This window comes from Streptomyces sp. ML-6 (assembly GCF_030116705.1).
In the GTDB taxonomy this organism is placed as follows: domain Bacteria; phylum Actinomycetota; class Actinomycetes; order Streptomycetales; family Streptomycetaceae; genus Streptomyces.
In genome coordinates this window covers 2,708,763-2,815,000 of sequence record NZ_JAOTIK010000001.1, presented here as the reverse complement: position 1 = coordinate 2,815,000, position 106,238 = coordinate 2,708,763, and the positions used below count along the sequence as shown (strand labels likewise).

Here is a 106,238-nt window from a genome sequence, read left to right as displayed (position 1 = left end):
CCAGTAAACGGCGGTGGTAACTATAACCATCCTAAGGTAGCGAAATTCCTTGTCGGGTAAGTTCCGACCTGCACGAATGGCGTAACGACTTCTCGACTGTCTCAACCATAGGCCCGGTGAAATTGCACTACGAGTAAAGATGCTCGTTTCGCGCAGCAGGACGGAAAGACCCCGGGACCTTTACTACAGTTTGATATTGGTGTTCGGTTCGGCTTGTGTAGGATAGGTGGGAGACTGTGAAGCGGCCACGCCAGTGGTTGTGGAGTCGTCGTTGAAATACCACTCTGGTCGTGCTGGATGTCTAACCTGGGTCCGTGATCCGGATCAGGGACAGTGTCTGATGGGTAGTTTAACTGGGGCGGTTGCCTCCTAAAGGGTAACGGAGGCGCCCAAAGGTTCCCTCAGCCTGGTTGGCAATCAGGTGTTGAGTGTAAGTGCACAAGGGAGCTTGACTGTGAGACCGACGGGTCGAGCAGGGACGAAAGTCGGGACTAGTGATCCGGCAGTGGCTTGTGGAAGCGCTGTCGCTCAACGGATAAAAGGTACCCCGGGGATAACAGGCTGATCTTCCCCAAGAGTCCATATCGACGGGATGGTTTGGCACCTCGATGTCGGCTCGTCGCATCCTGGGGCTGGAGTCGGTCCCAAGGGTTGGGCTGTTCGCCCATTAAAGCGGTACGCGAGCTGGGTTTAGAACGTCGTGAGACAGTTCGGTCCCTATCCGCTGTGCGCGTAGGAATATTGAGAAGGGCTGTCCCTAGTACGAGAGGACCGGGACGGACGAACCTCTGGTGTGCCAGTTGTCCTGCCAAGGGCATGGCTGGTTGGCTACGTTCGGGAGGGATAACCGCTGAAAGCATCTAAGCGGGAAGCCTGCTTCGAGATGAGTATTCCCGCCAACTTGATTGGTTAAGGCTCCCAGCAGACGACTGGGTTGATAGGCCAGATGTGGAAGCCCGGTGACGGGTGGAGCTGACTGGTACTAATAGGCCGAGGGCTTGTCCTCAGTTGCTCGCGTCCACTGTGTTGTTCTGGAATAACGAACGGCTGTGTTGTTGCCGGTGGTTCAGTAATTCCATAGTGTTTCGGTGGTCATTGCGTTAGGGAAACGCCCGGTTACATTCCGAACCCGGAAGCTAAGCCTTTCAGCGCCGATGGTACTGCAGGGGGGACCCTGTGGGAGAGTAGGACGCCGCCGAACAGTTTTTCCGGGAAAGCCCCGTGCCGCCAGGCACGGGGCTTTTCTGCGTTGCTCATCCGTTACCGCCTTTCGGCGGTTTTTTGTTTTTCAGGCCGGTCGGTCAGGCCGTGGCCGGTCACCCCTCCTCTGCGCTCCCCGGCCGGTGACACCAGAGCCAAAAAATTTTGAGCAGTGATGTCGAGAACCCGTGGTCGGCTCCGTCCCCGTGGTGAACGTGACCAAGATGGGTTGCAGCCGCATCAGTACCGACATCAGTACCGAGGAGAGACACGATGGCCAAGTACCTGCTGCTCAAGCACTACCGAGGCGCCCCGACCCCGGTCAACGACGTATGCATGGACCAGTGGACGCCGGAGGAGATCTCGGCCCACATGCAGTACATGCATGACTTCGCGGCCCGGTTGGAAGGGACCGGAGAGTTCGTCGACGGGCAGGCGCTCGCCCCCGAGGGGACATGGGTCCGCTACGACGGGGAGGGACGGCCCCCGGTCACCGACGGCCCGTTCGCCGAGACCAAGGACCTCATCGCCGGCTGGATGGTGATCGACGTCGACAGTTACGAGCGCGCCGTCGAGCTGGCCGGGGAACTCTCGGCCGCTCCCGGGGCCGGCGGAAAGCCGATCCACGAGTGGCTCGAGGTGCGTCCGTTCCTGGCCGCGCCGCCCACCATCGCGGAGTGACCACCTCGATGAACGAGGTCCTGCTCCGGAGCCTCACACCGAACGTGCTCGGAATCCTCGTCCGCCGCGGAGCAGACTTCGCGGCGGCCGAGGACGCCGTACAGGACGCGCTGGTCGAAGCGGTCCGGGTCTGGCCGACCGACCCGCCGCGGGATCCGAAGGGCTGGCTGATCACCGTGGCCTGGCGTCGGTTCCTCGACGCGAGCCGGGCGGACGCGGCCCGCCGCCGGCGTGAGGACCTGGTTGACGAGGAGCCGGCGCCCGGCCCTGCCCCCGCCGCGGACGACACGCTCCAGCTCTACTTCCTGTGCGCCCACCCGTCGCTGACGCCGTCCTCCGCGGTCGCTCTCACCCTGCGCGCCGTCGGCGGACTGACCACCCGCCAGATCGCCCAGGCGTACCTGGTGCCCGAGGCGACCATGGCGCAGCGCATCAGCCGGGCCAAACGCACCGTCTCCGGCGTACGGTTCGACCGGCCCGGCGACGTCGCCACCGTGCTGCGCGTCCTCTACCTGGTCTTCAACGAGGGCTACTCCGGCGACGTCGACCTCGCCGCCGAGGCCATCCGGCTCACCAGGCAGCTCGCGGCCTCGATCGATCACCCCGAGGTGGCGGGGCTGCTCGCCCTCATGCTGCTCCACCACGCCAGACGTGCCGCCCGGACCGCGTCCGACGGCAGCCTGGTGCCACTTGCCGAGCAGGACCGCAGCCGATGGGACACCGGACTGATCGCCGAGGGCGTCGGAATCCTGCAGGCGGCCCTCGCCCGTGACCGGCTGGGCGAGTTCCAGGCCCAGGCCGCCATCGCGGCACTCCACGCCGACGCGCCCAGGGCCGAGGAGACCGACTGGGTACAGATCGTCGAGTGGTACGACGAACTCGTACGCCTGACCGACAATCCGATCGTCCGGCTCAACCGTGCGGTGGCCGTCGGAGAGGCCGACGGACCGCGCGCGGGACTGGCGGCTCTCACGGTGCTGGACGACTCGTTGCCCCGTCACACCGCGGTGGCGGCGTACCTACACGAGCGCGACGGCGATTTGGCGACGGCGGCACGGCTGTACGCCGAGGCTGCCCGGAAAGCCCCCAACCTCGCCGAACGCGACCACCTGACCCGCCGGGCCGCCCGGCTCAACACCCACCAGCGGCGCTGACGGGACGAGCCCGACTCCTCCCGCAGCCGCATGGCGGGCGCGGGCTCAGAGTCGTCCGGCCCCCTTGAGAGCGAGATAGGCGTCGGCGAGGGCCGGGGCGAGGTTGTCCGGAGTGGCGTCCACCACCACGGCGCCGTGGCGCTGCAACCGCTCCGCGATACGCAGCCGCCCCGCCCTGTCCTGGGCGCCCGCGGCAGCTTCGTAGACCGCCTCCACCGTGCCCCTGGCCTTAGCCATCCGCTCGACATGGGGATCCGCCACGGAAGCCACCAGCACCGTGTGGCGCTGGGTCAGGCGGCGCAGTACGGGAAGCAGCCCCTCTTCCACGGGGGCGGTGTCCAGACCGGTCAGCAGCACGACCAGGGAACGGCGAGGCGCACCGGCGAGGACAGCGGCGCTGAGGCCCCGGGCATCGGTTTCCACGAGGGCCGGTTCGACGGGGGCCAGGGCGTTCACCATGGCCGACAGGATCTCGCCCGCCGACCGGCCCTGGACCTGTGCACGGACCCGGCGGTCGTAGGCGAGCAGGTCCACGCGGTCGCCCGCACGGGTGGCGAGCGCCGTGAGCAGCAGGGCCGCGTCCAGGGACGCGTCGAGACGGGGCACGTCACCGACCCGTCCCGCCGAGGTGCGACCGGTGTCCAGGACGATGAGGATGTGGCGGTCCCGCTCGGGGCGCCATGTGCGCACCGCCACGGCGGACTGACGCGCTGTGGCCCGCCAGTCGATGGAACGGGTGTCGTCGCCGGGCACGTACGCGCGCAGGCTGTCGAACTCCGTTCCCTCGCCGCGGGTGAGCACGCTGGTGCGGCCGTCGAGTTCACGGAGCCGGGAGAGCCGGGACGGCAGGTGCTTCCTGCTCGTGAACGGAGGCAGCACCCGCACCGTCCAGGGGACGTGGTGATATCCCTGGCGGGCGGCGAGCCCCAGCGGGCCGAACGAGCGGACGGTGACGCGCTCGGCGTGGCGATCGCCACGCCGAGTGGGCTTCAGGAACGTGGTCAGCCGACGGCGTTCCCCCGCCGGGACAGTCAGCCTGTGGCGGGAGGCGGCCTGTTCCGTCCCCGCGGGCCAGCTGCTGGGGGGCCAGGCGTCACGGAGGTGTGCCCGCAGCCGGCGGCGGGAAGGGTTGGTCACGGTGAGTTGCACCTCGGCGGTCTCGCCGAGTCGAACGTTCGTATCACCGGTTCGGGTGAACTGGAGCGTTCGCACTGGTGCAGCCAGGACGTAGTCGCACAGAATTGCGAGAGAGAGCGGTGCGTTGACCGCGAGCAGGCCGGTCCAGCTCGGGGCCAGGATGCCTACGGGGAGTGACCCCAGGGCGGCCAGCAGGGCGGTACGTCCGGTGAGCGCCACGGTCACCGCCTCATCGGGGTACGGGGACGTGGGCGAGGACCGAGGTGATGACGGAGTCGGGGGTGACCCCCTCCATCTCCGCCTCGGGCCGCAGTTGAATGCGGTGGCGGAGCGTGGGGAGTGCCAGGGCCTTCACATCGTCCGGGATGACGTAGTCACGGCCGGTGAGCCAGGCCCAGGCACGGGCGGTCGACAGCAGCGCGGTGGCACCTCGGGGGGAGACGCCGAGGGCGAGCGAGGGGGATTCACGCGTGGCACGACAGATATCGACGACATAGCCGGCGATCTCGGGAGAGACCTTGATCCGCGCGACCGCGTCGCGGGCGGCCTCGAGGTCGGCCGGACCTGCGACGGGGCGTATGCCCGCCGACTTGAGATCGCGCGGATCGAAGCCGCCGGAATGCCGGATGAGGACGTCGACCTCGTCCTCCCGTGAGGGGAGCGGCACCGTCAGCTTGAGCAGGAAACGGTCCAGCTGGGCTTCGGGAAGCGGGTAGGTGCCCTCGTACTCGACGGGGTTCTGCGTGGCGGCGACGAGGAAGGGGTCGGGCAGCCGCCGAGGGGTTCCGTCGACGGTGACCTGGCGCTCCTCCATGGCTTCCAAGAGGGAGGACTGCGTCTTGGGAGGGGTGCGGTTGATCTCGTCGGCGAGAAGCAGGTTGGTGAAGACGGGACCGGGCTGGAAGGAGAACTCCGCTGTACGGGCGTCGTAGATCAGCGAGCCGGTGACGTCGCTGGGCATCAGGTCGGGGGTGAACTGGACGCGCTTGGTGTCGAGTTCGAGCGAGGCGGCGAGGGCCCGGACCAGGAGGGTCTTGGCCACCCCGGGTACGCCTTCGAGCAGGACGTGACCCCGGCAGAGCAGGGCGACGACGAGTCCCGTGACCGCGGGGTCCTGGCCGACCACGGCCTTGGCGATCTCGGAGCGCAGTGCTTCCAGGGCTGCGCGGGCCGTGTCGCCGTTCCCGGTGGTCTCGGGGGTGCCGGCGGGCACCGGGGGCGGGGCGCTCATGACGTGCGTACCTCTCTTTCGAGGGTGTCGAGTTGGTCTGCCAGGCGGACGAGAGCGGTGTCGTCGGCCGGAACGGGGCCGAAGAGCAGCGACTGGAGGCTGTCGTCGGTGGTGCCGAGGCGGGCGGAAAGAGCGGGGACGAGCACCGAGGGGGAGTGGGCGTCGCGGGAGGAGACGCCGATGAGCGGGGCGATACGGGTACGGGACGCGGCACGCAGCGAGTCGGCGGCGCGGTCACGGGCGTTCGTCCTGCGGTAGAGGCGGGCCCGGCCCTCGGTGGATTCGGAGGCGCGGATGGCCACGGGCAGTCGCTCGGCCACCAGGGGGCCCAGGCGGCGGCCGCGCCAGATGGCGGCGAGTACGGCGGCCAGGGCCAGCTGGAGCGTGCCCCACAGCCAGCCCTGCGGAATCAGGTCGGTGAAGCTGCGACCGTCACCGGCTCCGTCGCCGTCGTCTCCGGCGGCGGAAACATCGGCGAGTGAAGGGAGGTACCAGACCAGATGAGGACGGGAACCGAGAAGTTGCAGGGCCAGGGAGGCGTTGCCCCGGTGGGCGAGCCGGTCGTTGCGAAGAAGGTCGGGGGAACCGAGGAGCACGGTGTCACCGGCGCCCCGCTCGACCAGGAGCAGGGTGGGAAGGCCGTCGCTCGGGAAGCAGGAGGTGGTGGCGGAACCGTCCGCGGTGTAGCGGAAGCCCCCCGTTTCGGCATCGCCCGCGGCACGGGCGGCGGGCAGCGGGCATTCGGGGTCGCGGGGGACCACGGGGCCGGCGGGCTCGGCGCCGACGCCGGGCACCAGCGTGCTCACGGAGGAAGGTCCCGCCGCGAGGAAGACGGTACGGCCGGCCGAGCCCTCGGCCGCGGCGCGGAGCCTCTCCTGCCGGTCCGGGGCCAGCAGGTCGGGGGAGGTGACGAGCAGCGTGGTGTCGGGGCCCAACCGGGCCGTGGCCTCGCGGAGGGTGGTGACCACCTGGACGGAGACCCCGCGGTCCTCGAGGAGTTCGGCGACGGCCCGGCTGCCGTACTGGTCGGCGGAGCGGGGGTCGAGGCGGCCGTGTTGGTCGCCGGAGCGCACGCTCGCCAGGGCGATCGCGGCGACGACGAGCAGAAGCAGGGCGAGCAGCAGGCCGCGGACGCGGGCCCAGACCTGGCGGGGAGTGAGGGACGCCGAGGTAGCGGCGGTGACCCGGGTCATTCGGCCGCTCCCGGGGTCGCGGCCGTCAGGACGGGCTTGGCGGTTTCGAGTGCGAGGTCCAGGTCCCGCACGTCCAGGTACGCCCGCTCGTCGGCGGCACGGCCACCGTACGTGACGTCGTCGAACTCCCTGGCGGCGGCACGGAGCCGGGTCGCGTGCGCGGGCAGTGAACGGCCCGCCTCAGCGGCGGCCTCGTCGGCGGTGCGTCCGGGGCGGGGGGTCAGCAGGGCGCGTTCCTCCAGGGAACGGACCAGGGCGCGCATGCGCTCCTGGACCGCCTCGTTCCAGCGCTGGGCGGCCGCGTGCGTCTCGGCGGCCTTCCGGTGTTCGGCCGCGCTGCGGGGGGCGTCGTCGAAGAGGGCGTCCGCGGAGCGCATGGCGGGGCGCGGGGTCCCGAGCCGCCACCAGAGCGCGACGAGCAGCCCGATGACGACCAGTACGAGCACGACGAGGCCGAGCGGACCGCCCGGTGCGGCGCCGGATGCCTTGCCCAGGAGGTCGCCGATCCAGTCCCAGAGCTGGTCGAGGCCGCGCTGGAGGAGATTGGGATCGTTCTCGTGGTACATCGGCTTGGACAGTTCGCGCTCGGCGGCCTCCCGGGCGGGAACCCGTGGGGTGTCCACGGGTGTGTCGCCGCTCGCGCGGATCAGTGACCGTACTGCTGTGATGCCCCCCGCTCCCGACACGGCATCAGTTCCCGGTGTCGTATCCGGGCAGGCCCGCAGCCCGGCCGAGTTCGAGGTCGAGCGCCTCGCGGCGGATGCGCTGATCGATGTAGAGCAGGGCCATCACACCGGCGGAGAGCGGATAGGTGATCGTCGAGATGACCACTTCGCCGATGCCGGAGACAATGAGGAAGGGCCAGCCGAAGTCCATGGACCCGTCCGTGAGGACGGATTCGATTCCGCCCCCGTCCACGGCCATCGCGATGACGCCGAAGGGGATGGCGACGATGAGGGACACGACGAACGTCAGCAGCCAGGTGAGGGCCAGGACGCCGAAGGTCCGCCACCAGGCGCCCCCGACGAGCTTCGCGGACCGGCGCATGGAGGCGGCGATCGACTGCCGCTCCAGCATCAGGGCCGGGGAGGCGAGGCTGAAGCGGACCATCAGCCAGATGGTGACGGCGGACGAGGCCAGGAAACCGATGAGGGCCAGTCCCGCGCCGGCGGCGGAGCCGATCAGGAGCCCCGGCAGGATGCCGACCGTCAGGATGGCGGCGCTGATCAGGGCAAGCAGCAGGGTCAGCCCCAGGAGCTGAGCGAGCCGGGGCCGGGCCTCGGCCCACGCCTCGCCGAGCGTCACCGGGCGTCCCAGCACCGAGCGGCTGATCACCACGGTCAGCACGGAGGTCGTGATCAGCGTGGCGATCATGCCGATCAGCACGGAGGGCAGGCTGTTGACCAGGGTCGACTGCGCCGAGTCGGCGGCCTGCCGCAGCACCTCCGGCCCGGTGGCGTCCGGGTCGATCTCCACGGGGTCCGGCAGCAGGAAGCGTTGTACGAGGATGATCGCGATCTGGGCGATCACCGACACGGTGAGCGTGATGCCGAGGACCGTGCGCCAGTGGGCGCGCATGGTGGAGACCGCGCCGTCGAGGATCTCGCCGACGCCGAGGGGGCGGAGCGGGATGACACCGGGCTTGGCCGCGGCGGGCGGCTGCCCCCAGCCAGGGCCGTACGGTCCGCCGCCCGGACCGGGGCCCGGGCCTCCGGCACCCCGGCCGGCGGGAGGAGGTGTGTGGGGGCCTGTGCCGGGAGCGCTCGGTGGGGACCACTGCCCTGCGGGCGGCTGGGTGGAGGACCAGTTGCCTCCACGGCTGCTGCCGTCGGCGGGCTCGGAAGGCCGGGGGACGTTCGCGCCCTGGCCCTCGGAGGGGGCGGATCCGGGCGAGGCCCAGCCCGGAGTGTCGTTCATTCTCGCTCCTTCACGGTCCTGACCGCTCATCGGGGCAGCAGGTTGGCAGCCATCGTGCCACGCGACGCCCCGCCATGGACCGGGCGCTCCATCTCCTTCGTACCTTCATCCGCAGGGGCCTCACCGGGCAGACTGGGCGAATGGCTGATCAGGACGAGCAATCGGCGGTGGGCATCGAGTCCCCCGCACCCTCCGTACTCCGCTGGGCCGAGCCTCCGGAAGGACCTGCGCTGGTGCTTCTCGACCAGACCCGGCTGCCGGCGGAGGAGGTCGAGCTGGGCTGTGCCGATGTGCCCGAGCTGGTGCGGGCGATCCAGACGCTGGCGGTGCGCGGCGCCCCGTTGCTGGGCATCGCGGGGGCCTACGGGGTCGCACTCGCGGCCGCCCGGGGCGATGACATCGCGCGGGCCGCGGAGCTGCTGGAGCGGGCGCGCCCCACCGCGGTGAACCTCGGGTACGGGGTGCGGCGGGCCGCCGGGGCGTACCGCCGGGCCGTCGAGAAGGGCGCGGACCGGGAGCGGGCCGCGGCGGCGGTGCTGGCCGAGGCCCGGGCGCTGCACCGGGAGGACGCCGAGGCCAGCGGGCGCATGGCCCGGTACGGCCTCGCCCTGCTGGACGAACTGCTGCCCGGCGGGGACGGGCACCGGCTGCTGACGCACTGCAACACGGGGGCGCTCGTCTCGGGCGGCGAGGGCACCGCCTTCGCCGTGGCACTCGGGGCGCACCGGCAGGGCCGGCTGAGGCGGCTGTGGGTGGACGAGACGCGTCCGCTGCTGCAGGGGGCCAGGCTGACCGCGTACGAGGCGGCACGCAACGGCATGCCGTACGACCTGCTCACGGACAATGCCGCGGGTTCGCTGTTCGCCGCGGGGGAGGTGGACGCCGTGCTCATCGGGGCGGACCGCATCGCCGCGGACGGGTCGGTGGCGAACAAGGTGGGGAGTTACCCGCTGGCGGTGCTCGCCAAGTACCACCACGTGCCGTTCATCGTGGTGGCGCCGACCACGACCGTCGACCTGCGCACCCCGGACGGCGCGTCGATCGTCGTGGAGCAGCGGGCGGCGAATGAAGTGACGGAGTTCACATCGTCGCGGCTGCGAGGGGCGGACGGCAGCGTCGGCGGGGTGCCCGTGGCGCCGGTGGGAACCCCTGCATACAACCCCGCGTTCGACGTCACGCCGCCGGAACTGGTCACGGCGATCGTCACGGAGGAGGGCGCCGTTTCCCCGGTGACGGGGGCCGGACTGGCGGAGCTGTGCGCCAGATCATCGCAGGTAACGATTAGCTAATGGGATGATGTCGATTATGAAGGGACGAGTCCTTGTCGTCGACGACGACACCGCACTGGCCGAGATGCTCGGGATTGTGCTGCGTGGTGAAGGGTTTGAGCCGTCGTTCGTAGCGGACGGCGACAAGGCACTTGCCGCATTTCGTGAGGCCAAGCCGGACCTGGTCCTGCTGGATCTCATGCTGCCCGGCAGGGACGGCATCGAGGTCTGCAGACTGATCAGGGCCGAGTCGGGTGTGCCGATCGTCATGCTCACGGCCAAGAGCGACACGGTCGACGTGGTGGTGGGCCTGGAATCCGGGGCCGACGACTACATAGTCAAGCCGTTCAAGCCCAAGGAACTGGTCGCCCGGATCAGGGCCCGACTGCGCAGGTCCGAGGAGCCGGCGCCCGAGCAGCTCGCCATCGGTGACCTGGTCATCGACGTGGCCGGGCACTCGGTGAAGCGGGATGGGCAGTCGATCGCCCTCACCCCGTTGGAGTTCGACCTGCTGGTCGCGCTCGCCCGCAAGCCGTGGCAGGTCTTCACCCGCGAGGTGCTGCTGGAGCAGGTGTGGGGATACCGCCACGCCGCCGACACCCGGCTGGTGAACGTGCACGTTCAGCGGCTGCGCTCCAAGGTCGAGAAGGACCCGGAGCGGCCGGAGATCGTGGTGACCGTCCGAGGAGTCGGCTACAAGGCCGGACCGAGCTGACATGACCCTGGGTAACGCTGCTCCGCAGCCCGGGGAGCCGGGAGCCCGTGCGGAGCGGGGTGCCGGCCCAGGAAACAAGGCGTCCCAGGTCGGGCGCCTTCTTCAGGGCGGCCGGTTGTTCCACGACCGGGCGCCCGGCGGTCCCGTGCCGCGCCTGCTGATGCGCTGGGTGCGCCGTCCGCTGCTGCCCGTCGTGCGGCTGTGGCGGCGCAACATCCAGCTGCGGGTCGTCGCCGGCACGCTGCTCATGTCGCTGGGCGTGGTGCTGCTCCTCGGCCTGGTCGTGATCGGGCAGGTGCGCAACGGCCTGCTCGAGGCCAAGGGCAAGGCCGCCCAGACCCAGGCCGCCGGCGGTTTCGCCGCGGCCCAGGAGAAGGCGAACGCCCCGCTCGCCCCCGGTGGCCAGGGCGGCGGCACGACGGACGGCGGCACGGCCAACAACTCCTGGCGGACCGAGCTCGTCGACCAACTCGCCAGCGGCGGGAAGAACGCCTTCCACGTGGTCGCGCTCAGCGCCGACGAGGACACCCGGGCGCCGCGCGGATCGGGGAGCGTGAACGCGGCGAGCATCCCGCAGAAGCTGCGGGACTCCGTGAACAAGGGCCAGGGGGCGTTCCAGACGTACTCCCTGATCGAGTACGAGTCCGGCGAGCAGGAACCGCAGCCCGGCCTCGTCGTGGGCAAGCGGCTCTACGACATCGACCACAACCCGTACCAGCTCTACTACCTCTTCCCGCTGACGCAGGAGGAGAAGTCGTTGACGCTGGTCATGACCACGCTGGCGACGGCGGGCCTGTTCGTGGTCGTACTGCTCGGGGCCATCGCCTGGTTCGTGGTGCGGCAGGTCGTCACGCCCGTGCGGATGGCGGCGGGCATCGCCGAGCGGCTCTCCGCCGGCCGGCTCCAGGAGCGGATGAAGGTCACCGGCGAGGACGACATCGCCCGGCTCGGCGAGGCCTTCAACAAGATGGCGCAGAACCTCCAGCTGAAGATCCAGCAGCTGGAGGAGCTCTCCCGGATGCAGCGGCGCTTCGTCTCCGACGTCTCCCACGAGCTGCGGACACCGCTGACCACCGTACGGATGGCCGCCGATGTCATCCACGAGGCCCGCAGCGACTTCGACCCCGTGACGGCGCGCTCCGCGGAACTGCTCGGGGACCAGCTCGACCGGTTCGAGTCGCTGCTCTCCGACCTCCTGGAGATCAGCCGGTTCGACGCGGGCGCCGCGGCGCTGGAGGCCGAGCCGATAGACCTGCGCCAGGTGGTGCAGCGGGTGATCGGCGGGGCCGAGCCGCTGGCCGAGTGCAAGGGCACCCGGATCCGGGTGGTCGGCGACGAGCAGCCGGTGATAGCGGAGGCCGACGCGCGGCGGGTCGAGCGGGTGCTGCGCAACCTCGTGGTCAACGCCGTCGAGCACGGCGAGGGACGGGACGTCGTGGTGCGGATGGGGGCCGCTGGGGGAGCGGTCGCCGTGGCCGTCCGGGACTACGGGGTCGGGCTCAAGCCCGGCGAGGCGACCCGGGTGTTCAACCGGTTCTGGCGGGCCGACCCGGCCCGGGCCCGTACGACCGGGGGCACCGGTCTCGGGCTCTCCATCGCGGTGGAGGACGCCCGGCTGCACGGCGGCTGGTTGCAGGCGTGGGGCGAGCCGGGCGGCGGCTCGCAGTTCCGGCTGACGCTGCCGCGCACGGCGGACGAACCGCTGCGCGGCTCGCCGATACCGCTGGAGCCCGAGGACTCCCGGCGCAACCGGGAGAACTCCGGGCGGAACGGGGCCGGGGCGGAGAACGGGCACCGGCTGACGGCCGTGCCGAGCCAGTCCGGCGGCGCCGACCGGCCCGCCCTGCCCGGGCCGCCGAGGACCCCCGCGGCGCCGCGGACGGCACCTGCCTCGGTGCATCCGGCGGCCCTTCCCGGCAGTGGCGCCCGCGTGGTCGCGCGGCCCGCCGAGGACCGGCCGGGCGGCGAATTGGACACGGTGGTGCAGGATTCGGAGCAAGGGGCATGAATCGTGGGCGCTGACCGTCGCAGGGACGGCCGTGGGCGTGTGCCGGCACTGCTCGTGCTGCTCGGATGTGGCGCGGTGCTGCTGTCCGCGTGCAGCTCGATGCCCGTCACCGGGGACGTCAAGGCCGTCGACGCCTCGCAGCCGGGCGACTCCCAGGTGCAGGTGTACGCCGTCGCGCCGCGTGACAACGCCACCACCGACGAAGTGGTCGACGGTTTCCTGGAGTCGATGACCAGTGACGACTCGGAGTTCAGGACGACCCGCAAGTACCTGACGAAGGAGGCGGCCAAGAACTGGAATCCGGGCGCCTTCACCACCGTGCTCAGCAAGGCGCCGAACCGGAAGGACCGTCCCGTCCGGGACGGCGACCGCAACATCACCGAGGTCACCTACACCCTGACCGGCACGAGGGTGGCGACGGTCGACGCCCAGGACGTCTACCAGCCGCTCGCCCCCGCCGACTACAGCCAGACCCTGCACGTGGTGAAGGAGGACGGGCCGGAGGGCAAGGAGTGGCGGATCGACCGCGTGCCGGACGGCCTCCTGCTCGGGCAGTCGGACTTCAAGCGCCTCTTCCGGTCCGTCAACAAGTACTACTTCGCGACGGAACGGAAGACGGTGCCATCGACCCTGGTGGCCGACCCCGTCTACCTCCGCAGCCGGACGGATCCCGTCACGGGGATGGACACCGTGACCCAGTCCGTCCGCAGCCTCCTCGCGGGACCGACCAACTGGCTGCGGCCCGTGGTCGGATCCCGGTTCCCCCCGGGCACGGAGCTGAAGAAGGGCGTCACCTCCCTGGCACCCGACGACCGCAACGTACTGAAGGTGCCGCTGAACAAGAAGGCGGACGGGGTCGGCCAGCGGTCCTGCCGCATGATGGCCTCGCAGGTCCTCTACACCCTGCGGGATCTGACGTCGGCTCGGGTCGAGCAGGTCGAGCTGCAGCGTTCGGACGGCTCCACGCTGTGCGCGCTCGGGGCGGACCAGGCGGAGGAGTTCACCCCCGACGGTTCGTCGAGCGGCCCGGACAGCCAGTACTTCGTCGACGACAAGGGGCACGTGGAACGGATCCCCGGCAGCACCAAGGGGAGCGGCACCCCGGAGGCCGTGGCCGGTCCCCTCGGCAACGGCCCGATACCGATGAGCGTGATCGGTGTGGCCCGGGACGAGCAGTCGGCGGCGGCGGTCTCGCGCGACGGATCGGCGCTCTACGTCACGTCCATCGTCTCGGACGAAGAGCTCCCCGCCCCCTTGGTGACCAGCCGGGCCCACAGCATGAAGAACCGGCTGTCGGCGCCGAGCTGGGACGGCAGTGGCGACCTCTGGGTGGCCGACCGGGATCCCGACAATCCCCGGTTGCTGCTGCTGGACGGGGGTACCGGCAAGCCTCGGGAGGTTGCCGTGCCCGACCTGGGCGAGGGCCGGATCGAGGCGCTGCGGGTGTCCGCGGACGGGGTGCGGATCGCCCTGCTCGTGACCCGGGACGGCCGCAACACCCTGAAGATCGGCCGGATCGAGCGGCGCGGGCCGGAGTCCGGGCAACAGGTGTCGGTGGTGCAGCTGCGCCAGGCCGCACCCCAGCTGACGGACGTGACCGCGATGTCGTGGTCGGGCCGCAGCCGGCTCGTGGTGGTCGGCAAGGAGGAGGGCGGCGTGCAGCAGGTGCGCTACGTCCAGGCGGACGGTTCGACGTCCGCGTCGGGCGCCCTGCCCGGCGTGAACCAGGTCTCGTCGGTCGCGGCGGCGGACGACGAGCAGCTTCCGCTGATGGCGGCCACGTCGAGCGACGGGATCGTGAAGCTGTCGCCCGGCGACAACTGGCAGACAGTGGTCAAGAAGGGGTCCTCGCTGGTCTACCCGGGCTGAGTTCCGCAAGCCCCGCCCGCGTTTTCCACAGGGGTGGCCGACTTTCCTCCCGGAGGGCACAGTGGAGTCATGCGGGGGTGGTGGCGGGAGATCTCCGGGCTGATCCTGCCGGTTTCCTGCGGTGGTTGTGGCAGGCCGCGCGCGGAGCTGTGCGAGGAGTGCCGTGCGGAACTTCTCGGCGGGGCACCGCGCCGGGTGAGACCCGTGCCGGAGCCCGCGGGCCTGCCGGTGGTGCATGCGGCGGCGGCGTACGAGAGAGCGGTGCGGGCGGTGCTCCTGGCCCACAAGGAGCGGGGCGCGCTGGGACTGGCCGGCGCGCTCGGCCAGGCGTTGGCGGGTGCCGTACGGGCCGGGGCGGGACGGGTGGGCGGCGACGGCCCGCTGCTGCTGGTTCCCGTGCCCTCGGCACGGCGGGCGGTGGCTGCGCGGGGCCATGACCCGACGCGCCGGATCGCGCTGGCCGCGGCGGGAGAGCTGAGACGCGGCGGCACCGGTGCCCGGGTGGCCGCGGTGCTGCGCCAGCGGCGTCCGGTGGCCGACCAGGCGGGACTGGGGGCCCGGCAGCGGCAGGTGAATCTGGCGGGGGCCCTGGAGGTCGTGGCCGGGGGCGAACGACTGCTCGGGACCGGGAGGGTGGTGCTGGTGGACGATCTTCTGACGACGGGGGCCTCGCTCGCCGAGGCGGCACGGGCGGTCGGTGCGGCGGGCGGGCGCGCGACAGCTGTTTCCGGCGCCGGGCAGGCGGCTGTTGTCGCAGTATCTCCCGCGGCCTTCGAAATAAACCGGAACTCTTGATGAACTTGCATCGTTGCAGGTAGTGAGTGAGTAAAAACCCGGAACGGAGGTACGCGCGAGTAGCGGGTGCCGACAACCGGCAGAACAGGCTATGTTCGGTTGTGAGGAATGGTGAATGCCGGACCTCGACGAATGCACCACCAGGTTTCGGGCAGGTAACTCACCAGTAGCCCATGGCTGGGAATTCGGTGGGGTGGAGTCCCCGCCGTTGGGGGAGGAGGAGGTGGAAGTCACCGAGTCCGCGGCTCCGGTCGTCACCGGAGCCTGGTGCAAAAGGGAGATGCTCCGCCGCTGAGCGGGGCTTTCCGGGAACGGAGTTCTGCGTGGACATCGTCGTCAAGGGCCGCAAGACCGAGGTGCCCGAGCGGTTCCGCAAGCACGTGGCCGAGAAGCTGAAGCTGGACAAGATCCAGAAGTTCGACGGCAAGGTGATCAGCCTCGACGTCGAGGTGTCCAAGGAGCCGAATCCCCGTCAGGCCGACCGTTCCGACCGGGTGGAGATCACGCTCCGCTCGCGCGGTCCGGTCATCCGGGCGGAAGCGGCCGCAGGCGACCCGTACGCAGCGCTGGACCTGGCCACCGGCAAGCTGGAGGCGCGGCTGCGCAAGCAGCACGACAAGCGCTACAGCCGCCGTGGCAACGGCCGCATTCCCGCTGCCGAGGTCGCCGAGAACGTGCCGGACGCGGCGTCGTTCAACGGCGAGGGCGACCTGATCGCCAGTGAGACGGCCGAGTCCGTGCCCACCACCAGGTTCGGCCCGCTGGAGATCCAGGGCGAGGGCCCGCTGGTGATGCGTGAGAAGACGCACGTCGCCGCGCCGATGTCGCTCGATCAGGCGCTCTACGAAATGGAGTTGGTCGGGCACGACTTCTACCTGTTCGTCGACTCCGAGACCAAGGAACCCAGTGTCGTCTACCGGCGGCACGCCTATGACTACGGTGTCATCCATCTGAGGACCGACCCGCTGGCCGCCGACGAGGCCGGTGGCGCAGGCGGCGCGCTCGGCGGCTGACGCCACGCTTTCGCGGTGCCCCTGGAACGCCTGTGCGCTCCCAGGGGCACCCGTGCGCGGTCACATGATCACCGCTCCGGCGTCCGGGCATGGAATCATGGCGTCCCAAGCCAACCGGTGCTCCGTGAACTGCCGTTGGCGGACTGCTTGTGAACTTCAGGCCATGGCCTTCAGGGGGAGGAACGATGGCGGACGCCTTCGGACCCGTGCGTGACGCGAATGACGCCGACGACATCGCGGGGGCCTGCGGCCCGGACGCGGACAACGGTTTCCGCAAGGAGCCGATCCGGGTCCTCGTGGTGGACGACCACGCGCTCTTCCGCAGAGGCCTGGAGATCGTCCTCGCCCAGGAGGAGGACATCCAGGTCGTCGGCGAGGCCGGAGACGGGTCGGAAGCGGTCGACAAGGCCGCCGACCTGCTGCCCGACATCGTGCTGATGGACGTGCGGATGCCCAAGCGCGGCGGGATCGAGGCCTGCACGGCGATCAAGGAGGTGGCCCCGAGCGCGAAGATCATCATGCTGACGATCAGTGACGAGGAGGCCGACCTCTACGACGCGATCAAGGCCGGCGCCACCGGCTACCTCCTCAAGGAGATCTCCACGGACGAGGTGGCCACGGCAATTCGCGCGGTCGCCGACGGGCAGTCCCAGATCAGCCCCTCCATGGCGTCCAAACTGCTCACCGAGTTCAAGTCGATGATCCAGCGGACCGACGAACGCAGGCTGGTTCCCGCGCCCCGGCTCACCGACCGGGAGCTCGAAGTCCTCAAACTCGTCGCCACGGGCATGAACAATCGCGATATCGCGAAGGAACTGTTCATTTCCGAGAACACCGTGAAGAACCACGTCCGCAACATTCTGGAGAAGCTGCAGCTGCACTCCAGGATGGAAGCCGTCGTCTATGCCATGCGGGAGAAGATCCTGGAGATCAGGTGACCCGACCACGGCGGGACGGGCCACGACGACAGGACCGGACGGAACCACGCCGGGCCAAGGACCGGGCACCGGCAAGAGACGGTGCCGGAACAAGGGACGGTGCCGGAACAAAGGGTGGTACCGGAACAAGAGGCCGTACGGGAAAAAGGTAAAGCGCCGGGCAAGGAGACGGCCGCGCTCACGCCAGGGCGCGGGCGATTTCCCGGGCGAGCGGTTCACGCAGTTCCGGCGCGTCGACCCGCTCCAGCCGGACGTCCGTGCAGCCGACCCAGGACGCGGCCTCCACCAGCGCCTCGGCCATCGGCACCACGGCCTTCCCGCTCTCCAGGGACACCTGCCGGGCGACCAGCGTGCTGCCCTCACGCGCCGGGTCCACCCGGCCCCGCAGCCTCCCGCCCGCCAGCAGCGGCATCGCGAAGTAGCCGTGGACCCGCTTGGGCTTGGGGACGTACGCCTCCAGGCGGTGGGTGAAACCGAAGATCCGCTCGGTGCGCGCCCGCTCCCAGATCAGCGAGTCGAACGGCGACAACAAGGTCGTACGGTGTCGGCCGCGCGGCTCCGAGGCCAGCGCCGCCGGGTCCGCCCAGGCGGGCTTCGCCCAGCCCCGCACCGTCACCGGCACCAGCCCGGAGTCCGCCACCACCGCGTCGAACTGCTCGCCCTTCAACCGGTGGTAGTCCGCGATGTCCGCCCGGGTGCCCACCCCCAGGGATTGGCCCGCGAGCGCGACCAGCCGCCGCAGGCACTCCTTGTCGTCCAGGTCGTCGTGCAGCACGGCATCGGGCAGGGCCCGCTCGGCGAGGTCGTACACCCGCTTCCAGCCGCGTCGCTCGGTGCACACCACCTCGCCGTACATCAGGGCGCGCTCGACGGCGACCTTCGACCCCGACCAGTCCCACCACTCGCCGCCGTTCTTCGCGCCGCCCAGCTCCGTCGCCGTCAGCGGACCCTCGGCGCGCAACTGCTTGATCACCGTCTCGTACACGCCGTCCGGCAGCTCGTGGTGCCACTGCGGGCGCGAGCGGTAGGCGCGCCGGCGGAACGCGAAGTGCGGCCACTCCTCGACCGGCAGGATGCAGGCCGCGTGCGACCAGTACTCGAAGGCGCGGCCGCCCGACCAGTACGCCTCCTCGATCGTGCGTCGGCCGACCGCGCCGAGGCGGGCGTACGGAATCAGCTCGTGCGACCGCGCGAGCACCGAGATCGTGTCGAGCTGCACGGCGCCGAGATGCCGCAGCACGCCCGGCACGCCGGCCCGGCGGGCCGGGGCGCCCAGGAAGCCCTGGGCACGCAGGGCGATCCTGCGCGCCTGGTCGGCGGAGAGTTCGACGGCGGGAGGCGGCACAGAGGTCATGCCCCGCACCCTAGAGGCAGCCACTGACAGCCGGTCCGGGCCCCGGCGGGACCCGGACGGGCCGGCGGGGCCACTCGTTCAGGGGACGGGCAGATAGGGGTGGGTGCCCGGCAGGCCGAGGTCGGAGGGGAGCAGCGCCCCCACCCAGGCATCGCGCCGCACCCCCTTGTTGAACAGCCCCGAACGCTGCTCGCCCTCCATCCGGAACCCCGCCCGCAGGGCCACGGCGCGCGAGGCGGTGTTACCGGCCTCGGCGCGCCACTCCAGCCGGTCGCAGCCCAGCTCCGTGAACGCCCAGCGGGCGGCGGACAGCACCGCTTCCGTCGTGTAGCCGTTCCCGCGGTGCTCGGCGGCGGACCAGAAACCCACCTCGTACAGGCCCGGGAGGTTGTGGCGGGTGAGGCCGAGCGCGCCCACCAGGGCCCCGCCGGTGCGCAGGACCACCGCGAAGTTGTACGAGGAGTCGTCGCGCCAGCCGTCGGGACACAGCTTCTCCGCGAAGAACTCGGCGTCGGCGCGGCTGTAGGGGGAGGGCACGACCGTCCAGCGCCGGATGTCCGGATCCTGACAGGCCGCGTGGATTCCGTCGACGTCCTCGCCGGTGAAGGGGCGCAGCGACAGGCGGTCGGTGGTGAGGGTGATCGGGTCCATGTACGGATTCTGGTGACGCACCGGTCGCGGGGCGAACACTTTTCGTACTTCCCGGCACCTTCGGCACTCCCCGGCCGTTGACCCAGGAGGGACGGTGGGGCCAACGCGGCGGCAGCCCTCCCGGCGCGGGCGGGTCCTCGCTTACGATGGCCGTTGCGGTGGGGCCCACCTGCCGTGCCCGCGCCAGAGTCCACACACGACCCAGTGCCAGGCCCGACCGGCAAGGAGACCAGCCTCAGTGTCCGTCTTCAACAAGCTCATGCGTGCAGGCGAAGGCAAGATCCTGCGCAAACTGCACCGCATCGCGGACCAGGTCAGCTCCATCGAAGAGGACTTCGTCAACCTCTCCGACGCCGAGCTGCGGGCGCTCACCGACGAGTACAAGGAACGGTACGCGGACGGCGAGAGCCTGGACGACCTGCTCCCCGAAGCATTCGCGACCGTCCGTGAGGCCGCCAAGCGAGTCCTCGGACAGCGCCACTACGACGTACAGATGATGGGCGGCGCAGCCCTGCACCTCGGTTACGTGGCCGAGATGAAGACCGGCGAGGGCAAGACCCTGGTCGGCACCCTGCCGGCGTACCTCAACGCGCTCTCCGGCAAGGGCGTGCACCTGATCACGGTCAACGACTACCTGGCCGAGCGCGACTCCGAACTGACGGGGCGGGTCCACAAGTTCCTGGGCCTGACCGTCGGCTGCATCATCGCCAACATGACGCCGGCCCAGCGCCGTGAGCAGTACGCCTGCGACATCACGTACGGCACGAACAACGAGTTCGGCTTCGACTACCTCCGCGACAACATGGCGTGGTCCGCGGACGAACTCGTCCAGCGCGGCCACAACTTCGCCGTGGTCGACGAGGTCGACTCGATCCTCGTCGACGAGGCCCGTACGCCGCTGATCATCTCCGGCCCGGCCGACCAGGCCACCAAGTGGTACGGCGACTTCGCCAAGCTGGTCACCCGCCTCACCAAGGGCGAAGCGGGCAACCCGCTCAAGGGCCTCGAGGAGACCGGCGACTACGAGGTCGACGAGAAGAAGCGGACCGTCGCCATCCACGAGTCCGGTGTCTCGAAGGTCGAGGACTGGCTCGGCATCGAGAACCTCTACGAGTCGGTGAACACGCCTCTCGTCGGGTACCTCAACAACGCCATCAAGGCCAAGGAACTCTTCAAGAAGGACAAGGACTACGTCGTCATCGACGGCGAAGTCATGATCGTCGATGAGCACACCGGTCGTATCCTCGCCGGCCGCCGCTACAACGAGGGCATGCACCAGGCGATCGAGGCGAAGGAAGGGGTGGACATCAAGGACGAGAACCAGACCCTCGCCACGATCACCCTGCAGAACTTCTTCCGCCTCTACGACAAGCTCTCCGGCATGACCGGTACGGCGATGACCGAGGCCGCGGAGTTCCACCAGATCTACAAGCTCGGCGTGGTGCCGATCCCGACCAACCGGCCGATGATCCGCGCCGACCAGTCGGACCTGATCTACCGCACCGAGGTCGCTAAGTTCGCCGCGGTCGTCGACGACATCGTCGAGAAGCACGAGAAGGGCCAGCCGATCCTGGTCGGCACCACCTCGGTCGAGAAGTCCGAGTACCTCTCGCAGCAGCTCTCCAAGCGCGGTGTCCAGCACGAGGTGCTCAACGCCAAGCAGCACGACCGGGAGGCGACGATCGTCGCCCAGGCGGGCCGCAAGGGCGCGGTCACGGTCGCGACGAACATGGCCGGCCGAGGCACCGACATCAAGCTCGGCGGCAACCCCGACGACCTCGCCGAGGCGGAGCTGCGTCAGCGCGGCCTCGACCCCGTCGAGCACGTCGAGGAGTGGGCGGCCGCGCTGCCCGCCGCGCTGCAGAAGGCCGAGCAGGCCGTGAAGGCGGAGTTCGAAGAGGTCAAGGAGCTCGGCGGCCTCTACGTCCTGGGTACCGAGCGGCACGAGTCGCGGCGCATCGACAACCAGCTGCGCGGTCGTTCCGGCCGTCAGGGCGACCCGGGCGAGTCCCGCTTCTACCTGTCGCTCGGCGACGACCTGATGCGGCTGTTCAAGGCGCAGATGGTCGAGCGGGTCATGTCGATGGCCAACGTGCCGGACGACGTCCCGATCGAGAACAAGATGGTGACGCGGGCGATCGCGTCGGCCCAGTCGCAGGTCGAGCAGCAGAACTTCGAGACGCGCAAGAACGTCCTGAAGTACGACGAGGTGCTCAACCGGCAGCGCGAGGTCATCTACGGCGAGCGCCGCCGGGTCCTGGAGGGCGAGGACCTGCAGGACCAGATCCGCCACTTCATGGACGACACGATCGACGACTACATCCGCCAGGAGACCAGCGAGGGCTTTGCCGAGGAATGGGACCTGGACCGGCTGTGGGGCGCGTTCAAGCAGCTCTACCCGGTGAAGGTCACCATCGAGGAGCTCGAGGAGGCGGCCGGGGACCGGGCCGGGATCACGGCCGAGTTCATCGGCGAGTCGATCAAGGACGACATCCACGAGCAGTACGACGCGCGCGAGAAGCAGCTCGGCTCGGACATCATGCGTGAGCTCGAGCGGCGTGTGGTCCTGTCCGTCCTCGACCGCAAGTGGCGCGAGCACCTCTACGAGATGGACTACCTCCAGGAGGGCATCGGCCTGCGGGCCATGGCGCAGAAGGACCCGCTGGTCGAGTACCAGCGCGAGGGCTTCGACATGTTCAACGCCATGATGGAAGGCATCAAGGAGGAGTCCGTCGGCTACCTGTTCAACCTGGAGGTCCAGGTCGAGCAGCAGGTCGAGGAGGTCCCGGTGCAGGACGAGGCCGAGCGGCCCTCGCTCGTCAAGGAGGATGCCGTACCGGCGGCGCGTCCGGAGATCCGGGCCAAGGGGCTCGACGCCCCGCAGCGCCCCGACCGGCTGCACTTCTCCGCCCCCACGGTGGACGGGGAGGGCGGCGTCGTCGAGGGCGACTTCTCCAACGGCGGCGGCACGACCGGGTCCGAGTCGGACGGGCTGACCCGGGCGGAGCGGCGCAAGGCGCAGAAGAACGGCGGAGGCCGGCGCCGCAAGAAGTGACGGCGAGAAGTGACGCGGTGAAGGGCCGGAAGCCGCCGGTTCCGCTGACGGTGTCGGCGGTGGCGGTGGCGGTGGTCGGTTCGGGGCCGGGGTCGGGCGCGTGAGGGTGGCGTCCGGCCCCGGCCTGTTTTGGCTTCGGTGCGGCTGGGACGGGCGGGGCGGGGTGGCCGTTGTGCGGGGCTGTCCTTTCCTCGCACAGCGGCCATCCCGCCCCTTTCCGTAACCGGGGCTCCGCTCCGCTGTCCCCGCTCCTCAACCGCCGGGTGGGCTGAAAGCGGGAGGGGGCCGCTCGGGTGGCTCCGGGCCGGGGCCCGCCCTGAGGGGGCTCTCCGGGGGCGCTGAGGCCCCTTTCCGGCCCTGTGAGGGGCTCGGGGCCCTCCGGGCCCGGCTGTGTCCGTTCGGTCGCTCTCTGTAGCCGTTCCTCCATTTCTCCATCCCTCCGTATGTTCGTGCCTCCGTTCTCCGTGCTCCCGTGCTCCCGTGCTCCCGTGCTCCCGTGCCTCCGTTCCCCCGTTCCGGTTCCTGTCCCGGCGGTCCCCGGGGATGGGAGGGGCGGGGGAGGGGTCAGTGGGGCAGGGGGGCCTGGAGGCGTTCGCCGCCCAGTTCCACCGCGGCGCAGCGCCAGCGGAGGTCGGTGCCCTGCTCCAGGCGGAAGGCCATCGCCCGCACCTGTTCGCCCGCCGCGATGCTCGCGCAGGCCTCCACCACGCCCGGGGCCGGCTGGGCGCCGTGGCACATGCGGATCACGGGACGGGCGCCGCGGCCCCTGAGCGGGGTGCGCGGGGCCAGCTCGGCCAGCTGGTCGTACGCCTCGCCGATGGTGTGGCCGAGCATCCAGTGCACCGGACGCTGACCGCTGAGCACCGCGAGGAGGCGTTCGGCGAACCAGTGGTGGGGGCGCACGCGCCGGGGCACCCTCGTGCGCTGGGGTGGTACGGAGTGGGGTCCGCGCCGGTCGTGGCGTCCGGCGGGCCGGGTCCTGTTCGTGCTCATCGTCATCGCCCCCGTGCTTCAGAGTCCCGGTCGCATACCGGGCAGTAACTTCTGGTGGGGATCTTCTACGGCGGTCGGGAACGGGCCGCAAGCGGTGGCGGGGCGCCCGGAGCGGTTGGGACGAATCACCTATCCGGGTGAGGCGGGGGCCGGCGGGCGGGGTGTGCGGCGGGCGGCGGGAGGGTGAGGAACGGTCGCGGGGTGGACGGACCGGCGTCGGCACACGTGACCCCAAAGGGGGACGTCGCACGTATCCTGAGGGCGTTTCCGACTACGAAAGCGGCCCAGCCATGCGCGTGTACGTCCCCCTGACCCTCTCTGGTCTCGCAGCGGCGCACGGGGCGGGCGAGATCGGTCCCGGCCCGCTCACCGCGTACGCGGTGACCCCCGGACTGCGCGAGTGGTACGTCTCCGACGACATCGAGGAGCTGGAGTACGCGGCGCTCAACCGGGCCGCCTCCGCCTCCCTGCGCATGATCGCCCGGGATCCCGGCGAGGTGTGCCGCCGGGTCGTCGTCGCCGTCGACGTACCGGACGGCGCGGCCGTCGCCGACCCGGACCGAAGCCTCGACTCGTCCTCGCTCGGCGAGGTGCGGATCGCTTCCTCCGTGCCGCTCGCCAAGGCCGCCGCCGTGCACGTCGACTCGGACGACGCGCGGGAGGACGTCACGGCCGCCGTCACGGCCCTGGGGGCCGCGGACCTCGGTGACGACGACGCGCAGTTCACCGTGGACGGCGCCGAGGACCACGAGCTGCTGTGGTTCGGCGTCCAGGAGATCCCGAACCTGATCGGCTGAGGGGCGGACCCGGAGCCCGGGCACGACGCGCGGGAGGCCGACGGGAGCCCGGCCGGAGACCTGCCGGAGGTGTCCGGGAAGTGGTTGCCGGAGGCGTCCGGGAAGTGGTTGCTCGAACGGGTTGTCGGACCTGGCGGGTACTTTCTTACGCATGGGGAGCCACGGGAAGCACCGCACGCATCTGATCTGGGACTGGAACGGCACACTGCTCGATGACAACGTCGCGGTCGTCGGGGCCACGAACGCCGCGTTCGGCGAGATCGGCCTGGAACCGATCACCCTGGAGCAGTACCGCGAGATGTACTGCGTCCCGATACCCCGCTTCTACGAACGGTTGCTGGGCCGGCTGCCCACGGAGGCCGAGTGGGAGCGGATGGACGGGGTGTTCCACCGGTACTACACCGAGCAGCGGGCCGCCTGCGGGCTCACCGAGGGGGCCGAGGAGCTCCTCGCGCAGTGGCGGCTGGCCGGGCGCAGCCAGTCGCTGCTGAGCATGTACGGGCACGAGGAGCTGGTCCCGGTGGTGCGGGGCTACGGCATCGAGGCGCATTTCGTACGGGTCGACGGCCGTACCGGGCCGTCCGGGGGCAGCAAGGCGCGGCACATGGAACGGCACCTCGCCGCGCTGGACGGGATATCCCCGCAGTACACGGTGGTCATCGGTGACGCGGTGGACGACGCCGTGGCCGCGGCCCACGTCGGCGCGAAGGCCGTGCTCTACACCGGCGGGTCGCACAGCAGGGCCAGCCTGGAGGCCGCCGGGGTGCCGGTGGTGGACAGCCTGGCCGAGGCCGCGCACCTCGCCGAGCGGCTGACCGGGTGAGGCATCTCACGTAGGAGATTCGGACAGGCGCCGTGGCCGCGCCGACCAGGCGCCGGGCGTTGAACCAGCCGGGTGAGGTGCCGGGAGACCAGGCGCCGGCCGAGTGAGGTGCCAGGTGGCCTGGTGTCGGCAGGGTGAGGTGCTGGGAGGTCAGGCGTCGACCGGGGCCTTCTCGCGGAGGACCTTCAGGAACTCGCGCATCCACGCCGAGTGGTCCGGCCACGCCCGGGCGGAGACCAGCACGCCGTCGACCACCGCCTCGTGGTCCTCGAAGGTGGCGCCCGCCGCCTGCATGTCCAGCTCCAGCGCGGGGTACGCCGTGACGTGCCGCCCGGTCAGCGCGCCGATCGCCGCGGTCATCAGCGGACCGTGGCAGATCTGGGCCACGGGCCGGTCCGAGTCGAAGAACGCCTTGAGGATCTTGCGCAGCTCCGCGTCGTTGCGCAGGTACTCGGGAGCCCGGCCGCCCGGGATCACCAGGGCCGCGTAGTCCCCGGCGTCGACCTCGGAGAAGGCCAGGTCGGCGGGCCAGGTGTAGCCGGGCTTCTCGGTGTAGGTGTCGAACCCGGGCACGAAGTCGTGGACCACGAAGCGCAGCGTCTTGCGGCTGGGGGCCGCGACATGGACGTCGTACCCCTCCTCGCGCAGTCGCTGGTACGGGTAGAGGACCTCCAGGGACTCGGCGGCGTCGCCGGTGACGATCAGGATCTTCGGTGCCATGGTGGGGCTCCCACGGTTCGTCGGCCTGTTCGTTACCAGAGTGCGGCAATACGGGCGGGCGCGCTGTCCAAGGTGTCAAATTCGGAGCCGTTTTTTGGACATATACAACTCATGACGGCGAAGGGGTCGGGCGAGATAGCCTGGACCCCGTGATCAGCGCGATACGCCTCGGGGGCAGTGGAGCCCCCGGCCCGCACCCGGAGTGCCACATCCTCCGGGCCGTCGCCGATCCTCACCGCCCGGACCGACTCCCCGGAGGGGCCGAAACGGTTCCGGGCATCTCTCACAGCGGCAGAGCGGTAGCGTCGACCCGGACCGGAAGATCCGGGTCATGGTGCTATGCCGCCCATTCCACCTACGTCACGCAACGGCGCGCGACAGGAGCCAGAGGACATGCAGACCAAGCTGGACGAAGCCAAGGCCGAGCTGCTCGCACGAGCCGCGAGGGTAGCTGACAACAGCCCGGGCGGTGGTGTCGGCGGGCCGGGCGGTACCTCCCGGGTCCGTGTCGCGGGCACCGGGGACGAGCAGGAACGTCCCGGGCAGGACGCAATCCTCTCCTACCTCCAGCGCTACTACCTGCACACCGCTCCGGAGGACATCACGGGCCGTGACCCCGTGGACGTCTTCGGGGCCGCCTCCTCCCACTACCGACTGGCCGAAACGCGCCCGCAGGGCACGGCGAACGTCCGGGTGCACACCCCGACCGTCGAGGAGAACGGCTGGACGTGCAGCCACACCGTCGTCGAGGTGGTCACCGACGACATGCCGTTCCTGGTCGACTCCGTCACCAACGAGCTGTCCCGGCAGGGGCGCGGCATCCACGTCGTGATCCACCCGCAGGTCGCCGTGCGCCGTGACGTCACCGGCAAGCTCATCGAGGTCCTCACCGCGGGCAACGGCCTCCAGGCGGGCCCGCAGGGCGGCAAGAACGCCAAGGGCGGCACGAAGGACGGCAAGGTCGAGCTGCCGCACGACGCACTCGTCGAGTCCTGGATCCACGTCGAGATCGACCGCGAGACCGACCGCGCCGACCTCCAGCAGATCACCGCCGACCTGCTGCGCGTCCTGTCCGACGTGCGGGAGACCGTCGAGGACTGGGAGAAGATGCGCGAGGCCGCGCTGCGCATCGCCGACGACCTGCCCGCCGAACCGCTCGACGACCTCGCCGACGAAGAGGTCAACGAGGCCAGGGAACTGCTGCGCTGGCTCGCCGCCGACCACTTCACCTTCCTCGGCTACCGCGAGTACGAGCTGAAGGACACCGACTCGCTGGCCGCCGTCGCCGGCACCGGCCTCGGCATCCTGCGTTCCGACCCGCACCACAGCGTCGACGAGGCGCACCCGGTCAGCCCCTCCTTCGACCGGCTGCCCGCCGACGTCCGCGCCAAGGCCCGGGAGCGCAAGCTCCTCGTCCTCACCAAGGCCAACAGCCGGTCGACCGTGCACCGCCCCAGCTACCTCGACTACGTCGGCGTGAAGAAGTTCGACGAGGCCGGCAACGTCATCGGCGAGCGCCGCTTCCTCGGCCTGTTCTCCTCCGCCGCCTACACCGAGTCCGTGCGCCGGGTGCCCGTCATCCGCCGCAAGGTCGCCGAGGTGCTGGAGGGAGCCGGCTTCTCACCCAACAGCCACGACGGCCGCGACCTGCTCCAGATCCTGGAGACGTACCCGCGCGACGAGCTCTTCCAGACGCCCGTCGACCAGCTGCGCTCCGTGGTCACCTCCGTGCTCTACCTCCAGGAGCGCCGTCGGCTGCGGCTCTACCTGCGCCAGGACGAGTACGGGCGCTACTACTCCGCGATCGTCTACCTGCCGCGCGACCGCTACACCACCGGTGTGCGGCTGCGCCTGATCGACATCCTCAAGGAGGAACTGGGCGGCATCAGCGTCGACTTCACCGCCTGGAACACCGAGTCGATCCTCTCCCGGCTGCACTTCGTCGTCCGGGTCGCCCCCGGCACCGAACTGCCCGACCTCACCGACGCCGAGGCCGACCGCATCGAGGCCCGGCTCGTCGAGGCCGCCCGCTCCTGGGCGGACGGCTTCCAGGAGGCGCTGGGCGCCGAGTGCGGCGAGGAACGGGCCGCCGAACTGCTGCGCCAGTACGGCCACTCCTTCCCCGAGGGCTACAAGGCCGACCACACGCCGCGCGCCGCCGTGGCCGACCTGGTCCACCTCGAGGCGCTCAAGAAGGACGAGAAGGACTTCGCCCTCAGCCTGTACGAGCCGGTCGGCGCCGGCCCCGGCGAGCGCCGCTTCAAGATCTACCGGACCGGTGAGCAGGTCTCCCTGTCCGCCGTGCTCCCGGCCCTCCAGCGGCTCGGCGTCGAGGTCGTCGACGAGCGCCCGTACGAGCTGCGCTGCGCGGACCGTACGCACGCCTGGATCTACGACTTCGGGCTCCGGATGCCGCAGACCGACGGCAACTACCTCGCCGACGACGCCCGCGACCGCTTCCAGGACGCCTTCGCCGCCGTGTGGACCGGTGAAGCCGAGAACGACGGCTTCAACTCGCTGGTCCTGGGCGCCGGGCTGACCTGGCGCCAGGCGGTGGTGCTGCGCGCCTACGCCAAGTACCTGCGCCAGGCCGGATCGACGTTCAGCCAGGACTACATGGAGAGCACTCTCCGCAACAACGTCCACACCACCCGGCTGCTGGTCTCGCTCTTCGAGGCCCGGATGTCCCCGGAGCGGCAGAGCGCCGGCACCGAGCTGACCGACGGCCTCCTGGAGGAACTGGACGGGGCCCTGGACCAGGTCGCCTCGCTCGACGAGGACCGCATCCTGCGCTCCTTCCTCACCGTCATCAAGGCCACCCTGCGCACCAACTTCTTCCAGATGGCCGACAGCGGCAAGCCGCACGGCTACGTCTCGATGAAGTTCGACCCGCAGTCCATCCCGGACCTGCCCGCGCCCCGGCCGGCCTTCGAAATCTGGGTCTACTCGCCGCGCGTCGAGGGCGTGCACCTGCGCTTCGGCAAGGTCGCCCGGGGCGGTCTGCGCTGGTCGGACCGGCGCGAGGACTTCCGCACGGAGATCCTCGGCCTGGTCAAGGCGCAGATGGTCAAGAACACCGTCATCGTGCCCGTCGGGGCCAAGGGCGGGTTCGTCGCCAAGCAGCTCCCGGACCCGGCCGTCGACCGCGACGCCTGGATGGCCGAGGGCATCGCCTCGTACCGCACCTTCATCTCGGCGCTGCTCGACATCACCGACAACATGGTGGCCGGCGAGGTCGTGCCGCCCAAGGACGTCGTCCGGCACGACGAGGACGACACCTACCTGGTCGTCGCCGCCGACAAGGGCACCGCGAGCTTCTCCGACATCGCCAACGAGGTCGCCGTCACGTACGGCTTCTGGCTCGGCGACGCCTTCGCCTCCGGCGGCTCCGCCGGTTACGACCACAAGGGCATGGGCATCACCGCCCGCGGCGCCTGGGAGTCCGTCAAGCGGCACTTCCGCGAGCTGGGCCACGACACCCAGACCCAGGACTTCACCGTCGTCGGCGTCGGCGACATGTCCGGTGACGTGTTCGGCAACGGCATGCTGCTCTCCGAGCACATCCGGCTCGTCGCCGCCTTCGACCACCGGCACATCTTCCTCGACCCGACCCCGGACGCCGCCACCTCCTACGCCGAGCGGCGCCGCCTCTTCGAGCTGCCGCGCAGCTCCTGGGCCGACTACGACAAGGAACTGCTCTCCGCGGGCGGCGGCGTCCACCCGCGCAGCGCCAAGTCCATCCCGATCAACGCCCACATCCGCGAGGCGCTCGACATCGAGCCGGGAGTCACCAAGATGACGCCCGCCGAGCTGATGCAGACCATCCTCAAGGCCCCCGTGGACCTGGTGTGGAACGGCGGCATCGGCACGTACATCAAGTCCTCCGCCGAATCGAACGCGGACGTCGGCGACAAGGCCAACGACGCGATCCGGGTCAACGGCCAGGACCTGCGGGCCAAGGTCGTCGGCGAGGGCGGCAACCTCGGCGCCACCCAGCTCGGCCGGATCGAGTTCGCCCGCACCGGCGGCCGGATCAACACCGACGCGATCGACAACAGCGCCGGCGTGGACACCTCCGACCACGAGGTGAACATCAAGATCCTGCTCAACGGTCTGGTCCGGGACGGCGACATGACCGTCAAGCAGCGCAACAAGCTGCTCGCCGAGATGACCGACGAGATCGGCCGCCTGGTCCTGCGCAACAACTACGCGCAGAACGTGGCGCTCGCCAACGCCACGGCCCAGTCGGCCTCCCTGCTCCACGCCCACCAGCGCTTCATGCGCCGACTGGGCCGCGACGGCGACCTCGACCGCGCCCTGGAGTTCCTGCCCAACGACCGGCAGATCCGCGAGCTGCTCAACGCCGGCAAGGGTCTCACCCAGCCCGAACTCGCCGTGCTGCTCGCCTACACGAAGATCACCGTGGCCCGGGAGCTGATCCGCACCAGCCTGCCGGACGACCCGCACCTGCAGCAGCTGCTGCACGCCTACTTCCCGCACCAGCTGCGCGAGCAGTTCCCCGAGGCGGTCGACGGGCACGCGCTGCGCCGCGAGATCATCACCACCGTCCTGGTCAACGACACGGTGAACACCGGCGGTTCGACCTTCCTGCACCGGCTGCGGGAAGAGACCGGCGCCTCGATCGAGGAGATCGTGCGGGCACAGTTCGCGGCCCGTGAGATCTTCGGCCTCGGCCAGGTGTGGGACGCCGTGGAGGCGCTCGACAACAAGGTCGCCGCCGATGTGCAGACCCGCGTGCGGCTGCACTCGCGCCGGCTCGTCGAGCGCGGTTCGCGCTGGCTGCTCGGCAACCGGCCGCAGCCGCTGGAGATCGCGGAGACGGTCGACTTCTTCAAGGCCGGGGTCGAGCAGGTCTGGGCCGAGCTGCCCAAGATGCTGAAGGGCACCGACCTGGAGTGGTACCAGTCGATCCTGGACGAGCTCACCGAGGCGGGCGTCCCGGGCGAACTGGCCCAGCGGGTCGCCGGATTCTCCTCCGCCTTCCCGGCGCTGGACATCGTGGCGATCACGGAGCGCACCGGCAAGGACCCGCTCGCCGTCGCCGAGGTGTACTACGACCTCGCCGACCGGCTGGGCATCACCCGGCTGATGGACCGGATCATCGAGCTGCCGCGGGCCGACCGCTGGCAGTCCATGGCCCGCGCCTCCATCCGCGAGGACCTGTACGCGGCGCACGCCGCGCTCACCGCGGACGTGCTGTCGGTGGGCAACGGGGGCTCGACGCCGGAGGAGCGGTTCAAGGCCTGGGAGGAGAAGAACGCGGCGATCCTCACGCGTTCGCGCTCCACGCTCGACGAGATCCAGGGCTCGGACGCCTTCGACCTGGCGAACCTGTCGGTGGCCATGCGGACGATGCGGACGCTGCTGCGCACGCACGCGTGACGCCCGAGGGGTGAGAGGCGGTCGCCGGACCGGTCGGTCCGGCGACCGCCGCCGTCTTTTCCGGCCGGCGGCGGACGGAGTTGTTCCGGGGGCGGTTCCGGGGCCCCGGGGTCTGCGTGAACGGAACCCCGGGGCCTTCGTGAACGGCCGGGACGACCGGGGACGGCCGTCAGTCGATCTTCCAGAGGGTCAGCGTGCCCTCGTAGGTGGGGGTCCTCTTGTTCGCGTCGAACACCACGTTGGAGATCTTCCACTGGGCGAGGTTGCCCTCGGAGGTCACACTGCACATCACGTCGCCCGCCACGATGGTCTTCTCCTTGTTCAGGGTCTCGCCGGAGACCGAGCTGGGGAGAGGGTTCTGCTTGGCGGCGGTGTGGCACGCCTCGGCGGATTCGCCGTTCGCCTTGCCCAGGGCCCGGTTGAACTCCAGCGTGTCGTACGAGGCGTTGAGCTCGCGGTCGTCCGAGTCGATCCCCGCGTTGGGGTCCACGAGCGGGACGTCCATGTCGACGTAGGTGTTGTCCAGGCCCGACGGGGTGCGCAGGGTCAGCGGCTTGTCCTTGAAGATCTCGGTGTACGAGGCGGGCGGGAGGTTCTCCGACCCGGTGCCGGACGGCTCGCCGGTGGAGCCGCTGGTGGAGTCGTCGGAGGAGTCGTCGGGCGTGGCGGACCCGCCGTCCGTGCCGGACTTCCGGGGGCCCTGTGCGCTGCTGCCGTTGTTCTGTTTCTTCTCGTCGTCCGAGTCCTTGCCGAGCGCCCAGAGCGTGCCGCCGATGCCGGTGGCGAACGCGACCACCACGGCGGCGATCAGCAGGGCCGGGCGCTTGCGGCGGGGCGCGGCGGAGCCGGTCTCCGGAGGCTGCGGGGCGGGCTGAGATGCCGGGAACGGTCCGCTGCCGGGGCCCTGGGCGGGCGGCACCGCCCCGGGCGGCTGGGTGAGCGGCGCCGTGCCGGGCCACCCGCCGCCCGCCGCAGGTCCCGTTCCTGTTCCCGGCCCCGCCTGCCCCGGCCCGTACGACGGCACGGAGGCGGCGGGCGGCACGGTGCCGGTGGCGTAGGGGTTGGGGTGGGGAGTCGCGCCGGTGGCGTAGGGGTTGGAACCGGGCTGCGGCGCGTTCGGTGCGTTCGGCGGGTACGCGGGGCTCGCCGGGTCCGCCGGCTGCGGGGGCAGCTGCGCGGCCTGTTCGTGGTGGGCGATCCGGGCGGCGACCGGTGCGGGCAGCCAGTCGCCGGACTCCCGCAGCGGCCGGCCCGCGGCCTGCTCGCACAGGGACGCCAGTTCGGCGGGGGTGATACGGGTGCCCGGGTCCGCGGTCAGGCACCGTTCGAGCAACGGGCGCAGCTCCGCCGGGTACTCGTCCAGCCGCGGCGGGCGGCTGGCGGTGTTGGCGATCTGGGTGGCGACGGTGAGGGCGCCGCCCGCCCCGTACGGGTGCCGTCCGGTCGCCGCGACGGCCGCGATCAGCCCCAGCGAGAACACGTCCGTGGCCGGGCCGACCCGCTCGCCGAGCGCGTGTTCCGGCGACATGTACTGCGGTGTGCCGATGACCCCGCTGCCGGTGAGCTGCGTGGCGTCGCCGGCCCGGGCGATCCCGAAGTCGATGACGTACGGGCCCGTCGCGCCGAGCAGGATGTTGCCGGGCTTCAGGTCGCGGTGGACGACCCCGGCCGCGTGGATGGACCCCAGCGCCTGCGCGGTGCAGCCGACGAGCCGGAAGACTGCGGACAGCGGTAGCGGACCGTGGGCCTCCAGGACCGCCTGGAGCGCCAGACCGGGGACGAACGCCGAGGCCAGCCAGGGCAGCGGGCCGGAGGTGTCGTGGTCGACGACCGGCACCAGGTGGTAGCCCTGCACGCGCCGGGCGGCCTGCACCTCCTGGTCGAACCGGCGACGGAATTCCGGATCGTCGCCGAACTCGCGACGGATCAGCTTCAGCGCGACGGCCTGGCCGCCCCGGGTGTGCGAGAGGTAGACGGTGCCCATTCCGCCCTCGCCGATCCGGGCGATCAACCGGTATCCGGAGATCTCGCGCGGATCCTGGGGGCCGAGAGGTGTGAACACGTCACCGGTGCCGGTACTGATGGGAGCCTCCCCCGCTCATCACTGCTAAGTGTGCCGGATGAGACTACGACACCTTCCGGCCCGTCAAGTCAGCTCCCCGGTGACGGGTTTCGGCGGACCCGGCGATTCCATTCGGCGGCCAGCGGATCGCGCACGGTCGGCACGTACGTGGGCGTGTACGCGGCGGAGCGGGGCCGGGTCGCCGCCTCGATCCGGGCCACGGCCGAGGCCACCGGGTCCGGCAGCCAGCCGGTGAAGTCCCGCAGCCCCCGCACGTCGTCCGCGCCCAGTGCCCGTCGGCACAGTTCGGCGACCTCCGGGGCCGAGGGACGGTCCTCGGGCCGGGCCGCCAGACAGAGCCGGAGCAGTTGGCGCAGCGGTTCGGGGTGGTGGTCCAGCGCCGGGGGTTCGCGGTCGGTCTCCGCGATGCGGGCGGCGACCGCGAGACCGTGGCCCCGCCCGTACGGGTGCTCCCCGGTGGCGGCCTCGGCGGCCAGCAGCCCGAGCGCGAACACGTCGGACGCGGACGTCAGCGGCCTGCCCAGCGCGTGCTCGGGCGACATGTTCTTCGGGGTGCCGACCAGCCGGCCCACCGTGGTGAGGGTGCGCAGGTCCGACGTCCGCGCGATGCCGAAGTCGAGCAGCCAGGGGCCGCTCGCGGCGAGCAGCAGATTGCCGGGCTTGACGTCGCGGTGGATGACCCCGGCGGAGTGGACCGAGGCCAGCGCACCGGCGAGACAGCCGGTCAGCCGGAGCACGGTGGCCGTCGGCAGCGGCCCGTACCGGTCGACGACGGTGTCCAGCGGCAGGCCGGGGACGTAGTGGGTGGCGAGCCAGGGCGTCTCCCCCTCGGCGCCGTGGTCGACGACGGGCACCAGGTGGTAGCCGGAGACCCGGCGGGCGGCGGCCACCTCGCGGGCGAACCGCTCCCGGAACGCCGCGTCCCGCGCGTGCTCCCGGCGGACCGCCTTCAGCGCGACGGGCTGGCCGCCCCGGGTGTGCGAGAGGTAGACGGTGCCCATCCCGCCCTCGCCCACCCGGGCCCGCAGCACGTAACCGGAGATCTCGCGCGGATCGTCCGCCCGCAGCGGCCCCGGCACCCCGTCCTGCATGTGTCCCCCTGTTCGGACCGTTCGGCTTGCTCGGCTCGGGCAAACCCCTGGTGAGCCCCGGGAGTTTACCGCCTGGGGAGCAGCGGGGAGCGGCCTCCCGGCTGTTCCCCGGGCTGCCGGTCCGTACGGAGGGCGCGGGCTATTTCCTTCCGGAGGTGAACCGCTCGTAGGCGGCCACGACCTCCTTCGCGGGGCCGTCCATCCGGAGCGTTCCTCCTACGGGGTGCTCGACGGGTGTTCGGCGCGGTGCTCGATGGGCGTTCCGCCAGTCCCGGTCCCGGTTCCCGACTCTGGTTCTCGGCCCCCGGTCCCGGGCCGGGGCCTCAGCCCTCGGCCAGCAGGCGGTCCGCGACCCGGGCCGCCGCCCCGCCGTCGTCGAGGTCGCAGAAGTCCCGGCGGAAACTCTCGTACGCCGCCGCGTGCCGGGCCGCCGACGCGGCCAGGGTGCCCGGGGCGCGCAGGAGCGCGGCGATCCGGTCAGCGTCGGCGAGCAGTGGCCCCGGTGCCCGGCCCTCGAAGTCCAGACAGAAACCGCGCGCCGTGTCGCGGTAATGAGCCAGGTCGTGGGTGTGGAAGACCATCGGGCGGCCGGTGTGCGCGAAGTCGAACATCAGGCCCGCGTAGTCCGTGACCAGCACGTCGGCGACCAGCAGCAGCTCCGTGGCGCCCGGATGCCCCGACACGTCGCGCAGGCCCGGCCGCTCCGGGACGCTCCCGGTCACCCGGGGATGGCGGCGCACCAGCACCGTGTGGCCGTCGCCGGCCGAGCGGGCCAGGGCGGCCGGGTCGAGCGTCGGGGCCCAGCGGTAGCGGGGCCGTTCGCCGTCGGCCGGCGGGTGGACCAGCTGGTCGCGGTAGGTCGGCGCGTACAGCACCACCCGGCGGCCGTCCGGGATGCCGAGCCGGCGCCGCACTCGCTCCGCGGTCTTGCCGCGGTCGGCCGAGAAGAGCAGGTCGTTGGCGGGGGAACCGGCCTCCAGGACCTCGCCGTCGTAGCCGAGCGCACGGCGCAGCAGCGGGGTGGAGTGGCTGCTGGGGGAGACCAGGACGGACCACTGGGCCGCCCGGCGGGGCAGCGTGGCGAGTTCGTGGTGATCGGCGTACAGGGTGTCGCGCAGGTCCGCGCCGAACCGGCCGAGCGGGGCGCCGTGCCAGGTCTGCACGACGGTCTGGCCGGGCCGCCGTTCGAACCACTCGGGCAGCTGGTCGTCGGTGACGATCCGGCGGGACCGGGCCAGCGCCTCGTACCAGGCGGCGCTGTGCTCGACGACGGGGAGGGCGGTGGACGGGACGTGGCCGTGGAGCCCGTCGGTGACCCAGAGGTGCTCCGCCTCCACGCCCCGGCGCAGAAGTTCGGCGTGCACGGCGCGCGGGGAGTCGCCGCCCACGTAGAGGACCGCGTCCCGCAGCGGCATCGCGCGCCGCGCCGGGTAGTACGTGCCGCGCAGCCCGGCCCGGTGGTAGGCACCGCGCTCGGCGGGCGCGAGCACCGAACCGGCCCGCACGGCCAGCCGGTCGCCGAACCGGCGGTCCAGGGCGAACTCCCGGTCGGGCACCGGGGCCGAGGCGAACCGGCCCGCGCGGGGGAGCGGCAGCCGGCCGGCGAGCGCGGTCAGCACCCGGACCGGACGGCCGCCCAGATACGCGTCCCACACACCCTCGTGCAGCCCGGCGGTCACCGACGGCGCGAGGAACGCCGTGAACCGCCGCCCCCCGTACGCCTCTTCGTGCTCCTCCCGGCACGCGCCCTCGTCCGCCCCCTTCGGCGCCCCGGCGCACCGCACGTCGTGCGTGACCGGGACCGTCACCGTCTCGCGCAACGTCTCGTGCCGCAGCAGCAGATGGGCCGGGGCCCGGTCCGGCCAGGTCTCCGCCCCCGCCCCGGTCACCCCCTCCATCCGCAGCGCGCCCTCCGCCGTCCACGCCGCCCCGTCCACGAACGGCTGCCCGCTCAGGTCCAGCACCAGTTCGCCCGCCGCGTCCGCCACGACCGGCGGCGCCGTCTCCGGGGCCGCCGCGAGGGGCACCCGCAAACCGTCGGCCAGCACCAGCCGCGCCCGCCACCGCCCGCAGGGCTCCGCCTCGACCTCGCGCGGCGCCCGGTGCGGGGCCGACGGGGCGGCCGCCATCCCCGCGAGGTCGGCGAGCGGGATGCGCACCGTGAAACGGCCGTCCGCCCGGCACTCGACGGGATGGCCGAACTCCTGGTCCGCCACCCCCTCGCAGAACAGCACCAGGGCCGTCGGCAGAACGTTTCCGTACAGCCTGCCGGTCAGTTCCAGCGTCTTGCCGAAGCGCCGTGCCTCGCACCGGGCCGGCAACTGCGCCAGGGTCAGCCGCAACCGCCCGTCCCGGTAGTCGAGCACCGCCCGCCGCCCCTCGCCCAGGTCGTGGACGAGCGGCTGGGCGGCCCCCGCCTCCGCGGCCCGCACCGCCACCCGGCGGGCCGTGCCGTGCGCGGCCACCATCACCCCCACCAGCCAGCCGCCGGGCCGCAGCCGGCGCGGGTCGAGCGTCATCTCGAAGCCGGCGTGGTCGTAACCGTGCAGCCGCTGACCGGAGTCCACGGTCGCCTCCGGCGCGGGCACCCCGCGCAGCGGCACCGTCCGCAGCTGCTGGCCGCGGGTGGCGCGCACCATGCCCACCCGCAGCGACTGCCGCGCGGACGGGGCCGGCAGATTGCGGATGTACGCGTAACCGCGCAGCCGCAGCCGCCCGTCCTCGCCCCACCCCGCCCGGGTCAGCCGGGCCACGGCCGGCAGGTCGGCGCGGGCGGGGCGGGCGGTGTCCGGAAGACCCGGGAAACCGGCCTGCCGCCGCCCCGGCACACCGGTGACCATGAACGTCCCGGTGCCGTTGGCCCGTTCGAAGGCGAGCACCTCCAGCAGCTCCGGGAGGCGGCGCTCCTTCACGAGCTGCCACTTGAGCCGCAGCTCCACCGGCAGCTCGTGCGCCACGGCCCGGTCCGCGCGGCCCGCCCCGTCCATCCGCTCCATCCGGTCCAGGAACGCCCCCGCGTCCTTCATGAACGCCTTCCGGTACGCGGGCCCGCCCGTCGTGAGCCCCTCCAGGAAGCACACGAAGTCGTCGCGCAGGCAGGAGAGGTCGTAACGGCGCCGCGCCCCGGCGTTCGCCACCCCGCCCCGGCCCGCGAGGAACGCGCTGACCTGCTCGCACGCCGCGATCCGGTCCCGCACGCCCCGCACGTCGGTGCGCCGCCGGGTGATCGAACCCTCCCGCATCCGCCGGTAGTAGACGTGCTCGTGCAGCACGTCCACGGCGCCGGCCAGGTAGTGCGCCGGGATCGTCACCGGGCCGTCCTCGTAGAGTCTTCCCTCCGGGAAGGCGAAGGCGTGCCGGTCCCAGAAGGAGCGCCGGAACACCTTGTTCCAGACGGCCCGGTCGGCGAGCAGTCGCGGATCGCGGCCGATGTGGGTGCGGGTGCGGGTGCCGGTCAGCCAGCGGTACTGCCGGGCCTGCTGCCGCCCCTGCTCGCCCAGCTGCCACACGTTGCCGGTCGCGAAGTCGGAGCCGGTGGACTCCAGCGAGGCCAGCATCCGCTGGTAGGCGTCGTGCACGAGGACGTCGTCGCTGTCGACGAACGCCAGGTACGGTACGCCCGGGGTGGTGTGCCGCACGCCCGTGTTGCGGGCCGCGCCCAGCCCCGAGTGGGGGCGGCGGACGCAGCGGAAGCGCCGGTCGCGGGCGGCGAACGCCTCGGCGACGGCCGTGCTGCCGTCCGTCGAGCCGTCGTCCACGAGGACCACCTCGATGTCGGTGACCGACTGCTCGGCCACCGAGCGCAGGCAGTCCTCCAGATAGTCCTCGACGTTGTGGACCGGGACGACGACACTGAGGCGCGGCTTCATGCACGGACAACAGGGGCGGACGCCCCGGGTCACCGACACTGCCCCGAACGGGTGAACACGGGAGGTGACCCGGAGCCCGCCGCGTGACGGTGCGAGGACGGCCGACTGCCGTGCTTCCCCGTGCCGTTGTGCCCGTGCACCGCGTTCAGGGCTGTCCCGGGGCGACCCCGGGGCCGTCCCCGGCCGGCTTCCCGGCGCACCGGAGCTCCTCCCCGTCGACGACGACGGGCCCTGCGGACGGCAACCGCGGCGCGGCCGATCTCACCCGTTCGGGAGAGACCGCGACCGGTGACCCCCGGCGGCCCACGGGGTTGAGCCGTACGGACAGCCAGGCCTCCGATGAACGGACGTGCTCACCATGTCGCCACGGCTCAGCGTCGTCGTACCCGTCCACAACGTGGAGCTCCATCTGACGGACTGCCTGAAGTCCCTCGCGGAGCAGACCATGAGCGACCTGGAGGTGGTGATGGTCGACGACGGGTCCACCGACGGCAGCGCGGACCTGGCCGCCGAATTCGCCGGACGGGACGGCCGGTTCCGGCTGGTGGGCCAGGAGAACGGCGGGCCCGGGCACGCCCGCAACACCGGGGTCCGCGACTGCGATCCGGGCGCCCGCCACCTCGCCTTCGTCGACAGCGACGACGTGCTCCCGCCCCGTGCGTACGAACTCCTCCTCGGCGCCCTGGACGAGACCGGCTCGGACCTCGCGTCCGGCAACGTGCTGCGGCTGGGGGACGACGGCCGGCTCCAGCAGTCGCCCGACCTCCGCAGGCCCATGGCGACGACCCGACTGCGCACCCACATCTCCCGCGACTGGGACCTCGCCGCGGACCGGAGCGCCTGCAACAAGGTCTTCCGCCGGTCCTTCTGGGACGAGCACGCCTTCGCCTTCCCGGTCGGCACCCTCCACGAGGACATCCCCGTCGTCCTGCCCGCCCACTTCCTGGCCCGCTCCGTCGACGTCCTCGAGGACCCCGTCTACCACCGGCGCGAACGGCCGGGCCGGGGCACCACCCGGCGCGCCGTCGTCCGCGGCGTCCAGGACCGGGTCTCGCACGTGCTGGCGGTCTCCGCCTTCCTCGACGAGCACCGCGGCGCCGCCGACAAGCGGCGCTACGAGGCGCACGTGCTCGCCGACGACCTCCGGCACTTCATGGCGGCGCTGCCGCACGGCGACGAGGAGTACCGGCGCGCCTTCCTCACGTACGCCAACGAGTTCGCCGACCAGGTCGACCCGGCCGTCCTGGACGGGCTGCCGCTGCGGCTGCGGCTGATGTGGTACCTCGTGCGCGAACGCCGCACCGCCGAACTGCTGGACCTGCTCGCCCTCGACCGGGCCGAACCGGGCGCGTTCGCGGTACGGGGCCTGCGCCGCCGCACCGCCTCCTACCCGGTCCTCACCCGGCCGGTGCCGCGCGCGGTGCTGCGGGTCGGCGAACGGGACCTGCCGCTCACCGCCCGGCTGCGGTCCGCCCGCTGGCAGGGCGGCCGGCTGCACCTCAAGGGGTACGCGTACATCCGGAACCTGCCCGCCGGGCCGCGCGGCGGCGAGTTCCGGGCCGGCTGGCTGCGCGCGGGACGGCGCCGCGTGGTGCCGCTGCGGCTGCGCACGGTCGACGAGCCCGAGGCCACCGCCCGGTCCCGGCAGAGCCTGCACGACTACGACCGGTCCGGCTTCGAGACCGTCGTCGACCCGGCCGGGCTCCGCATCGACGCGGCGGACGGCCCCGAACGGCTCACCTGGCGGCTGGAGATCGGCGTCGCCGGTCACGGCATGCTGCGCCGCTCCGCCCTCGCGGCCGACGAGGAGACCGCCCCGCCGCCCGTGCACCGCCCGGACGGCGACCACCGGATCGTGCCCGACCTCGACGACGGCGAACTGGTGCTGCACGCCGAGCGGATCGACGCCCGCTTCGAGACGCACCGAGCGGGCGACGCGGGCGACGGGGCCGCCACCGTGGTCATCGACGGGATGATCCGCGACCGGCTCGGCCGCGGCCCGTTGCGCCTCGCGCTCACCCACCGGCCCTCGGGCACCTCCTTCGACTGCCCGGTGACGGTGCACGAGGGGGCCGCGTCCTCGGTGGCGGGCTGGAGGCGGTTCACCGCCGACATCCCGCTCGACGCCTTCGCCGAGGTCCGGCCGGGCATGGGGGCGGGGGAGGACGAGGGGACGGACGAAGGGACGGACGAGGGGGAGCCGCATGCGCAACTCTCGTACGACCTGCGCCTCGTCGGCCCCGACGGGCGCCGGACACCGATCGACGTGCCGGGCCCCGTGCCGCCGGGCCGCTACCCGCTGGACGTCGAGGGGAACGGGGACGGGGGCGGGGAGGGGAACGGGGACGGGGGCGCCGAGGGGGACGGGAGCGGGGGCAGAGGAGGGCGGCGCGAGCTGGGCCTCACCGTGAACTCCCGCGGCAATCTGCTGATCAGCGACCGCACCGTGCAGCCCGCCGTCGACCTGGTGACCTGGACCCAGGACGGTCGGCTCCTGCTGGAGGGCACCTACCCGGCCCTCGCGGGGCGGCCCGTCGAGCTGATCGCCCGGCACGGCGGGCACGACGAGGAGGCCGTCTTCCCGCTGATCCTTTCCGGGGACGCCGGGGCCCGCCGCTTCCGGGCCGAGCTCCGGCCGGACGCCGTCGACGGCCCCGGCCGGAAACTTCCCCTGGGCCAGGGCCGCTGGCACCTCCTCCTGCGCGAACACCACCCGGCGGGCGACGCGCGCCCCGGCCGCGACACCCCGCTGCGCATCCCGGCCGCCGCCCACCGCACCCTGCCCGCCGTCCGCACCCTCACGGGCCGGGAGTACCGCGTCGAGCGGCGGTGCCACGACCAACTGCTGATCGACAGTGCCCCGGTGCTGACCGCCCGGGAACGCGGACCGCGCGGCCGGCGGCTGCTGAGCGGGGCGTACCGGACCCTGCGCACCGCGCCGCTGCGCGAAACCGTGCTGTACAGCAGCTTCGACGGCCGCCAGTACTCCGACTCGCCGCGCGCGATCCACGAGGAGATCGTCCGCCGGGGCGTCCAGGCGGAACACCTCTGGGTGGTCCGCGACCAGCAGGCCCGGGTGCCCGCCGGCGCCGCGACCGTGGAACACGGTTCGACCGCCTGGCACGAGGCCCTGGCCCGCAGCCGGTACGTCGTCACCAACACCCAGCTGCCGGAGTGGTTCGAGCGGCGCGAGGGCCAGTACGTCGTCCAGACCTGGCACGGCACCCCCCTCAAACGCATCGGCCTGGACCTCGCGGGCACCGACCGGGCCGACCCCGCCCACCTCGCCACCCTCGAGCGGCGCGCCCGGCAGTGGAGCCTCCTCGTCTCCCCGAACAGCTTCTCCACCCCCGTCCTGCGGCGCTCCTTCGGCTACCGGGGCGAGATCCTGGAGTGCGGCTCCCCCCGCAACGACCTGCTCCGCGCCGTCGACCGGACCAAGGTCGCCGCCGCGGTACGGGAACGGCTCGGCCTCCCCGCGGACAGGCGGGTCGTGCTGTACGCGCCGACCTGGCGCGACGACCGCCCGCTGGGCGACGGCCGTTACGCCCTGGACCTGTGGCTCGACCTGGCCGCCGCCGAACGCGAACTGGGCGCGGACACCGTCCTGCTGGTGCGCCGTCACCACCTGGTCGGCGGCCGCCTCCCGGACAGCGGCAGCGGCTTCGTCCGGGACGTCTCGCGCCACGACGACGCCGGCGAGCTGATGCTGATCAGCGACGCCCTGGTCACCGACTGCTCCTCGCTGATGTTCGACTTCGCCCCGACCGGCCGCCCGCTGCTCTTCCACACCCACGACCTGGCGCACCACCGCGACACCCGGGGCGGCTTCTGCTTCGACTTCGAGGCCCGCGCCCCCGGCCCGCTCATCGCCGATTCCGCCGGACTGATCGAGGCCCTGCGCGACCCGGCACGGGCCACCGAGGGACACGGACGGGCGTACGAGGCGTTCCGCCGGGACTTCTGCGATCTCGACGAGGGGAACGCGGCGGCGAAAGTGGTCGACCGCATGCTGTGACGGCCGAACAGCGTCGGCCGGATGCGATGACGGCCGAATGCCGTGATGACCGAATGAATGTGGTGACGGCCGCATTCCGGCCGAGGGGTCCTGGACCATTCGAGTGACCGACGGTTCCGGAAGGACGGACGGCGGGCCCGGATGTCCGGGCGGAAAATCGGAGCATTCAAGTAACGGCAGCTGCGCGTGCGGTCATGGATGCGTCGCTCCGCGTCCTCTTGTTGCTACGTTCTGTTTTCATGGGTATCCGAATTCGATGCGAAACCTGGGACGTGCGACGCGCGAGGGCGGTCGTGCTCGTCGTCGCGGCCGCGGGGCTCCTCACCCGAATGCTGATCGCGGCGAATCTGCCGGGCCCGGCGGACGTGCGGATCTTCCACGGTTTCGCAAAGGCGATCGTGCGCCACGGACCCATTCGGATCTACGAACAGCCACTTCCCGGACTGCCCGTCTACAACCACCCGCCCCTGGCCGGATGGCTGCTCCTCGGGCTGAACGAACTCGAAGAACTCGGCATTCCCTTCGGAACGCTGATCAGGTCGCCCGCGTCGATCGCCGATTTCTTCTGCGCACTCCTCGTCTTCGAGATCGTGCGCCGCCGCCGCTCCGTCGGCGCGGCTCTCGCCTGCGGCATCGGAGTGGCCGTCAGCCCCGTCCTCATCGCCACCTCCGGCTACCACGGCAACACCGACGCGGTCGCCATCACCTTCGCCCTGGCCGCCGCCCACCTCCTCGTGGACCGGAAGGCCCCGCTGGCCGCCGGGGTGGCCGCCGCGCTCTCGATCAGCGTCAAGTTCATCCCGGTGGTGGTGCTCCCGGCCCTGTTCCTCGTCGCGCTGCGGGCCGGCCGCCCCGCCCTCGTCCGCTTCTGCGCGGGCTTCGCCGCCCTGGTCGCCCTGGCCTGGGGGCCGGTCCTGATGACCGTGCCGCAGAACCTCCGGGAGAACGTCCTGGAGTACGCGGGCGGCGGCTACCGCCTCTGGGGCCTCGTCAGGTTCGCCGAACTGTTCGGCCTGCCGGAGCCCGCCATCGCCTACATCGAGGGCGACGGCCACTTCCTCTTCGTACTGGTCTGCATGGCGGCCGGGGCCTGGCTCGCCCTGCTGCGGCCCGCGCAACTGCCCGCCGTCGTCGCCGTCACGACGGGCCTCCTGCTGCTGCTCTCCACCGCCTCCGCCCTCCAGTACCTGACCTGGGCGGCGGCCGGACTGTTCGTCATCGGCTTCTGGGAGGGCGCCGTGTACGGCTGTCTGCTCGGCCTGACCGCGATCCTCGGCTACCAGGGCCGCTCCGCCGTGCGCTGGAGCGAAACGGTGCTGCACCTCGGCGAGGCCGGCTGGGTCCTCCTCGCCGTCTGCCTCGCCGTCGGCATCCGCAAGATCCTCGCCGCGCCACCCGGCCCACCCCCGGAAAACCCCGGGGGGCGGGTCCCGGTCACGGCCCCCGTACCGCGCGACCCGCCGACTCCGTCGTCAACTGACCGCCCCGAGTGCCGAGCCCCCACCCCGCACACCGCGTGCCGAGCACGACAGGAGAACACCCCGTGAAGGAAAACCCGAGTCCCAGGATCGGCATCCTGGTGGTCGCGTACAACGCCGAGACGACCCTGGAGAAGACCCTCGACCGCATTCCGGAGGACTTCCGGGCCAAGGTCGACGAGATCCTCATCCTCGACGACGCGAGCCACGACGCGACCTTCACCGCGGGCTGCCGCTGGTCGCAGTCGGAGGGAATGCCGCGCACCGTGGTGATGCGGCACACCAAGAACCTCGGGTACGGCGGGAACCAGAAGGCCGGATACGCCCTGGCCGCCGAGCACGGACTCGACATCGTCGTGCTGCTGCACGGCGACGGGCAGTACGCCCCCGAATTCCTGCCCGAAATGGTCGCTCCGATCGAACGCGGCGAATGCGAGGCGGTCTTCGGATCGCGCATGATGAAATCCGGCTCGGCCCTCAAGGGCGGCATGCCGATGTACAAATGGCTCGGCAACCGCATTCTCACCCGGGTGGAGAACACCCTCCTCGGCTCGCGGCTCACCGAATTCCACTCCGGATACCGTGCCTACAGCGTCGCGGCGCTCAAGAAGCTGCCGATCCACCGGAACACCGACGCGTTCGACTTCGACACCCAGATCATCGTCCAGCTGCTCGACGCGGGAATGCGGATCAAGGAGATCCCGGTCCCCACGTACTACGGCGACGAGATCTGCTACGTCAACGGCATGAAATACGCGAAGGACGTCGTCAAGGACGTCCTCGAATACCGGCTCGCCCTCAAGGGATTCGGCACCTGCGGCTGGATTCCCAAGCCCGTCGAGTACGCGTTCAAGGAGGGCGACGGCTCCTCGCACGCCGTCATCCTGGACCGGATGCGCGGCCTCCCGCCCGGCCGGGTCCTCGACCTCGGCTGCTCCGGCGGCCTGTTCGCCGAGCGCCTCGAGGCGCTCGGCCACGAGGTGACGGGCGTGGACTACGTCGAGGTCCCCGGCGTGCGCGACAAGTGCACCCGCTTCCACCTCGCCGACCTGGAGGAGGGGCTGCCGCTGGAGATCGGCACCGGCTACGACTACGTGGTCGCCGGGGACGTCATCGAGCACCTCTCCCGCCCCGACCGGGTGCTCGCCGAGATCGTCGAGGTGCTGCGGCCCGGCGGCCACGTGCTGCTCTCCGTGCCGAACTTCAGCCACTGGTACTCACGGCTGCGGGTCGCGTTCGGCGTCTTCGGCTACGACCGGCGCGGCATCCTCGACGAAACGCATCTGCGCTTCTTCACCCGGTCCAGCCTGCGCCGCACGGTCCGGGACGCGGGCTACGACGTCCTCGACGTCACGTCCACCGGGGCCCCGTTCTGGGCGCTGCTCGGCGGCGGGCCGCTCCCCGCGGTCCTCGGCGGGGCGTCGAAGCTGCTCACCCGCATCCGGCCGACGCTGTTCGGCTATCAGCACGTCGCACTGCTCACCCCGCATGCGGCCGAGACGATCATCGCTGGAGAGCACGTCGATGTACAGGACATCCTCAACCGACAGCACGTCCCGGCCGACCGGGTCGGCGTCTGACGCCACCGTTCCCCGCCCCGGCGTCCCCGCCCCGGCGTCCCCGCCCCCGGACACCGCAGTCAGGAGCAAGGCGTTGAACCTGCCCAGTCTGATGCTGCTGCTGTTCGCCGTGTTCTCCTCGGCGGGCGGCCAGATCATGCTCAAGCACGGGATGCGGAGCGCCGCGGCCGCCGCGGGGCACGAGGGCTCCCTCGCCATGCGTGCCGCGACCAGCCCCTGGGTGGTCCTCGGGCTGGTGGTCTTCGGGGTGTCCGCTCTCGCCTGGATGGTCACCCTGGCCACGGTGCCGCTGTCCATCGCCTACCCGTTCAACGCCCTCGGGTACCTGCTGATCGTGCTGGCCGGGGCGACCGTGCTGCACGAGCGGACCTCGATGTGGACCTGGGGCGGATCGTTTCTGGTGGTCATCGGCCTCATCACCGTGATGGTGGGCCAGTAGCGCCGGAAACGCCGGACGGGCCCGTTGCCGGGCCCGTCCGGTTCTTCCCGTGCCCGTTCGGCCGGGCGGGAGCGGCTACTTCACCGCGCCCGCCATCACGCCGGAGACGAACTGGCGCTGGAAGGCGAAGAAGACCACCAGCGGGATCACCATCGACACGAAGGCGCCGGGCGCCAGCACGTCGATGTTGTTGCCGAACTGTCTGACCTGCTGCTGGAGGGCCACGGTGATCGGCGGCGAGTCGGAGTCCGCGAAGATCAGCGCGACCAGCATGTCGTTCCACACCCAGAGGAACTGGAAGATCCCCAGCGAGGCGATCGCCGGTCCGCCCAGCGGCATCACGACCCGGGTGAAGAGCCGGATCTCGCCCGCCCCGTCGAGCCGGGCCGCTTCCAGCAGCTCCCTCGGGATCTCCGCGAAGAAGTTCCGCAGCAGGAAGATCGCGAAGGGCAGCCCGAAGGCCGTGTGGAAGAGGATCACGCCCAGGGTCGTCTCGAAGATCCCGACCGCCCCGAAGAGCTTGGAGACCGGGACGAGGGCGACCTGCACCGGGACCACCAACAGCCCCACGACCACCAGGAACCACCAGTCGCGGCCGGGGAAGTCCATCCAGGCGAAGGCGTATCCGGCCAGCGAACCGATCACGACGACCAGGACGGTCGCCGGGACGGTGATCATGATGGTGCTGAGGAGGGAGTTGGTAATGGTCGAGTTCTCGAGCAGCCGGGAGTAGTTGTCGAAGGTCAGCTGGGAGGGGGCCGTGAAGACCTTCCACCAGCCGGTCGACGCTATCTCGTCCGAGCCGCGCAGCGAGGACAGCAGCAGCCCGACGGTCGGCATCAGCCAGAACAGGGCCACCAGCACCAGGAAGACCCGCATCAGGCCCCCGCCGGCGCGGGCGGCCAGCCGCGAGCCGAGGGGCCGCCGGGCCCTCACCGGCCCGTCCCCGGCCGTCGTGCCCGTGGCCGCGGCCGAGGTCGTGGTCGACGTCGTCATCGGCGCCCCTCCTTCCTGATCCGGCGGATGTTGACGTACATCACCGGGAGTACCAGCAGCAGCAGGAGTACGGCGATGGCGCTGCCGATCCCGAGGTCGGCGTCCGTGCCGAACGAGGACCGGTAGAGCTGGAGCGCCAGCACGTTCGCGTCGTCCTGCGAGGAGCCCGGCGCGATGATGAAGACCAGGTCGAAGACCTTCAGCACGTTGATCATCAACGTCACCAGCACCACCACGAGCACGGGCGCGAGCATCGGCACCGTGATCCGGCGGAACACCTGCCACTCGTTCGCGCCGTCCACCCGGGCCGCTTCGAGGAGTTCCCGCGGCAGCCCCGCGAGCCCCGCCGCGATCAGCACCATCGCGAACCCGGCCCACATCCAGACGTAGGAACCGATGATCCCCGGGGTCACGAGCGTCGGGCCGAGCCATTCGACCCCGTTGTACGGCTCCCTGAAGTTCGAGGCGGGCAACCGTAGTTCGGCGCCGTCGGCGGAGGCGGGCAGGGTGAACGTGCCGTCCGCCCCGGCCTTCGCCGTGGCGACCACCTTGCCGCCCTTGACCGCCTCGACCTCGATGCCCCGGAGCCCCAGCTCCTTGGGATCGATGACGTTGGGCTTGCCGCCGCCGCCCCGGGTGAAGTCCAGCCACGCGGTACCGGTGATCTTCCCGTCGTCCGCGACGGCGGCCTTCGCCGGCTCCGCGTCCGAGGGCATCTTCGTCGGCGCCACACCGACCAGTGGCAGCTGGACCGGCTGCCCGGCCCGCACCGTGGTCTTCGTGACGAACGAGCCGCCACCTCCCGCCCTGAGGGGGTGGACGGGCAGTGGATGTGCCTTCGGGTAGCCCGCCGACTCGGAGAACGTGTCGTGCACGCCCACCCACACGGCGTTGGCGACCCCGCGCTCCGGCGCCTGGTCGTACACCAGCCGGAAGATGATGCCCGCCGCGAGCATGGAGATCGCCATCGGCATGAAGACGACCAGCTTGAACGCCGTGCCCCAGCGGATGCGTTCGGTCAGCACCGCGAAGATCAGCCCGAGGGCCGTGGCGACCGTCGGCGCGAACACCACCCAGACCGCGTTGTTCTTGACCGCCGTGCGGATGGTGTCGTCGGTGAACAGTGCCTTGTAGTTGTCGAGTCCGGCGAAGCCCGTGCCCGCCTGGTCGAAGAACGACCGGTAGACGGAGTAGGCGATCGGGTAGACCACGAGCGCGCCCAGCAGGACCAGCGCGGGCGCCAGGAAGAGCCCCGCTATGAGCCGGCGGGTGCCGGTCACGCTCCTGCGGCTGCGGTCCGGTCTGCCGAGCGACCTGTGGGGGGAGGTCGCCGGGGACGGATGCTTGTCGGCGGGGGACGCCGCGTCGGCGCCCCCCGCTGCGGATGTCGTCATCGGGTCAGCTCTTGTACGCCTTGGCCGCGTCGGACTCCAGCTTCGCCTGGGTCCCCGCGATGTCCTTCGGGTTCTTCAGGAAGTCCTGGAGGATCTTCCACTCGCCCTTGCCGGGCGTCCCGCCGAACGACTGCGGGGCCTGGTCGGACATGTCGAACCGGACGGAGTCACCGGCCGTGATCAGCGCCTTCGCCATCGTGCGCTGCACCTCGTTCGGGTACGCGGCGGCGTCCAGGGACTTGTTCGGCGAGATGAACCCGCCCTGCTCGGCCATGATCTTCGCGGCGTCGGCCGAGGCCAGCCAGGTCAGCAGGGCCTGGGCGCCCTTGCCGTCCTTCAGCGCCACCGCGGCGTCGCCACCGGTCACGACGGGGGACTCGGGGCCGACCGCCGGGAACGGGAACACCTTGGCGTCGGTACCGATCTTGGCCTTCGTCTGCGCGATGTTGACGCCCACGAAGTCGCCCTCGAAGACCATCGCGGCCTTGGGCGTGTCACCGCCGGTGAAGGTCTGGGTGACCGACGCCGGGAACTCCGTCTGCAGCGCGCCGTCGGCACCGCCCGCGATCAGCGACGGCTTGCCGAAGAGCTGCGCGAGCGTGGTCAGCGCGTCCTTGACGGACCCGTCCGTCCACTTGATCTTGTGCTGCGCCAGCTGGTCGTACTTCTCCGGACCGGCCTGGGAGAGGTAGATGTTCTCGAACCAGTCGGTGAGGGTCCAGCCGTCCGCGCCGCCGACCGAGACCGGGGTGACGCCCGAGGCGGACACCGTCTCGGCCGTCGCCAGGAATTCCTTCCAGGTCTTCGGCTCACTGGCGCCCGCGTTGTCGAACGCCTTGGTGTTGTACCAGATCAGGGACTTGTTGGCGGCCTTGAAGTAGACGCCGTACTGGGTGCCGTCCACCGCGCCGAGGTCCTGCCAGACCTTCGAGTAGTTCTTGGCGAGCTGTTCCTTGGCCTCGGGGCCGACCGGCTTGGCCCACTTCTTCTCGGCGGCCTGCTTGATCGCCCCGACCTGCGGGATCATCGCCACGTCCGGCGGCTGACCTCCCGCGATCTTCGTACCGAGGAAGTTGACGATGGGGTCCTGCGCCGGGACGAAGGTGACCGTCGCCCCCGTGCGCTTCTCGAACTCCTTCAGCACCTTGACGAAGTTGGCCTGTTCGGCGCCGGTCCAGACCGCCGCGACCGAGAGCTTCTCGCCGTTCAGCTTCGGCAGCGTGACGGACGGGCTCGTCTCGTTCCCGGAGGCCTTGTCCGGTTCGTCCTTGCCGCCGTCGTCGCTGCAGCCCGTGAGGGCCAGCGCGCCGATGGCGGTGAACACCATGGCCGCCCTGCCGATCCGATGGGTTGTGCGCATTGCTTCCCCGTCTCTCACATCGATGTGTGCGCACAGTCCTACGCCGGGCGGGCGGGCGCCGCAATACCGCTCCTGGTGCCAACTCCTTGATCGTGATGGGCTCGTGACGTAATGTCAGTCAATTCTCCGGATGCGGCTCGGATCAGGAGGGAACGGGGCCGAGCGGTTCCATCGGCTCGGCGCCCACCGAGCGCGCCGCCCGCTCCAGGGCACTGGCCAACAGCGCCAGGTCCGTCGGCCCGTTGCCCAGTTCGCGCACCGGACGCCGGGTCGGCGGATCACCCATCCGTTCCCACTCCAGCGGGACGACGGTGGGACGCAACGTCGCCGTACGGGGTATGCGACCGGTCACCCGGCCGCCCTGGAACGGGGTCACCCGGCCGTCCGGATGCCCCAGCCTGCCGCGGCCGGGCGCCGGTTCGTCCGGCGACGGCGGCACGACGGGCGCGTCCAGCACGATGCGCAGCCGGGCCCCGTCGGCCAGGTCCGTGTCCTGGGTGCGGTCCGGGCGGGCGGACGTCGCGACCAGGTGGACGCCGAGCCGGCCGCCCTCCCGCGCCACGGCCTCCAGGGCCCGCACGACCGACCCCGCCGCGGGCCGCCCGAGGCTGCCGAGCGCCGGGGCGACCAGAGCGTCGAAGTCGTCGACCAGGACGACGAGCCGGGGCAGCGGAGGAGGCCCGGGCCGGGCGGCGGCGGACCGGGCGGCGGGGCGCAGCCGGAGCGTCCCGCTCATCGGGGACTCCAGATCGCCGCGCTGCTCGGCGGCGGTCGGCGAACGCTGCCCGACCAGGTGCTGCGCCACCTCGTGCCGCCGGTGCCACTCGGCGAAGTCGTACGGCCCCAGCAACTCGGCGCGCCGCTTCAGCTCGCCGCCCAGGGCCTGGGCGAACTCCCGCATCCGCACCGGGTCGTTGGCCACCAGGTGCATGAAGGCGTGGGGGAGCTCGTTGCACGGGCTCAGGCTCTCGCCCCGCTCGCCACCGGCGCCGTCGACCAGCAGGATGCCCAGCAGGTCGGGCCGGGCGGCGGCGGCCAGCGAGGCGGCGACGGCCCGCAGCAGCTCGGTGCGTCCGCTGCCGGCCGGACCCTCGATCAGCAGATGGGGGCCCTCCTGAGCCAGGTCCACGCCGACCGGACCCCGGGGCCCGGCCCCGAGCACCACCACGGGCCGCCCCACGGTCACGGGGACGGCGGCGCCCTCCGCCGCGGGGGCAGGAGTGCCGGCGTCCGCGTCGACGGCGATCCGGGCGGCCGCGGCGCTTCCGGTTCCTGCACTTCCGGTTCCTGCATCCCGTGCGGCGATCCGGGGCGTATCGCCGCCGCGCGGCCCGCTGACCCGGTTCGAGCCGGACCCTGCGGGGCGGGGTCCGGTTCCCCGGGCCTCGCCGGTGTCGTCGCCCCGGGCGCCACCGCCGGCGGCCCAGGAGCCGGTCCCGGACCCGGGCACCGTGCGGGCGGCCGGGGGCCCCTGCCGCTGACTCGCCGTGCGCGGCGCGGAGCCGCCCGGGTACGGGGTGCGGCCCGAACCGGGGGTGTTGTCGGGGACCGGGACGTGATGCGTCGCGCTGCCGGGGTACGGGGTGCGCCCGGAGCCGGGGAAGGGGGTGGCGTCGTCCGGCACGAGGGCGTGGCCCGGGGTGCCGATGTGGGTGGCGCTCTCGCTGCCGGGGTACGGGGTGCGGGCCGGGCCCGGGACGTGGCCGTCGGACCCCGGCGTGCCGCCCGTGCGCTGGGCGCCCACGCGCGGGTACGCCGTACGGCCCGAACCGCGGACGTCCGCGTCACCGCCCGGCCGGCGGCCCGCGGCGCCGGGCTGGTCGTCGGCCGTGGAGGCCCAGCGGGCCATCAGGGAGGCCGGGGTGGCGCGGGCCAGGCCCAGCTCGTCCAGCAGCCGGGCGGTCGTCGGCAGCGCCGCCGCGGGCCGGCCGTGGCCCGCCGCCCCTCCGCGCGCAACGGGGCCAGCGCCCGGCCGAACCGCTCGGCCCAGTGCGCCGACACCGCGTCCACCGCGGCGACCGTGCCCCGGCCCGCCGCCCGGCCGTCCGCCGTCCGCAGCAGCCGCAGGGCCGTCGCCACGTCACCGCTCAGCATCGCCACCGCCCCGCACTCGCGGAACGCGATCGAGGCGTGGCAGGCGGCCTCGTACGTCGCCGCGACCGGCGAGGTGGGCGTGGCCGACGGGGTCTCGGCCAGACAGATCAGATGGATGCCCGCCGCGGACCCGGCGGCGGCCAGCCGGGCGGTGGTCTCGCGCAGCGCCGCCGAGCCGGGATCGCCGTCGACGACCACCACCGTGTACGGCCCGGTGTACCGCTCGGCGGCCTCGGCGACCGTGCCCCGGTCCAGGCTCGCCCAGCCGGGCCCGAGCGGCCCGTCGTCCAGCCGGCGCACCAGTTCCGTCGTACGGGCGGTGGCCTGCTCGCGGTCGTACGCGAGGAGCAGCCGGCAGTCCTGGCCGTGCATCGGCCGCAGATGGGGCAGCCAGCCGAGCCAGGCCCACTCGCGCCTGCGCTCCTCCGCGCCCCGGGCGCGGTCGGTGCTGATCAGCACGATCTCCAGGTCGGTGGGGGAGTGCAGCGCGGCGAGCTGCGCCACCACCGAACGGGCGAGGCCGGCCAGCCGGGTCCGCGGTCCCGCGAGCCCGAGCGAGCCCGCCTCCCGCAGTCCCACCGTGACCGGCACGGCGGGCAGCTCGGCCCGGTCGGTCGTCCCCAGCCGCACCACCAGCGCCTCGGGGTGGTCGGGGCCGCGCTCCCACAGCCGGGGGCCGGGGCCGAGCGCGGTCAGCAGCACGTCCGCGGGGTCGGGCCAGGTGCTCCGCCCGTCGGCCCCCGACGCCGCCGCGGCCGGGTCGGGGAAGGCCGGTCCGGCGGCACCGGCCCCGTCGGGCGTCGCCTCGTGCACGGGCCCGCCCCGGTTGCCCGCGAGGCGGCGGGCCCAGGCGCCTATCCCGCCCCGCCGGGCCGTCCCGCCGTTCGTCCCACCGCCGGTCCCGCCGCCGGTTCCTCCCTCCGGGAGGGGGCCGGGAGGCGTGGCGGACCGGCGCGGGCCGTCCCCGTCGCTCCCGCGGCCGTGCTCCGCACCGGACGCCGCGTGGGGCGCGGGCGCGTCGGGGGCGGCCGGGGCGTAGTCGTGGCGCGCGCCGTGCCCCCGTCGGACCCGGCGCCGGACGCCGTGCCGGAGACCCGCAGGTGGCCCTCGCCGTCCGGCGCCGTGGGCAGCGCCGGACCGGGCGCGCCGGGGGCCAGCCGGAGCGTGGACTCGCCGAGCCGCAGCAGCGCGCCGGGCTTCAGCCGGACGGGGCGGTCGTGGACCTCCGCGCCGTCGAGCAGGGTGCCGTTGGTGGAGCCGAGGTCCGCCACCGAGACCCGGCCGTCGGCGGAGACCGTCACCGCGCAGTGCAGCCGGGACACGTCGGGGTCGTCGAGCGGCACGTCCGCGTCGACGGAGCGGCCGATCCGGATCCGGCCGCCGTGCAGCAGGTGGACCCCGCCCGCGTCGGGCCCGGCGACCACGTGCAGCCGGGCCGGGACGGCGTCGTCCACCGCCTCGTCCTCGCCCGGGACCTGGAGCGAGAGCACCGCCCCGTCCACCAGCGGGGGTTCGCCCAGCGCGCACCGCTGCGCGTCGAGCCGCTCGCGCCCGGCGAACAGCACCACCGCGCCGCCGCCGAGCGAGCCGTCGGGGCCGAGGACGGCCGCGGCCAGGTTGGACGCCACGGTGGCCAGCGCCGTCCCGGGCGGGGCGGTGACCAGCACGTCGCACGCGCGCGCCGGGGTCTGGCCGCTGCGCGGCGCGAGGACGGTCAGCCGGATCTGCATCGCCGTCGGCGGTCCCTTCTGCGCGGGGCGCCGGGCAGGGGAAACGCCCTGTGATTCCCCCCACCCGACACGGACGCGTCGTCCGTACAGGTTCGTCACGTGCCGCGGGACCCCCGTCCCCACAGTTCCGTGCTGGAGGCATCCTCGCACCTGCCACCGACAACACGCCCGGGGGCCACCGCGAAGTGATCTTGAAACGTCGGCTGTGCGCCCATAAGTGCCCGCTTGGCACCCCGCCACGAGAACGGAACCGTTCCGGAGGGACGCCCGGCACGATTCGTCGTACGCGTGTGCGGCAACCATTCGCCCGGAGCGCGCGTCTTGTTCCGAAACCGGCCGGTGTCTCCTCGGGACGGCATCCGGCCAACGGCCGGACAGGACGGCGAAAGCAACCGGACGGAGCTTCCTGGCCCCACCGGTCACCCCACTAGAGTGGGCCGGAACTCCCGGGCGGAACCGGGAGCACCGCAAGCACCACGAATCTGCAGGGAGCGCATGACGTGCGGCCGGTAGGCAGCAAGTACCTCCTGGAGGAGCCGCTGGGACGCGGCGCCACGGGCACCGTCTGGCGTGCCCGCCAGCGGGAGACCGCAGGTGCCGAGGCGGCCGTCGCCGGTCAGCCCGGCGAGACCGTCGCGATCAAGGTCCTGAAGGAGGAACTCGCCAACGACGCCGACGTCGTGATGCGGTTCCTGCGTGAGCGCTCCGTGCTGCTCCGGCTCACCCACGAGAACATCGTGCGCACCCGCGACCTGGTCGTCGAGGGCGATCTCCTCGCCCTCGTCATGGACCTGATCGACGGTCCCGACCTGCACCGCTACCTCCGCGAGAACGGCCCGCTCACCCCGGTCGCCGCCGCGCTGCTCACCGCGCAGATCGCGGACGCCCTCGCCGCCAGCCACGCGGACGGCGTGGTCCACCGCGACCTGAAGCCCGCCAACGTGCTGCTGGACGAGAGCGGCGGCGGGATGCGCCCGATGCTCACCGACTTCGGCATCGCCCGCCTGGCCGACTCCCCGGGCCTCACCCGGACCCACGAGTTCGTCGGCACGCCCGCCTACGTGGCGCCCGAGTCGGCCGAGGGCCGCCCGCAGACCTCCGCCGTCGACATCTACGGCGCGGGCATCCTGCTGTACGAGCTGGTCACCGGCCGTCCGCCGTTCGCCGGCGGCACCGCCCTCGAAGTGCTGCACCGGCACCTCAGCGAGGAGCCCCGCCGCCCCAGCACCGTCCCGCAGCCCCTGTGGACGGTGATAGAGCGCTGCCTGAGCAAGGAGCCCGAGCGCCGCCCCAGCGCCGAGAACCTGGCCCGCGGCCTGCGCGTCGTCGCCGAGGGCATCGGCGTGCACGCCAGTTCCGCCCAGATCGCGGCGGCCGACGGCGTGGGCGCCCTCCTCGCCCCCGACCCGGCACCCGCACCCGTCCCGGACGCCCCCGGCGCCGCGGACCCCACGCAGGTGCTGCCGAGCAACGCGGGCCCGTACGACCCCGCCACCGCCACCAGCGTCCTGCCGCAGACCTCCGGCCGGGGCGACGGGCACGCCGACCCGACCTCGGTCCTGCCGCCGGTGCCGCCCCGGCCGGACGGTCCGCCGCAGCCCGAGGACCCGCACCCCTGGCAGTCCCAGCTCCGGGCGGCCCGCGACCGCAACGAGCAGACCCAGGTCCAGTACCTCGACCCGAGCGAGGACCCGCTGCGCCGCCGCCCCCAGCGGCAACCGCAGCCCCAGCCCCAGCCCCAACGGCAGCCCCAGCGCCGGCAGCAGCAACCGCCGCCGCAGCATCAGCAGTACCAGCAGCCGCAGCAGTACCCCCAGCAGCGGCAGCAGTACCAGCCGCAGCCCCCGCCCCCGCAGCAGTACGCGCCCCCGCAGCAGCCGCAACCCCAGCCCCAGCAGCCGCAGCCCCAGCAGCCGGCCCCCCGGCCGCCCCGCGAGCCGCGGCAGCGCAGCGCCAACCCGATGCGGATCCCCGGCCTCGGCTGCCTCAAGGGCTGCCTGTTCACCCTGATCCTGCTCTTCGTCGCGGGCTGGCTGATCTGGGAGCTGACCCCGCTGCAGGACTGGATCGGCGAGGGCAAGAGCTACTGGAAGGCGATCACCGACACGATCTCCACCGTCACCGACTGGATCTCGGAGCTGGGTGGCGGCGACAGCGGCACCAGCACCCCCTGAGCCGTCGGCGCACCATCGAATCTGTAGCTATATCGACTTCTGCGGGCCGGTTTCCCCGCATATCGCCCGCAGAAGTGAGGCTTGGCACCGACCCGGGCACCCAACACCCCGATCGACGCGTAACTTTGTCGACCGGGGGTCATGAGTGACGGTCCATCGCCAGCCGCTGAGGGAGCAGTCTTGGCACGGAATATCGGCAGCCGGTACACCGCCCACCAGATCCTGGGGCGCGGCAGCGCCGGCACGGTGTGGCTCGGCGACGGGCCCGAGGGCCCGGTGGCCATCAAACTGCTCCGCGAGGACCTCGCGTCCGACCAGGAGCTCGTGGGCCGCTTCGTCCAGGAGCGCACCGCCCTGCTCGGGCTGGACCACCCGCACGTGGTCGCCGTCCGCGACCTCGTGGTGGACGGCAACGACCTGGCCCTGGTCATGGACCTCGTGCGCGGCACCGACCTGCGCACCCGGCTGGACCGCGACCGCCGGCTCGCCCCCGAGGCGGCCGTGGCGATCATCGCGGACGTCGCCGACGGCCTCGCCGCCGCGCACGCCGCGGGCATCGTCCACCGGGACGTCAAGCCGGAGAACATCCTGCTCGACATGGAGGGCCCGCTCGGCCCCGGCAACTCGCACCCGGCGCTGCTCACCGACTTCGGCGTGGCCAAGCTGATCGACACCCCGCGCCGCACCAAGGCCACCAAGATCATCGGTACGCCGGACTACCTCGCCCCCGAGATAGTCGAGGGCCTCCCGCCCCGCGCCGCAGTCGACATCTACGCCCTCGCGACCGTCCTGTACGAACTCCTCGCCGGCTTCACGCCCTTCGGCGGCGGACACCCCGGCGCGGTCCTGCGCCGGCACGTCACCGAGGCGGTCGTCCCCCTCCCCGGCATCCCCGAGGAGCTCTGGCAGCTCCTGGTCCAGTGCCTGGCCAAGGCCCCGGCCTCCCGGCTGCGCGCCTCCGAGCTCGCCGCCCGGCTGCGCGAGCAGCTCCCGCAGCTGGCCGGCATCCCGCCGCTCGACGTCGACGAACCGGGCACCGAGGAACCGGAACCCCGGACGTACGACGAGCAGCAGTACACCCCCGCCCCCGAGGAACCCCGCCGCCGCGGCGCGGTCCCGCTGGTCCCCGGCTCCTCCGCCGACTCCAACCGCGACACCCACACCAGCATGCGGGTGCCGGGCCCCGACGAACTCTCCGGCGGCCCCCGCGGCACGGCCCGCGCCCCCCGTTCCCCCGGCACGCCCCGCCCCGGCTCGGCCCGCAACCGGTCCGCGGCCGTCCGCAAGCGCCGGCTGACCCTGGTCGCCGCCGCGCTGGTCCTGGTGGCGGCGGTGGGCGGCTGGCTGGCCCTGGGCGGCGACGACGGGGGCGCGCCCCCGCAGGAGACGGAGAAATCGGCCCCGGCCGAACCCTGACCCCTGGCCGGACCCCGGTCCCGCAGCCCCGGGAACCCGGCCGTCGCCCGGCCCGTGAGAGCCCCGCGGACCCCTCCGCGGGGCGGTGATCATGCGGTCCGAGGAACGTCCGCGCCGACAGCCGTTACGCTGGACCCGTGGCAGTCGTCGATATTTCCGAAGAGCTGAAGTCCCTCTCCTCGACCATGGCGTCGATCGAGGCCGTCCTGGACCTGGATGCGCTGAGGGCGGACATCGCCGCGCTCGAGGAGCAGGCGGCAGCGCCCTCCCTCTGGGACGACCCGGAGGCGGCGCAGAAGATCACCAGCAAGCTTTCGCACCTCCAGGCCGAGGTCCGCAAGACCGAGGCGCTCCGCGGCCGGATCGACGATCTCGAAGTCCTCTTCGAGCTCGCGCAGGACGAGGGCGACGCCGACGCCCTGTCCGAGGCCGAGGCGGAGCTGGAGTCCGTCCGCAAGGCGCTGGACGAGATGGAGGTCCGTACCCTCCTGTCCGGCGAGTACGACTCGCGCGAGGCCCTGGTCAACATCAGGGCCGAGGCCGGTGGCGTGGACGCCGCAGACTTCGCCGAGAAGCTCCAGCGCATGTACCTGCGCTGGGCCGAGCAGCGCGGCTACAAGACCGAGGTCTACGAGACGTCGTACGCGGAGGAGGCCGGCATCAAGTCGACCACCTTCGCCGTCCAGGCCCCGTACGCCTACGGCACGCTCTCCGTCGAGCAGGGCACGCACCGGCTCGTCCGGATCTCGCCCTTCGACAACCAGGGCCGCCGCCAGACGTCCTTCGCGGGCGTCGAGGTGCTGCCGGTGGTCGAGCAGACCGACCACATCGAGATTGACGAGTCCGAGCTGCGCGTCGACGTGTACCGCTCCTCGGGCCCCGGCGGCCAGGGCGTCAACACCACGGACTCCGCGGTCCGCCTGACCCACCTCCCGACCGGCATCGTCGTCTCCTGCCAGAACGAGCGCTCGCAGATCCAGAACAAGGCGTCCGCGATGAACGTCCTCCAGGCGAAGCTCCTCGAGCGCCGCCGCCAGGAGGAGCAGGCCAAGATGGACGCCCTCAAGGGCGACGGCGGCAACTCCTGGGGCAACCAGATGCGGTCGTACGTCCTGCACCCGTACCAGATGGTCAAGGACCTGCGCACGGAGTTCGAGATCGGCAACCCCGAGGCGGTCTTCAACGGCGAGATCGACGGCTTCCTCGAAGCGGGCATCCGCTGGCGCAAGCAGCGCGAGAAGTAGCCGGACGGGCCCCGGAGGCCCGCGTCCGAACGGTTCACGGCGGTGCCGGAACCCCCACGGGGTTCCGGCACCGCCGTTTCCGTCGGGCCGGACGCGGGGCCGCTCCCGAAGGGGAGTTGGGGTTCCGCTCGCGGGGGTGCCGTGGCGGGTGCGTCACAGTCGTGATGCTGAATGAGGATCAACTGCGGGCAAAACGGTCCAGATTGCATGGAACGGCCTTGACGTAGTCCTTAACTCTGGACAGGGTGCTAGGGCAGCATGCGTATGTCTGGGACGGGTGTGAACGGGGGCGGGCGGCTTGGCCACGGCGCTACGTGGGCCGGCGTTCGGAGCAAACCCCGCCGAGCCATCGCCCCGCATATGGCTGCTCCACTGACGAGAACAGCTACTGGGGGTAGCAGCACATGACGAAGAAGACGCGTGTACGCGTCGCGCGGATAGCCGCAGGTGCGGTGATCGCCGCAGGTGCCTCGCTCACCGCTGCCGGTGTGGCTTCGGCCGTCGGCGTCGACGTCGCCGGCCTGTCGGTCCAGGCCGAGGTGAACGGCGACGAGGGCGAGGGCGGCGAGTGCAGCCCGCTCGACCCGCGCTGTGGCGAGGGGGATGGCGGTGGTGACGCCGCTGGTGGCGGTGACGCGGCCGGTGGTGGCGACGCGGCCGGTGGCGGTGACGCGGCCGGTGGTGGTGACGCCGCTGGTGGTGGCGACGCGGCCGGTGGCGGTGACGCGGCCGGTGGTGGCGACGCGGCTGGCGGTGGCGACGCGGCCGGTGGCGGTGACGCGGCTGGTGGCGGTGACGCCGCTGGTGGTGGCGACGCGGCCGGTGGCGGCGACGGCGGCAACGGCAACAACGGTGGCAACGGCAATGGTGGCAACCAGGCCGGTGGCAACGGCAATGGTGGCAACCAGGCCGGCGGCAACGGCAACAACGGCGGTACCGGCAACAACGGTGGCAACGGCAACGGTGGCAACCAGGCCGGCGGCAGCGGCAACGGCGGTGGCGACAACGGCGGCACCAGCAACGGCGGTGGCGACAACGGCGGCACCAGCAACGGTGGCGGCGACAACGGCGGCACCAGCAACGGTGGCGGCGACAACGGCGGCACCACCGGCAGCGGCTCCTCCGGCTCCACCTCCGGCGGCGGCGACACCGGCGGCTGCACCGTCGACCTCGACGGCGCCACCTGCGAGGACAACACCACCCCCGACTCGGCCGGCAACCAGCCGGTCGAGCAGAGCAAGGGCAAGGACGAGCTCGCCGAGACCGGTGCGGCCGAGACCACGTTCCTGCTCGTCGGCGCCGCGACGATGATCGCCGGAGGCATCGGCTTCCGCATCCTCCCGCGCCTGGTGAACGGCCGCGCGGCCGTCTGAGGCCCGTAGCGGTACGGACACGCACACAGGAGGGGCCCGGGAAGCCGATCGGCTTCCCGGGCCCCTCCGCGTACACCTGCGCGCCCTCGCGGCGGCGCCCGCCCGGGGCGGGCGGGTCCGGCCCGCGCGTGCGACCCCGCTATGCCGTCCGGTGGGCCAGCAGCGCCACCGCGCCGAGCAGCACCACCAGCAGGGCCACCAGCATCACCGGATTCAGCCCGGCGAACATTCCCTGGCCGCGCTCCTGCTGCAGTCGCTCGCGGCTCGCCCGGCACACGGGGCAGCGGCCCTCGCTCACGGGCGCCGCGCAGCTCGCGCACACCAGTCGGTCATAGGTCATGCGCTTTCCTCCTCCCGCGCGGCGGAGCCGCAATACGCCTTCTCTCCGCGCAACGCTCACGGAAACGCAACCGTTCCCCCTACCACTGTGCCAGCTCACGCGGATTTCGGCGCGGCCCGCCGGGGATCACCCGTTCCGTAGTACTTTCGGCATCGATCACAGCCGGTACGGATCCGGCATAAAACACCCATCCCCGGACGCTCGCCTGCATGCCTCGGCCCGGTTCGCGTAAGGTCACGCACACCTACTCCCGGCCGACCGTGGTGCATCCGTGATCCGATTCGACAACGTCTCCAAGACCTACCCGAAGCAGAGCCGCCCCGCTCTACGGGATGTGTCCCTCGATATCGAGAAGGGCGAGTTCGTCTTCCTGGTGGGCTCGTCCGGCTCCGGCAAGTCCACCTTCATGCGGCTCATCCTCCGTGAGGAACGCGCCAGTCAGGGCGCGGTCCACGTCCTGGGCAAGGACCTCTCACGCCTGTCCAACTGGAAGGTGCCGCACATGCGCCGCCAGCTGGGCACGGTGTTCCAGGACTTCAGGCTCCTGCCCAACAAGACCGTCGCGGAGAACGTGGCGTTCGCCCAGGAGGTCATCGGCAAGCCGCGCGGCGAGATCCGCAAGGCCGTGCCCCAGGTCCTCGACCTGGTCGGCCTCGGCGGCAAGGAGGACCGGATGCCCGGCGAGCTCTCCGGTGGTGAGCAGCAGCGCGTGGCGATCGCGCGGGCGTTCGTGAACCGCCCCATGCTGCTGATCGCGGACGAGCCGACCGGCAACCTCGACCCGCAGACCTCCGTCGGCATCATGAAGCTGCTGGACCGGATCAACCGGACCGGCACCACCGTGATCATGGCGACCCACGACCAGAACATCGTCGACCAGATGCGCAAGCGCGTCATCGAGCTGGAGAAGGGCCGTCTCGTACGCGACCAGGCGCGCGGCGTCTACGGCTACCAGCACTGAGCATCGAGCACTGAAAGGACGCCATGCGCGCCCAGTTCGTCCTGTCGGAGATCGGCGTCGGCCTCCGTCGCAACCTCACGATGACCTTCGCCGTCGTCGTCTCCGTCGCCCTCTCGCTCGCCCTGTTCGGCGGCGCGCTGCTCATGCGCGAGCAGGTCAGCACGATGAAGGACTACTGGTACGACAAGGTCAACGTCTCGATCTTCCTCTGCAGCAAGAGCGATGTGACCTCGACGCCCAAGTGCGCGTCCGGGGCCGTCACCGCCCAGCAGAAGAAGGACATCGAGACCGATCTCGACAAGATGGACGTCGTCGACACGGTCACCTACGAGTCGGCCGACGAGGCGTACAAGCACTACCAGGACCAGTTCGGCGACTCGCCCATGGCGAGCAACATCACGCCGGACCAGATGCAGGAGTCGTTCCGGGTCAAGCTCCACGACCCGAAGAAGTACAAGGTCGTCGCCACCGCCTTCGCCGGCCGTGACGGGGTGCAGTCAGTCCAGGACCAGAGAGGCCTCCTGGACAACCTCTTCGAGCTGATGAACGGCATGAACATGGCCGCGCTCTTCGTGATGGCGCTGATGCTGGTCATCGCGTTGATGCTGATCGTGAACACCGTCCGGGTGTCCGCGTTCAGCCGGCGGCGCGAGACCGGGATCATGCGGCTCGTCGGGGCCTCCGGCTTCTACATCCAGATGCCGTTCATCATGGAGGCCGCGTTCGCCGGTCTCATCGGCGGCGTGCTGGCCTGCGTGATGCTGCTGGCCGGCCGGTACTTCCTGATCGACGGCGGCCTGGAACTCCAGAGCAAGCTGAACCTGATCGACTTCATCGGCTGGGACGCGGTGTTCACCAAGCTGCCCCTGGTCCTGGCGATCGGCCTGCTGATGCCCGCCGTTGCCGCGCTCTTCGCGCTCCGCAAGTACCTCAAGGTGTGACATGCGCCCCCTGGAACGCATGGCCGACGGGCCGTGCGGCCAGGGGGTGTTGTCTAGACTCGGCGGCATGTCCGACCCCGAGCAGTGTTCCGGGCCCCGCGGTGTGCGCCGCGGGGCGGCCCTGACATTGGTCTTCGTGAGCGTGCTGGCCACCGGGGTGGTCACCGGCTCGCTGCCGCGCGGCGGCCCCAAGTCCTCGGAGATAGCCACCCGTTCCGTCGCCTCCGTGGTCGACGGCGACGAGGTGGCCGCCGCCGCGGCCCGCGCCGAGGCGGAGGGCAAGTCCGGCAAGGAGGCGGCCGAGGAGGTCGTCAGCCGCAGCGGCGACCGCTGGGGCGCGGTCTACGACGAGCGGCAGTACGAGGAGTTCGAGCAGGCCCTGGACGGCGCGTACACCGGCGTCGGGCTTTCTGCGCGACGCTCCGCCGACGGCCGGGTCGAGGTGGCCCGGGTGCAGTCCGGCGGCCCCGCCGACCTGGCCGGCATCCGGTCCGGCGACCTGCTGCGCACGATCGACGGCCGCAGCGTCGACCGGCGCCCCGTCGCCGAGGTCGTCGCCCTGCTGCGCGGGGACCGCGAGGACGCCGCCGAGGGCAGCACCGTCGTCCTGGGGATCGAACGCGGCACCGCCCTGCGGACCGAGACGCTGCGCCGGGCCAGGCTCAGCACCGAGCCCGTCACCGTGCGACGGATCGGCCCGGAGCGCCCGGGCCCCTCCTCGGCCGTGATGATCGAGGTCGACTCGTTCACCAGGGGCTCGGGCACCAAGGTCCGCGACGCGGTCCAGGACGCCCCGACGGGCGCCGGCGTCCTCCTCGACCTGCGGGGCAACTCCGGCGGACTGGTCACCGAGGCCGTCACCGCCGCCTCGGCCTTCCTGGACGGCGGCCTGGTCGCCACGTACGACGTGCGCGGCGAGCAGCGCGCCCTCTACGCGCAGCCGGGCGGCGACACGGACCGGCCCCTCGTCGTCCTGGTCGACGGCGGCACGATGAGCGCCGCCGAGCTGCTGACCGGCGCCCTCCAGGACCGGGGCCGCGCCGTCACGGTCGGCTCGCGCACCTTCGGCAAGGGCTCGGTCCAGATGCCCAGCAAGCTCCCGGACGGTTCGGTCGCCGAGCTGACCGTCGGCCACTACCGCACCCCGGCGGGGCGCAGCGTCGAGGAACGCGGCATCACCCCCGACCTCACGGTCGACTCCCGGGCCGAGCGGCGGGCCGAGACGGTATTGAGTGGCCTCGGGGGTGGGTCGTAGTGCGAAAATGGCCGCACTATGGCTAAGGAAAAGGACACGGGGCGCAAGCTCATCGCGCAGAACAAGAAGGCGCGGCACGACTACCACATCCTCGACACCTACGAGTGCGGCCTCGTACTCATGGGCACCGAGGTCAAGTCGCTGCGGCTGGGCCGGGCCTCCCTGGTGGACGGCTTCGTCCAGATCGACGGCGGAGAGGCGTGGCTGCACAACGTCCACGTCCCCGAGTACGTGCAGGGGACCTGGACCAACCACTCCGCCAAGCGCAAGCGCAAGCTGCTGATGCACCGGGCGGAGATCGACAAGCTGGAGTCGAAGGCGGGCGAGACGGGCCACACGATCGTGCCGCTCGCGCTGTACTTCAAGGGCAGCCGGGTCAAGGTCGAGATCGCGCTCGCCAAGGGCAAGAAGGAGTACGACAAGCGGCAGACCCTGCGCGAGAAGCAGGACCTGCGCGAGACCAACCGCGCGATCTCGGCGGCCCGCCGGCGCCAGCGCAGCGCCTGAGCCCCCGGGGAGGACCGGCCCCACCGGCCTCCTGCCCGGCTCCCGCCGGGCCCCGGCGGGAATAGGCTGGCATCGTCGTGCGTTGGTCACGTACGATGGCATCGCACCTCGCAGAGGGTGCACGCATTGAAAACACAACATGGGGATGATCGGTTTCGACAGCGGCTGTCGAAGCAGGGGAAGCGTGTCGAGGAAGCGGCAATGATCTCGTAAACCATATGTCGCAACCAATAATCGCCAACACCAAGCGCGATTCCTTCGCCCTCGCTGCCTAAGTAGCGACTTGCGAAGTGTCAGCCCGGGGGTGATCCCGACCCGGATCCTGGCATCATCAAGGGATCTAAACTTCTGGACCCGGTCACGGGGCCTGGAAGGAAATCAAACAGTGACTGAGCCCGTCGGAGACTTGTTCGCGTGATCTCCGGGGCCGAGAAAATCGCAGCGAACTGCACACGGAGAAGCCCTGATTCCGCACCGTTGGACGCGGGTTCGATTCCCGCCATCTCCACAATTCCCATGTGAACCTCTGCCCCGCGAGATCCTTCGCGGGGCAGAGGCTTTTTCGTTCCCGACGGGCGGTCGTCCGTCGCGGCTCACGGCGTGAACAGGCTCTTCACGACGGACGGGCCGCCGAACTCCGACGCGACCGCGTCCATGACGATCTCGTCGCAGACCCGGCCGAGCCAGTACCCGGCCTGGCGCAGTGTCCCGGCCCTCCGGAACCCCGCCTTCGCGTAGGCGTTGATCCCCGCAGCGTTGGGGGCGAGGACCTTGAGCCACACCATGCGCAGGTTCGTCACATGAAAGGCGTAGTCGAGAGTGAGCCGGGTGGCTCCGTGGCCCAGCCCCCGCCCGCGTGCCTCGGGGGCGAGCATGATGACGAATTCGGCGGTCCGCACACCGTGGTCCGGGAGCAGTGTGGTCACTCCGGCCGGTACCGGAGTGCCGTCCGCCAGGTCGTAGACCGTGAACCGGATGTTCTCACCGCGCAATTGGTGCCCCACCGCCGCAGGTCCGTCACGCAGTCGAACCCGGCTTCCGTGTCCTCGGCCCCGAGGGGGCCTGCGGGCCGGGTCCGGGTACGACGCTCCCCGCTCATCAGGGGGATGTCCGTGGGCGGCTGAGGTAACCTCCGCACCACCGTTGTCGGCCGCAGGGGCCGCGGGGTTGCCTTTCTGTGGTTGCTGCCGAAGAGGGGGCGAGTGAAGAGCGGTGCCGTTGTGAAGCCGAGTACCGGGAGAGCATCCACCGAGGGCCACGGCGCCGATCATGGACCTCGGCCCCGGGCTCCGACCGTTGACGTGTCGCCGGGTTGCCGCCCCTCTATAGAAGAGGGGCCTTCCCCGACCTGCGATTTCGTGGTCGATGTGTCAGGGAAACCCGAACGCTACTTTTGAGTAACGTCAGGAATTGCATAACACTTCTCTCTTGTGGAGGGCGGCGCGCGACTGCTTCCGGAGGCTGATCCGTCAAGGGGGCCATGTCATCGTCACGCTGACATGGCTCGGGTAAGTGTCAGAAAAACTATGACACTATCTGTAGGGTGAGTGCATGGTCAGCGCACGCCGGGACGCAGCACACCGACGTCGGGTACGGGTGCCCCAGAGCCTTGAGAAGGTCGCAGAAGAGGCCAAGAGGATCATCCGTCCCGGTGAGAGCGTGGACGTCACCATCAGGAAGAGGGGTCCGTACAGAATGTTGGCGACTGATCCCATGGAAGACGTGTTCGAGAACCAGACCGAGCCCATGCATGTCGTGGTCTCGTTGGGCTTCATCACCCGATTCCCCAGGTACAACCTGCCCAGCCTCTCCAAAGACCTGTTCTGGACGATCGTCGGGCTGCTGGCCGAGAAGGACGAGCACGGCCAGTATGTCCACATCAACCGCCATGGCGAGATCGCGGTCACCCAGGATCAGCTGGCCCGGATGCTCGGCGTCAAGAGGCCCACGGTCAACGCGGCCATAGGGCACCTGATGGCCCGGAACTTCCTGTGGAAGACCAGGCGGGGCAAGTACCAACTCCACCCGCTCCTGCTGTACTTCGGCAGCGCCACCCGGCAGGACGAGGCGATCGGTTACGCCAAGGCTCACTTCGAGGACAAGAGGCTCCCCGTCGTGCCCGAACCCGGAGCAGTGATCGCGCATGAGATCACCCCGGACGGTGTCGCCGACATCCTTGCTTGACCACGGCTCCGCGGACCGTGAGCACGGCCTCGGACACGCATGGGGGCGCCCGGGGCCGACGGTGCTGTGGTCCCTGGCGGGGGCGTAGTAGCGGCCGAGCATGCCGGTGACCCACTGGGAGTTGGTGGACCTCGCCCTGAGGTGCCGGGCGCCGAGGGGGAAGTCGACGGGGTCGGTCGGGTGGAAGCGGAAGACCACGTCGAGGTGGGAGAACTCTTCCAGCCCCTTTTCGCTCCACCCGTGGAGCCGGCCGAGGTCAGCTCATTGTCCCTGCCCGTCGTCCGTGCGGAGATTGCCGACGCCCGGACGCTGTACCACGATGCCCGGTTCGGGCGGCTGACGGGCCTATTGCCCGGAGTCCTTTGCGACCGCAGCGAGGGCGAGGGCTGGAGACAGCGCACGGCCCCGCATGTCCGCGACGGGGGAGACACGGACGGGCGGGGCCGACTGCGAACTACCTGGCGGAGCGCGGCAGCGACCCGCGAGCGCAGAACATCGTCAACGATCGTGTCCACGCTGCGCCACGTGTACCCGCTCACCTCCTCCTGTTGCAGCTTCACGGCCTGGTCGCCGCTCGCACGGAAGAGGTAACGGAAGTCCGCGTGCCAGTGGGCGCCCTCTCCCTTGCTGTCGTTGGCGGGGATGGGGTGCACGTCGATGTGCACGGGGGTCGCCTGCACGGGGGAGATGCTGAGCGTGATTCCCGTTTCCTCGATCAGCTCGCGCAGCGCCGCGCCCATCAGGTTCACGTCCTCGGGTTCCAGGTGTCCGCCGGGGGTCAGCCACTTGTCGAGCGCCACGTGATGGATGAACAGCGCTTCCCCCTGGTCGTTGACGAGCACCGCCCCGGCGGTCACGTGCCCACGGAACTCCTTCCGGCTCGTCACGTCGGAGCCCTGGTCCAGCAGCTCACCGAGCGGGGCAAGCATGTGCTTGTCCTCGGGGTGCGCGTCGGTGTACTCGGCCACGGTCGTACGGATGTGGTCTGCCGTGATGGGCATTCGATCACCTGTTGTAGTAGTGGAGCCAGGCAGCCGCGATGGCTTCCCGGTCGGCGGTGGACACCTCGTGCACAGCGCTGTCCAGGTCCCCACGGGTGAGTTTGGCGGCGCCTGCCAAGAGTTCGCCCTGAACGAGCGCGATGAACGGTCCAACGCTCGCCCCGTGGATGAAGTTGACCGCCTCGCCCCCGTTCAGCAGATAGAAATAGTGTCCCCGCGTGCTGTAGCAGGTCACGTGCTCGCCGGCGTTGTCACGGGTGTAACCCGAGGGGAGCCCGCTCAACTCCAACTCGTCTTCCGAACTGGTCACGGTGGCGACATAGGCGCCGTTCTTGAGCTGAGGGAAGTCCTCGCCACGCAGTGACAGTCGACCGGTCGCGCACAGCACGAGACCCGCCGCCGAAATGGCCCGGTCGCGGTCTCGGGCCACCTCGAACCCCTGCGACATAGCCTGTGCTCGCCGCACGGGGTCCACGTCGTGGACGATGACACGAACGCCCTTGACGTGCAGCAGGCGGGCAATCGAGCTTCCCAGCCTGCCGAAGCCGATCACCAAGGCGGGACGCCCGTGCAGGATGTCGTTCCGCTGCCGCAGCAACGCTTCCGTGGAGAACACGACGGACTGTCCGACCAGGAAGTCTTCCGGTTCCTTGAGTGGCGAGCGAGCCACGCTGATCATGGGGCACGGAAGCTTGTCCCGCTCGGTGTAGCGGCGGTGCCCGTTCTCGGTGTCCTCGACCACGCCGAGGACGGTTCCCGAGAACCGCTCACAGATCGCGTCCAGCGAGGGGGCGAAGTAGCCGCCCACATCAAGTAGGACGAGCTGTTCGCCGGCTGCTCTTTTCTCCAGGTAGCTCACGGCCGTGTCGGGGTCGCTGAACAGCTCCCGGGACAGCTCGTCGCACGGGTGCGCCTTTTCGATCTCGCGGCGGGCGCTCGCGTGGATGGACTTGGGCTTGGGCAGCACCGCGCGGAGCTGCGTCACCCTGCCCACGGCGTCGACGAACGAGGGACGTTCGGGCAAGAGATGGGTGATCAGCAGCGAGGACGGACGCTCGCTCGGGGCGAATATCGCGGTGACCTTGCCGAAGAACGCGTCAAGTCTCGCGCGCTCGATGGTTTCCATGGGCACCCCCCTTTCTGTCTGTAGTCGTTGCGGGCCCCGCCCGGTTACCGACTGTCCCCTGAACTGTGAGAAACCGGGCGGTTCACGCCCCGTCCGCACGACATCAGCGGCAGCGCCGAAGGGGCGGGGAACCATGCCCGCCCCCGGCCGGACAGGACCACTGAGGACAGGGCCTCACCGGGGGCGGGAGTCTCAAACGCGCGCCACGGTGCCGGGAGGGACCAGCCACTCAGGGCACCCGCCCTCGGGCCGTACGAACGCCATGGGGGTCTTCCGGCGCTCGCTGGGGAGCTTCGCCGGGTCCTCCCATTCGGGGTCCACGTCGCGCAGGATGCCGACCCGTCCGGCACGGTCCTGCACCCTCAACCCAACATCGCCCCTAGTGATCACCCGAACGCCTCAGCAGGCAGCGGGGGACCGCCCTCGGGCTCTTCATCGTCCGACTCCGGGATGCGGTCCCCTCGGCTCTCCGCGACCCTGAGCGCGTCTCGCAGGCACTCGGACAGACGAAGGGCCGTGTACCTCACCTCGGAGTGGGGCGACCTGGGGTCGGACAGGACCCTGCCCGCCGACTCCAGGACGTTTGCGCCCATCCTGAGCTGAACGGCTTCCATCTCGTCGGCGAGACGGGACAGGACACTGTTCGGTCCGCCGTCCGTGCTCAGATAGCACGACTTGCCGTCCCTGGTCCATGGGAGCAACCGGGGCGGTAAGCCCGCTGCCGCGTCGGCAAGGTCCTGCCGTCGCTTCCGGTCACCCGCAGTTCTGTGCGTCACGTCGGCCCCTCGGTCCGCTCGGTCGATATGGGGACCGTACGAGCGGTGAGGGGGTCAATCCACCTGCGGTGAGCGGTAGTTCAGCAGATTTGCGTGCCGAAGTACCGCGCTCTGCAGTAGCTCAGCCGGCGACCCCGAGGTGTGCCGCCATGCTCCGCATCTCTTCGGTCAGCGTGCGCTTACGGGTCTTGAGAATGTCGGCCATGACGTAGCGCGCCATGGGCTGATGAGTGACCCAGCCCTCTGCGCGCTGCTTGATCTGCATCAACTCGCCCATGGCGTCCTGGTGTTCACCGGATGCGACATGAGCCTTGGCCACGTCCAGGCGGTGACGGTTCCAGTTGTTCGAGGTGACTCCGCCGAGGTTGCGCAAACCGCGAGCGCTCACGGGGCCCTCATCGGCGCGCCGCAGGACCCCGCGCGCATCCCCGGCCAACGACAGGTCTTCGATCGCCTTCATTTCGACCGTTGCCGGCCCGAACCCGCCCCAGTGGTCGGGAAAGCCCATGTCCTCACGCCCCATGGCGCTCGCTGCCGTCGCTGCCATCCGCCGAGCCTCAGTGGCTGCATCCGGGCGATTGTTGCGCACGCTGGACGCGGCCACCCTGAGCCACAGCTCGCCCCATACGGCCAGGTGAGTGGCGGACACCGAAGACAGCCGAGGTTCAATCTCTGCGGCGGTCTGCGCTGCAAGCCGCTCACATTCGTCGAAGCGGTCTTGCCGCAGCAGCAACCAGCACATGCCGACGACACCGGTTGCCGCCGTGAGGGTCTGCCCGTTCTCTCTGGCAAGGCGGATCGCCTCTGCCAGCGCGTAGTAAGCCAGGTCGTACTGCCGCACCTGCGTGAGGAACTGGCCTGTCATCAGCAGCACTTGGCAGCGGGCGATTACCGCGTGCTGCTGCTCCTCGCCATCCAGGACGTTTGCAGCGGCCTCAGAGCCGCGCAAGAGCGGGGGAAGCAACTTTGCCACGGACGAATAGCGGTCCTGGTCGTACAGGGCCCGAGCGTCCCGAACCTTCCGACGGGTCGCGTCCAGCCCCCCAGGTTCCACCGGGTCGGCGGCGAGAGGGGCGGCAAGCCCGAGGGGCGGCATCAGCGCGCGTCGCAACTCGACGAGATACTGCCGGTTGGCGTCGTCCTGGGGGCCGACCACGGATCGCGGAGCCTCGGTGGCGAACAACGCCGATGTACTGACCCCCAGCGCACGGGCGAGGGCGTGCAAGGTCTCGACTCGCACATCCCCGCCTTGTTCGACCTTGCGAACGGTACTCAGCGAAAGGTCCGCCGACTCGGCCAGCCCTTCCTGGCTCAGTCCGGACGTGCGCCGGTACTTCCGGATGTTGTCTGCCAACCCTGGGGACATCAGCGCTCACCTCACGACAAGCGTATGCCCTCGCCTCAGCTCGGCGAGGTCGATCCGTCAAGCGGGGCCCGAACGACATCAGCCCCCGTACCCGTCACCCTGGTGTGGGTGACGAGCGCGGGGGCTCTGGTGGTGCTGCGGGACGGTCCCACACGTCCGAGTCGTCATCGTCTGGCTCGGGTGCTGCGATGGCGGTGCGGGCGCTCGGCGAGAGTCCCGACTCCAAGATGTGTCGGGTGAGTTGGGTGCGGTACTGCCCGACGATGGTGGCGGCCCCGTTCTCCACGGTGCCTCGCTCGGCGGTCACGATCAGCCCACGCTCGGAGTCGAACTCTGCGGCGAGTTCGGCGGCCCTGCGGTCAGCGTGCGACACCATGTCGTCCAACAGCCTTGCGTCATACCAGCGCTGTTCGGGAACGGTCTGCACCTCACCCAAAGCCGTCTGCGCACGCTGCGCCCCAGTCAGTGCGTGCCCACGCTTGTGGCGGGCCGCTCGGTATTCGACGTATGCCGCGAACCAGGGCTCTACGGAAAGGGCAGCGAGGAAGGTTTCCCGCGCAGTGTCACCGGAGCTGGTTACATCGTCGGCGCGCTCGCGCCACGTCCCGACCACCTCACGGCGGTACTTTGCGGCGCGTTCCGCCCGCCGCGCCGGTTCCGCCTCACGCGCTGCCCGCAGCTGTGCTTCGACGTCCGCGAGAGGCTCGCACCCCCACCGCCGCGACGGCCAGGGCCAGGCCCGCCGCGCAGATCGGGGCGATGTAGCCCGTCGTCCCGGCGGTGTGCTCCACCAGCCAGCCGCCGGTCGCCGAGCCCGCCGCGATGCCGCCCAGCAGGGCGGTCACGGCCAGGGTCATGCCCTCGTTCAACTGGCCCTCCGGGGTGAGGCGTTGCACCAGGGTCATGCCGGTGACCATGGTCGGGGCCGTCGCCGCGCCGGCCAGCAGCAGGGCGGCCGCGAGGGCGAGCAGGGAGGGGGTCGAGGAGGCGGCGAGCAGCGGCAGGGACATCAGTGCCGTCATCCCCGTCAGGCAGAACAGCAGTCGGCGCCGGATGTCGGGGGCCGGGCGCAGCGAGCCGTACAGGAGCCCCGCCACGCACGAACCGGCCGCCTGGAGGGCGAGGACCGCGCCCCCGGCGTGGGCGATCGTGACGACCTCCATCGAGCCGAAGACCGCGCCGGTGGCGAGGAACGCGGCGAGCAGGGTCGGCATGCCCCGGACGCGGAGCGGGGAGCCCTCGGGGGTGCGGGGGGACACGGGCGGCTCGGTGGCGCGCTGGGCGGCGAAGATCAGGATGCCGGTCATCAGCAGGACCGCCCCGACGAGCGTCCCGGCCTCCGGGAAGAGCGTCGCGCACAGCAGGGCGGCCAGGACCGGGCCGAGCATGAAGCAGAGCTCGTCCACGGCCTGTTCGAAGGAGTTCGCGGTGTGCAGGGCGGCCGGGTCGCCCCGGTGCAGATGGGCCCAGCGGGCCCGGGACATCCCGCCGGTGTTGGGAGTGGTGGCGGTCGCGGCGTAGGAGGCGAAGAGGGTCCAGGACGGGGCGTCGTAGTGCACGCAGAGCAGCAGGGCCAGCGAGCCGAGTACGGCGATCGCGGTGGCGGGCACCGCGACCCGGGCCTGCCCGTACCGGTCGACGAGCCGGGCCGTCCACGGGGCGACCACCGCCGTGGCGGCGAGGCCGGTCGCGGTGACGGCGCCGGCCAGGGCGTACGAGCCCCGCGAACCGGCGATCATGATGACCGCGCTGACGCTGAACATCCCCATGGGCAGCCGGGCGAGGAGGTTGCCCGCGGTGAAGGCGCGGGCGCCCGGGGTGGCGAGCAGCCTGCGGTACGGGTTGGTGGAGGCCCGCCGGACGGGCGCGGGGGCGGGGGCAGCGGGGGCGGGAGCGGCGGCGCGCGGGGCGATGACCAGCAGGTCACCGGAGAGGGCGAGCGCGGGACCGGCGGCGGGAGTTCTCTCGTACGGCATGGTCCAAGCCTCGGGGCGGGCGGTCACCGGGGTCCAACACCTTCTCCGGGCCGATTGACGCACCTGTGTTGTAAATTCTGGTGTGACCTCCTCCGCCGGTCCGGACTCCCGGACACACCACGCGCCCACCGACCCCCGGCTGCTCCGCGCGTTCGTCGCGGTCGCCGAGGAACTGCACTTCACCCGGGCCGCCGCCCGACTCTACGTCGCCCAGCAGGCACTGAGCCGGGACATCCGCCGACTGGAGCGCGAGCTGGGCGCGGAGCTGTTCGTACGGACCACCCGGCAGGTCGCCCTCTCCGCCGACGGCGAACGGCTCCTGCCGTACGCGCGACGGGTGCTGGACGCCCACGCCGATCTCACGGCGGCCTTCGCCGACCCGGCCGCCCGGCCGCTCCTCGTGGACCTCAACACCGACGGCATGACGGCCGCCCGGGTGCTCGCCCGCGCCCGGGAACTGGCCCCGGCCTGCGAGCTGATGGCGCGCTTCGAGAGCGGGCTGACCTGGGCGGCGGGCGAGATCCTCGCCGGGCGGCTCGACGTCTCCTTCGGCCGTGCCGCCGGACTCGCCCCCTCGGTGCTGGCCCGGCTCGGGACGCAGCCGGTGCGGTACGAGCCGATGGCCGTCATGCTCCCCGCCGACCATCCCCTCGCCGGGCGGGAGGCGGTGGAGCCGGCCGAACTCGCCGGGGAGACGGTGTACGCGGGCGCCGGAAACCCGCGCACCGAGGAGTGGACGGATCTCGCGCGGGTGCTCTTCGCCCGGTGGGGCATCGAACTGGCGCCCCCCGCCCCGCTCGCCGTGGGCGTCGCCGAGTTCCAGCGGCTCATGACCAAGTCCCGGAACCCGGTGCTGGCCGTCGTCGACTTCCCCCCGATGCCCGGCACCGTGGTGCGCCCGCTGGTCCGGCCGGTGCCGCTCTCGCCGCTGCTGCTGGTCTGGCGCAAGGGGCTCGCCCACCCCGGCCTCGACGCGCTGCGCGGGGCCGCGGCCCGGCTGGGCGCCGAGGAGGGCTGGCTGGACCGGCCGGACGGGAGCTGGCTCCCGGAGACCGACGCGCTCCTCATGGCGGGGGCCGGCTGAGGGCGCCCCGGCCCGACTGCCGGGCGCGGGGCGGTGATCGGGGCGTGCGCCGGTATACGTTCGGCGCGCCCGGTGCCGTGGGGCGGCGCCCTGCGCGCTCGGTGTGCCCGAGACGATCGTGACCGTTCGACGTCATGTGACGTAACCGGCGGGAAATACGGGTGAACCACATCCGTCACGTGCCGTTGGCAGGCTCGCGGATCGGCATCATCGGGCAGCAGCGGGACGAGAGCCGGGAAGACCACATGCACGAGGACGAGCGGTACGGGAACGAGCGGGATGAGGGCGGGCGGCGGTACGGGGACGAGCGGGGCGGGGACGGGCAGGACGAGGGCGGGCGGCGCGGGGACGAGCGGTACGAGCCCCTCGTGGGCTTCACCGTGGGGGTCACCGCCGCCCGGCGCGCGGAGGAGTTCGGCGCGCTGCTGGAACGGCGGGGCGCCAGGGTGCTGCACGCGCCCGCCCTGCGGACCGTGCCGCTCGCCGACGACACCGAACTCCTCGCGGCCACCCGGGCGGTCGTCGAATCCGCGCCCGACACGGTCGTCGCCACCACCGCGGTCGGCTTCCGGGGCTGGATCGAGGCCGCCGGGGCCTGGGGGCTGGGCGACCAACTGGCCGAGGTGCTGCGCGGCGTCGAACTGCTCGCCCGCGGTCCCAAGGCCAAGGGAGCCGTCCGGGCCGCCGGGCTGACCGAGACCTGGTCGCCCGCCTCCGAGTCCATGGCCGAGGTGCTGGACCGGCTCCTGGCCGAGGGCGTGACGGGCCGCCGCATCACCGTCCAGCTCCACGGCGAACCCGCCCCCGGCTTCGTCGAGGCGCTGCGCGGGGCGGGCGCCGAGGTGGTCGCCGTGCCCGTCTACCGCTGGGAGGACCCCGAGGACCTCGTCCCGCTCGACCGGCTGATCGACACCACCCTGGCCCGGGGCCTGGACGCCCTCACCTTCACCAGTGCCCCGGCCGCCGTCTCGCTGCTGCGCCGGGCCGAGAAGCGCGGGCTGCTCCCCGAAATCCTGGACGTGCTGCGGGACGACGTCCTCGTGGCCTGCGTCGGCCCCGTCACCGCCCTGCCGTTGCGGGAGCGCGGCATCGACACCGTCCAGCCCGAACGGTTCCGGCTCGCCCCGCTCGTCCAGCTGCTGTGCCGTGAACTGCCCGCCGGGGCACGTGTGTTGACGGTGGCCGGGCACCGGGTCGAGATCCGGGGCCACGCGGTGCTCGTGGACGGTGCGCCGCGCCCGGTGCCGCCCGCCGGGATGGCGCTGCTGCGCGCCCTGGCCCGTCGTCCCGGCTGGGTGGTGTCCCGTGCCGACCTGCTGCGCGCCCTGCCCGGAGGCAGCACGGACGAGCACGCGGTGGAGACGGCGGTGGCGCGGCTGCGCACGGCGCTGGGCGTGCCCCACCTCATCCGGACGGTCGTCAAGCGCGGCTACCAACTGGCGCCGGACACGCCGTCGGACACGCCGCCGGGCACGCGGGAGGACGGGCCTGGGGCGGCCTCCATCGGTTAGAGCACTGCCGGAACACCCGTTGTCAGACCCGCCTGTTAGAACCGAAAGGGACGGGGACGACAACACGGGAGGTCTTGTGGGTACTTGGGGCGCGGGCAACTTCGACAGCGACACGGCGGCCGACCATCTGGCGGACCTCACCGGGCGGCTCGTCTCGCGGATCGGGGAGGCGATGTCCGGCGATCCGGTCGCCCTGGAACCCGACGACTACGACGGCGTCACGGTGCCGTGCGACATCGAGCTGCTCTGCCTGATCGCGGAGCAGGGGTACGTCGGTCCGGTGGTGCCGGAGGCGGCGGTGGTCGCGGGCTGGCGGAAGACGTTCATGGACGTGTGGGAGCGGACCATCGACGAGCTGGAACCCGAGCCGGAGTACAAGGAGGACAGACGCGCGGAGCTGATCCGCACCTTCGACCGGCTGGCGGCCCTGGCGGAGCGGAAGTAACCGGGGCGGCAGCGGTCGGAACGGGGCGGAAGAAGCCGGGGCGGGGCGGGAGCGGGCGGAGGCGTGCCGGGATAGCGTGCGGGGATGATTTCTGACACCCACCGGCTCGACGCGGAGATACGGCTCCGCCCCACCGTCCCGTCCGACGCGGCCTCCCTCGCCGACTCGCTGGCCCGCAGTCGCGCGTACATGCAGCCCTGGGAGCCCATCCGGCCCGACGCCTTCTACACCGAGCAGGGGCAGCGGGAACGGCTGGTCACGCTGTTCGAGGACCGGGACGCAGGCCGGGCGGCGCCGTGGGTGCTCGCCGACGAGCAGGACCGCGCGGTGGGCGGGTTCAACCTCTCCGGCATCGTGCTCGGTCCCTTCCGCAGCGGCACCCTCGGCTACTGGGTCGACGTCGAGTACGCGGGTCGGGGCCTGGCCACCGCCGCCGTGCGCCTGATCTGCGAGATGGCCCGGGACGGGCTGGGCCTGCACCGGATCGAGGCGGGGACGGTGCTCGACAACACCGCGTCCCAGCGGGTGCTCGCCAAGTGCGGCTTCGAGGAGTACGGCATGGCCCCGCAGATCCTGTACATCAACGGGCAGTGGCGCGACCACCGGCTCTTCCAGCGCATCCTGCACGACGGCCCGCCGAGGGACCTGCCGACGGCCGGCAGGGGCTGACCGACGGCTGACGCGAGGCGCCCCGTGGACCGGTGTGCGCGGCGCGGGGGCGGACCGGTGTGCGGCGCGGATGTCCAGGGACCGGCGCGGATGCCCTCAGCGGTCGGCGTCGGCCGCCGCGCCGTTCCGCAGCCGGGTGTGCAGGTGCCCGTCCAGCGGCCACGGCGGTTGTGCCGGGAGGATCCCCGCGAGGCCGTACCCGCTCTTCTGCGCGACCCGGCAGGACGCCTCGTTGTCCAGCTGGTGCAGCAGGTCGAGCCGGGTCAGCTCGTCCTCGGCGAACGCCTCGAAGGCCCAGTCGGTGAGCGCCCCGAGCGCCCGTGGGGCGATGCCGCGTCCACGGGCCGGGGGCATCGTCCAGTAACCGACCTCCGCGTTGCCGGAGCCCGGCGCGGGGGCCCTGAGCGCCACGTTGCCGACCAGTTCGTCCCCGCGTTCGCGGTCCACCACCGCGAAGCCGAAGTAACTGCGGGACTCCCGGCCCTCTTGCCGTACCCGCAGCCACCGCCACGCCTCCGCCTCGTCCGTGATCTGGCTCCGCAGTGCGGCGCGCATGCTGGGATCGCGGTATGCCTCGACCAGTGCCGGGATGTCCTCGGCCTGCCAGGGCCTGAGCAGTAACGGACCGGCCGGGAGGGTGACGGTGGCGAGAGCGTCGTTCATCCGGACACCGTACGGCCCGGGCCCGGACACCGTACGGCCCGGGCCCGGATACCACCGGGGCTCCGCGCGGGGAACCGGGTGGCGGCAGGGGTTCCGGGCGGGCGCCCCGAGGGGCACTCTGGGGGAGGCCCATCGGAGACCCCGAGGCGGTGACATGCGCATGGCGGCAGGTAGGAGTTCGCGCGACTGGCGGTTCGACTCGGGGCGGCCCTGCCTCGACCTGGTGGCGACGGGGGCCGGTACCTCCGGCGCCTGCGAACTGCTCGACAATGCCGAGCGGCTCGCGGACTGGCTGGTCGCCGCCGGAGTCGTCCCGGGCGGCACCCGGCTCGACATCGTGGACGACAGCTGGGTGGTGCGCTTCCGGCAGCTGCGCACGGGGGTGGACCGGCTGCTGAGCGCCGAACTCGGCGGGCGCAGGGCCGACGCCGCGCTGGAACGGGTCAACGCGCTGGCTGCCGGGGCGCCGCCGGGGCTGCGGGCCGTGCGCGGCAGGGGCGGCGCCCTGGTGCGGGCGCTGAGCGCCGACCCGGAGTGCGGGGCCCTCCTGGCCGCCGTCGCCCGCGACGCCGTGGAGCTGCTGACCGACCCCGTGGCACGGGCCGGGCTGCGCCGCTGCGAGGCCGAGAGCTGCCGCCGCCTCTACCTGGACACCTCGCGCGGCCACCGGCGCCGCTGGTGCTCCAGCGAGGTGTGCGGGAACCGGGAACGGGTGGCCCGGCACCGGCGCAGGGCGGCGGCCGTGACCGTACCGGCGGCGTCGGCGCCGTGAGACCTCCGGCCGGTGCCGAAGACGGTGCCGGCAGCGGCGGCGACGGCGCCCCGGGCCCCGAGTGGTGCGCGGCGGTCCCCCTTCGCATAAGGTTGACGGCTGCCCAATGCACGTCAGAAGGGGGCCTCGGTGGCCGCGCAGGATGCCGCTGTCGATTCGTTGCGGGACCGGGAAATCGGTGTCGAGCAGGAACATCTCGACCGGGTGTACCACCGTCTCGAGGAGAAGATCCACGAGGCGGAATTTCTCATGAGTGACGCCGTCAAGCGGGGTCAGGTCGGCACTCCGGGAGCGCTCGCCGAGCGCGACGCCCAGGTGTTCCGGGCCGGAATCCACCTCAACCGGCTGAACAGCGAGTTCGAGGACTTCCTCTTCGGGAGGATCGACCTGCTGCTCGGCAAGGACGGCGAACGCGGCCCCGACGGCGCCTACACCTCCGTCGAGCCCGCCGACGACGCCGTGCGCGACGACAACTCGGCCGACATCGCGGAGACCCTGCACATCGGCCGCATCGGAGTCCTCGACGCCGACTACGCGCCGCTGGTCATCGACTGGCGCGCCCCCGCAGCCGCGCCGTTCTACCGGTCGACGCCGAAGGACCCGGGCCGGGTGGTGCGTCGCCGGGTCGTCCGCTCCAAGGGCCGCAAGGTCCTCGGCGTCGAGGACGACCTGATGCGCCCCGAGCTGACCGCGTACCTCGACGGCGACAAGCTCCCCGTCATCGGCGACGGCGCCCTGATGGCGGCGCTCGGCCAGGCCCGCAGCCACACCATGCGGGACATCGTCTCCTCCATCCAGGCCGAGCAGGACCTGGTGATCCGGGCCCCCGCCGCCTCCGTCACCGAGGTCTCCGGCGGCCCCGGCACCGGCAAGACCGCGGTCGCCCTGCACCGGGCCGCGTACCTCCTCTACCAGGACCGCAGGCGGTACGCGGGCGGCATCCTCGTCGTCTCGCCGACCCCGCTCCTGGTCGCGTACACCGAGGGCGTGCTGCCCTCGCTCGGCGAGGAGGGGCAGGTCGCGATCCGCGCGGTCGGTTCGCTCTCCGACGAGGCGGCGGGCGTCGAGGGCGCCACCACCTACGACGAACCCGCCGTCGCCCGGATCAAGGGCTCCTCACGGATGCTCGCGGTGCTGCGCAAGGCCGCCCGCGGCGCGCTGGAACAGCCCGGCACCCCCCGCGGCCCGAAGGACGAGGAACGGCAGGACGGCCAACTGGCCTTCGGTGACGAGGAGCCGGAGAACGCCACCGCCCCGGCCACCCCGACCCGGCTGCGCGTCGTCGCGTTCGGCGCCCGCATCGAGCTGGAGGCCGACGAACTGCGCCGCATCCGGCAGTCCGTCCTCGGCGGCACCGCCCCCGTCAACCTGCTGCGCCCGCGCGCCCGCAGGATGCTCCTGGACGCCCTGTGGAACAAGTCCTCGGGCCGCGGCCGCTACACCGACCCCGAGCTCGCCGCCGAACTGCGCTCCTCCTTCGACGAGGACGTGTCCACCGAGACGCCCTTCCTCGACTTCCTGGACGCCTGGTGGCCCGAACTCACCCCGCGCGGGGTGCTCGCCGCGATGGCCGACGAGAAGCGGCTCGGCCGCTGGGCGCGCCGGGTGCTCAACCAGGGCGAGGTGCGGCGTCTCGCCCGTTCGCTGAAGCGGCTCGACGCGGCGGGCAACGGCCCGCTCTCCGTGCACGACGTGGCGATCCTCGACGAGCTCCAGACGCTGCTGGGCACCCCCGCCCGGCCGAGGAAGAAGCGCGAGTTCGACCCGCTGGACCAGCTCACCGGCCTGGAGGAGCTGATGCCGCAGCGCGAGGAGACCCAGCGCGAGCGGGCCGAACGGCTGGCGGCGGAGCGCACCGAGTACGCGCACGTCATCGTCGACGAGGCGCAGGACCTCACGCCCATGCAGTGGCGCATGGTCGGCCGCCGGGGCCGGCACGCCACCTGGACGATCGTCGGCGACCCGGCGCAGTCCTCCTGGTCCGACCCGGACGAGGCCGCCCGGGCCCGCGACGAGGCGCTCGGCAACCGGCCGCGCCGACGCTTCACCCTCACGGTCAACTACCGCAACCCGGCGGAGATCGCCGAGCTGGCCGCCAAGGTCCTGGCGCTCGCGATGCCCGGGGCGGCGTCACCGGCCGCGGTCCGCTCCACCGGCGTACGGCCGCGCTTCGAGACCGTGCGGGACGGCGACCTGGCCGCCACGGTGCGCGAGGAGGCCCGGCGGCTGCTGGCCGAGGTGGACGGCACGGTGGGCGTGGTCGTGGCCATGAACCGCCGGGCACAGGCCCGGGACTGGCTGGCCGAGCTCGGCGAACGGGTGGTGGCGCTGGGCAGCCTGGAGGCGAAGGGGCTGGAGTACGACGCCACGGTGGTCGTCTCGCCCGCGGAGATCGCCGACGAGTCCCCGGCCGGCCTGCGGGTGCTGTACGTGGCGCTCACCCGGGCGACGCAGCAGCTCACGGTGGTCTCGGGGGAGCGGGACCTGCCCGACGAGGACGGCGTCCCCGACCTGCTGAGGGACTGAACCCACCGTGGGCCGGTCCCCACCGTGGGCCGGTCCACACGACCGGCCCACGGAGCGGGAGGCCGTGTGCAGGACGCGGGAGGCCATGTGCAGGATTGTTTTTGCAGTCAACCTGCACTACAGGAATCACTTTTTCGGGGTCTTTGTTAGCCTGGTGTCGGCACCGGCTCGATCCAAGCCCCCGGGCCCAACCTTCGTCGCTACGAGCGACCACTTGCCGCGAGGCGAGCATGGCGGGTCGGTGCCGCTCAACTGAATGGACAGACCCGCGTCACCCTCCGGTGGCGCGGGTCTGTTCTGGTTTCCGGGCCCGGCCCCCGGGGCGTTTCCGCACGGCCGACGGCGGCCGGCGCTCGTCGGAGCCGGACGGGCCCGGAGTGCGCTCAGGTCTTCCGTCGAGGACCCACCTTCTCGTATGGTGGAAAAAACTTTCCGAAGAGTGGCAGTCATTACCGCCTACCGGCCGGTAGGTGCGACGATCGGGGAGCGTGTCCGAGGCGAGCGCCCCGGCCGCGCGGCAATGAAGCTAGGGAAAGCGAAGGACTCGGCCATGGCAACGGCGCCCAGCGTCTCGTACTCGATGACGGTCAGGCTGGAGGTGCCCGCGAGCGGTACCGCGGTCTCCCAGCTCACCACGGCCGTGGAGTCCTCCGGCGGTTCGGTCACCGGCCTCGACGTGACCGCGTCCGGCCACGAGAAGCTGCGCATCGACGTCACCATCGCGGCCACCTCCACCTCGCACGCCGACGAGATCGTCGAGGGGCTGCGGGGCATCGAGGGCGTCGTCCTGGGCAAGGTCTCCGACCGTACGTTCCTGATGCACCTCGGCGGCAAGATCGAGATGGCGTCCAAGCACCCCATCCGCAACCGTGACGACCTCTCGATGATCTACACCCCGGGTGTGGCCCGGGTGTGCATGGCGATCGCCGAGAACCCCGAGGACGCCCGCCGCCTCACCATCAAGCGCAACTCCGTCGCGGTCGTGACGGACGGCTCCGCCGTGCTGGGGCTCGGCAACATCGGCCCGAAGGCCGCCCTGCCCGTGATGGAGGGCAAGGCCGCCCTCTTCAAGCGGTTCGCCGGCATCGACGCCTGGCCGATCTGCCTGGACACCCAGGACACCGACGCCATCGTCGAGATCGTCAAGGCCATCGCCCCCGGCTTCGCGGGCATCAACCTGGAGGACATCTCCGCTCCCCGCTGCTTCGAGATCGAGGCCCGGCTGCGCGAGGCCCTGGACATCCCCGTCTTCCACGACGACCAGCACGGCACCGCGATCGTCGTCCTGGCCGCGCTGACCAACGCGCTGCGCGTGGTGGGCAAGGGCATCGGGGACGTACGGGTCGTCATGTCCGGCGCCGGGGCGGCCGGCACGGCCATCCTGAAGCTGCTCCTCGCGGCCGGCGTCAAGCACGCCGTCGTCGCCGACATCCACGGGGTGGTGCACGCCGGACGCGAGGACCTGGTCTCCGCCGCCGCCGACTCGCCGCTGCGCTGGATCGCCGACAACACCAACCCGGAGTCCGTCACCGGCACCCTCAAGCAGGCCGTCGTCGGGGCCGACGTCTTCATCGGCGTCTCCGCCCCGAACGTGCTGGACGGCGCCGACGTCGCCGCCATGGCCGAGGGTGCGATCGTGTTCGCGCTCGCGAACCCGGACCCCGAGGTGGACCCGGCAATCGCCCGTCAGACCGCGGCAGTTGTCGCCACCGGCCGCTCCGACTTCCCGAACCAGATCAACAACGTGCTGGTCTTCCCGGGCGTCTTCCGCGGTCTGCTGGACGCCCAGTCCCGCACCGTCAACACGGAGATGATGCTCGCCGCCGCGGGGGCGCTCGCCGACGTGGTCGCCGAGGACGAGCTGAACGCGAACTACATCATCCCGTCGGTCTTCAACGACCGCGTCGCGGGCGCGGTCGCCGGTGCCGTCCGGGACGCCGCGAGGGCGGTCGGCAGCTCCGTCACGGCGCAGGGGAACCTCGGCTGAGGCACCGGCACCCGGAGTACGACGGGGCCCGGGGCCCGGCATCCCCGGAGCCCCGGGCGGCGCTCCGGCACCCCCGGCCGGCCCCGTCGACGCCCCGGTGACCCCGGCCGGTCCCGGGGGCTTCGGCCGGGTCCCGGCTGAGGTCCATGTCACAGCCGCCGCCGCGAGGCCCCTCGGGGCCCTGTGGCATGGACCACGTCCCCGGCGGCCGCACGTCGGCCCGCCGCACGGCGCGTCGCGGGGCGCGATGCCCCAAACGCCCCTTTAGGGTGGGCGGGCGGCGCGTCCCGTCAGCCCCGCATCCGCTGCGGACCGCTTCCGGGGAGTCGACGGAACGTCACCACGACGAGGCGGTGGCGCTTTTCGTGTGACTCCGAGGGGTGCCGGATTGGCGTTACCGCCGCAGGTGGGGGCAGGATGCGTAATCGGGCGCGAGGGTCTGACGACAGACCCGGGTCCGGGGACTGTCCGAGGGCCCTGGCAGCATCGGCTTCGATCTCACGCCTCACAGGCAAGAAGAACACGGGAGTAACAACATGAACCGCAGTGAGCTGGTGGCCGCCCTGGCCGACCGCGCCGAGGTGACTCGCAAGGACGCCGACGCCGTGCTGGCCGCGCTCGCCGAGACCGTCGGTGAGGTCGTCGCCAAGGGCGACGAGAAGGTCACCATCCCCGGCTTCCTGACCTTCGAGCGCACCCACCGTGCCGCTCGCACCGCTCGTAACCCGCAGACCGGCGACCCGATCAACATCCCGGCCGGCTACAGCGTGAAGGTCTCCGCGGGCTCCAAGCTCAAGGAAGCCGCCAAGGGCAAGTAAGTCCCACAGCCCCCCAGGCGCGACGAAGGGCGGTCACCCGACCAGGGTGACCGCCCTTCGGCGTATCGGCCGTCAGGGCCCCGTTCTGTGCCCCTGCGAAGGCCCGCATCCGAACCGTCCGGCCCCCGCACCTGTGTTCGCGCCCGCGCCGCCCCGGTGTTCGACAGCCCGGAGACACGGGACGGGAGTCGGGAGACACGGAACGATGGCCCGGAAACGCAGGACGGGGCCCCGGCGCCACGGAACGGCGGACCGGAAACACGGGACGGGGGCCCGGGGCAGTGCCCCGAACCCCCGTCAGCAGCCCTGTGGCGACCGCGCCCGAGAGCGCGCCCCGCCCGGTGCGTCCGGACTCAGACCAGCGGCGAGCCGTTCGGCAGCTCCACCTTCGCGCCGAGCTTCTCCAGCTTCTCCATGAAGTTCTCGTAGCCGCGGTTGATCAGGTCGATGCCGTGCACCCGCGACGTGCCCTGCGCGGCCAGCGCCGCGATCAGGTACGAGAAACCGCCGCGCAGGTCGGGGATGACCAGATCCGCGCCCTGGAGCCGGGTCGGCCCGGACACGACCGCCGAGTGGAGGAAGTTGCGCTGCCCGAAGCGGCAGTCGGAGCCGCCCAGGCACTCCCGGTAGAGCTGGATGTGCGCGCCCATCTGGTTGAGCGCGGAGGTGAAGCCGAGCCGGGACTCGTACACCGTCTCGTGGACGATGGACAGCCCCGACGCCTGCGTCAGCGCCACCACCAGCGGCTGCTGCCAGTCGGTCTGGAAGCCGGGGTGCACGTCCGTCTCCAGGGCGATGGCGTTCAGCGCGCCGCCCGGGTGCCAGAAGCGGATGCCCTCGTCGTCGATCTCGAAGGCGCCGCCGACCTTGCGGAAGGTGTTCAGGAAGGTCATCATCGAGCGCTGCTGCGCGCCCCGCACGTAGATGTTGCCCTCGGTGGCCAGCGCCGCGGACGCCCAGGAGGCCGCCTCCAGACGGTCCGGGATCGCCCGGTGCGTGTAACCGTCCAGCCGGTCGACACCCGTGATCCGGATCGTCCGGTCGGTGTCCATGGAGATGATGGCGCCCATCTTCTGCAGGACGCAGATGAGGTCCTCGATCTCCGGCTCCACGGCCGCGTTGGACAGCTCGGTGACGCCCTCGGCGAGCACCGCCGTCAGCAGCACCTGCTCGGTGGAGCCCACCGAGGGGTACGGCAGCCGGATCTTCGTGCCGCGCAGCCGCTGCGGGGCCTCCAGGTACTGGCCGTCCGCCCGCTTCTCGATGGTCGCGCCGAACTGCCGCAGCACGTCGAAGTGGAAGTCGATCGGCCGGCCGCCGATGTCGCAGCCGCCGAGCCCCGGGATGAACGCGTGGCCCAGCCGGTGCAGCAGCGGGCCGCAGAAGAGGATCGGGATGCGCGAGGAGCCCGCGTGGGCGTCGATGTCGGCGACGTTGGCGCTCTCCACGTGGGTCGGGTCCAGGATCAGCTCACCCGGTTCGTCACCGGGCCGGACCGTCACGCCGTGCAGCTGCAACAGCCCGCGCACCACCCGCACGTCGCGGATGTCGGGCACGTTGCGCAGCCGACTGGGCCCGCTGCCGAGCAGCGCGGCGACCATCGCCTTCGGCACCAGGTTCTTGGCGCCTCTGACGCGGATCTCGCCCTCCAGCGGGGTTCCGCCGTGGACAAGCAGGACATCGTCTGTGCCGGTCATGAATCTCGCGTTCCGGAGTGGTCGGGCAGGGGGCCAAACGAAAGAGTAATGGCCGACCACCCCCACTCCGTAAGGGAGCGGGGGGTGTACGAACGTCATGAATCCGCCACAACACGTTCTGCTCCCCGGGACTTGCGGAGGGTTACCGTCCGCATGGCTCCCCGGAATGCGCGCTCCCCATGCATCCGTGCGCCCTGAGCTGCGCCGCGGCCCGTTCGGGGGTCGGGTGGCCCACTTGGTCCCCGTGGGAGGCGAAGATGCGGGATCATTTCTGCCATGACCGAGGTGTCCTCGCTCACAGGGCGACTGCTCGTGGCCACACCCGCGCTCGCGGACCCGAATTTCGACCGTGCGGTGGTGCTGCTCCTCGACCACGACGAGGAGGGCTCGCTCGGCGTGGTCCTGAACCGCCCGACCCCGGTCGGCGTCCGCGACATCCTCATGCCCTGGGCCGGTCTGGCCGGTGAGCCGGACGTCGTCTTCCAGGGCGGCCCGGTCTCCCTCGACTCGGCGCTCGGGGTGGCCGTCATCCCCGGCGACGAGGGCCCGCTCGGCTGGCGCCGGGTGTACGGGGCGATCGGACTGGTGGACCTGGAGGCGCCCCCGGAACTGCTGGCCGCCGCGCTCGGTTCGCTGCGGATCTTCGCCGGGTACGCCGGCTGGGGCCCCGGGCAGCTGGAGACGGAACTGGCCGAGGGCGCCTGGTACGTGGTCGAGTCCGAGCCCGGTGACGTCTCGTCCCCGCGGCCCGAACACCTCTGGCGCGCGGTCCTGCGCCGCCAGCGCAGCGAACTGGCGATGATCGCCACGTACCCCGACGACCCCTCGCTCAACTGAGAGTGCAGACGCGGGGCCCCGCGACCCCGCCGGACCCCGCGACGCCGCCGGGCCCCGCGACGCCGCCGGACCCCGCGACGCCGCCGGGCCCCGCGACGCCGCCGCCCGGGGTGTGCACCTTCGCCCGCTTCGCCCGCTTCACCCGCGCTTCCCGCCGCCGGGCGCTCCGAAGCTCCCGCCTCCCAGTACCCTTGGCGGTTATGAGCACTCTTGAGCCCGAGCGCGGGGCAGGAACCGGCACCCTCGTGGAGCCGACGCCACAGGTGTCGAACGGCGACGGCGACCACGAGCGCTTCGCCCATTACGTCCAGAAGGACAAGATCATGGCGAGTGCCCTGGAGGGCACCCCCGTGGTCGCACTGTGCGGCAAGGTCTGGGTACCGGGCCGCGACCCCAAGAAGTACCCGGTCTGCCCCATGTGCAAGGAGATCTACGAGTCCATGGGCGCCGGCGGCGACAAGGACAAGGGCGGCAAGGACAAGAAGTAGTCCCGAGCCCTCCGGCGGCATCGCTCAGGGCCCCCGGGACACGCGTTTCGACGCGTGTCCCGGGGGCCCTTCGCGTTGCACGGGCTGCTTCCACGGGTCACAGAGTGGTTGAGACCACTTGTCGGCGTCCGCGCGCGCACCTACTCTCCTGCCAGTTGTGCAGAACGAAACGCGCGTTGCGCATGTTGCAATGCTTATCGGTAAGGGTTCCGATATGAAGCTTTCTGCCCGAATTGCCGCTCCGGTGGCGACGCTCGTGCTGGCGGGTCTCACCGCCACCGCCTGCGCGCCGCAGACCTCCGACACCGCGGCCGAGGGGGACGAGAAAACCGGCACCCTGCGGGTCTGGCTGTTCCAGGAGGTCGGCAACAAGCCCAAGGAACAGGTCGTCGACGCGGCGGTCGCCGAATTCGAGAAGTCCCACGAGGGCGCGGAGGTGGAGGTCGAGTACATCCCGGTCGACACCCGCGCGCAGCGCATCAAGGCGGCGTTCAACGACCCCAGGAGCGCCCCGGACCTCATCGAGTACGGGAACACCGACACCGCCGGATACGTCAAGGACGGCGGACTCGCCGACGTGAGCGCCGAGTTCGCCGCCTGGGACGAGGCGAAGGACACCGACCCGACCGCCCGGCAGTCCGTGACGGTCGACGGCAAGGTCTACGGGGCACCGCTCTTCGTCGGCGTACGCGCGCTGTACTACCGCACCGACGTCTTCGACGAGCTGGGCATCGAGGCCCCCAAGTCGCAGGCCGAGCTGATCTCCACCGCGAAGAAGATCCACAAGAAGAAGCCGGACCTGTACGGACTGGCGGTCGGCGGCGCGTACACCTACGGCGCGATGCCGTTCATCTGGGCCCACGGCGGCGAACTCGCCGACGAGAAGGGCGGCACGTACACCTCCGCCATCAACAGCGAAAAGGCCCGCAAGGGCATCGAGGCGTACACCTCGCTCTTCGGCGACGACAACTGCCCGGCCGCCAAGTGCGCCTCCATGGGCGGCAACGCGACCGTCACCGCCTTCGCCTCCGGAAAGGCCGCCATGGCGATCGGCGGCGACTTCAGCCACGCGGCCGTCGAGGCGGGCGCGGTGAAGGGCAAGTACGCGGTCGTCCCGCTGCCCGGCGTGGCGAAGGACTCCGTGGCCCCGGCGTTCGCGGGCGGGAACAACATCGGCGTGCTGAAGAGCAGTTCGCACCGCACCCTGGCCGTGGACCTGATGAAGTCCCTGACCGGCAAGCGGACCCAGGCGAAGATGTTCGACGCGATGGGCTTCCTGCCGACGTACACGGACGTGCGGGCCGCCGCCGCGAAGAAGGAGCCGTTCGTCGAGCCGTTCGTCGAAACGCTCGGCGCGGGCGCCGAATTCGTCCCGGCCTCGCCGGGCTGGGGGCAGATCGACGCCTCGCTGGTCCTGCCGACGATGTTCCAGGAGATCGTCAGCGGTCGTAAGGACGTGGCGAAGGCCGCGGACGACGCGGCGAAGAAGATGGACGCCGCGTTCGCCGACGCGGGCTGACCATGACCGCGAACACCACGACGTACAAGGCACCCGGCACGTCCGGGGCGGGCGGCACCTCCCCCCGCCCGCCCCGGCGGCGCCGCCCCGCCCCGTCCGTGCGCGGCTCCGGGTGGACCCCCTGGCTCTACCTCCTGCCCGCGCTCGTCCTCCTCGGCGGACTGCTCGTCTACCCGATCTACCAGCTCGGCCTGATCTCCTTCCTGGAGTACACCCAGGCCCAGGTCAGCGGCGGCGAACCGACCACCTTCCGGGGATTCGGGAACTACACCACCCTCTTCGGCGACAGCCAGTTCTGGCAGGTGCTCCTGGCGACCGTGGTCTTCGCCGCCGCCTGCGTCCTCACCACCCTGCTGGCCGGCTGCGCGCTCGCCGTCCTGCTGACCCGGGTCCGGGCCGTACCGCGGCTCGCCCTGATGCTGGCCGCGCTCGGCGCCTGGGCAACCCCCGCGATCACCGGTTCCACCGTCTGGGTGTTCCTCTTCGACCCCGACTTCGGGCCGGTCAACCGGGTCCTGGGGCTCGGCGACTTCTCCTGGACGTACGGGCGCTACAGCGCCTTCGCCCTGGTGCTCCTGGAAGTCCTGTGGTGCTCGTTCCCGTTCGTGATGGTGACCGTGTACGCGGGCATCCGGGCGATCCCCGGCGAGGTGCTGGAGGCGGCGGCCCTGGACGGCGCCTCGCAGTGGCGGATCTGGCGGTCGGTCATGGCCCCGATGCTGCGACCGATCCTCGTCGTCGTCACGATCCAGTCGATCATCTGGGACTTCAAGGTCTTCACCCAGATCTACGTCATGACCAACGGCGGCGGCATCGCGGGACAGAACCTGGTGCTCAACGTCTACGCGTACCAGAAGGCGTTCGCGTCCTCGCAGTACAGCCTCGGCTCGGCGATCGGCGTCGTGATGCTGCTGATCCTGCTGGTCGTCACCCTCGTCCATCTGCGCCTGGTGCGGCGCCAGGGGGAGGAACTGTGAACCCACGGAGCATGCTGCGCATCCGCAGGCCCGGGCGGCTGGCCGCCGAGGCGGCGGCCCTGCTGATCGCCGCCGCGGTCGCCTTCCCGCTCTACTGGATGGTGCTCTCCGCCTTCAAACCGGCAGGCGAGATCCAGTCCACCGAAGCCCGCCCCTGGACGCTGTCGCCGTCCCTGGACTCGTTCCGCCGGGTCTTCGAACAGAACGACTTCGGCCGCTACTTCCTCAACAGCCTGATCGTCGCCGGCACCGTCGTCCTGGTCTCCGCGCTGGTCGCCTTCCTGGCGGCGACGGCCGTGACCCGGTTCAGGTTCCGCTTCCGCACCACGCTGCTGATCATGTTCCTGATCGCACAGATGGTGCCGGTCGAGGCCCTGGCCATCCCGCTGTTCTTCCTGATGCGGGACTTCGGCCAGCTGAACACCCTCGGCTCGCTGATCCTGCCGCACCTCGCCCTCTCGCTGCCGTTCGCGATCTGGATGCTGCGCGGCTTCGTCAAGGCGGTGCCCGAGGCGCTGGAGGAGGCCGCGTACATCGACGGCGCGAGCCGTACCCGCTTCCTGTGGCAGATCCTCTTCCCGCTGGTCTTCCCCGGCCTCGTGGCCACCAGCGTCTTCTCGTTCATCTCCACCTGGAACGACTTCCTGTTCGCGAAGTCGTTCATCATCAGCGACACCTCCCAGTCGACGCTCCCGATGGCGCTGCTGGTCTTCTTCAAACCCGATGAGAACGACTGGGGAGGGATCATGGCCGCCTCGACGGTGATGACCGTTCCCGTGCTGGTCTTCTTCGTACTCGTACAGCGCCGCCTGGTCTCGGGGCTCGGCGGAGCGGTAAAGGACTGACCCCATGGACATGGACCTGATCCCGGCACCCGTGCGCACCGCCGACGACGGGCGGTGCGGCTTCCTGTTCGACCCGGCCACCACCATCGCCGCGGCCCCCGGCACCGAGGGCACCGAACGGTGGCTGCGCACCACCCTCGGCGCCGCCTTCGGCCTGCCGCTCGCCCCCGGCGGCGAGGACGCCGCGAACACCGTCCGGCTGGGCATCGACCCGGCCCTGGAGCCCGAGGGCTACCGGCTGACCACCGGGACCGGGCAGAGCGTCGAGATCACCGGCGGCAGCCCCGCGGGCGTCTTCTGGGGCGCCCAGACCCTCCGCCAGCTCCTGGGACCGGAAGCCTTCCGCCGCGCGCCCGTCAACCCCGACGCACGGCCCGCCCTCCCCGCCACGGACATCCAGGACCACCCCCGCTTCGGCTGGCGCGGCATGATGCTCGACGTGGCACGGCACTTCCTGCCCAAGGACGACGTGCTGCGCTACCTCGACCTCCTCGCCGCGCACAAACTGAACGTCTTCCACTTCCACCTGACCGACGACCAGGGCTGGCGGATCGAGATCAAGCGCCACCCCCGGCTCACCGAGGTCGGCTCCTGGCGGTCCCGCACCAAGCACGGCCACCGGGCGTCGGAACTGTGGGACGAGACCCCGCACGGCGGCTTCTACACGCAGGACGACATCCGGGAGATCGTCGCCTACGCCACCGAACGGCACATCCGGGTCGTCCCCGAGATCGACATCCCCGGCCACTCCCAGGCCGCCATCGCCGCCTACCCCGAACTGGGCAACGCCGACGTCGTCGACACCACCGCCCTGACCGTCTGGGACACCTGGGGCATCAACGCCAACGTGCTCGCCCCCACCGACAACACCCTGCGCTTCTTCGAAGGCGTTCTCGAAGAGGTGCTCGACCTCTTCCCCGCCGCCACCTCGCCGTTCATCCACATCGGTGGCGACGAGTGCCGCAAGGAGCAGTGGAAGGACTCCCCGGCCGCCCAGGCCCGGATCGAGGAGTTCGGCCTGGCCAACGAGGACGAGCTCCAGTCCTGGATCATCCGGCACTTCGACACCTGGCTCACCGCGCGCGGACGCCGCCTCATCGGCTGGGACGAGATCCTGGAGGGCGGCCTCCCCGCGGGCGCGGCCGTCTCGTCCTGGCGGGGCTACGGCGGCGGCGTCACGGCCGCCGAGGCCGGCCACGACGTCGTGATGTGCCCGGAGCAGCACGTCTACCTGGACCACCGCCAGGACGGCGGCCCCGACGAGCCGATGCCCATCGGCTTCGTCCGCACCCTGGAGGACGTCTACCGCTTCGAGCCCGTGCCGCCGGGCCTCTCCGAGGAGGCGGCCCGTCACATCCTCGGCGCCCAGGCCAACGTGTGGACCGAGGTGATGCAGAACCGGGCCCGCGTCGACTACCAGGTCTTCCCGCGCCTCGCGGCGTTCGCGGAGGTCGCCTGGTCGCCGCTGCCGCCCTCCGCCGAGCGGGACTACGCCGGCTTCGAACGCCGGATGACCGCCCACTACGCACGACTCGACGCCCTGGGCGTCGACTACCGGCCGCCGGGCGGCCCGCTGCCCCGCCAGCAGCGCCCCGGCGTCCTGGGACGCCCGCTGGAGGGACCGCCCCCGAACGTGTGATCCCGATCGCATCCGGTACCCGGCCGGTACACCTCCCTCCGGGGGGTGTACCGGCCATCGTTTTTTGTCCGGAACTCGCCCCGCACACAGGGCACAACCGGAACAGAACAACCGGGACAAGCCATGCTGAAGGGCAGCGATTCACACTCCGTGCCGAAGCGGTTCAAACCGGAAGCATTTCCGCGACCTGGTACGAACACGTCCTTCGCGGACCCTCGCGTCGGTCCGATCCGAAGATGTGCCAGAGTTGCCACGTCCGGGCTTTGAGCACGTACCGTACGGCGAAACAGCCGGACGGCCGGACACCGGGAAGGGGCAGCTGGGTTGACCACGCACGCACCGCAGGCGACGCAGTCCGTGACGCTGCCGGCCTCGCTCGACGAGGCCGTGGCGGCGCTCGGCGCCATGCCCGCCGCAGTTCCCGTGGCGGGCGGAACGGACCTGATGGCAGCCGTCAACAAGGGGCTGTTGCGCCCCTCGGGACTGGTCGGCCTCGGCCGGATCAGCGAGTTGCGCGGCTGGCACTACCAGGACGGCCACGCCCTGCTCGGCGCCGGCCTCACCCACGCGCGCATGGGGCGGCCCGACTTCGCCGCCCTCATCCCCGCCCTGGCCGCCGCGGCCCGCGCCGCGGGCCCGCCCCAGATCCGCAACGCCGGGACGCTCGGCGGCAACATCGCCACCGCGGCCCCGACCGGCGACTCCCTGCCGGTGCTCGCCGCCCTGGAGGCCGAACTGGTCGTCGCGGGGCCGGGCGGCGCCCGCCGCGAGATCCCGGTCTCGCACCTGCTGGCCGGCCGCGCCATGCTCGAACCCGCCGAGCTGATCGGCTTCGTCCGGGTGCCGCTCCTGCACGCCCCGCAGGTCTTCCTGAAGGCCACCGGCCGCACCGGCCCCGGCCGCGCCACCGCGTCCGTCGCGATAGTCCTCGACCCGGCCCGGCGCGGGGTGCGCTGCGCGGTCGGCGCCATCGCGCCGATGCCGCTGCGACCGCTGGAGGCCGAGCGCTGGATCGCCTCGCTGATCGACTGGGACGGGGAACGGGGCCTGGCCCCCGACGCGCTGGCCGCCTTCGGCGAGTACGTCGCCGCGGCCTGCATCCCGGACCAGGAACCGCCCGCCGACGGGGGAGAGGCGCCGCCGCTGCCCCCGGCCGTACTGCACCTGCGGCGCACCGTCGCCGCGCTCGCCCGACGCGCGCTGGGGAGGGCACTGTCGTGAGCAACGAGGACCACAACGATCGGCACGATCAGCACGGGCAGCAGGAATCGCTGCAGTACGGGGGCTGGCAGCCGACGCCGCAGGGCAGCGAGTACGACGACGGTGCGACCGCCTTCGTCCACCTGCCGCCCGAGGACCTGGCGAACATCCCGCTGGCCGCGCCGGGCCAGGGCTTCGTGCCGCCGATGATCCTGCCGCTGACGCCCGCGGCCGGATTCGACCCGGCGTCCACGGACAACTGGGTCGCGCGGACGCCGGACGCGCAGGAGCCGGGGGCGGCGCCGGAGCAGCAGGCACCCGAGACGGTGCACTGGCCGGACCCGAACCAGCAGCAGTCGCCGTACGGGTACGGGTACCCGCAGTTCCAGGAGACCCAGCGCATCCCGCGGATCACGGAGACCGGACCCGCCCCGTACGCCGAGCAGGACGGCGGGACCGGGCAGCCGGGGCTGCCGCACGAGCAGTACCCGGAGGCGTCGGCGGCGACGACGGCGACGGGTCAGTGGAATTTCACCGAGTCCCCCGAGTACGGCATCCACACGGGGCACGTCGAACACGGCGGTCACACCGGGCACGTCGAGCACGGCGGTCACACCGGGCACGTCGAGCACGGCGGTCACACCGGGCACGTCGAGCACGGCGGTCACACCGGGCATGTTGAACACGGCGGTCACACCGGGCACACGGAGCAGTTCAGCCACACGGAGCACGGTGGTCAGTACGGCCACGCCGATCACACCGGGCACGCCGATCACAGCGGCCAGTTCGGTCACGTGGAGCACGACGGCCAGCCCGGCCACGGCGATCACAGCGGCCACGGCGGTCACACGGGGCAGTGGACGATCCCGGTCGCCGAGGGCGATCTCCCGGAGGAGTCCGGCGAGTTCGCGGCCTCGGCCCTGGCCGCCCAGTGGTACGGCGACCGGACCCCGCCGGCCACGCTGCCGGGCGGTGCGCCCGCCCCGTGGGCGACGCAGCAGCCGGTACCGGGGCCCGCGCCCGAGCCGGGAGCCGAACCCGCGGTGGGACCGGCGCCCGAGGCGGGTGTCGAGCCGGAGCACGCGCCGAGCGCGGAATTCGCGCCGACGTCCACCCCGATGCCGCCTGCCGCGCCCGCCGAGACTGTCGCACCGGCCGCGCCCGCCGAGCCTGTTGCCCCGGCCGTGCCCGTCGCGCCTGCTGCACCGGTTGCGACGCCTCCGGTGGAGCCGGTGACGTCGTCCCTCACGTACGAGGACGCCCTGCGGGCCTCCGGCACGGCACCGTTCCCGGAAGCGGCGCCGGAAGCGCCCGTCGCGGAGGACGCCCCGGCCCAGGGCGCGGACTTCACGGGCGCGGACTCCACGGGTACGGACTCCGCGCAGGGGATGCCCTCCGACGCCGCTCCCGCCGCCCCGGACGACGTTCCGGACGGGCATCCGGCGCAGCCCGGTCCCGGCGAGCCGTCCGAGGCCGCCTCCGGGCCCACGCCTCCGGCCGACGAGGCCGAACCGGCACCGCAGGCACAGATCACCGAGGTCACCGAGACCACCGAGGCCCCCGAGACCGCCGAGGCGGCCGAAACCGGGACCGCCGAGCCGGGGGCCGAGACCCCCGGGCCCGAGGAGACGGAGTCCGCTCCGGAGCCCGGACCCGAGGCCGTGGAGCCCGCGGAGACCGGGGCCGCCGAAACCACCGGGACCGCTGAGCCCGAACCCGAACCCGAGCCCACGGACCCCGCCGACCTCACTGAACCTGCCGACCTCACAGGTCCCGCCGGTCCCACGGACTCCACGGACCCCACAGGCCCCGCCGCTCCCACGGACTCCACGGACCCCGTAGGTCTCGCCGACCCCGCAGGTCTGGCGGACCCCGCAGGTCTCGTCGAGCCCCAGCCCTTCGGCGTCCCCGACGAACGCCCCGCCGTTTCGTACGTCCTGAGCGTGAACGGCACCGACCGCCCCGTCACCGACGCCTGGATCGGCGAATCGCTCCTCTACGTGCTCCGCGAGCGCCTCGGCCTCGCCGGTGCCAAGGACGGCTGCTCGCAGGGCGAATGCGGGGCGTGCAACGTCCAGGTGGACGGCCGGCTCGTCGCCTCCTGCCTGGTCCCCGCGGCGACCACGGCCGGCAGCGAGGTCCGTACGGTCGAAGGCCTGGCCGTGGACGGCGAACCGTCCGACGTCCAGCGCGCCCTCGCCAAGCACGGGGCCGTCCAGTGCGGCTTCTGCATCCCCGGCATGGCGATGACCGTCCACGACCTGCTGGAGGGCAACCACACCCCCAGCGAACTCGAGACGCGCAAGGCGCTCTGCGGCAACCTCTGCCGCTGCTCCGGATACCGGGGCGTCCTCGACGCGGTGAACGAGGTCATCGCGGGCCGCGAGGCGGCCGCCGACCCCGCCGCGCCGGACTCCCCGTCCCCGGAGACCGCCGAGAACCGCATCCCGTCCCAGGCGGCCCCCGGCGCCGCGGAGGTGTGGGGCCCCCACGCCGACTCCCCGCATCCCGGGCCCGTACCGGACGTGTCCCCGGGCGCCATCGGTGACGCCCAGCCGCACTCGCAGGACGGAGGCATGGCGTGAGCAACGACGCGGCCACCACTGCCCACGCGACCAGCGCCCGGATCACCACCCCGGCGTTCGAGGGCCCCGGGGCCGAGCCGCCCGTGCTCGGCCTGGGCGTCTCCCTGCCGTCCGCCGACACGCGCGCCAAGACCGAGGGTACCTTCCCGTACGCCGCCGACCTCTGGGCCGAGGGCCTGCTGTGGGCGGCCGTGCTGCGGTCCCCGCACCCGCACGCCCGCATCCTGTCCGTCGACACCTCGGCCGCGGCCGGGATGCCGGGGGTACGGGCGGTCATCACGCACGAGGACATCCCCGGGGAGCGCGCGTACGGGCGCAGGATCGTCGACCGCCCGGTCTTCGCCTCCGACCTGGTCCGCCACCACGGCGAACCGATCGCCGCGGTCGCCGCCGACCACCCCGACACCGCCCGGCTCGCCGCCGCCGCCATCGCCGTCGAGTACGAGGTCCTCGAACCGGTCACCGACCCGGAGAAGTCCTTTGCCGCCGAACCGCTGCACCCCGACGGCAACCTGATCCGCCACATCCCGCTGCGCTACGGGGACCCCGAGGCCACCGGCGAGGTCGTCGTCGAGGGCCTGTACCGCATCGGCCGCCAGGACCCGGCCCCGATCGGCGCCGAGGCCGGACTCGCCGTGCCCCGCCCCGACGGCGGCGTGGAGATCTACACCGCCTCCACCGACCCGCACACCGACCGCGACCTGGCCGCCGCCTGCTTCGGCCTCGAACCGGAACGGGTGAAGATCGTCGTCACCGGGGTGCCCGGAGCGACCGGCGACCGCGAGGACCCCGGCTTCCAGCTCCCGCTCGGGCTGCTCGCGCTGCGCACCGGCTGCCCCGTCAAGCTGACCGCCACCCGCGAGGAGTCCTTCCTCGGCCACTCCCACCGCCACCCGACCCTGCTGCGCTACCGCCACCACGCGGACGCCGAGGGCCGGTTGGTGAAGGTCGAGGCGCAGATCCTGCTCGACGCGGGCGCGTACGCCGACTCCTCGTCCGAGTCGCTGGCCGCGGCGGTCGCGTTCGCCTGCGGCCCCTACATCGTCCCGCACGCCTTCATCGAGGGCTGGGCGGTCCGCACGAACAACCCGCCGTCGGGCCATGTGCGCGGCGAGGGCGCGATGCAGGTCTGCGCGGCGTACGAGGGCCAAATGGACAAGCTGGCCGCCAAGCTCGGCATCGACCCGGCCGAACTGCGAATGCGCAACGCCCTGGCCACCGGCGACATCCTGCCCACCGGCCAGACGGTCACCTGCCCCGCGCCCGTGGCCGAACTCCTCACCGCCGTACGGGACTTCCCGCTGCCCAGCCTTCCCAAGGACACCCCCGAGGACGACTGGCTGCTCCCCGGCGGCCCGGAGGGGGCGGGCGAGCCGGGCGCGGTGCGCCGCGGCGTCGGCTACGCGCTCGGCATGGTCCACATGCTCGGCGCGGAGGGGGCCGACGAGGTCTCCACGGCCACGGTCAGGGTCCACGACGGCGTCGCCACGGTCATCTGCGCCGCGGTCGAGACGGGCCAGGGCTTCTCGACCCTCGCCCGCCAGGTCGTCCAGGAGACCCTGGGCATCGAGGAGGTCCACGTGGCCGCCGTCGACACCGACCAGCCCCCGGCGGGCCCGGCGGCCCACGGCCGGCACACCTGGGTCTCGGCCGGGGCGGTGGAACGGGCCGCGAAGATGGTCCGGACCCAGCTCCTCCAGCCCCTGGCCCACAAGTTCGGCATGTCCACGGAGCTGTTGCAGATCGCCGACGGCAAGATCACCTCGTACGACGGGGTGCTCTCCACGACGGTCATGGAAGCGATGGACGGCAAGGAACTCTGGGCCACCGCCCAGTGCCGCCCGCACCCCACCGAGCCCCTCGACGAGTCCGGCCAGGGCGACGCCTTCGTCGGCCTCGCCTTCTGCGCGATCCGCGCGGTGGTGGACGTCGACATCGAGATCGGCTCCGTACGGGTCGTGGAGATGGCCCTCGCCCAGGACGTCGGCCGGATCCTCAACCCGGCCCAACTGGCGATCCGCATCGAGGCCGGCGTCACCCAGGGCATCGGCGCGGCCCTCACCGAGAACCTCCGCAGTGCCCGCGGCCTGATCCGCCACCCCGACCTCACCGGTTACACCCTGCCGACCGCCCTGGACGCCCCGGACATCCGCATCGTCGAGCTCATCGAGGAACGGGACGTGGTCGCCCCCTTCGGCGCCAAACCCGCCTCGGCGGTACCCGTGGTGACCTCCCCGGCAGCCGTGGCGGCAGCCGTACGCGCGGCAACCGGCCGCCCGATCAACCGCCTCCCGATCCGCCCCCAGGCAGCGGTGGTGGCCCCCAACTCCTGAGGATCGCACCGATGGTGTGCCTCCGGGGCATGGACGCAACCTGGAGGTACGCGGTGACGCCGTGGTCGGCCGGGGTGAGCCTCGAAGCCGATGTGCCGGTCAGCGGCTGTCGCTGGAGGGGAGGACCCTGTGCGGGGGCGATCTGAAGCGGAACCACCGGCGTGCCCCCTGGGGCACCATCGGGGTTGATTATCTTTCTCGGCCCTGGACGCACGTACTTCAGGGCCAAGGGACACCCAGCGGTCGGCATACGGATTTTCAGAGACCGAGGAGGGCACGCATGTCCACACCGATCGGCAGCGGAACACAAGGGTTCTGGATCGAACCAGGTGAGGTACGGAAAGCGGGTGATGCCGCGCGCAAGGTCGCCCAGGACATGCCGGAAGACATCAAGACCTTATTCGTGCCGACGGACGCAGCAGTCACCGGACTGGCGGGTTTTCAGTCGGCTCAAGCTCTTGATGACTGCCTGGAGGCATGGACGAAAGCACTGCGTTCTTTGGCAGGCATGGTGGAGGGTGCCGCAGACGCGGTCGACAGTTCCAGCAAGAGCTTCTCTCAAGAGGACCAGGAACGCCGCAATTCCTTCCTCGGCCTGGCCCCCTACATCTCGGGCCCACCCGGTCCGTATGCTCCTGGATTCATGATGCCTCCGTCACAGAGCGGAGAGCGCTGACACATGCGAATCTCGGAACTCCGCGATGCCAAGCCACTTCTGCTGACTGATGCCGGCGATGCCTGGGACGGACTGGCGGAGAGGTTCACTGCCCACGCCCGTGACTTCGGCAGATATCTGCGCCGCCCCATCGAGCAGGAGGGTGTCTGGGGCGGAATGGCTGCTGAGTCCGCTGCTGGTCGATTCGCCCGGATGCAGCGCGACCTGACGGTTGCCAAGCAGGAACTCGACGGGGTGGGTACCGTGCTGAGGACCTGTGGTGAGGAGTTGGCAGCCCACCAGGGACGGCTCAAGGAAGCCATTGCGGATGCCGCGGGGGCTGGCTACAAGGTCGCTGACAGCGGGGTGGTCACTGCCCCGACCATCGACCTCGGCCAACTGGCGCCGGGCGACGTGGCGAAGATCGACCGTCAACATGCAGCTCGCGCCCAGGAGTACGCCGACCGGATCGGTGAGGCGTTGAGGTCGGCACAGGCCGCCGACAGGGAGTATGCGGCGGCGATCAAGCTCTTCACCGATGCGGCCAAACGATGCGCCAAAGGCGACTGGAGTGCCGGCCTGCTGGAGTTGGCCACCGCGAATGGACTCAACCGTGAGTTGTTGTCCGAGCTCGGCATGCCGCAGAAGGGCGCCTCGCCCGAGGCGGTGCAGGAATGGTGGACTGGACTTTCCCCCAGCCTGCAAGCCGAACTGATTCACGACTACCCGCAACAGATCGGGAATTGTGATGGGATTCCGGCAGTCGATCGCGACAAAGCCAACCGAACCTACCTGCCATTGCTGCTGAGTAGCTTGGAAGCGGATTACGCCAGGGCGGGCGGGGACGAGGCGGCAGCACTCAAGGACAAGATCGATGGCGTGAAAGGAATTCAGCAACAACTGGAACGGGGGCGGGAGCCCCGCCCGTACCTGTTAGGTATTGGTTCGGAAGGCAACGGCCGTGCCATTGTTTCGTTCGGTAACCCGGACAGCTCGAAGAATGTTTCTGCTTATGTGCCGGGCCTGAACACCAAGTTGAGCGAACACTTCGCGTCATCGGACGTGGATCGGGCCTGGAACGTGGCACATGCCGCGAACAAGATGTACCCGGACACCACGACCGCCTCCATCGTCTGGCTCGGGTACGACGCGCCCCAGCTGGATGGTTTCAAATGGTCGGCCACCGATGTGATGCGGGAGGACAACGCCAAAGCCGGTGCCCCTGCCTATGACAGCTTCTTGAATGGCATCCGGGCCACCCACGAGTCGGGCTTGCCGCATGTGACGGCCATTGGGCACTCATATGGATCCTTGACCGTGGGGCAGGCTGCCCAGCAACCCGGGGGGATCCCAGCGGACGACGTGGTCCTTGTCGGCAGTCCGGGCGTCGGTGTCGACAAGGCTTCCGACCTCGGTGTGGGAGACGGCCACGTCTATGTCGGAGCGGCGGAAAACGACCAGGTGTCCAACCTTCCCACATCCAATCTTCTGGAATACGTCGCCCCGGGGAGCGAGTACGGGCCCAAGAAGAACTGGTTCGGCACCGATCCCGCCGACAATCATTTCGGAGGCCGTCATTTCAGTGTGGCCCCCGGCAGGGATACGGGCCTCGCCGGACTCGTGACCGGAGACCTGCCCGCGCATTCGATCTATTTCGGCCCGGTCGAGGGGGGCGATTCTCTGAACAACATTGCGAGTGTCGTGGTCGGCCGCGGCGACAAGATCCAGACTGTGACGCCGAGGTGAGGCGCGTGTTCGGACGTGGGCGACTGTTGGGCTGCGCGCTCATGGTTGCGGTGCTCACCGCCTGTGGAACCGGTGATGGGCAAAACGGTGCAGAAGGTCAGGCAACGGAGAGGCAGAAAATGCCCGCGATGGACATGCAACAGGCGGGGCAGCGTGCGGAGGAAATTCTCGACGGCACGCTGGCGGCCATCCGCCCGCCGGTGGAATGGGCCTATGGCGCACCTGCGGAAGCGGCATGCAGTACCGGCCTCAACGAGCCGACCGGCACCACGACCGTCACCCGCAGCAGGAACATCCTCACCGTGATTTCCGAGCAGCGGCGCGGCAACCTGCTGGGACTTGTTCAGCGGTACTGGGAACGGCAGGGCTTCCGGGTCGTCGGAGTCAACTCCGACAAGGACATGCCACGGATCCGGGCCAAGGGCGCCGATGGGTTCACCGTCTCCCTGGAGGTCGGCAGCATCGGCAACGTCTCGGTCAGTGCTGGATTCGGCTGTGCCGAGAACTCCGCGATGACTTATCCGACGGGGACACCCGGCCATCCCGGTGGACCGAAGGCGGAGGAACTGAGGCCGCGGGCCCATTCCGAATTCTGGTCTTCCGACGAGCCGCTCCGGCAGTAGCCGGCGAGGGGGTCGGTCCGGCTCATGAACATGCGGAACGGCCGTCCCCTGGGCCGTGGGGGCGGTCGTTTCCGTGTTTCTCGGAGGCCGTGACCGGATTCGAACCGGTGTAACTCGAGTTGCAGTCGAGCCCCTGAGCCACTCGGGCACACGGCCGTGTCTTCCTCGTCGTGGTCCGACCGTAGGGCCCGGGGGTCGTGCGGCTCAAGGGAAGGGGGCGGGGCGCAACACGACTGCCATGCGGCGTTCACGATCGGCCGGGCGGTCCTACGGCCAAGAGCGGATCGGAGGACCGTCTCACGACAGGGTTCACCTGAGGTCTTGCCCCTTACTCTTGGGCTCATGAGTGCCCTGGACCCCCGAGACACCGGCAGCGACGCCGGCACCCACACGGACACGGCCCCGACCCCCGGTACCGGTCCCCGTGTCGACATGGCGAAGACCGCCCCGCCCGCCGGGACCGGAGGGGTGCTCGGGCGGACCTACCGGGCGCTCAGCGTCGGCATCGTCTCCGTCGTGCTCCTGATCGCCTTCGAGGCGACCGCCGTGGGCACCGCGATGCCGGTCGCCGCCCGTGAGCTGCACGGCATCCCGCTGTACGCGTACGCGTTCTCGGCGTACTTCACGACCAGCCTCTTCGCCATGGTGCTCTCCGGGCAGTGGGCCGACCGGCGCGGTCCGCTGGGGCCGCTCGCCGCCGGGATGAGCTCGTTCGTGGCGGGCCTGCTGCTCTGCGGGACCGCCGGGAGCATGTGGGTCTTCGTCGCGGGGCGGGCCGTCCAGGGGCTCGGCGGCGGCCTGGTGATCGTGGCGCTGTACGTGGTGATCAGCCGGGCGTACCCGGAGCGCCTGCAGCCGTCGATCCTGGCCGCCTTCGCCGCGAGCTGGGTGATTCCGTCCGTCGTCGGGCCGCTCGCCGCCGGGAGCGTGACCGAGCACCTGGGGTGGCGCTGGGTCTTCGTCGGCATTCCCGCCCTCGTGGTGTTCCCGCTGGCCCTCGCGCTGCCCGCGATCCGGCGGCGGGCGTCCGGCCCGGCCGACCCCGCGGCCCCCGTCGAGCCCTACGACCGGCGGCGCATCCTGCTCGCCCTCGGGATCTCGCTGGGCGCGGCGCTGCTCCAGTACGCCGGGCAGCAGCGGAACTGGTTCGCGCTGCTGCCGGCCGCCGCCGGCTTCGCGCTGCTCGTCCCGGCGGTGCGCGGGCTGCTGCCCCCGGGGACGATCCGGGCGGCGCGCGGGCTGCCCGCGGTGGTGCTGCTGCGCGGGGTGGCGGCCGGATCGTTCATCGCCGCCGAGTCGTTCGTACCGCTGATGCTGGTCACCCAGCGCGGGCTCAGCCCGACGATGGCCGGTTTCTCGCTCGCGGCCGGGGGCGGGACCTGGGCCCTGGGCTCGTACGTGCAGTCCCGGCCGCGGCTGGAACCGTACCGGGAGCGCCTGATGGTGGGCGGCATGGTGCTGGTCGCCGCGGCGATAGCGGCCGCGCCGTCCGTGCTGCTCGACTGGGTGCCGGTCTGGACCGTGGCCGTGGCCTGGGCCTTCGGATGCTTCGGCATGGGCATGGTGATCGCCTCGACCAGCGTGCTGCTGCTGAAGCTGTCGGCGCCGGAGGAGGCGGGGGCGAACTCGGCCGCCCTCCAGATCTCCGACGGGCTGTCGAACGTGCTGCTGCTCGCCGCGGGCGGAGCGGCCTTCGCCGCGCTCGGCGGCGGCGCGGTGGGCGCCGTGCACGAGGCGGTGGAGGCGGGGGCCTCCGGATCGCACCCGGGGGCGTTCGCGGTGGTCTTCCTGCCGATGGCGGGGGTGGCGCTGGTGGGGGCGTGGGTGGCGGCCCGGGTGCGGGCACGATAGTGGTACCAGTCCGGCCCCACCCGGCGGTACCGTTCTGGTATGGCCATGAACCTGCGTCTTCGTGACGACCAGACCGAAGCCCTCAAGCAGCGGGCCGCGCAGGAGGGGACCAGCATGCACGCCATAGTGCTCCAGGCTGTGGACGACTACCTGGCCAGGACCGCCCAGCAGGCCATCGTCCGCAAGACGGCCAAGGAGCAGGCGGCCAAGTGGAGCGAGCTCATGGAGCGGCTCAAGTGACCTGCGTCTACCTGAGCTCCGAGGACGCCCTGGTCGTTGCCGAGCACGCCTGCTCGGACATGCATGTCGTCGTGCGTGACGCCGGGCTCCTCGAATCGGCGGCGCACCGTCCGTCCGCAGCCATGTTCGGCGAGGAGGCCTACCCGGACCTGATCGACAAGGCTGCTGCGCTCCTGCAGTCCTTGGCGATCAATCATCCACTCTTCGACGGGAACAAACGCACGGCCTGGCTGTCGTGCGTGACCTTCCTGGCGATGAACGGGATCGATCTGCGCCCGGACATCGATGCCGCGGAGCGCCTGGTCATCGCGGTGGCGACGGGGGAGACGGACGAGGTGGAGGACATCTCCCAGGGGCTGCGCGAGCTGGTTGCCGACGCGGTGTGAGAGCCATCGCAATTCCGTGCGGGGCAGCGCAGTTCAAGGCGGGTTCCGCGCCGCGCCCCGGTAGGGTGGCCCGGTTGTCGTATCGCGTGCGGGTCGGTTCCGGCCCCGGCGGACAGCGCCCCACGTACCCGAGAGACCCGAACCGGAGACCGTGACTACTACCGCCTCCCACCACCTCTCACCCGCCTTCCCCGGCCGGGCCCCCTGGGGCACGGCCGGCAAGCTGCGAGCCTGGCAGCAGGGCGCCATGGAGAAGTACATCCAGGAACAGCCGCGCGACTTCCTCGCGGTCGCCACCCCCGGCGCGGGGAAGACCACCTTCGCGCTGACCCTCGCCTCATGGCTGCTGCACCACCACGTCGTGCAGCAGGTCACCGTCGTCGCACCGACCGAGCACCTGAAGAAGCAGTGGGCCGAGGCGGCGGCCCGGATAGGCATCAAGCTCGACCCCGACTACAGCGCCGGTCCGTTGAGCAAGGAGTACGACGGCGTCGCGGTGACCTACGCCGGTGTCGGCGTCCGCCCGATGCTGCACCGCAACCGCTGCGAGCAGCGCAAGACCCTGGTGATCCTCGACGAGATCCACCACGCCGGTGACTCCAAGTCCTGGGGCGAGGCGTGCCAGGAGGCGTTCGACCCGGCCACCCGGCGGCTCGCGCTCACCGGCACGCCGTTCCGGTCCGACACCAACCCGATCCCCTTCGTCGCGTACGAGGAGGACAACGAGGGCATCCGGCGCTCCTCGGCCGACTACACGTACGGCTACGGCAACGCGCTCGCCGACGGCGTCGTCCGGCCCGTGATCTTCCTCAGCTACAGCGGCAACATGCGCTGGCGGACCAAGGCCGGCGACGAGGTCGCCGCCCGGCTCGGCGAGCCGATGACCAAGGACGCCATCGGGCAGGCCTGGCGCACCGCCCTGGCGCCCACCGGGGAGTGGATCCCCAATGTGCTGGCCGCCGCCGACAAGCGGCTGACCGAGGTGCGCAAGGGCATCCCGGACGCGGGCGGCCTGGTCATCGCCACCGACCAGGACTCGGCGCGCGAGTACGCCAAGATCCTGAAGCGGGTCACCGGGGAGAAGGCCACCGTCGTCCTCTCCGACGAGAAGGCCGCGTCGAAGAAGATCGACCAGTTCAGCGGGGACGACTCCCGCTGGATGGTCGCGGTGCGCATGGTGTCGGAGGGCGTCGACGTGCCGCGCCTCGCCGTGGGCGTGTACGCCACCACGATCTCCACGCCGCTCTTCTTCGCCCAGGCCGTCGGGCGCTTCGTGCGCTCGCGCAGGCGCGGCGAGACGGCCTCGGTCTTCCTGCCGACCATCCCGATGCTGCTCGACTTCGCCAACGAGATGGAGGTCGAACGGGACCACGCCCTCGACAAGCCCAAGAAGGGCAGCGACGAGGAGAACCCGTTCGCGGAGGAGGACAAGCTCCTCGCCGACGCCGAGAAACTGGAGGACGAGGAGACCGAGGAGCAGCTGCCCTTCGAGGCCCTCGAATCCGACGCGGTCTTCGACCGGGTGCTGTACGACGGTGCCGAATTCGGCATGCAGGCGCACCCGGGCAGCGAGGAGGAGCAGGACTACCTGGGGATTCCCGGACTGCTCGAACCCGACCAGGTGCAGCTGCTGCTCCAGAAGCGGCAGACCCGGCAGATCGCGCACAGCCGCCAGAAGCCGGCCGGGGAGGCCGACCTGCTGGAGAAGCCGGCCGAGGCGCGGCCGGTGGTCACGCACAAGCAGCTGCTGGGGCTGCGCAAGCAGCTCAACACGATGGTGTCGGCGTACACGCACCAGAGCGGGAAGCCGCACGGGGTGATCCACACCGAGCTGCGGCGGGTGTGCGGCGGGCCGCCCAGCGCGGAGGCGACGGCCGGCCAGATCCAGCAGCGGATCAAGAAGGTCCAGGAGTGGGCCACCCGGATGAGGTGAGCCGGCGGGGACGGCCCCGGCGCGCGGGCGGAGCGCCCCTCCCGTGCGCCGGGGCGACTGTAAGCGCGACGTGGCCTCGGGCTCCTTCGCCGACGGTTTTGTCGATGGTTTCGTCGGCGGTTTCGTCGGCGGTTGCGCCCGGGCGGGGGATCGGGGCAGTGCGGGGGATCGAGGCAGGGCAGGGGTCGGTGCGGACGGGCCGCCGGTGCGGACGGGCCGGGGTGCGGATCGGGGGCCGGCCGGGGCGGAGTGATCCTGTCGGGCGGGACGTCTACCAGACGAACGACGCCGACTGGTTGGACGTGGCCACGCACGGGACCGTGGCCGACGTCGGGGACGACGCCACGATCTGCAGGGACCAGTTGGTGGCGCTCGGCGGGGCGGGAAGCACCACGGAATTCGTGCTGTCGCCCGCCGCCAGGGTGCCGGAGGTGAGCTTCAGCGGGCCCAGGGCGATCGGACTGCCGCCGCTCATGCCCGGGTTGGTCTTCCCGGAGAACTGCACCTGACTGGTGACGCCGCCCGAGGTCTTGGTGACCTTGAGCGTCGTCGTGATGCTGTTCGGGTCGGCGCTGGTCCCGGGCGGCATGGTGATCGCCGTGGAGGTGATCTTGATGGTCTTGGACGTGCCCGAGTCGGCGGCGGTCAGGGTGGCCAGACCGCTGCCCCAGGCGCCGCAGTCGTACGTGGCCGTCGCGGTGAGCGGGGTCACCGCCTGGGCCGTCGGCGCCAGGGCGAGCGCGCCGACCAGGCCGCAGGCCGCCACCAGGGCCGGTGGGAGGTGTCTTCGGTACGACGGGCGCGGGCCCGCCGACCGCACGGCCCGTGACCGTGCTGAGGTGATCGACATGACGGGGCGAACTCCTTCCGGTTTCTGAATTACGCGGCTCCGCCGAAGAAGAACCGAAATCGTGCCGTGCGGTCTTCTTGCGGAACTGCGTGCCGGGCCCGGCATGTCGGGTGCAGTGAAACCATGATCATCAAAGAAGTCAAGGGATTCTGTCGGACACTCTCGGAATGCCTTTCTGAAATGCCTTCGGGCATGTCGAAAGGATCATTCGGGAAATGATCAACCGGCCACGGGGCGGTCGGTCAAGGATCAATCGGTTTTCTCTTGACTTCTCCGCACGCGACCTCCTCAATGTGCGCAATCAATGGGCCATGGAGGGGTGTCTGGTGATCCGACGACGAAGACCAGGTATGACCGGTCTGCTCGCCGCCTGCTTCGTACTCTCGCTGGGCTGCGTCGGGGCCACGGCCGCGCCGTCCGCCGGACCGGCGGACGGGCAGCGGCCCGCGGGCACGGTCGCCCCGACCATCCACTGCGTCCTGCCCGCCGGCCAGGGCGAGGCGACCGGGCCGCAGGAGATGACCGTCGAACTGTCGCCCGCGGTCGTCGCCCCGGGCGGCAAGGTGCACGCGAAGGTGACCCTCGGCCCGTCCCCCGCCACCAGCGCCCTCGCCCTGGAGGACGTGCCGACCGTTCCCAGCCTCGACCTCGCCATGTCCGGCGGGGCGAGCGGCACCGTCACCGTGCGGGGCGCCGAGTTCACCATGGACGTACCGGCCGGGAAACCCATCGAACTCCCGCCCTACGAAGGCGACTTCCTGGTCCCGGCGAACGCCTCCGGGGACATCTCGTTCGCCCCGGTCCGCACGCTGACCCGGACCAAGGTGCTCGGCTCGGTCTTCGAGACGCCCTGCGACGTCGTCGACGGCGGCGGCTCCGTCGGCACCGTCACGGTGGAGGGAACCGGCTCCGAGCCGGCCACCCTGACCGCCCCCGCCGACCCCGTACGCCCCAACACCCCGGTGGAGCTGGGCGGTTCGGGCTGGACGCCGGGCGGCACGCCGGTCCCCTCGCTGTGCGCGGTGGGCGGGGGCGGCTGCGATCCGCTGAAGTTCAAGGAGAACGGCCTCACCATCGACGCCTACGGGACGCTGCACGGCACCGCGACCCTCGCGGAGGCCGGGGCGGTGCCGAACGGCCCGTACGAGGTGAAGGTCAACGACGGCACGAAGGAGGCGAGCGCACCGCTCACCGTCGAGGCCGTCGCGTCCGGCGACCGCGAGATCTCGCTCTCGCGGGACAGCGGCCCCGTCGGCAGCGTGATCACGGTCAGCGGCCGGAACTACAACCCGGACCGCTGGGTCAACGTCATCGGCCTCGACGCCACGGGCACCGGCATCGACGACAGCGCGGTCTACGTCAAGAGCGGACCGGACGGCACCTTCGCCGTCGAGTTCACCGTGACCTCCGACGCCGTCACCGCGGTCCGGGCCGACGAGGGCAACGATCCGGCGACCGTGCGGACCGTCCCGTTCACCGTCTCCACGGGCGGGGGAGGGGACGGGACGAGCGCCGACCAGAAGCTGAGCACCTCGGTCCGGGCCGGGACGCTGTCCATGGTCCAGGACGGCGACACCGTCGACTTCGGCACGACGGTCCTGGGCACCGGCAGCGGAGTGCAGCGCTCCCGGCTCAACCGGGTCGAGGTGTCGGACGCCCGCGGCGTCAACAG

General features: G+C 71.6%; 75 protein-coding genes, 1 tRNA gene, 2 rRNA genes, 1 other RNA gene and 2 pseudogenes (2 of these 81 cut by a window edge). 54 read left to right on the top strand and 27 right to left on the bottom strand.

What is annotated here, in order from left to right; genetic code table 11:
• The 4 genes from OCT49_RS12160 to OCT49_RS12145 all read left to right on the top strand — a co-directional run.
• A 23S ribosomal RNA gene (locus OCT49_RS12160) occupies nucleotides 1-1,006 on the top strand (it extends 2,119 nt beyond the left edge of the window).
• A 78-nt stretch (nucleotides 1,007-1,084) separates the two neighbouring features.
• Nucleotides 1,085-1,201: ribosomal RNA gene (gene rrf, locus OCT49_RS12155) — 5S ribosomal RNA — on the top strand.
• 272 nt (nucleotides 1,202-1,473) lie between these two features.
• Complete coding sequence (locus OCT49_RS12150; protein ID WP_283851894.1) at nucleotides 1,474-1,881, top strand: YciI family protein; 408 nt, start codon at nucleotides 1,474-1,476, stop codon at nucleotides 1,879-1,881.
• Between the two features lie 8 nt (nucleotides 1,882-1,889).
• Complete coding sequence (locus tag OCT49_RS12145; protein WP_283855767.1) at nucleotides 1,890-3,035, top strand: RNA polymerase sigma factor; 1,146 nt, start codon at nucleotides 1,890-1,892, stop codon at nucleotides 3,033-3,035.
• 45 nt (nucleotides 3,036-3,080) lie between these two features.
• Here the strand turns inward: OCT49_RS12145 and OCT49_RS12140 are convergent, their stop codons facing one another.
• From OCT49_RS12140 to OCT49_RS12120, 5 genes are read right to left on the bottom strand one after another with little or no spacing between them, the layout of a single operon-like run.
• Complete coding sequence (locus OCT49_RS12140) at nucleotides 3,081-4,391, bottom strand: DUF58 domain-containing protein (protein WP_283851893.1); 1,311 nt, start codon at nucleotides 4,389-4,391, stop codon at nucleotides 3,081-3,083.
• Nucleotides 4,392-4,401: 10 nt separating this feature from the next.
• The gene (locus OCT49_RS12135) at nucleotides 4,402-5,403 is read right to left on the bottom strand and encodes an AAA family ATPase (RefSeq protein ID WP_283851892.1); all 1,002 of its coding nucleotides are present in this window, start codon (nucleotides 5,401-5,403) and stop codon (nucleotides 4,402-4,404) included.
• Complete coding sequence (locus OCT49_RS12130) at nucleotides 5,400-6,596, bottom strand: DUF4350 domain-containing protein (RefSeq protein WP_283851891.1); 1,197 nt, start codon at nucleotides 6,594-6,596, stop codon at nucleotides 5,400-5,402. The genes OCT49_RS12135 and OCT49_RS12130 overlap by 4 nt, the downstream gene beginning before the upstream one ends.
• Nucleotides 6,593-7,282, bottom strand: a complete 690-nt coding sequence (locus OCT49_RS12125) for a DUF4129 domain-containing protein (protein ID WP_283851890.1) — start codon at nucleotides 7,280-7,282, stop codon at nucleotides 6,593-6,595. The genes OCT49_RS12130 and OCT49_RS12125 overlap by 4 nt, the downstream gene beginning before the upstream one ends.
• A 4-nt stretch (nucleotides 7,283-7,286) precedes the next feature.
• Complete coding sequence (locus OCT49_RS12120; protein WP_283851889.1) at nucleotides 7,287-8,513, bottom strand: DUF7847 domain-containing protein; 1,227 nt, start codon at nucleotides 8,511-8,513, stop codon at nucleotides 7,287-7,289.
• A 140-nt stretch (nucleotides 8,514-8,653) separates the two neighbouring features.
• Here OCT49_RS12120 and mtnA point away from each other — a divergent pair, with 140 nt between their 5' ends.
• The 7 genes from mtnA to OCT49_RS12085 all read left to right on the top strand — a co-directional run bounded on the left by mtnA (nucleotide 8,654) and on the right by OCT49_RS12085 (nucleotide 17,119).
• On the top strand, nucleotides 8,654-9,802 hold the full coding sequence (gene mtnA / locus OCT49_RS12115) for an S-methyl-5-thioribose-1-phosphate isomerase (RefSeq protein ID WP_283851888.1): 1,149 nt from the start codon (nucleotides 8,654-8,656) through the stop codon (nucleotides 9,800-9,802).
• A gap of 4 nt (nucleotides 9,803-9,806) precedes the next feature.
• Nucleotides 9,807-10,496, top strand: coding sequence for an MtrAB system response regulator MtrA (mtrA, locus tag OCT49_RS12110; protein ID WP_205375139.1), 690 nt, complete (start codon nucleotides 9,807-9,809; stop codon nucleotides 10,494-10,496).
• A 1-nt stretch (nucleotide 10,497) separates the two neighbouring features.
• Entirely contained in the window at nucleotides 10,498-12,504 is a 2,007-nt protein-coding gene (gene mtrB, locus OCT49_RS12105) for an MtrAB system histidine kinase MtrB (protein ID WP_283851887.1), read from the top strand.
• Between the two features lie 3 nt (nucleotides 12,505-12,507).
• Nucleotides 12,508-14,373 (top strand): LpqB family beta-propeller domain-containing protein, encoded by a 1,866-nt coding sequence (locus tag OCT49_RS12100; protein ID WP_502963363.1) that lies wholly within the window; start codon nucleotides 12,508-12,510, stop codon nucleotides 14,371-14,373.
• A gap of 69 nt (nucleotides 14,374-14,442) precedes the next feature.
• Nucleotides 14,443-15,168: a ComF family protein gene (locus OCT49_RS12095; RefSeq protein WP_283851886.1), complete on the top strand. Its 726-nt coding sequence runs from the start codon at nucleotides 14,443-14,445 to the stop codon at nucleotides 15,166-15,168.
• Between the two features lie 323 nt (nucleotides 15,169-15,491).
• Entirely contained in the window at nucleotides 15,492-16,181 is a 690-nt protein-coding gene (hpf, locus tag OCT49_RS12090; protein ID WP_283851885.1) for a ribosome hibernation-promoting factor, HPF/YfiA family, read from the top strand.
• A gap of 185 nt (nucleotides 16,182-16,366) precedes the next feature.
• Nucleotides 16,367-17,119: a response regulator gene (locus OCT49_RS12085; protein ID WP_283851884.1), complete on the top strand. Its 753-nt coding sequence runs from the start codon at nucleotides 16,367-16,369 to the stop codon at nucleotides 17,117-17,119.
• Between the two features lie 178 nt (nucleotides 17,120-17,297).
• On the opposite strand, the gene OCT49_RS12080 is transcribed toward OCT49_RS12085, so the two are convergent.
• Complete coding sequence (locus tag OCT49_RS12080; protein WP_283851883.1) at nucleotides 17,298-18,473, bottom strand: winged helix-turn-helix domain-containing protein; 1,176 nt, start codon at nucleotides 18,471-18,473, stop codon at nucleotides 17,298-17,300.
• Nucleotides 18,474-18,551: 78 nt separating this feature from the next.
• On the bottom strand, nucleotides 18,552-19,124 hold the full coding sequence (locus OCT49_RS12075; RefSeq protein WP_283851882.1) for a GNAT family N-acetyltransferase: 573 nt from the start codon (nucleotides 19,122-19,124) through the stop codon (nucleotides 18,552-18,554).
• Nucleotides 19,125-19,362: 238 nt separating this feature from the next.
• Between OCT49_RS12075 and secA the strand changes: the two genes are divergently transcribed.
• Nucleotides 19,363-22,179 carry a preprotein translocase subunit SecA gene (gene secA, locus OCT49_RS12070; protein ID WP_283851881.1) on the top strand — a complete coding sequence of 939 codons (2,817 nt, stop codon included), beginning with the start codon at nucleotides 19,363-19,365 and terminating at the stop codon, nucleotides 22,177-22,179.
• Nucleotides 22,180-22,743: 564 nt separating this feature from the next.
• Here secA and OCT49_RS12065 read toward each other — a convergent pair.
• Nucleotides 22,744-23,172: an Rv3235 family protein gene (locus tag OCT49_RS12065; protein ID WP_283851880.1), complete on the bottom strand. Its 429-nt coding sequence runs from the start codon at nucleotides 23,170-23,172 to the stop codon at nucleotides 22,744-22,746.
• 290 nt (nucleotides 23,173-23,462) lie between these two features.
• Between OCT49_RS12065 and OCT49_RS12060 the strand changes: the two genes are divergently transcribed.
• Together OCT49_RS12060 and OCT49_RS12055 are read left to right on the top strand one after the other, a co-directional pair.
• Nucleotides 23,463-23,969 carry a DUF6912 family protein gene (locus tag OCT49_RS12060; RefSeq protein WP_283851879.1) on the top strand — a complete coding sequence of 169 codons (507 nt, stop codon included), beginning with the start codon at nucleotides 23,463-23,465 and terminating at the stop codon, nucleotides 23,967-23,969.
• Between the two features lie 151 nt (nucleotides 23,970-24,120).
• Nucleotides 24,121-24,792, top strand: coding sequence for an HAD family hydrolase (locus tag OCT49_RS12055; RefSeq protein ID WP_283851878.1), 672 nt, complete (start codon nucleotides 24,121-24,123; stop codon nucleotides 24,790-24,792).
• A gap of 150 nt (nucleotides 24,793-24,942) precedes the next feature.
• On the opposite strand, the gene OCT49_RS12050 is transcribed toward OCT49_RS12055, so the two are convergent.
• On the bottom strand, nucleotides 24,943-25,512 hold the full coding sequence (locus OCT49_RS12050; RefSeq protein WP_283851877.1) for a DJ-1/PfpI family protein: 570 nt from the start codon (nucleotides 25,510-25,512) through the stop codon (nucleotides 24,943-24,945).
• Nucleotides 25,513-25,905: 393 nt separating this feature from the next.
• On the opposite strand from OCT49_RS12050, the gene OCT49_RS12045 reads away from it, so the two are divergent.
• Entirely contained in the window at nucleotides 25,906-30,915 is a 5,010-nt protein-coding gene (locus OCT49_RS12045) for an NAD-glutamate dehydrogenase (protein WP_283851876.1), read from the top strand.
• A gap of 169 nt (nucleotides 30,916-31,084) precedes the next feature.
• Here OCT49_RS12045 and OCT49_RS12040 read toward each other — a convergent pair whose 3' ends face one another.
• The 3 genes from OCT49_RS12040 to OCT49_RS12030 form a co-directional block, all read right to left on the bottom strand.
• On the bottom strand, nucleotides 31,085-32,977 hold the full coding sequence (locus OCT49_RS12040) for a serine/threonine protein kinase (RefSeq protein ID WP_283851875.1): 1,893 nt from the start codon (nucleotides 32,975-32,977) through the stop codon (nucleotides 31,085-31,087).
• 89 nt (nucleotides 32,978-33,066) lie between these two features.
• Complete coding sequence (locus OCT49_RS12035) at nucleotides 33,067-34,089, bottom strand: serine/threonine-protein kinase (RefSeq protein WP_283851874.1); 1,023 nt, start codon at nucleotides 34,087-34,089, stop codon at nucleotides 33,067-33,069.
• Nucleotides 34,090-34,412: 323 nt separating this feature from the next.
• Complete coding sequence (locus OCT49_RS12030) at nucleotides 34,413-37,958, bottom strand: bifunctional glycosyltransferase/CDP-glycerol:glycerophosphate glycerophosphotransferase (protein ID WP_283851873.1); 3,546 nt, start codon at nucleotides 37,956-37,958, stop codon at nucleotides 34,413-34,415.
• A 358-nt stretch (nucleotides 37,959-38,316) separates the two neighbouring features.
• Here OCT49_RS12030 and OCT49_RS12025 point away from each other — a divergent pair, with 358 nt between their 5' ends.
• The 4 genes from OCT49_RS12025 to OCT49_RS12010 all read left to right on the top strand — a co-directional run bounded on the left by OCT49_RS12025 (nucleotide 38,317) and on the right by OCT49_RS12010 (nucleotide 45,473).
• Nucleotides 38,317-41,976: a bifunctional glycosyltransferase/CDP-glycerol:glycerophosphate glycerophosphotransferase gene (locus OCT49_RS12025; protein ID WP_502963362.1), complete on the top strand. Its 3,660-nt coding sequence runs from the start codon at nucleotides 38,317-38,319 to the stop codon at nucleotides 41,974-41,976.
• 272 nt (nucleotides 41,977-42,248) lie between these two features.
• Nucleotides 42,249-43,523, top strand: a complete 1,275-nt coding sequence (locus OCT49_RS12020; RefSeq protein WP_283851871.1) for a glycosyltransferase family protein — start codon at nucleotides 42,249-42,251, stop codon at nucleotides 43,521-43,523.
• Nucleotides 43,520-45,034 carry a bifunctional glycosyltransferase/class I SAM-dependent methyltransferase gene (locus OCT49_RS12015; protein ID WP_283851870.1) on the top strand — a complete coding sequence of 505 codons (1,515 nt, stop codon included), beginning with the start codon at nucleotides 43,520-43,522 and terminating at the stop codon, nucleotides 45,032-45,034. Before OCT49_RS12020 ends, OCT49_RS12015 begins: the two co-directional genes overlap by 4 nt.
• Nucleotides 45,035-45,107: 73 nt before the next feature.
• A complete protein-coding gene (locus OCT49_RS12010) occupies nucleotides 45,108-45,473 on the top strand; it encodes a DMT family transporter (protein ID WP_283851869.1) in 366 nt (121 codons plus the stop codon).
• Between the two features lie 75 nt (nucleotides 45,474-45,548).
• Here the strand turns inward: OCT49_RS12010 and OCT49_RS12005 are convergent, their stop codons facing one another.
• The 4 genes and pseudogenes from OCT49_RS12005 to OCT49_RS11990 all read right to left on the bottom strand — a co-directional run bounded on the left by OCT49_RS12005 (nucleotide 45,549) and on the right by OCT49_RS11990 (nucleotide 53,047).
• Nucleotides 45,549-46,469 (bottom strand): carbohydrate ABC transporter permease, encoded by a 921-nt coding sequence (locus OCT49_RS12005; protein ID WP_283851868.1) that lies wholly within the window; start codon nucleotides 46,467-46,469, stop codon nucleotides 45,549-45,551.
• Entirely contained in the window at nucleotides 46,466-47,863 is a 1,398-nt protein-coding gene (locus OCT49_RS12000) for a carbohydrate ABC transporter permease (RefSeq protein WP_283851867.1), read from the bottom strand. Before OCT49_RS12000 ends, OCT49_RS12005 begins: the two co-directional genes overlap by 4 nt.
• A gap of 4 nt (nucleotides 47,864-47,867) precedes the next feature.
• Complete coding sequence (locus OCT49_RS11995) at nucleotides 47,868-49,223, bottom strand: ABC transporter substrate-binding protein (protein WP_283851866.1); 1,356 nt, start codon at nucleotides 49,221-49,223, stop codon at nucleotides 47,868-47,870.
• Between the two features lie 142 nt (nucleotides 49,224-49,365).
• Nucleotides 49,366-53,047: pseudogene (locus tag OCT49_RS11990) on the bottom strand (FHA domain-containing protein).
• Between the two features lie 500 nt (nucleotides 53,048-53,547).
• Between OCT49_RS11990 and OCT49_RS11985 the strand changes: the two are divergent.
• From OCT49_RS11985 to OCT49_RS11970, 4 genes are all read left to right on the top strand, one after another.
• Entirely contained in the window at nucleotides 53,548-55,221 is a 1,674-nt protein-coding gene (locus tag OCT49_RS11985) for a serine/threonine-protein kinase (protein WP_283851865.1), read from the top strand.
• A gap of 180 nt (nucleotides 55,222-55,401) precedes the next feature.
• Nucleotides 55,402-56,637, top strand: a complete 1,236-nt coding sequence (locus OCT49_RS11980; RefSeq protein WP_283851864.1) for a serine/threonine-protein kinase — start codon at nucleotides 55,402-55,404, stop codon at nucleotides 56,635-56,637.
• 137 nt (nucleotides 56,638-56,774) lie between these two features.
• Nucleotides 56,775-57,881 (top strand): peptide chain release factor 2, encoded by a 1,107-nt coding sequence (prfB, locus tag OCT49_RS11975; RefSeq protein WP_283851863.1) that lies wholly within the window; start codon nucleotides 56,775-56,777, stop codon nucleotides 57,879-57,881.
• 404 nt (nucleotides 57,882-58,285) lie between these two features.
• Nucleotides 58,286-59,254, top strand: a complete 969-nt coding sequence (locus OCT49_RS11970) for an LPXTG cell wall anchor domain-containing protein (RefSeq protein WP_283851862.1) — start codon at nucleotides 58,286-58,288, stop codon at nucleotides 59,252-59,254.
• 139 nt (nucleotides 59,255-59,393) lie between these two features.
• Here the strand turns inward: OCT49_RS11970 and OCT49_RS11965 are convergent, their stop codons facing one another.
• Nucleotides 59,394-59,594, bottom strand: coding sequence for a hypothetical protein (locus OCT49_RS11965; RefSeq protein ID WP_283851861.1), 201 nt, complete (start codon nucleotides 59,592-59,594; stop codon nucleotides 59,394-59,396).
• Nucleotides 59,595-59,865: 271 nt separating this feature from the next.
• Between OCT49_RS11965 and ftsE the strand changes: the two genes are divergently transcribed.
• The 5 genes from ftsE to ssrA all read left to right on the top strand — a co-directional run bounded on the left by ftsE (nucleotide 59,866) and on the right by ssrA (nucleotide 63,769).
• Nucleotides 59,866-60,555 carry a cell division ATP-binding protein FtsE gene (gene ftsE, locus OCT49_RS11960; protein WP_148838248.1) on the top strand — a complete coding sequence of 230 codons (690 nt, stop codon included), beginning with the start codon at nucleotides 59,866-59,868 and terminating at the stop codon, nucleotides 60,553-60,555.
• Between the two features lie 23 nt (nucleotides 60,556-60,578).
• The gene (gene ftsX / locus OCT49_RS11955) at nucleotides 60,579-61,496 is read left to right on the top strand and encodes a permease-like cell division protein FtsX (RefSeq protein ID WP_283851860.1); all 918 of its coding nucleotides are present in this window, start codon (nucleotides 60,579-60,581) and stop codon (nucleotides 61,494-61,496) included.
• 67 nt (nucleotides 61,497-61,563) lie between these two features.
• Nucleotides 61,564-62,751 (top strand): S41 family peptidase, encoded by a 1,188-nt coding sequence (locus tag OCT49_RS11950; protein WP_283855765.1) that lies wholly within the window; start codon nucleotides 61,564-61,566, stop codon nucleotides 62,749-62,751.
• Between the two features lie 18 nt (nucleotides 62,752-62,769).
• A complete protein-coding gene (gene smpB / locus OCT49_RS11945) occupies nucleotides 62,770-63,258 on the top strand; it encodes an SsrA-binding protein SmpB (protein ID WP_283851859.1) in 489 nt (162 codons plus the stop codon).
• Between the two features lie 141 nt (nucleotides 63,259-63,399).
• Nucleotides 63,400-63,769, top strand: a transfer-messenger RNA (tmRNA) gene (gene ssrA, locus OCT49_RS11940).
• A gap of 82 nt (nucleotides 63,770-63,851) precedes the next feature.
• Here ssrA and OCT49_RS11935 read toward each other — a convergent pair.
• Entirely contained in the window at nucleotides 63,852-64,250 is a 399-nt protein-coding gene (locus OCT49_RS11935) for a GNAT family N-acetyltransferase (RefSeq protein ID WP_349632786.1), read from the bottom strand.
• Nucleotides 64,251-64,809: 559 nt separating this feature from the next.
• On the opposite strand from OCT49_RS11935, the gene OCT49_RS11930 reads away from it, so the two are divergent.
• Complete coding sequence (locus OCT49_RS11930; RefSeq protein ID WP_283851858.1) at nucleotides 64,810-65,442, top strand: helix-turn-helix domain-containing protein; 633 nt, start codon at nucleotides 64,810-64,812, stop codon at nucleotides 65,440-65,442.
• 461 nt (nucleotides 65,443-65,903) lie between these two features.
• On the opposite strand, the pseudogene OCT49_RS11925 reads toward OCT49_RS11930, so the two are convergent.
• From OCT49_RS11925 to OCT49_RS11900, 5 genes and pseudogenes are all read right to left on the bottom strand, one after another.
• Nucleotides 65,904-66,443: pseudogene (locus tag OCT49_RS11925) on the bottom strand (NUDIX hydrolase); the annotation flags it as partial.
• Between the two features lie 4 nt (nucleotides 66,444-66,447).
• Entirely contained in the window at nucleotides 66,448-67,569 is a 1,122-nt protein-coding gene (locus OCT49_RS11920; RefSeq protein WP_283851857.1) for an adenosylhomocysteinase, read from the bottom strand.
• Between the two features lie 897 nt (nucleotides 67,570-68,466).
• Nucleotides 68,467-69,699 (bottom strand): helix-turn-helix domain-containing protein, encoded by a 1,233-nt coding sequence (locus OCT49_RS11910; protein ID WP_349632785.1) that lies wholly within the window; start codon nucleotides 69,697-69,699, stop codon nucleotides 68,467-68,469.
• A 106-nt stretch (nucleotides 69,700-69,805) separates the two neighbouring features.
• Complete coding sequence (locus OCT49_RS11905) at nucleotides 69,806-70,324, bottom strand: hypothetical protein (protein WP_283851855.1); 519 nt, start codon at nucleotides 70,322-70,324, stop codon at nucleotides 69,806-69,808.
• A 49-nt stretch (nucleotides 70,325-70,373) separates the two neighbouring features.
• The gene (locus OCT49_RS11900) at nucleotides 70,374-71,687 is read right to left on the bottom strand and encodes an MFS transporter (RefSeq protein ID WP_283851854.1); all 1,314 of its coding nucleotides are present in this window, start codon (nucleotides 71,685-71,687) and stop codon (nucleotides 70,374-70,376) included.
• Nucleotides 71,688-71,769: 82 nt separating this feature from the next.
• Between OCT49_RS11900 and OCT49_RS11895 the strand changes: the two genes are divergently transcribed.
• The 4 genes from OCT49_RS11895 to OCT49_RS11880 all read left to right on the top strand — a co-directional run bounded on the left by OCT49_RS11895 (nucleotide 71,770) and on the right by OCT49_RS11880 (nucleotide 75,396).
• Nucleotides 71,770-72,771, top strand: coding sequence for a LysR family transcriptional regulator (locus OCT49_RS11895; RefSeq protein ID WP_283851853.1), 1,002 nt, complete (start codon nucleotides 71,770-71,772; stop codon nucleotides 72,769-72,771).
• A gap of 185 nt (nucleotides 72,772-72,956) precedes the next feature.
• Entirely contained in the window at nucleotides 72,957-74,282 is a 1,326-nt protein-coding gene (locus OCT49_RS11890; protein ID WP_283855763.1) for a uroporphyrinogen-III synthase, read from the top strand.
• Nucleotides 74,283-74,358: 76 nt separating this feature from the next.
• Nucleotides 74,359-74,727: a DUF4259 domain-containing protein gene (locus OCT49_RS11885; RefSeq protein WP_283851852.1), complete on the top strand. Its 369-nt coding sequence runs from the start codon at nucleotides 74,359-74,361 to the stop codon at nucleotides 74,725-74,727.
• Between the two features lie 84 nt (nucleotides 74,728-74,811).
• Entirely contained in the window at nucleotides 74,812-75,396 is a 585-nt protein-coding gene (locus OCT49_RS11880) for a GNAT family N-acetyltransferase (protein ID WP_283851851.1), read from the top strand.
• Nucleotides 75,397-75,492: 96 nt separating this feature from the next.
• Here OCT49_RS11880 and OCT49_RS11875 read toward each other — a convergent pair whose 3' ends face one another.
• The gene (locus OCT49_RS11875; RefSeq protein ID WP_283851850.1) at nucleotides 75,493-76,059 is read right to left on the bottom strand and encodes a GNAT family N-acetyltransferase; all 567 of its coding nucleotides are present in this window, start codon (nucleotides 76,057-76,059) and stop codon (nucleotides 75,493-75,495) included.
• Between the two features lie 160 nt (nucleotides 76,060-76,219).
• On the opposite strand from OCT49_RS11875, the gene OCT49_RS11870 reads away from it, so the two are divergent.
• From OCT49_RS11870 to OCT49_RS11855, 4 genes are all read left to right on the top strand, one after another.
• On the top strand, nucleotides 76,220-76,831 hold the full coding sequence (locus OCT49_RS11870) for a CGNR zinc finger domain-containing protein (protein WP_283855762.1): 612 nt from the start codon (nucleotides 76,220-76,222) through the stop codon (nucleotides 76,829-76,831).
• 129 nt (nucleotides 76,832-76,960) lie between these two features.
• The gene (locus OCT49_RS11865; RefSeq protein WP_283851849.1) at nucleotides 76,961-79,357 is read left to right on the top strand and encodes a HelD family protein; all 2,397 of its coding nucleotides are present in this window, start codon (nucleotides 76,961-76,963) and stop codon (nucleotides 79,355-79,357) included.
• A gap of 550 nt (nucleotides 79,358-79,907) precedes the next feature.
• The gene (locus OCT49_RS11860; protein ID WP_283851848.1) at nucleotides 79,908-81,344 is read left to right on the top strand and encodes an NAD-dependent malic enzyme; all 1,437 of its coding nucleotides are present in this window, start codon (nucleotides 79,908-79,910) and stop codon (nucleotides 81,342-81,344) included.
• A gap of 536 nt (nucleotides 81,345-81,880) precedes the next feature.
• Entirely contained in the window at nucleotides 81,881-82,162 is a 282-nt protein-coding gene (locus OCT49_RS11855) for an HU family DNA-binding protein (protein WP_017237029.1), read from the top strand.
• Nucleotides 82,163-82,515: 353 nt separating this feature from the next.
• Here OCT49_RS11855 and murA read toward each other — a convergent pair whose 3' ends face one another.
• Nucleotides 82,516-83,859, bottom strand: a complete 1,344-nt coding sequence (gene murA, locus OCT49_RS11850) for a UDP-N-acetylglucosamine 1-carboxyvinyltransferase (protein WP_148838237.1) — start codon at nucleotides 83,857-83,859, stop codon at nucleotides 82,516-82,518.
• A gap of 276 nt (nucleotides 83,860-84,135) precedes the next feature.
• Between murA and OCT49_RS11845 the strand changes: the two genes are divergently transcribed.
• From OCT49_RS11845 to OCT49_RS11790, 12 genes are all read left to right on the top strand, one after another.
• Nucleotides 84,136-84,696: a YqgE/AlgH family protein gene (locus tag OCT49_RS11845; RefSeq protein WP_283851847.1), complete on the top strand. Its 561-nt coding sequence runs from the start codon at nucleotides 84,136-84,138 to the stop codon at nucleotides 84,694-84,696.
• Between the two features lie 200 nt (nucleotides 84,697-84,896).
• The gene (locus OCT49_RS11840) at nucleotides 84,897-85,184 is read left to right on the top strand and encodes a DUF3039 domain-containing protein (RefSeq protein ID WP_148838236.1); all 288 of its coding nucleotides are present in this window, start codon (nucleotides 84,897-84,899) and stop codon (nucleotides 85,182-85,184) included.
• Nucleotides 85,185-85,398: 214 nt separating this feature from the next.
• Nucleotides 85,399-86,703, top strand: a complete 1,305-nt coding sequence (locus tag OCT49_RS11835; RefSeq protein ID WP_283851846.1) for an extracellular solute-binding protein — start codon at nucleotides 85,399-85,401, stop codon at nucleotides 86,701-86,703.
• Nucleotides 86,704-86,705: 2 nt separating this feature from the next.
• The gene (locus OCT49_RS11830) at nucleotides 86,706-87,680 is read left to right on the top strand and encodes a carbohydrate ABC transporter permease (RefSeq protein ID WP_283851845.1); all 975 of its coding nucleotides are present in this window, start codon (nucleotides 86,706-86,708) and stop codon (nucleotides 87,678-87,680) included.
• Nucleotides 87,681-87,691: 11 nt separating this feature from the next.
• On the top strand, nucleotides 87,692-88,525 hold the full coding sequence (locus tag OCT49_RS11825) for a carbohydrate ABC transporter permease (RefSeq protein WP_283855761.1): 834 nt from the start codon (nucleotides 87,692-87,694) through the stop codon (nucleotides 88,523-88,525).
• A gap of 4 nt (nucleotides 88,526-88,529) precedes the next feature.
• Nucleotides 88,530-90,164: a beta-N-acetylhexosaminidase gene (locus tag OCT49_RS11820; RefSeq protein ID WP_283851844.1), complete on the top strand. Its 1,635-nt coding sequence runs from the start codon at nucleotides 88,530-88,532 to the stop codon at nucleotides 90,162-90,164.
• Between the two features lie 324 nt (nucleotides 90,165-90,488).
• Nucleotides 90,489-91,385 carry an FAD binding domain-containing protein gene (locus OCT49_RS11815; protein WP_283851843.1) on the top strand — a complete coding sequence of 299 codons (897 nt, stop codon included), beginning with the start codon at nucleotides 90,489-90,491 and terminating at the stop codon, nucleotides 91,383-91,385.
• Nucleotides 91,382-93,949, top strand: a complete 2,568-nt coding sequence (locus OCT49_RS11810; protein WP_283851842.1) for a (2Fe-2S)-binding protein — start codon at nucleotides 91,382-91,384, stop codon at nucleotides 93,947-93,949. Before OCT49_RS11815 ends, OCT49_RS11810 begins: the two co-directional genes overlap by 4 nt.
• Nucleotides 93,946-96,282, top strand: a complete 2,337-nt coding sequence (locus tag OCT49_RS11805) for a xanthine dehydrogenase family protein molybdopterin-binding subunit (RefSeq protein ID WP_283851841.1) — start codon at nucleotides 93,946-93,948, stop codon at nucleotides 96,280-96,282. The genes OCT49_RS11810 and OCT49_RS11805 overlap by 4 nt, the downstream gene beginning before the upstream one ends.
• 280 nt (nucleotides 96,283-96,562) lie before the next feature.
• Nucleotides 96,563-96,958, top strand: coding sequence for a WXG100 family type VII secretion target (locus OCT49_RS11800; protein WP_283851840.1), 396 nt, complete (start codon nucleotides 96,563-96,565; stop codon nucleotides 96,956-96,958).
• Between the two features lie 3 nt (nucleotides 96,959-96,961).
• The gene (locus OCT49_RS11795) at nucleotides 96,962-98,683 is read left to right on the top strand and encodes an alpha/beta hydrolase (protein WP_283851839.1); all 1,722 of its coding nucleotides are present in this window, start codon (nucleotides 96,962-96,964) and stop codon (nucleotides 98,681-98,683) included.
• Nucleotides 98,684-98,811: 128 nt separating this feature from the next.
• Complete coding sequence (locus tag OCT49_RS11790) at nucleotides 98,812-99,306, top strand: hypothetical protein (RefSeq protein WP_283851838.1); 495 nt, start codon at nucleotides 98,812-98,814, stop codon at nucleotides 99,304-99,306.
• An 84-nt stretch (nucleotides 99,307-99,390) separates the two neighbouring features.
• Here OCT49_RS11790 and OCT49_RS11785 read toward each other — a convergent pair.
• Nucleotides 99,391-99,462 (bottom strand) — tRNA-Cys (locus OCT49_RS11785).
• Between the two features lie 276 nt (nucleotides 99,463-99,738).
• Between OCT49_RS11785 and OCT49_RS11780 the strand changes: the two genes are divergently transcribed.
• From OCT49_RS11780 to OCT49_RS11765, 4 genes are all read left to right on the top strand, one after another.
• Nucleotides 99,739-101,157, top strand: a complete 1,419-nt coding sequence (locus tag OCT49_RS11780; protein WP_502963461.1) for an MFS transporter — start codon at nucleotides 99,739-99,741, stop codon at nucleotides 101,155-101,157.
• 39 nt (nucleotides 101,158-101,196) lie between these two features.
• On the top strand, nucleotides 101,197-101,397 hold the full coding sequence (locus OCT49_RS11775; RefSeq protein ID WP_283851836.1) for a ribbon-helix-helix protein, CopG family: 201 nt from the start codon (nucleotides 101,197-101,199) through the stop codon (nucleotides 101,395-101,397).
• Complete coding sequence (locus OCT49_RS11770; protein WP_283851835.1) at nucleotides 101,394-101,783, top strand: type II toxin-antitoxin system death-on-curing family toxin; 390 nt, start codon at nucleotides 101,394-101,396, stop codon at nucleotides 101,781-101,783. The genes OCT49_RS11775 and OCT49_RS11770 overlap by 4 nt, the downstream gene beginning before the upstream one ends.
• Before the next feature lie 151 nt (nucleotides 101,784-101,934).
• Entirely contained in the window at nucleotides 101,935-103,716 is a 1,782-nt protein-coding gene (locus OCT49_RS11765; protein WP_283851834.1) for a DEAD/DEAH box helicase, read from the top strand.
• Nucleotides 103,717-103,987: 271 nt separating this feature from the next.
• On the opposite strand, the gene OCT49_RS11760 is transcribed toward OCT49_RS11765, so the two are convergent.
• Complete coding sequence (locus OCT49_RS11760; protein ID WP_283851833.1) at nucleotides 103,988-104,566, bottom strand: hypothetical protein; 579 nt, start codon at nucleotides 104,564-104,566, stop codon at nucleotides 103,988-103,990.
• A gap of 350 nt (nucleotides 104,567-104,916) precedes the next feature.
• On the opposite strand from OCT49_RS11760, the gene OCT49_RS11755 reads away from it, so the two are divergent.
• Nucleotides 104,917-106,238, top strand: the 5' portion of a protein-coding gene (locus OCT49_RS11755) for a WxL domain-containing protein (protein WP_283851832.1). 301 nt of this gene lie beyond the right edge of the window; the window shows 1,322 of its 1,623 coding nt (coding positions 1-1,322); it begins with the start codon at nucleotides 104,917-104,919; the stop codon falls past the right edge of the window.

Bases quoted from the DNA above. Each gene is read 5' to 3' on its own strand.
- OCT49_RS12150 (WP_283851894.1), top strand. From the start codon at position 1,474: ATGGCCAAGTACCTGCTGCTCAAGCACTACCGAGGCGCCCCGACCCCG.
- OCT49_RS12145 (WP_283855767.1), top strand. From the start codon at position 1,890: ATGAACGAGGTCCTGCTCCGGAGCCTCACACCGAACGTGCTCGGAATC.
- OCT49_RS12135 (WP_283851892.1), bottom strand. From the start codon at position 5,403: ATGAGCGCCCCGCCCCCGGTGCCCGCCGGCACCCCCGAGACCACCGGG.
- OCT49_RS12130 (WP_283851891.1), bottom strand. From the start codon at position 6,596: ATGACCCGGGTCACCGCCGCTACCTCGGCGTCCCTCACTCCCCGCCAG.
- OCT49_RS12120 (WP_283851889.1), bottom strand. From the start codon at position 8,513: ATGAACGACACTCCGGGCTGGGCCTCGCCCGGATCCGCCCCCTCCGAG.
- mtnA (WP_283851888.1), top strand. From the start codon at position 8,654: ATGGCTGATCAGGACGAGCAATCGGCGGTGGGCATCGAGTCCCCCGCA.
- mtrA (WP_205375139.1), top strand. From the start codon at position 9,807: ATGATGTCGATTATGAAGGGACGAGTCCTTGTCGTCGACGACGACACC.
- mtrB (WP_283851887.1), top strand. From the start codon at position 10,498: ATGACCCTGGGTAACGCTGCTCCGCAGCCCGGGGAGCCGGGAGCCCGT.
- OCT49_RS12095 (WP_283851886.1), top strand. From the start codon at position 14,443: ATGCGGGGGTGGTGGCGGGAGATCTCCGGGCTGATCCTGCCGGTTTCC.
- OCT49_RS12085 (WP_283851884.1), top strand. From the start codon at position 16,367: ATGGCGGACGCCTTCGGACCCGTGCGTGACGCGAATGACGCCGACGAC.
- OCT49_RS12080 (WP_283851883.1), bottom strand. From the start codon at position 18,473: ATGACCTCTGTGCCGCCTCCCGCCGTCGAACTCTCCGCCGACCAGGCG.
- OCT49_RS12075 (WP_283851882.1), bottom strand. From the start codon at position 19,124: ATGGACCCGATCACCCTCACCACCGACCGCCTGTCGCTGCGCCCCTTC.
- OCT49_RS12065 (WP_283851880.1), bottom strand. From the start codon at position 23,172: ATGAGCACGAACAGGACCCGGCCCGCCGGACGCCACGACCGGCGCGGA.
- OCT49_RS12060 (WP_283851879.1), top strand. From the start codon at position 23,463: ATGCGCGTGTACGTCCCCCTGACCCTCTCTGGTCTCGCAGCGGCGCAC.
- OCT49_RS12055 (WP_283851878.1), top strand. From the start codon at position 24,121: ATGGGGAGCCACGGGAAGCACCGCACGCATCTGATCTGGGACTGGAAC.
- OCT49_RS12050 (WP_283851877.1), bottom strand. From the start codon at position 25,512: ATGGCACCGAAGATCCTGATCGTCACCGGCGACGCCGCCGAGTCCCTG.
- OCT49_RS12045 (WP_283851876.1), top strand. From the start codon at position 25,906: ATGCAGACCAAGCTGGACGAAGCCAAGGCCGAGCTGCTCGCACGAGCC.
- OCT49_RS12035 (WP_283851874.1), bottom strand. From the start codon at position 34,089: ATGCAGGACGGGGTGCCGGGGCCGCTGCGGGCGGACGATCCGCGCGAG.
- OCT49_RS12030 (WP_283851873.1), bottom strand. From the start codon at position 37,958: ATGAAGCCGCGCCTCAGTGTCGTCGTCCCGGTCCACAACGTCGAGGAC.
- OCT49_RS12025 (WP_502963362.1), top strand. From the start codon at position 38,317: ATGTCGCCACGGCTCAGCGTCGTCGTACCCGTCCACAACGTGGAGCTC.
- OCT49_RS12005 (WP_283851868.1), bottom strand. From the start codon at position 46,469: ATGACGACGTCGACCACGACCTCGGCCGCGGCCACGGGCACGACGGCC.
- OCT49_RS12000 (WP_283851867.1), bottom strand. From the start codon at position 47,863: ATGACGACATCCGCAGCGGGGGGCGCCGACGCGGCGTCCCCCGCCGAC.
- OCT49_RS11995 (WP_283851866.1), bottom strand. From the start codon at position 49,223: ATGCGCACAACCCATCGGATCGGCAGGGCGGCCATGGTGTTCACCGCC.
- OCT49_RS11970 (WP_283851862.1), top strand. From the start codon at position 58,286: ATGACGAAGAAGACGCGTGTACGCGTCGCGCGGATAGCCGCAGGTGCG.
- OCT49_RS11965 (WP_283851861.1), bottom strand. From the start codon at position 59,594: ATGACCTATGACCGACTGGTGTGCGCGAGCTGCGCGGCGCCCGTGAGC.
- ftsX (WP_283851860.1), top strand. From the start codon at position 60,579: ATGCGCGCCCAGTTCGTCCTGTCGGAGATCGGCGTCGGCCTCCGTCGC.
- OCT49_RS11950 (WP_283855765.1), top strand. From the start codon at position 61,564: ATGTCCGACCCCGAGCAGTGTTCCGGGCCCCGCGGTGTGCGCCGCGGG.
- smpB (WP_283851859.1), top strand. From the start codon at position 62,770: ATGGCTAAGGAAAAGGACACGGGGCGCAAGCTCATCGCGCAGAACAAG.
- OCT49_RS11930 (WP_283851858.1), top strand. From the start codon at position 64,810: ATGGTCAGCGCACGCCGGGACGCAGCACACCGACGTCGGGTACGGGTG.
- OCT49_RS11920 (WP_283851857.1), bottom strand. From the start codon at position 67,569: ATGGAAACCATCGAGCGCGCGAGACTTGACGCGTTCTTCGGCAAGGTC.
- OCT49_RS11900 (WP_283851854.1), bottom strand. From the start codon at position 71,687: ATGCCGTACGAGAGAACTCCCGCCGCCGGTCCCGCGCTCGCCCTCTCC.
- OCT49_RS11880 (WP_283851851.1), top strand. From the start codon at position 74,812: ATGATTTCTGACACCCACCGGCTCGACGCGGAGATACGGCTCCGCCCC.
- OCT49_RS11875 (WP_283851850.1), bottom strand. From the start codon at position 76,059: ATGAACGACGCTCTCGCCACCGTCACCCTCCCGGCCGGTCCGTTACTG.
- OCT49_RS11870 (WP_283855762.1), top strand. From the start codon at position 76,220: ATGGCGGCAGGTAGGAGTTCGCGCGACTGGCGGTTCGACTCGGGGCGG.
- OCT49_RS11860 (WP_283851848.1), top strand. From the start codon at position 79,908: ATGGCAACGGCGCCCAGCGTCTCGTACTCGATGACGGTCAGGCTGGAG.
- OCT49_RS11855 (WP_017237029.1), top strand. From the start codon at position 81,881: ATGAACCGCAGTGAGCTGGTGGCCGCCCTGGCCGACCGCGCCGAGGTG.
- murA (WP_148838237.1), bottom strand. From the start codon at position 83,859: ATGACCGGCACAGACGATGTCCTGCTTGTCCACGGCGGAACCCCGCTG.
- OCT49_RS11845 (WP_283851847.1), top strand. From the start codon at position 84,136: ATGACCGAGGTGTCCTCGCTCACAGGGCGACTGCTCGTGGCCACACCC.
- OCT49_RS11840 (WP_148838236.1), top strand. From the start codon at position 84,897: ATGAGCACTCTTGAGCCCGAGCGCGGGGCAGGAACCGGCACCCTCGTG.
- OCT49_RS11835 (WP_283851846.1), top strand. From the start codon at position 85,399: ATGAAGCTTTCTGCCCGAATTGCCGCTCCGGTGGCGACGCTCGTGCTG.
- OCT49_RS11830 (WP_283851845.1), top strand. From the start codon at position 86,706: ATGACCGCGAACACCACGACGTACAAGGCACCCGGCACGTCCGGGGCG.
- OCT49_RS11825 (WP_283855761.1), top strand. From the start codon at position 87,692: ATGCTGCGCATCCGCAGGCCCGGGCGGCTGGCCGCCGAGGCGGCGGCC.
- OCT49_RS11820 (WP_283851844.1), top strand. From the start codon at position 88,530: ATGGACATGGACCTGATCCCGGCACCCGTGCGCACCGCCGACGACGGG.
- OCT49_RS11800 (WP_283851840.1), top strand. From the start codon at position 96,563: ATGTCCACACCGATCGGCAGCGGAACACAAGGGTTCTGGATCGAACCA.
- OCT49_RS11795 (WP_283851839.1), top strand. From the start codon at position 96,962: ATGCGAATCTCGGAACTCCGCGATGCCAAGCCACTTCTGCTGACTGAT.
- OCT49_RS11790 (WP_283851838.1), top strand. From the start codon at position 98,812: ATGGACATGCAACAGGCGGGGCAGCGTGCGGAGGAAATTCTCGACGGC.
- OCT49_RS11780 (WP_502963461.1), top strand. From the start codon at position 99,739: ATGGCGAAGACCGCCCCGCCCGCCGGGACCGGAGGGGTGCTCGGGCGG.
- OCT49_RS11775 (WP_283851836.1), top strand. From the start codon at position 101,197: ATGGCCATGAACCTGCGTCTTCGTGACGACCAGACCGAAGCCCTCAAG.
- OCT49_RS11760 (WP_283851833.1), bottom strand. From the start codon at position 104,566: ATGTCGATCACCTCAGCACGGTCACGGGCCGTGCGGTCGGCGGGCCCG.